Source organism: Pseudorhodoferax soli, assembly GCF_003337555.1.
Taxonomy (GTDB): Bacteria; Pseudomonadota; Gammaproteobacteria; order Burkholderiales; family Burkholderiaceae_C; genus Pseudorhodoferax; species Pseudorhodoferax soli.
In genome coordinates this window covers 1-109,974 of record NZ_QPJK01000012.1, presented here as the reverse complement: position 1 = coordinate 109,974, position 109,974 = coordinate 1, and the positions used below count along the sequence as shown (strand labels likewise).

Annotated in this window: 106 protein-coding genes, 3 tRNA genes and 2 pseudogenes (1 of these 111 only partly in view); 52 read left to right on the top strand and 59 right to left on the bottom strand. The window is 69.8% G+C overall.

From position 1 onward, the window contains the following. On the bottom strand, positions 1–808 hold the 5' portion of the coding sequence (locus DES41_RS32395; protein ID WP_114471753.1) for a LysR family transcriptional regulator. Its footprint begins 92 nt before the window's first position; only the first 808 of its 900 coding nucleotides appear in the window; the start codon lies at positions 806–808; the stop codon falls past the left edge of the window. Between the two features lie 105 nt (positions 809–913). Between DES41_RS32395 and DES41_RS32390 the strand changes: the two genes are divergently transcribed. The 4 genes from DES41_RS32390 to DES41_RS32375 all read left to right on the top strand — a co-directional run bounded on the left by DES41_RS32390 (position 914) and on the right by DES41_RS32375 (position 5,663). Continuing rightward, positions 914–2,119 carry a M20 aminoacylase family protein gene (locus tag DES41_RS32390; RefSeq protein ID WP_114471752.1) on the top strand — a complete coding sequence of 402 codons (1,206 nt, stop codon included), beginning with the start codon at positions 914–916 and terminating at the stop codon, positions 2,117–2,119. Between the two features lie 55 nt (positions 2,120–2,174). Beyond that, complete coding sequence (locus DES41_RS32385) at positions 2,175–3,149, top strand: Bug family tripartite tricarboxylate transporter substrate binding protein (protein WP_114471751.1); 975 nt, start codon at positions 2,175–2,177, stop codon at positions 3,147–3,149. Between the two features lie 37 nt (positions 3,150–3,186). Then, positions 3,187–4,413 (top strand): formate-dependent phosphoribosylglycinamide formyltransferase, encoded by a 1,227-nt coding sequence (gene purT / locus DES41_RS32380; protein WP_114471750.1) that lies wholly within the window; start codon positions 3,187–3,189, stop codon positions 4,411–4,413. Between the two features lie 80 nt (positions 4,414–4,493). Next, positions 4,494–5,663 carry a mechanosensitive ion channel family protein gene (locus tag DES41_RS32375; RefSeq protein WP_114471749.1) on the top strand — a complete coding sequence of 390 codons (1,170 nt, stop codon included), beginning with the start codon at positions 4,494–4,496 and terminating at the stop codon, positions 5,661–5,663. A 40-nt stretch (positions 5,664–5,703) separates the two neighbouring features. Here DES41_RS32375 and DES41_RS32370 read toward each other — a convergent pair. Then, positions 5,704–6,576: pseudogene (locus DES41_RS32370) on the bottom strand (LysR family transcriptional regulator); the annotation flags it as partial. Positions 6,577–6,671: 95 nt separating this feature from the next. Between DES41_RS32370 and DES41_RS32365 the strand changes: the two are divergent. Further along, positions 6,672–7,835 carry a mandelate racemase/muconate lactonizing enzyme family protein gene (locus tag DES41_RS32365; RefSeq protein WP_114471748.1) on the top strand — a complete coding sequence of 388 codons (1,164 nt, stop codon included), beginning with the start codon at positions 6,672–6,674 and terminating at the stop codon, positions 7,833–7,835. Between the two features lie 23 nt (positions 7,836–7,858). Next, positions 7,859–8,932, top strand: coding sequence for an alpha/beta fold hydrolase (locus DES41_RS32360; RefSeq protein ID WP_114471747.1), 1,074 nt, complete (start codon positions 7,859–7,861; stop codon positions 8,930–8,932). A 12-nt stretch (positions 8,933–8,944) separates the two neighbouring features. On the opposite strand, the gene DES41_RS32355 is transcribed toward DES41_RS32360, so the two are convergent. From DES41_RS32355 to DES41_RS32330, 6 genes are all read right to left on the bottom strand, one after another. Then, positions 8,945–9,346: a phage holin family protein gene (locus tag DES41_RS32355; RefSeq protein WP_114471746.1), complete on the bottom strand. Its 402-nt coding sequence runs from the start codon at positions 9,344–9,346 to the stop codon at positions 8,945–8,947. Between the two features lie 36 nt (positions 9,347–9,382). After that, positions 9,383–10,549: a GGDEF domain-containing protein gene (locus DES41_RS32350; protein ID WP_114471745.1), complete on the bottom strand. Its 1,167-nt coding sequence runs from the start codon at positions 10,547–10,549 to the stop codon at positions 9,383–9,385. Between the two features lie 6 nt (positions 10,550–10,555). Next, positions 10,556–12,052 carry an AMP nucleosidase gene (locus DES41_RS32345; RefSeq protein ID WP_114471744.1) on the bottom strand — a complete coding sequence of 499 codons (1,497 nt, stop codon included), beginning with the start codon at positions 12,050–12,052 and terminating at the stop codon, positions 10,556–10,558. A gap of 30 nt (positions 12,053–12,082) precedes the next feature. Next, positions 12,083–13,450 (bottom strand): glutathione-disulfide reductase, encoded by a 1,368-nt coding sequence (gorA, locus tag DES41_RS32340; RefSeq protein WP_114471743.1) that lies wholly within the window; start codon positions 13,448–13,450, stop codon positions 12,083–12,085. Between the two features lie 69 nt (positions 13,451–13,519). Next, positions 13,520–14,062 carry a hypothetical protein gene (locus DES41_RS32335; protein WP_114471742.1) on the bottom strand — a complete coding sequence of 181 codons (543 nt, stop codon included), beginning with the start codon at positions 14,060–14,062 and terminating at the stop codon, positions 13,520–13,522. A 4-nt stretch (positions 14,063–14,066) separates the two neighbouring features. Next, a complete protein-coding gene (locus DES41_RS32330; RefSeq protein WP_114471741.1) occupies positions 14,067–15,605 on the bottom strand; it encodes a class I adenylate-forming enzyme family protein in 1,539 nt (512 codons plus the stop codon). Positions 15,606–15,678: 73 nt separating this feature from the next. On the opposite strand from DES41_RS32330, the gene DES41_RS32325 reads away from it, so the two are divergent. The 5 genes from DES41_RS32325 (at position 15,679) to DES41_RS32305 (ending at position 18,786) form a co-directional block, all read left to right on the top strand. Beyond that, entirely contained in the window at positions 15,679–16,227 is a 549-nt protein-coding gene (locus tag DES41_RS32325; protein ID WP_114471740.1) for a phosphatidylglycerophosphatase A family protein, read from the top strand. Further along, positions 16,221–16,706, top strand: coding sequence for a CinA family protein (locus DES41_RS32320; protein ID WP_114471739.1), 486 nt, complete (start codon positions 16,221–16,223; stop codon positions 16,704–16,706). Before DES41_RS32325 ends, DES41_RS32320 begins: the two co-directional genes overlap by 7 nt. Positions 16,707–16,785: 79 nt before the next feature. Next, positions 16,786–17,232, top strand: a complete 447-nt coding sequence (locus DES41_RS32315; protein ID WP_114471738.1) for a MarR family winged helix-turn-helix transcriptional regulator — start codon at positions 16,786–16,788, stop codon at positions 17,230–17,232. A 53-nt stretch (positions 17,233–17,285) separates the two neighbouring features. Beyond that, positions 17,286–17,708, top strand: coding sequence for an organic hydroperoxide resistance protein (locus DES41_RS32310; RefSeq protein ID WP_114471737.1), 423 nt, complete (start codon positions 17,286–17,288; stop codon positions 17,706–17,708). Positions 17,709–17,739: 31 nt separating this feature from the next. After that, positions 17,740–18,786, top strand: coding sequence for a serine/threonine protein kinase (locus DES41_RS32305; protein ID WP_245965967.1), 1,047 nt, complete (start codon positions 17,740–17,742; stop codon positions 18,784–18,786). A gap of 36 nt (positions 18,787–18,822) precedes the next feature. Here DES41_RS32305 and DES41_RS32300 read toward each other — a convergent pair whose 3' ends face one another. Together DES41_RS32300 and htpG are read right to left on the bottom strand one after the other, a co-directional pair. Then, the gene (locus tag DES41_RS32300; RefSeq protein WP_114471735.1) at positions 18,823–19,185 is read right to left on the bottom strand and encodes a hypothetical protein; all 363 of its coding nucleotides are present in this window, start codon (positions 19,183–19,185) and stop codon (positions 18,823–18,825) included. 14 nt (positions 19,186–19,199) lie between these two features. Then, complete coding sequence (gene htpG, locus DES41_RS32295) at positions 19,200–21,236, bottom strand: molecular chaperone HtpG (RefSeq protein WP_114471734.1); 2,037 nt, start codon at positions 21,234–21,236, stop codon at positions 19,200–19,202. A gap of 212 nt (positions 21,237–21,448) precedes the next feature. Here htpG and aqpZ point away from each other — a divergent pair, with 212 nt between their 5' ends. After that, complete coding sequence (gene aqpZ, locus DES41_RS32290) at positions 21,449–22,144, top strand: aquaporin Z (protein WP_114471873.1); 696 nt, start codon at positions 21,449–21,451, stop codon at positions 22,142–22,144. Between the two features lie 3 nt (positions 22,145–22,147). Here aqpZ and DES41_RS32285 read toward each other — a convergent pair whose 3' ends face one another. After that, positions 22,148–22,981 (bottom strand): pseudouridine synthase, encoded by an 834-nt coding sequence (locus tag DES41_RS32285; protein WP_114471733.1) that lies wholly within the window; start codon positions 22,979–22,981, stop codon positions 22,148–22,150. Between the two features lie 389 nt (positions 22,982–23,370). On the opposite strand from DES41_RS32285, the gene infA reads away from it, so the two are divergent. The 4 genes from infA to DES41_RS32265 all read left to right on the top strand — a co-directional run bounded on the left by infA (position 23,371) and on the right by DES41_RS32265 (position 27,819). Continuing rightward, positions 23,371–23,631, top strand: coding sequence for a translation initiation factor IF-1 (gene infA, locus DES41_RS32280; RefSeq protein WP_114471732.1), 261 nt, complete (start codon positions 23,371–23,373; stop codon positions 23,629–23,631). Between the two features lie 205 nt (positions 23,632–23,836). Next, the gene (locus tag DES41_RS32275; protein ID WP_425466413.1) at positions 23,837–24,337 is read left to right on the top strand and encodes a pilin; all 501 of its coding nucleotides are present in this window, start codon (positions 23,837–23,839) and stop codon (positions 24,335–24,337) included. Positions 24,338–24,400: 63 nt separating this feature from the next. After that, positions 24,401–26,131 (top strand): PglL family O-oligosaccharyltransferase, encoded by a 1,731-nt coding sequence (locus tag DES41_RS32270; protein WP_114471730.1) that lies wholly within the window; start codon positions 24,401–24,403, stop codon positions 26,129–26,131. Positions 26,132–26,553: 422 nt separating this feature from the next. Continuing rightward, positions 26,554–27,819, top strand: a complete 1,266-nt coding sequence (locus DES41_RS32265) for a PglL family O-oligosaccharyltransferase (protein WP_245965966.1) — start codon at positions 26,554–26,556, stop codon at positions 27,817–27,819. Here DES41_RS32265 and moaC read toward each other — a convergent pair. Continuing rightward, positions 27,792–28,289: a cyclic pyranopterin monophosphate synthase MoaC gene (gene moaC, locus DES41_RS32260; protein ID WP_114471729.1), complete on the bottom strand. Its 498-nt coding sequence runs from the start codon at positions 28,287–28,289 to the stop codon at positions 27,792–27,794. The genes DES41_RS32265 and moaC overlap by 28 nt on opposite strands. A 68-nt stretch (positions 28,290–28,357) precedes the next feature. Between moaC and DES41_RS32255 the strand changes: the two genes are divergently transcribed. Continuing rightward, positions 28,358–29,887 carry a M48 family metalloprotease gene (locus DES41_RS32255; protein WP_425466411.1) on the top strand — a complete coding sequence of 510 codons (1,530 nt, stop codon included), beginning with the start codon at positions 28,358–28,360 and terminating at the stop codon, positions 29,885–29,887. A gap of 22 nt (positions 29,888–29,909) precedes the next feature. On the opposite strand, the gene DES41_RS32250 is transcribed toward DES41_RS32255, so the two are convergent. Further along, a complete protein-coding gene (locus DES41_RS32250) occupies positions 29,910–30,389 on the bottom strand; it encodes a hypothetical protein (protein ID WP_114471728.1) in 480 nt (159 codons plus the stop codon). A gap of 76 nt (positions 30,390–30,465) precedes the next feature. Beyond that, positions 30,466–31,155, bottom strand: coding sequence for a TerC family protein (locus tag DES41_RS32245; protein WP_114471870.1), 690 nt, complete (start codon positions 31,153–31,155; stop codon positions 30,466–30,468). 406 nt (positions 31,156–31,561) lie between these two features. On the opposite strand from DES41_RS32245, the gene DES41_RS32240 reads away from it, so the two are divergent. Then, positions 31,562–32,008: a DUF3717 domain-containing protein gene (locus tag DES41_RS32240; protein ID WP_114471727.1), complete on the top strand. Its 447-nt coding sequence runs from the start codon at positions 31,562–31,564 to the stop codon at positions 32,006–32,008. Here DES41_RS32240 and DES41_RS32235 read toward each other — a convergent pair whose 3' ends face one another. Continuing rightward, on the bottom strand, positions 32,009–32,572 hold the full coding sequence (locus DES41_RS32235) for a YaeQ family protein (RefSeq protein WP_114471726.1): 564 nt from the start codon (positions 32,570–32,572) through the stop codon (positions 32,009–32,011). Between the two features lie 4 nt (positions 32,573–32,576). Beyond that, complete coding sequence (gene purB / locus DES41_RS32230; RefSeq protein WP_114471725.1) at positions 32,577–33,956, bottom strand: adenylosuccinate lyase; 1,380 nt, start codon at positions 33,954–33,956, stop codon at positions 32,577–32,579. Between the two features lie 101 nt (positions 33,957–34,057). Here purB and DES41_RS32225 point away from each other — a divergent pair, with 101 nt between their 5' ends. Then, entirely contained in the window at positions 34,058–34,672 is a 615-nt protein-coding gene (locus tag DES41_RS32225) for a glutathione S-transferase N-terminal domain-containing protein (RefSeq protein WP_114471869.1), read from the top strand. Between the two features lie 371 nt (positions 34,673–35,043). Then, complete coding sequence (locus DES41_RS32220) at positions 35,044–35,898, top strand: ferritin family protein (RefSeq protein WP_114471724.1); 855 nt, start codon at positions 35,044–35,046, stop codon at positions 35,896–35,898. Here DES41_RS32220 and DES41_RS32215 read toward each other — a convergent pair whose 3' ends face one another. Continuing rightward, complete coding sequence (locus DES41_RS32215) at positions 35,899–37,107, bottom strand: HD-GYP domain-containing protein (protein WP_114471723.1); 1,209 nt, start codon at positions 37,105–37,107, stop codon at positions 35,899–35,901. A 90-nt stretch (positions 37,108–37,197) separates the two neighbouring features. Here DES41_RS32215 and rfaE2 point away from each other — a divergent pair, with 90 nt between their 5' ends. Beyond that, positions 37,198–37,701 (top strand): D-glycero-beta-D-manno-heptose 1-phosphate adenylyltransferase, encoded by a 504-nt coding sequence (gene rfaE2, locus DES41_RS32210; protein WP_114471868.1) that lies wholly within the window; start codon positions 37,198–37,200, stop codon positions 37,699–37,701. Here the strand turns inward: rfaE2 and DES41_RS32205 are convergent. The 7 genes and pseudogenes from DES41_RS32205 to DES41_RS39940 form a co-directional block, all read right to left on the bottom strand. Next, positions 37,647–38,249 (bottom strand): rhomboid family protein, encoded by a 603-nt coding sequence (locus DES41_RS32205; RefSeq protein WP_114471722.1) that lies wholly within the window; start codon positions 38,247–38,249, stop codon positions 37,647–37,649. The genes rfaE2 and DES41_RS32205 overlap by 55 nt on opposite strands. 4 nt (positions 38,250–38,253) lie before the next feature. After that, on the bottom strand, positions 38,254–41,340 hold the full coding sequence (locus tag DES41_RS32200; RefSeq protein WP_114471721.1) for an efflux RND transporter permease subunit: 3,087 nt from the start codon (positions 41,338–41,340) through the stop codon (positions 38,254–38,256). A 13-nt stretch (positions 41,341–41,353) separates the two neighbouring features. Beyond that, positions 41,354–42,514: an efflux RND transporter periplasmic adaptor subunit gene (locus tag DES41_RS32195; protein ID WP_114471720.1), complete on the bottom strand. Its 1,161-nt coding sequence runs from the start codon at positions 42,512–42,514 to the stop codon at positions 41,354–41,356. Then, positions 42,511–44,022 carry an efflux transporter outer membrane subunit gene (locus DES41_RS32190; protein ID WP_114471719.1) on the bottom strand — a complete coding sequence of 504 codons (1,512 nt, stop codon included), beginning with the start codon at positions 44,020–44,022 and terminating at the stop codon, positions 42,511–42,513. The genes DES41_RS32195 and DES41_RS32190 overlap by 4 nt, the downstream gene beginning before the upstream one ends. Beyond that, positions 44,019–44,702, bottom strand: a complete 684-nt coding sequence (locus DES41_RS32185) for a CerR family C-terminal domain-containing protein (protein WP_114471718.1) — start codon at positions 44,700–44,702, stop codon at positions 44,019–44,021. Before DES41_RS32185 ends, DES41_RS32190 begins: the two co-directional genes overlap by 4 nt. 131 nt (positions 44,703–44,833) lie before the next feature. Next, positions 44,834–45,274: pseudogene (locus DES41_RS32180) on the bottom strand (MFS transporter); the annotation flags it as partial. 22 nt (positions 45,275–45,296) lie between these two features. Continuing rightward, positions 45,297–45,464, bottom strand: a complete 168-nt coding sequence (locus DES41_RS39940; protein WP_425466410.1) for a hypothetical protein — start codon at positions 45,462–45,464, stop codon at positions 45,297–45,299. Between the two features lie 67 nt (positions 45,465–45,531). Between DES41_RS39940 and DES41_RS32175 the strand changes: the two genes are divergently transcribed. Further along, the gene (locus DES41_RS32175; RefSeq protein ID WP_114471867.1) at positions 45,532–46,386 is read left to right on the top strand and encodes a ParB N-terminal domain-containing protein; all 855 of its coding nucleotides are present in this window, start codon (positions 45,532–45,534) and stop codon (positions 46,384–46,386) included. Between the two features lie 18 nt (positions 46,387–46,404). On the opposite strand, the gene gltS is transcribed toward DES41_RS32175, so the two are convergent. After that, positions 46,405–47,607, bottom strand: a complete 1,203-nt coding sequence (gltS, locus tag DES41_RS32170) for a sodium/glutamate symporter (protein ID WP_114471717.1) — start codon at positions 47,605–47,607, stop codon at positions 46,405–46,407. Positions 47,608–47,824: 217 nt separating this feature from the next. Here gltS and DES41_RS32165 point away from each other — a divergent pair, with 217 nt between their 5' ends. From DES41_RS32165 to DES41_RS32155, 3 genes are read left to right on the top strand one after another with little or no spacing between them, the layout of a single operon-like run. After that, the gene (locus DES41_RS32165) at positions 47,825–48,304 is read left to right on the top strand and encodes a DM13 domain-containing protein (RefSeq protein ID WP_114471866.1); all 480 of its coding nucleotides are present in this window, start codon (positions 47,825–47,827) and stop codon (positions 48,302–48,304) included. A 46-nt stretch (positions 48,305–48,350) separates the two neighbouring features. Further along, on the top strand, positions 48,351–48,539 hold the full coding sequence (locus tag DES41_RS32160) for a hypothetical protein (RefSeq protein ID WP_114471716.1): 189 nt from the start codon (positions 48,351–48,353) through the stop codon (positions 48,537–48,539). Then, on the top strand, positions 48,536–48,967 hold the full coding sequence (locus DES41_RS32155; RefSeq protein WP_114471715.1) for a gamma-glutamylcyclotransferase family protein: 432 nt from the start codon (positions 48,536–48,538) through the stop codon (positions 48,965–48,967). Before DES41_RS32160 ends, DES41_RS32155 begins: the two co-directional genes overlap by 4 nt. Positions 48,968–48,972: 5 nt before the next feature. On the opposite strand, the gene DES41_RS32150 is transcribed toward DES41_RS32155, so the two are convergent. Together DES41_RS32150 and DES41_RS32145 are read right to left on the bottom strand one after the other, a co-directional pair. Continuing rightward, a complete protein-coding gene (locus DES41_RS32150) occupies positions 48,973–49,503 on the bottom strand; it encodes a sigma 54-interacting transcriptional regulator (RefSeq protein WP_114471714.1) in 531 nt (176 codons plus the stop codon). A gap of 211 nt (positions 49,504–49,714) precedes the next feature. Continuing rightward, entirely contained in the window at positions 49,715–51,343 is a 1,629-nt protein-coding gene (locus tag DES41_RS32145; RefSeq protein WP_114471713.1) for a hypothetical protein, read from the bottom strand. Positions 51,344–51,468: 125 nt separating this feature from the next. Between DES41_RS32145 and bla the strand changes: the two genes are divergently transcribed. Then, positions 51,469–52,374, top strand: coding sequence for a class A beta-lactamase (bla, locus tag DES41_RS32140; protein ID WP_114471712.1), 906 nt, complete (start codon positions 51,469–51,471; stop codon positions 52,372–52,374). Here bla and DES41_RS32135 read toward each other — a convergent pair. The 3 genes from DES41_RS32135 to DES41_RS32125 are packed head-to-tail and all read right to left on the bottom strand — an operon-like array spanning position 52,371 to position 54,847. Next, on the bottom strand, positions 52,371–52,883 hold the full coding sequence (locus tag DES41_RS32135) for a GNAT family N-acetyltransferase (protein ID WP_114471711.1): 513 nt from the start codon (positions 52,881–52,883) through the stop codon (positions 52,371–52,373). The two genes, bla and DES41_RS32135, sit on opposite strands and share 4 nt — an antisense overlap. A 28-nt stretch (positions 52,884–52,911) precedes the next feature. Continuing rightward, positions 52,912–53,823, bottom strand: coding sequence for a lysylphosphatidylglycerol synthase transmembrane domain-containing protein (locus DES41_RS32130; protein WP_114471710.1), 912 nt, complete (start codon positions 53,821–53,823; stop codon positions 52,912–52,914). Between the two features lie 4 nt (positions 53,824–53,827). Further along, positions 53,828–54,847 carry a glycosyltransferase family 2 protein gene (locus DES41_RS32125; protein WP_114471709.1) on the bottom strand — a complete coding sequence of 340 codons (1,020 nt, stop codon included), beginning with the start codon at positions 54,845–54,847 and terminating at the stop codon, positions 53,828–53,830. Positions 54,848–54,968: 121 nt separating this feature from the next. Between DES41_RS32125 and DES41_RS32120 the strand changes: the two genes are divergently transcribed. Further along, on the top strand, positions 54,969–56,444 hold the full coding sequence (locus DES41_RS32120) for a glycosyltransferase family 39 protein (protein WP_211333130.1): 1,476 nt from the start codon (positions 54,969–54,971) through the stop codon (positions 56,442–56,444). 226 nt (positions 56,445–56,670) lie between these two features. Here DES41_RS32120 and DES41_RS32115 read toward each other — a convergent pair whose 3' ends face one another. The 4 genes from DES41_RS32115 to DES41_RS38575 all read right to left on the bottom strand — a co-directional run bounded on the left by DES41_RS32115 (position 56,671) and on the right by DES41_RS38575 (position 60,327). Next, entirely contained in the window at positions 56,671–58,008 is a 1,338-nt protein-coding gene (locus DES41_RS32115) for an ATP-binding protein (protein WP_245965965.1), read from the bottom strand. After that, complete coding sequence (locus tag DES41_RS32110) at positions 58,005–58,673, bottom strand: response regulator transcription factor (protein ID WP_114471707.1); 669 nt, start codon at positions 58,671–58,673, stop codon at positions 58,005–58,007. Before DES41_RS32110 ends, DES41_RS32115 begins: the two co-directional genes overlap by 4 nt. A gap of 48 nt (positions 58,674–58,721) precedes the next feature. Next, positions 58,722–59,906, bottom strand: coding sequence for a glycerophosphodiester phosphodiesterase (locus DES41_RS32105; RefSeq protein WP_114471706.1), 1,185 nt, complete (start codon positions 59,904–59,906; stop codon positions 58,722–58,724). Positions 59,907–60,015: 109 nt separating this feature from the next. After that, positions 60,016–60,327, bottom strand: coding sequence for a hypothetical protein (locus DES41_RS38575; protein WP_170168354.1), 312 nt, complete (start codon positions 60,325–60,327; stop codon positions 60,016–60,018). A gap of 189 nt (positions 60,328–60,516) precedes the next feature. Here DES41_RS38575 and DES41_RS32100 point away from each other — a divergent pair, with 189 nt between their 5' ends. Next, positions 60,517–61,728 (top strand): MFS transporter, encoded by a 1,212-nt coding sequence (locus DES41_RS32100; RefSeq protein WP_170168353.1) that lies wholly within the window; start codon positions 60,517–60,519, stop codon positions 61,726–61,728. Here the strand turns inward: DES41_RS32100 and DES41_RS32095 are convergent. From DES41_RS32095 to DES41_RS32085, 3 genes are read right to left on the bottom strand one after another with little or no spacing between them, the layout of a single operon-like run. Further along, complete coding sequence (locus DES41_RS32095; protein WP_114471704.1) at positions 61,704–62,576, bottom strand: isocitrate lyase/PEP mutase family protein; 873 nt, start codon at positions 62,574–62,576, stop codon at positions 61,704–61,706. The genes DES41_RS32100 and DES41_RS32095 overlap by 25 nt on opposite strands. Beyond that, complete coding sequence (locus DES41_RS32090; RefSeq protein WP_114471703.1) at positions 62,573–63,529, bottom strand: tripartite tricarboxylate transporter substrate binding protein; 957 nt, start codon at positions 63,527–63,529, stop codon at positions 62,573–62,575. Before DES41_RS32090 ends, DES41_RS32095 begins: the two co-directional genes overlap by 4 nt. 34 nt (positions 63,530–63,563) lie before the next feature. Then, entirely contained in the window at positions 63,564–64,682 is a 1,119-nt protein-coding gene (locus DES41_RS32085; protein WP_114471702.1) for a TauD/TfdA family dioxygenase, read from the bottom strand. An 87-nt stretch (positions 64,683–64,769) separates the two neighbouring features. On the opposite strand from DES41_RS32085, the gene DES41_RS32080 reads away from it, so the two are divergent. Further along, positions 64,770–65,651 (top strand): LysR family transcriptional regulator, encoded by an 882-nt coding sequence (locus DES41_RS32080; protein WP_114471701.1) that lies wholly within the window; start codon positions 64,770–64,772, stop codon positions 65,649–65,651. A 16-nt stretch (positions 65,652–65,667) separates the two neighbouring features. Here the strand turns inward: DES41_RS32080 and DES41_RS32075 are convergent, their stop codons facing one another. Then, entirely contained in the window at positions 65,668–66,834 is a 1,167-nt protein-coding gene (locus DES41_RS32075) for an acyl-CoA dehydrogenase family protein (RefSeq protein ID WP_114471700.1), read from the bottom strand. A 197-nt stretch (positions 66,835–67,031) separates the two neighbouring features. Here DES41_RS32075 and DES41_RS32070 point away from each other — a divergent pair, with 197 nt between their 5' ends. Next, positions 67,032–67,538 (top strand): DUF6321 domain-containing protein, encoded by a 507-nt coding sequence (locus tag DES41_RS32070; RefSeq protein ID WP_114471699.1) that lies wholly within the window; start codon positions 67,032–67,034, stop codon positions 67,536–67,538. Positions 67,539–67,593: 55 nt separating this feature from the next. Then, positions 67,594–68,094, top strand: a complete 501-nt coding sequence (locus DES41_RS32065) for a TspO/MBR family protein (RefSeq protein ID WP_114471864.1) — start codon at positions 67,594–67,596, stop codon at positions 68,092–68,094. Between the two features lie 7 nt (positions 68,095–68,101). Here the strand turns inward: DES41_RS32065 and DES41_RS32060 are convergent, their stop codons facing one another. The 5 genes from DES41_RS32060 to DES41_RS32040 form a co-directional block, all read right to left on the bottom strand. Then, a complete protein-coding gene (locus DES41_RS32060) occupies positions 68,102–69,085 on the bottom strand; it encodes a Bug family tripartite tricarboxylate transporter substrate binding protein (RefSeq protein WP_114471698.1) in 984 nt (327 codons plus the stop codon). Positions 69,086–69,180: 95 nt separating this feature from the next. Next, on the bottom strand, positions 69,181–69,609 hold the full coding sequence (locus DES41_RS32055) for a VOC family protein (protein ID WP_114471697.1): 429 nt from the start codon (positions 69,607–69,609) through the stop codon (positions 69,181–69,183). An 85-nt stretch (positions 69,610–69,694) separates the two neighbouring features. After that, positions 69,695–71,197 carry a tripartite tricarboxylate transporter permease gene (locus DES41_RS32050; protein WP_114471696.1) on the bottom strand — a complete coding sequence of 501 codons (1,503 nt, stop codon included), beginning with the start codon at positions 71,195–71,197 and terminating at the stop codon, positions 69,695–69,697. Between the two features lies 1 nt (position 71,198). Further along, complete coding sequence (locus DES41_RS32045; protein WP_114471695.1) at positions 71,199–71,711, bottom strand: tripartite tricarboxylate transporter TctB family protein; 513 nt, start codon at positions 71,709–71,711, stop codon at positions 71,199–71,201. Positions 71,712–71,714: 3 nt separating this feature from the next. Continuing rightward, positions 71,715–72,674, bottom strand: coding sequence for a tripartite tricarboxylate transporter substrate binding protein (locus DES41_RS32040; protein ID WP_114471694.1), 960 nt, complete (start codon positions 72,672–72,674; stop codon positions 71,715–71,717). 130 nt (positions 72,675–72,804) lie between these two features. Here DES41_RS32040 and DES41_RS32035 point away from each other — a divergent pair, with 130 nt between their 5' ends. After that, positions 72,805–73,470, top strand: a complete 666-nt coding sequence (locus DES41_RS32035; protein WP_114471693.1) for a response regulator transcription factor — start codon at positions 72,805–72,807, stop codon at positions 73,468–73,470. Next, a complete protein-coding gene (locus DES41_RS32030; protein ID WP_114471692.1) occupies positions 73,470–74,873 on the top strand; it encodes a sensor histidine kinase in 1,404 nt (467 codons plus the stop codon). The genes DES41_RS32035 and DES41_RS32030 overlap by 1 nt, the downstream gene beginning before the upstream one ends. A 40-nt stretch (positions 74,874–74,913) precedes the next feature. Here the strand turns inward: DES41_RS32030 and DES41_RS32025 are convergent, their stop codons facing one another. Next, positions 74,914–75,285, bottom strand: a complete 372-nt coding sequence (locus tag DES41_RS32025) for a PilZ domain-containing protein (RefSeq protein WP_114471691.1) — start codon at positions 75,283–75,285, stop codon at positions 74,914–74,916. A 150-nt stretch (positions 75,286–75,435) separates the two neighbouring features. Between DES41_RS32025 and otnI the strand changes: the two genes are divergently transcribed. Continuing rightward, a complete protein-coding gene (gene otnI / locus DES41_RS32020; RefSeq protein WP_114471690.1) occupies positions 75,436–76,227 on the top strand; it encodes a 2-oxo-tetronate isomerase in 792 nt (263 codons plus the stop codon). Positions 76,228–76,387: 160 nt separating this feature from the next. Then, a complete protein-coding gene (locus DES41_RS32015) occupies positions 76,388–77,593 on the top strand; it encodes a glycosyltransferase (RefSeq protein WP_114471689.1) in 1,206 nt (401 codons plus the stop codon). Here the strand turns inward: DES41_RS32015 and priA are convergent. The 8 genes from priA to apaG all read right to left on the bottom strand — a co-directional run bounded on the left by priA (position 77,590) and on the right by apaG (position 87,664). Then, on the bottom strand, positions 77,590–79,695 hold the full coding sequence (gene priA, locus DES41_RS32010; protein WP_114471688.1) for a replication restart helicase PriA: 2,106 nt from the start codon (positions 79,693–79,695) through the stop codon (positions 77,590–77,592). The two genes, DES41_RS32015 and priA, sit on opposite strands and share 4 nt — an antisense overlap. 352 nt (positions 79,696–80,047) lie before the next feature. Beyond that, on the bottom strand, positions 80,048–81,133 hold the full coding sequence (gene hemE, locus DES41_RS32005) for a uroporphyrinogen decarboxylase (RefSeq protein ID WP_114471687.1): 1,086 nt from the start codon (positions 81,131–81,133) through the stop codon (positions 80,048–80,050). A gap of 33 nt (positions 81,134–81,166) precedes the next feature. Beyond that, positions 81,167–81,886, bottom strand: coding sequence for a hypothetical protein (locus DES41_RS32000; protein WP_114471686.1), 720 nt, complete (start codon positions 81,884–81,886; stop codon positions 81,167–81,169). A gap of 4 nt (positions 81,887–81,890) precedes the next feature. Then, positions 81,891–82,847 carry a thiamine-phosphate kinase gene (gene thiL / locus DES41_RS31995; RefSeq protein WP_114471685.1) on the bottom strand — a complete coding sequence of 319 codons (957 nt, stop codon included), beginning with the start codon at positions 82,845–82,847 and terminating at the stop codon, positions 81,891–81,893. Between the two features lies 1 nt (position 82,848). Beyond that, positions 82,849–83,967 (bottom strand): YbdK family carboxylate-amine ligase, encoded by a 1,119-nt coding sequence (locus DES41_RS31990; RefSeq protein ID WP_245965974.1) that lies wholly within the window; start codon positions 83,965–83,967, stop codon positions 82,849–82,851. A gap of 29 nt (positions 83,968–83,996) precedes the next feature. Then, a complete protein-coding gene (locus DES41_RS31985; protein WP_114471863.1) occupies positions 83,997–85,250 on the bottom strand; it encodes a cation:proton antiporter domain-containing protein in 1,254 nt (417 codons plus the stop codon). Continuing rightward, positions 85,219–87,258, bottom strand: coding sequence for a site-specific recombinase (locus DES41_RS31980; protein ID WP_114471683.1), 2,040 nt, complete (start codon positions 87,256–87,258; stop codon positions 85,219–85,221). Before DES41_RS31980 ends, DES41_RS31985 begins: the two co-directional genes overlap by 32 nt. Before the next feature lie 10 nt (positions 87,259–87,268). Next, on the bottom strand, positions 87,269–87,664 hold the full coding sequence (apaG, locus tag DES41_RS31975) for a Co2+/Mg2+ efflux protein ApaG (RefSeq protein WP_114471682.1): 396 nt from the start codon (positions 87,662–87,664) through the stop codon (positions 87,269–87,271). A 66-nt stretch (positions 87,665–87,730) separates the two neighbouring features. On the opposite strand from apaG, the gene rpe reads away from it, so the two are divergent. Further along, positions 87,731–88,417 carry a ribulose-phosphate 3-epimerase gene (gene rpe, locus DES41_RS31970; protein WP_114471681.1) on the top strand — a complete coding sequence of 229 codons (687 nt, stop codon included), beginning with the start codon at positions 87,731–87,733 and terminating at the stop codon, positions 88,415–88,417. Between the two features lie 13 nt (positions 88,418–88,430). Here rpe and trpB read toward each other — a convergent pair whose 3' ends face one another. The 5 genes from trpB to DES41_RS31945 all read right to left on the bottom strand — a co-directional run bounded on the left by trpB (position 88,431) and on the right by DES41_RS31945 (position 94,565). Beyond that, the gene (gene trpB, locus DES41_RS31965) at positions 88,431–89,636 is read right to left on the bottom strand and encodes a tryptophan synthase subunit beta (protein ID WP_114471680.1); all 1,206 of its coding nucleotides are present in this window, start codon (positions 89,634–89,636) and stop codon (positions 88,431–88,433) included. An 88-nt stretch (positions 89,637–89,724) separates the two neighbouring features. After that, complete coding sequence (locus tag DES41_RS31960) at positions 89,725–90,297, bottom strand: DUF2894 domain-containing protein (protein WP_170168352.1); 573 nt, start codon at positions 90,295–90,297, stop codon at positions 89,725–89,727. After that, complete coding sequence (locus DES41_RS31955) at positions 90,290–90,946, bottom strand: OmpA family protein (protein ID WP_114471678.1); 657 nt, start codon at positions 90,944–90,946, stop codon at positions 90,290–90,292. Before DES41_RS31955 ends, DES41_RS31960 begins: the two co-directional genes overlap by 8 nt. 73 nt (positions 90,947–91,019) lie before the next feature. Next, positions 91,020–93,824 carry a DUF802 domain-containing protein gene (locus DES41_RS31950; protein WP_114471677.1) on the bottom strand — a complete coding sequence of 935 codons (2,805 nt, stop codon included), beginning with the start codon at positions 93,822–93,824 and terminating at the stop codon, positions 91,020–91,022. 21 nt (positions 93,825–93,845) lie between these two features. Beyond that, positions 93,846–94,565, bottom strand: a complete 720-nt coding sequence (locus DES41_RS31945) for a DUF3348 family protein (RefSeq protein WP_114471676.1) — start codon at positions 94,563–94,565, stop codon at positions 93,846–93,848. Between the two features lie 205 nt (positions 94,566–94,770). On the opposite strand from DES41_RS31945, the gene DES41_RS31940 reads away from it, so the two are divergent. The 5 genes from DES41_RS31940 (at position 94,771) to DES41_RS31920 (ending at position 99,673) form a co-directional block, all read left to right on the top strand. Further along, a complete protein-coding gene (locus DES41_RS31940) occupies positions 94,771–95,145 on the top strand; it encodes a COG4315 family predicted lipoprotein (RefSeq protein WP_114471675.1) in 375 nt (124 codons plus the stop codon). 28 nt (positions 95,146–95,173) lie between these two features. Next, positions 95,174–95,704, top strand: a complete 531-nt coding sequence (locus DES41_RS31935; RefSeq protein ID WP_114471674.1) for a sigma-70 family RNA polymerase sigma factor — start codon at positions 95,174–95,176, stop codon at positions 95,702–95,704. A gap of 2 nt (positions 95,705–95,706) precedes the next feature. Then, positions 95,707–96,519, top strand: a complete 813-nt coding sequence (locus DES41_RS31930) for an anti-sigma factor family protein (protein WP_114471673.1) — start codon at positions 95,707–95,709, stop codon at positions 96,517–96,519. A 56-nt stretch (positions 96,520–96,575) separates the two neighbouring features. Beyond that, positions 96,576–97,268, top strand: a complete 693-nt coding sequence (locus DES41_RS31925; protein WP_114471672.1) for a phosphoglycolate phosphatase — start codon at positions 96,576–96,578, stop codon at positions 97,266–97,268. 221 nt (positions 97,269–97,489) lie between these two features. Further along, positions 97,490–99,673 (top strand): catalase, encoded by a 2,184-nt coding sequence (locus tag DES41_RS31920; protein WP_114471671.1) that lies wholly within the window; start codon positions 97,490–97,492, stop codon positions 99,671–99,673. On the opposite strand, the gene DES41_RS31915 is transcribed toward DES41_RS31920, so the two are convergent. Beyond that, the gene (locus DES41_RS31915; RefSeq protein ID WP_114471670.1) at positions 99,674–101,611 is read right to left on the bottom strand and encodes a metallophosphoesterase; all 1,938 of its coding nucleotides are present in this window, start codon (positions 101,609–101,611) and stop codon (positions 99,674–99,676) included. A 107-nt stretch (positions 101,612–101,718) separates the two neighbouring features. Continuing rightward, on the bottom strand, positions 101,719–102,693 hold the full coding sequence (locus DES41_RS31910) for a chemotaxis protein (RefSeq protein WP_114471669.1): 975 nt from the start codon (positions 102,691–102,693) through the stop codon (positions 101,719–101,721). Positions 102,694–103,056: 363 nt separating this feature from the next. Between DES41_RS31910 and trpE the strand changes: the two genes are divergently transcribed. The 11 genes from trpE to DES41_RS31855 all read left to right on the top strand — a co-directional run. Further along, the gene (gene trpE / locus DES41_RS31905) at positions 103,057–104,559 is read left to right on the top strand and encodes an anthranilate synthase component I (protein WP_114471668.1); all 1,503 of its coding nucleotides are present in this window, start codon (positions 103,057–103,059) and stop codon (positions 104,557–104,559) included. A 6-nt stretch (positions 104,560–104,565) separates the two neighbouring features. Then, positions 104,566–105,138 carry an anthranilate synthase component II gene (locus DES41_RS31900; protein ID WP_114471667.1) on the top strand — a complete coding sequence of 191 codons (573 nt, stop codon included), beginning with the start codon at positions 104,566–104,568 and terminating at the stop codon, positions 105,136–105,138. Beyond that, entirely contained in the window at positions 105,138–106,172 is a 1,035-nt protein-coding gene (gene ltaE / locus DES41_RS31895) for a low-specificity L-threonine aldolase (protein WP_114471666.1), read from the top strand. Before DES41_RS31900 ends, ltaE begins: the two co-directional genes overlap by 1 nt. A 10-nt stretch (positions 106,173–106,182) precedes the next feature. After that, positions 106,183–106,842 (top strand): LysE family translocator, encoded by a 660-nt coding sequence (locus DES41_RS31890; protein ID WP_114471665.1) that lies wholly within the window; start codon positions 106,183–106,185, stop codon positions 106,840–106,842. A gap of 24 nt (positions 106,843–106,866) precedes the next feature. After that, positions 106,867–107,898 (top strand): anthranilate phosphoribosyltransferase, encoded by a 1,032-nt coding sequence (gene trpD / locus DES41_RS31885; RefSeq protein WP_114471664.1) that lies wholly within the window; start codon positions 106,867–106,869, stop codon positions 107,896–107,898. A gap of 8 nt (positions 107,899–107,906) precedes the next feature. Beyond that, positions 107,907–108,701 (top strand): indole-3-glycerol phosphate synthase TrpC, encoded by a 795-nt coding sequence (gene trpC, locus DES41_RS31880; protein ID WP_114471663.1) that lies wholly within the window; start codon positions 107,907–107,909, stop codon positions 108,699–108,701. Beyond that, the gene (locus DES41_RS31875) at positions 108,698–109,432 is read left to right on the top strand and encodes a uracil-DNA glycosylase (RefSeq protein ID WP_114471662.1); all 735 of its coding nucleotides are present in this window, start codon (positions 108,698–108,700) and stop codon (positions 109,430–109,432) included. The genes trpC and DES41_RS31875 overlap by 4 nt, the downstream gene beginning before the upstream one ends. 13 nt (positions 109,433–109,445) lie before the next feature. Further along, positions 109,446–109,531: transfer RNA gene (locus tag DES41_RS31870), tRNA-Tyr, on the top strand. A gap of 97 nt (positions 109,532–109,628) precedes the next feature. Continuing rightward, positions 109,629–109,702, top strand: a tRNA-Gly gene (locus tag DES41_RS31865). Between the two features lie 31 nt (positions 109,703–109,733). Continuing rightward, positions 109,734–109,808: transfer RNA gene (locus DES41_RS31860), tRNA-Thr, on the top strand. A gap of 71 nt (positions 109,809–109,879) precedes the next feature. Continuing rightward, the coding region (locus DES41_RS31855) for a GTP-binding protein (RefSeq protein WP_043579567.1) at positions 109,880–109,974 on the top strand (95 nt) is incomplete at its 3' end.

Genomic DNA, 109,974 nt, shown 5'->3' with positions numbered 1-109,974 from the left:
GCAGCGTCTGTGGCCGCGGCAGCGCGTCGCGCAGCGGCACGAAGGACAGCGCGCCGCTGCGGCAGTCGTCCGCCACGTCCAGCCGGTTCAGCAGCGCGATGCCCACGCCGCGCTGCACCAGTTCACGCATCAAGGCGGTGGACGTGCTCTCCACCACGGGGGCCACACGCACCGCGCCCAGCGCGAAGGCGCCGTCCAGCAGCGCGCGCAGCGACAGCGCCGGTGCGGGCAGGATCAGGGGATGGCCCACGCAGTCCGACAGCGCCACCGTGGGCTGGCGCGCCAACGCATGGCCGGGCGGCAGCACCGCGCCGATCGGCCAGTCGCTGGTGGACAACACGCGCAGGCCCGCGCCGTCGGGCACGTCGTAGGCCAGGCCCAGGTCGGCGTCGCCGGCCTGCACGCAGCGCAGCACCTCGCTGACCGGGGCGTCGAGCAGCTGCAGCCGCAGGCCGGGATGTTCTGCGCGCACCCGCTGCACCAGTGCAGGCAGGAAGGCGCTGGCCAGGCCCGCGGTCGTGGCCAGCGTGACTTCGCCCTGCTGCAGCCCCCGCACGGCGGCGATGCGTTCGCGCACCTGATCGAAGGCGCGCAGCGTGGCGCGCGCGTGCTCGAGCACGATCTCGCCCACCGGCGTGAGCTTGAGCGTGCCGCGCACGCGCTCGAACAGCGGCGCGCCCAGCTCCTCTTCCAGGATCAGGATCTGCCGGTTCACGGCCGAGGGCACCACATGCAGCTGCTCCGCGGCCTTGCGGATGGAGCCGGCGCGCACGACGGCGGCGAAATAGCGGAGCACCTTGGCGTGCATAGGGGGCGGAGCATAGCGGGCAAGGGCTGTGGCAGACTGCACGCGCAAGCCCGGCGCCTTGGTGCGCGGCCACCCATCTCCAGGCCCCCACGAGGCCTTCCACCCATGCAATTGATCGACACCATCGTCGCCGAACACGAGGCCCTGCAAGCCGTGCGCCGCGACATCCATGCCCACCCCGAACTGGCTTTCGAAGAGACGCGCACGGCCGACCTCGTGGCCGAACTGCTGACGGGCTGGAACATTCCCGTCCACCGCGGCCTGGCCAAGACCGGCGTCGTCGGCACCGTGCGCTGCGGCAGCTCCAGCCGCACCATCGGCCTGCGCGCCGACATGGACGCGCTGCCCATGGCCGAGCACAACCGCTTTCCCCACGCCAGCCGCCACGCCGGCAGGATGCACGCCTGCGGCCACGACGGCCACACCACCATGCTGCTGGGCGCGGCCCAGCAGCTCGCACGGCTGCGCGACGCGGGCGGATTCGACGGCAGCGTGCACCTGATCTTCCAGCCGGCCGAAGAGCACGGCGGTGGCGCACGCGAGATGCTGCGCGAAGGGCTGTTCGACCAGTTTCCGTGCGAGGCCGTGTTCGGCATGCACAACATGCCGGGCATCCCGGTCGGGCAGTTCGCCATCTCGGCGGGGCCGGTGCTGGCGTCGAACAACGAGTTCAAGGTGACCATCCGCGGCAAAGGCGGCCATGCCGCCATGCCGCACCTGGCGATCGACCCGATCCCTGTGGCCGGCGCGATGATGCAGGCCTTCCAGACCATCATCAGCCGCAACAAGAAGCCGCTGGAGACGGCGGTGATCTCGGTCACCATGGTCCACGCCGGCGAGGTCGCCAACGTGATCCCCGACCAGTGCGTGATGCAGGGCTCGGTGCGCGCCTACACGGCCGAGACGCTGGACCTCATCGAGCGCCGCATGCGCGAGGTGGCCGAGCACCAGGCCGCTGTGTTCGGCGCCAGCGCGGTGTTTGAGTTCAAGCGCAACTACCCCTCCACCGTGAACCACGCGGCCGAGAGCGCCTTCGCGCGCAGCGTGGCCGAGGGCGTGTTCGGTGCGCAGAACGTGGTCACCCAGGCGCCCATCATGGCGGCGGAGGACTTCTCGTTCATGCTCGAGCAGGTGCCGGGCTGCTACGCCTTCATCGGCAATGGCGACGGCGAGCACCGCCTGCCCGGCCATGGCGAAGGCCCCTGCCTGGTGCACAACCCGAGCTACGACTTCAACGACGCGCTGCTGCCCATGGGCGCGAGCTTCTTCGTGCGGCTGGTGGAGCGCTGGTTCGCCACGCCGCGCGGCTGAAGCACGAAAAGGCGGTCCTATGATGGCCGCTCCGCACAACGACAGAGGAGACGACATGCACAAGAACCTGCGGCGCCTGGCGGCCTGCGCGATGGCAACGCTTCTGGCGCTGGCCCCGCTGGCCCAGGCCGCATTCCCCGAGAAACCCATCCGCCTGGTCATCGGCTTCCCGGCCGGCGGCCCGCTCGACCAGCATGCGCGCCTGCTGGCAGACAAGCTGCAGGCCGTGCTGGGCCAGCCCATCGTGGTCGACTACAAGTCCGGGGCCGGGGGCACCGTGGGCGCGCAGGACGTCATGAAGGCCCAGCCCGACGGCTACACGCTGATGCTGGCCAACACCGGCGTGATGGTGATCAACCCGGCGCTGTACAGCCGCCTGCCCTACGCCACCCTCAAGGACTTCACGCCGATCGCGCGCACGGCCATGCAACCGCTGGCGCTGCTGGTCACACCGCAGCTGCCCGTGAAGACGCTCAAGGAGTTCGCCGACTACGCGAAGGCCAAGCCCGGCCAGATCAACTATGGATCGGCCGGCAACGGCGGCATCAGCCACCTGGTGCCCGAGATGTTCAAGAACGCCGCCGGGCTGTTCATGGTCCACATCCCCTACCGCGGCAGCGCGCCGGCCTTCACCGACTTGATGGCCGGCCAGGTGCAGTTCATGGCCGAATCCATTCCCCAGGCTGCGGCCTATGCCAAGCAGGGCAAGGTGCGCGCGCTGGCCGTGACCAGCCGCGAGCGCAACCCGGCGCTGCCCGACGTGCCCACCGTCATCGAGTCCGGCTTCAAGGGCTTCGAGGTGGTGGGCTTCTACGGCTTCCTGGCGCCGGCCGGGCTGCCGGCCGATGTCACCGCCAAGCTCAGCGACGCCTTCGGCCAGGTGCTGAGCAACCCCGAGGTGCGCAGCCGCATGGTGGCGCAGGGCGCCGACCCGGCCTTCCTGGGCAGCGCGGATTTCGCCAAGTTCCTGGCGGCCGAGATGCCGCGCTGGGCGGCTGCGGTCAAGGCCTCGGGCGCCAAGCTGGATTGATAATCGCGGGCTTCTTTCAGCCCTGCCCGCGACCACCATGACCACCTTCGGCACCCCCCTGTCTCCCCACGCCACGCGCGTCATGCTGCTGGGTTCCGGCGAACTCGGCAAGGAGGTGCTGATCGCACTGCAGCGCCTGGGCGTGGAGACCATCGCGGTGGACCGCTACGACAACGCGCCCGGCCACCAGGTCGCGCACCGCGCCCACACCATCGCCATGAGCGACCCGGCCGCGCTCAAGGCGCTGATCGAACGGGAAAAGCCCGACTGGGTGGTGCCCGAGATCGAGGCCATCGCCACGCCGGCGCTGGCCGAGCTCGAAGCCGCCGGCGCCGTGCGCGTGGTGCCCACGGCCCGCGCCGCGCGGCTGACCATGGACCGCGAAAGCATCCGCCGCCTGGCGGCCGAGACGCTGGGCCTGGCCACCAGCCCCTACAAGTTCTGCGACTCCTTTGAGGAACTGCAAGCCGCCATCGATGGTGGTATCGGTTATCCCTGCGTCGTCAAGCCCGTCATGAGCAGCTCGGGCAAGGGCCAGAGCAAGATCGACGGCCCGGCCGATGTGCGCAAGGCCTGGGATGTCGCCATGGCCGGCGGCCGCGTGAGCCACGGCCGCGTGATCGTCGAGGGCTTCATCGACTTCGACTACGAGATCACGCTGCTGACGGTGCGCGCCCGCGCCGCCGATGGCAGCGTGCAGACGCATTTCTGCGACGCCATCGGTCACGTGCAGGTGAGCGGCGACTACGTGGAGAGCTGGCAGCCGCACCCCATGCACCCGGCCGCGCTGGAGAAGGCCCGCGCCATCGCCAAGGCCGTCACCGACGACCTGGGCCGCGGCCTGGACGGCCAGCCCGCGGGCCTGGGTTTGTTCGGCGTGGAGCTGTTCGTCAAGGGCGAGCAGGTCTGGTTCAGCGAAGTGAGCCCGCGCCCGCACGACACCGGCATGGTGACCATGGCCACGCAGTGGCAGAACGAGTTCGAGCTGCACGCCCGCGCCATCCTGGGCCTGCCGGTGGACACCAGCCTCAAGACGCCGGGCGCCAGCGCCGTCGTCTATGGCGGCGTGGACGCCCAGGGCATCGTGTTCGACGGCGTGGACGAGGCCCTGCGCGTGCCCGGCACCGAGATCCGGCTGTTCGGCAAGCCCGAGAGCTTCGTGAAGCGCCGCATGGGCGTGCTGCTCGCGCGCGACGCCGATGTGGAGCAGGCCCGTGTGAACGCCAAGCGCGCTGCCGCGCTGGTGCGTCCGCGCACGGCCTGACGGCGTCGCGGGGCGCCGCGGCGCCCTGCATTTCTCGGCTTTCGAAAGCCCTTTGCCGCCGCAGCTAGCATGCCGCGGCTATGCAGACGCAATGGAACGCTTTGGTGGCCTGGGCCGATTCTTCGGCACTGGGCCTGTTGGTGGCGGCCGCGCTCGCCGTGGTGCTGGCCTGGATCGTCCACCGCGCCGGCGTGCTGGTGCTCACGCGCGTCACGCGCGGCATGCCGGTGGCCTCCACCGTCGTGCGCTTCGTGCGGCCGGCGGCGCGCTGGTGGTTGATGTTCCTGGCTTTGCAGGTGGTGTGGCAGGGGGCGCCCGACGACATCCCCATGATCGGCACCATCCGCCAGGTCAACAGCCTGCTGCTGCTGGCCTGCCTGACCTGGGTCGGCCTGCGCGCCGTGGCTGGCGTGGGCCAGGGCGTGGTCGACCAGCATCCGCTGAACGTGGTGGACAACCTGCATGCGCGGCGCATCCACACCCAGGCCAAGGTGCTGTCGCGCACCGTCATGGTGGTGGTCGGCCTGGCCGGCGTGGCGCTGATGCTGATGACCATTCCCGGCGCGCGCCAGTTCGGCACCAGCCTGCTGGCCTCGGCCGGCGTGGTGGGCCTGGTGGTCGGCATGGCGGCGCAGCCGGTGTTCGGCAACCTGATCGCCGGCCTGCAGCTGGCGCTGGCCCAGCCGATCCGGCTGGACGACGTGCTGATCGTCGAGGGCGAATGGGGCCGCGTGGAGGCCATCACCGGCACCTACGTGGTGCTGGCCATCTGGGACCAGCGCCGGCTCATCATCCCGCTGCGCTGGTTCATCGAGAACCCGTTCCAGAACTGGACGCGCACCAGCTCGGACATCATCGGCACGGTCTTCCTGTGGGTGGACTACCGGCTGCCTTTGGAGCCGCTGCGGGCCGAGGCGCAGCGCCTGTGCGAGGCCTCGCCGCATTGGGACAAACGGCTGTGCCTGCTGCAGGTCACCGACACCACCGAGCGCACCATGCAGCTGCGGCTGCTGTGCACGGCGTCCGATTCGGGCAAGGCCTGGGACCTGCGCTGCTTCCTGCGTGAAGGCCTGATCACCTTCATCGCCCGCGAGTATCCAGAGCACCTGCCCCTCACGCGCGCCGAGGTGCGCGGCGGCGAGCCGCCGCTGGGGGCGGCTCGGTCGCTGTCGGAACACCCCGCGGCCCCCGGGCCTTCGCAGCCGATGCCTGCGGTGCAGCCGCAGCCGCCTTCGCCGAACCCGCTGTGAGCGGCGGCGGCGGCGTCGCCGCGGCGGCACCTGCACGCAGGCTGTCCAGCAGCAGCCGCGCCGCCGGTGCCAGCGCCGCGGCATCCCGTACCGCCAGCACGAAGCGCCGCTCTGCCCAGTCGTCGGCCAGCGGCACCACGGACAGGCCCAGCGGTTGCTCGAACAGGCGCGCCTCCTCCCGCGGCACGATGGCCAGCGCCAGCTGCGCCGCCACGATGCGGCAGGCGGCGTCCACCGTGGCGACCTGCAGCCGCGTGCGCAGCGGCTTGCCGGCGATGGCCGCCTGGCGCTGCTGCGTGGTCTTCATGATGCTGCGGCCCAGGATGTCCACGTGCTCGTGGTCCAGCGTGTCGGCGAAGCGCAGGCTCTTGCGGCCGGCCAGCGGGTGGCCGGCGGGCAGCACCACGGCCAGGCGGTCGCGGCGGTAGTCGAAGCACTGCAGCCGGCCCAGGTCCACCGCGTCCCAGCACACGCCGATGTCGGCCCGGCCTTCTTCCACGCCGCGCACCACGTCCCAGATCTCGCGCTCCTCCATGCTCACGCGCACCTGGGCGTAGTCGCGTGCGAAGCGGCCCACGTCCGCCGGAAGGAACTGCGCCAGGGCCGACATGCTCGCGAACACCCGCACCTGGCCCTGCACGCCCTCGGCATAGGCGGTGAGTTCGGCCTGCATGCGTTCAAGCAGCTGCAGCGCCTCGCGCGCGTAGCGCCACAGCGTCTCGCCGGCCGGCGTGATGGCCACGCCGCGGCGCCCGCGGGTCAGCAGCGGCGTGCCGGCCTGCGCCTCCATCTGCGCGATGCGCTTGCTCACGGCGGAGGGCACGATGGCCTCGCGCTGCGCGGCCAGCGCGATGTTGCGTTCCTCGCAGACGGCGACGAACAGGCGCAGGGATGTCGGATCGAAAGGATGCATGCCATCTCCGAATGGAATCCTTGGCGCGAAACAATACCACTTCAGAGATTCCAGGAGCTTCCCTAGCATCGGCGTACCTCAACAGGAGAACCACCATGCGCATCGTCAACATCCTCGAACGCACCGCCCCGATCGCCTCGCCGATCGCCAACGCCTTCATCGACTTTTCCAAGATGACGCTGAGCCTCGTGGCCGTCGTCACCGACGTGGTCCGCGACGGCAAACCCGTGGTCGGCTACGGCTTCAACTCCAACGGCCGCTACGGGCAGGGCGGGCTGATCCGCGAGCGCTTTGCGCCGCGCATCCTGGAAGCCGCGCCCGACAGCCTGCGCGACGACACGCGCGACAACATCGACGCGCACAAGGTCTGGGCCACGATGTTCAAGAACGAGAAGCCGGGCGGCCACGGCGAGCGCTCGGTCGCCATGGGCACCATCGACATGGCGGTCTGGGACGCCGTGGCCAAGATCGAGAACAAGCCGCTGTTCCGGCTGCTGGCCGAGCGCAACGGCACCGAGGCCGATCCGCGCGTGTTCGTCTACGCGGCCGGCGGCTACTACTACCCGGGCAAGGGCCTGGAGGGCCTGAAGGCCGAGATGCAGGGCTACCTCGACCGCGGCTACACGGTGGTCAAGATGAAGATCGGCGGCGCACCCCTGGCCGACGACTGCGCGCGCATCGAGGCCGTGCTCAAGATGCTGCCGCCCGGTTGCCAGCTGGCCGTGGACGCTAACGGCCGCTTCGACCTGGAGACCGCCATCGCCTACGCGAAGGCGCTGCGCCAGTACCCGCTGTTCTGGTACGAGGAAGCCGGCGACCCGCTCGACTACGAACTGCAGGCGCGCCTGGCCGAGCACTACGACGGCCCCATGGCCACGGGCGAGAACCTGTTCTCGATGCAGGATGCGCGCAACCTGATCCGCTACGGCGGCATGCGCTCCGACCGCGACTGGCTGCAGTTCGACTGCGCGCTGAGCTACGGCCTGGTGGAGTACCTGCGCACGCTGGAGATGCTCAAGGCCTACGGCTGGTCGTGGAGCCGCTGCATCCCGCACGGCGGGCACCAGATGTCGCTGAACATCGCGGCCGGCCTGGGCCTGGGCGGCAACGAGTCCTACCCCGACCTGTTCCAGCCCTATGGCGGCTTTCCGGACGGCGTGCGCGTGGAGGCGGGCCACATTACGATGCCGGAGCTGCCGGGCATCGGCTTCGAGGGCAAGTCCGACCTGTACGCGGAGATGAAGTCCCTGGCAGCCTGAGCCCACAACACCGGAGACACCCCATGCGCATTCCTCTTCTCGCCGCAGCGTTCGCGTTGCCCATCGGTTTGACGGGCCTGGCGGGCGCGGCATCCGCCGCGGATTTCCCGGCGCCGCAGAAGAAGGAATGGGTGGTGAGCGACTTCCGCTTCCACACCGGCGAGGTGCTTCCGCAGCTGCGCCTGGCCTACACCACGGTGGGCGATCCCAAGGGCGAGCCCGTGGTGGTGCTGCACGGCACGGCCGGTTCGGGCGAGCGCATGCTGACGCCGGGCTTCGCCGGCGAGCTGTTCGGCCCCGGCCAGCCGCTGGATGCGCGCAAGTACTACATCATCCTGCCCGACGCGATCGGGGCCGGCGCCTCCAGCAAGCCCTCCGACGGCCTGCGCATGGCCTTCCCCAAGTACAACTACGACGACATGGTGCGCGCCCAGTACCGGCTGGTGCGCGAGCACCTGGGGCTGGCGCATGTGCGCATGGTGCTGGGCAACTCCATGGGCGGCATGCAGGTGTGGATGTGGGCGCAGAAGTACCCCGGCTACATGGACATCGCGGTGCCCATGGCCTCCGTGCCCGCTGCCATGTCGGGGCGCAACTGGATGATGCGGCGGCTGTTGGTCGAATCGATCAAGCGCGATCCGGCCTGGGCCAACGGCAACTACACCGCGCAGCCGCCGGGCCTGGGTTTCGCGCTGGCCTACTTCGGCCTGGCAACGAGCGGCGGCACGCAGAAGCTGCAGAACGATGCGCCCACGCGCCTGCAGGCCGATGCGCTGGTGGACCGGCAGCTGGCCGCGCCCGCCGTCGGCGACGCCAACGACCACCTGTACCAGTGGGACGCATCGCGCGACTACGACGCCTCAGGGCAGCTCGAGCGCATCGAGGCGACGGTGCTGGCCATCAACTCGGCCGACGACGAGCGCAACCTGCCGGAGCTGGGCCTGCTGGAGCAGGGCATGCGCCGCGTGAAGAACGGCCGCATCCTGCTGATCCCGGCCAGCACGCAGACCAGCGGACACGGCACGACCGGGCAGGCCCGGTGGTGGAAGGACGGCCTGGCCGAGGTGCTGCGCAGCGTGCCGCCGGCAGCGCCCTGAAGGCCTGGCGCGCTACAGCCAGTTGCCGTTCTGCGGCATCTGGATCTGCTGGGCCGGATCGCTGCCGCCGACGAAGGAGCCGATCACCAGGCTCAGCACCGAGACGAAGAGGCTGGCGAACACGGCCGTCCAGAAGCCCGAGATGCGGAAGCCCTTGACCAGCGCGGCCACCAGCAGGATCACCAGCGCGTTGATGACCAAGAGGAACAGCCCGAAGGTCAGCAGCGTGAGCGGCAGCGTCAGCACGATCAGCAGCGGCTTGACGATGGCGTTGGCAAAGCCCAGCAGCAGCGCCGACACGACGAGCGCCCCGGTGCTGTCGAACTTCACGCCGCGGAAGATGTGGCTGGCGACCCACAGGGACAGGGCCGTGATGGCCCAGTGGATCAGGAAGGGAGAGAGCTGTTCGAACATCGGCGGATGCTACCAGCGGCCCCGGCGGCCGCTGGTTCAGACCACCGTGTGGCCGGAACCGCTGTCGCCCATCAGCAAGCGGCCGCGGCCGCCGTGCTTGGCCTCGTACAGCGCAGCATCGGAGCGCGCCAGCAGGCCGGCCAGCGTGGCGTCGCCATCGGTCATGGCGGCCACCCCGGCGCTGTAGGACAGCCCGAAGCCCAGCTCTTCTTCGCTGCGCTGCTGCAGCCGCGCGCGCAGGCGCTGGTCGAAACCGCTGGCCGTGTCGCGCTGGCTGGAGGGCAGCACCACGCAGAACTCCTCGCCGCCGAGCCGGCCCGCGAGGTCGCCGGTGCGCCGCGTCTCGCGCAGCATCTGCGCGAACAGGCGCAGGGCGTCGTCGCCGCGGTCGTGGCCGTAGCTGTCGTTGATCTGCTTGAAGTGGTCCAGGTCCAGCATCAGCACGGCCAGCGGCTGGCGGTAGCGCTGGGCGTTGGCGAACAGCGCCTCGGCGCGTTCCATGAAGCCGCGGCGGTTGGGCAGGCCGGTCAGGCTGTCGGTGTTGGCCATGGCGCGCAGCCGGTCGTCCGCCTCGTCACGCCAGGCCACCAGCAGAGCCACCGTGCCCAGCACCACGGCCATGTTGACCGCCACCGCGGCGGCGATGTTGACCGGGTTGGGCGACAGGAAGGTCGGGTAGGCCGCTGTGAAGAACGCGCCCAGCACGCCGCGCGCTGCGGTCAGCACCGCCATGATGGCGAAGCAGCCCAGCAGCAGCAGCCGCCAGTGGCGGCCGGCATGGCGGCGCGCCACCAGCGTCGCCCGTGCCAGCAGCACCAGCATGGCCGCCAGCAGGAAGTTGGACCAGCCCACGCGCAGCGGGTAGTGGGCGAACGAGAACGCATAGCCCAGCGGCATGGCGATGGCCAGCACCCGCAGCGCCAATGCGCCGGGGCGCGGCCCCAGCCAGCCGCTCAGTGCGCGGTGCAGCATCACCAGGCTGGCGGACAGGCCGGCCATGGACAGCACCGACAGCACGTAGGAGGACACCAGGTACTCGGAGGCCACGAGTGCCGCCCAGCCGCCCGTGAGCAGCAACAGCGCGCGCTGCGCCGCGCGAGCGGCCGGCGTCAGGCTGCGGCCCATGATGGGCGGCAAGGTCAGCGAGATGGTGACGAGGTTGACCATCGCCACCGTCATCAGGGACAGCGCGTCGAGCTGCACAGCCGCTTACTGGAACGCCACTTCCGCGAAGCTGCGCAGCTTGCGGCTGTGCAGCTGGTCGATGCCCTGGGCGCGCAGCAGCTCGGCCGCGCGGATGCCGATGCGCAGGTGCTGGTCCACGCGCTCGCGGTAGAAGTGGTTGGCCATGCCGGGCAGCTTGATCTCGCCGTGCAGCGGCTTGTCGGACACGCACAGCAAGGTGCCGTAAGGCACGCGGAAACGGAAGCCGTTGGCCGCGATGGTGGCGCTCTCCATGTCCAGCGCCACGGCGCGGCTCTGGCTGAAGCGCAGCTGGGCCTTGTTGTCGGGCAGCAGCTCCCAGTTGCGGTTGTCGGTGCTGGCCACGGTGCCGGTGCGCAGCACGCCCTTGAGCTCGGGGCCCTCCAGCTTGGTCACGTCGCGCACGGCCTTCTCCAGCGCGAGCTGGATTTCGGCCAGCGCGGGGATCGGCACCCACAGCGGCAGCTCTTCGTCCAGCACATGGTCTTCGCGCACGTAGCCGTGGGCCAGCACGTAGTCGCCCAGCTGCTGCGTGTTGCGCAGGCCGGCGCAGTGGCCCAGCATGATCCAGGCGTGCGGGCGCAGCACGGCGATGTGGTCGGTGATGTTCTTGGCGTTGGCCGGGCCGACGCCGATGTTCACCATGGTGATGCCGGTGTGGTCGGGCCGGATCAGGTGGTAGGCCGGCATCTGCGGCAACCGCGGCGGCGGGGCGCCGAAGGCGTCGATGTCCTGCGGCGGCAGGTCCTTGCGGCGCGTGACCACGTTGCCGGGCTCGATGAAGGCGATGTATTCGCTGTTCTCGTCGGCCATGGCCTCGTGGCCCATGCGCACGAACTCGTCGATGTAGAACTGGTAGTTGGTGAACAGCACGAAGTTCTGGAACCACTCCGGCGCCGTGCCGGTGTAGTGGCGCAGCCGGTGCAGCGAGTAGTCCACGCGCGGCGCCGTGAACAGCGACAGCGGCTGCGGCTCGCCCGGGCGCGGCTGATAGGTGCCGTTGGCGATGCCGTCGTCCATGGCGGCCAGATCGGGCAGGTCGAACACGTCGCGCATGAGGCCGCGGCGCTCGGCGCTCATGCTGCCTTCCACGTGGTCGTTCTCGGCGAACGAGAAGTGCACGGGGATGGGCTGGTTGCTGATGCCCACCTCCAGCGGCACCTGGTGGTTCTGCAGCAGCAGGCGGAACTGCTCCAGGTAGTAGTTGCCGTACAGGTCGGGCCGCGTCAGCGTGGTCTCGAAACGGCCGGCGCCGGCCACGAAGCCGTAGGCCAGGCGGTCGAGCTCGTCCTCGACCTTGGCGCGCGACAGCGTCTCGGTGTGCACGCGCACGAAGGGGTAGCAGGCCCGCACGTGGCCCGGCAGCGTATCGCCCGCCACGAAGCGGGCCATGGCCTCGCGCAAGTGCTCGATCTGCTGCGCGTAGATGTTCTGCACCTGCGCCAGCGCGGCGGCAGGGTCGGTGTAGAGCGTCGGGGCGATGAAGGGCGGCAGATAGGGCATGCATCCATTGTGCAGTGCCCCGGCGACACCTTATTCGGGGGCGGGCTCCCGCAGGGTGACGAACTCCTCGGCGACTGTCGGATGGATGCCGATGGTGCCGTCGAACACCGCCTTGGTGGCGCCCGCCCGCAGCGCCACGGCGAAGCCCTGCACGATCTCGCCGGCGTCCGCGCCCACCATGTGCAGGCCGACCACGCGGTCGCTGGCCGCATCGACCACGAGCTTCATGAGCGTGCGCTCGCTGCGGCCCGACAGCGTGTGCCTGAGCGGCTTGAACTCGGTGCGGAACACGGTGACGCGGCCGAACCTGGCGCGCGCGGCTTCCTCGGTGTAGCCCACGGTGCCGACGGGCGGATGCGTGAACACGGCCGTCGGGATGTTCTCGTAGGACACCGTGCGCGCCGCCCTGCCGGGGGCGGGGCCGAACAGATGGTCGACCAGCGCCATGGCCTCCGCCGTGGCCACGGGGGTCAGCTGCATCTCGGTGGAGACATCGCCCAGCGCGAAGATGGAGGGCACGCTGCTGCGGTAGTGCGCGTCCACCACCACGGCGCCCTGCGCGTCCAGGCGCACGCCGGCCGCTTCCAGGCCGATGTTGGCGGTGTTGGGGCGCCGGCCGGTGGCCAGCAGCACGGTGTCGGCGTCCAGCAGGTCGCCGCCGGCCAGCGTGAGGTGCAGGCCCCTGGGCGTGCGGGCAATGCGCTCGACCTGGGCGTTCAGGCGCAGGTCGATGCCGGTCTTGCCCATCTCGGACGCCAGGAAGCGGCTGATGTCCTGGTCGAACGAGGACAGGATGCGGCCGCCGCGTTGCAGCTGCGTGACCTCGGCGCCGAGCCCGCGGAAGATGGATGCGAACTCGCACGCGATGTAGCCGCCGCCCACCACCACCAGCCGCCGGGGGAACGGATCGAGGTCGAACATCTGGTCGGAGCTGACGGCCAGTTCGCTCCCGGCGATGTCGGGCAGAAAGGGCGTGCCGCCGGTGGCCACCAGGATGTGGCGCCCGCTCAGGCGGCGCGGGCCGACCTGCAGCGTGTGCGCGTCCGCGAGCAGGCCCCAGCCCTGCACGACATCGACGCCCGCGCCCTTGAGCAGGTCGCGGTAGATGCCGTTGAGCCGGCCGATCTCCTTGGCGCGGTTGGCCTTGAGCGTGGACCAGTCGAAGCGCGGCTCGGGCACGCTCCAGCCGAAGCCGGCCGCCTCCTCGAAGGCCTCGGCGTAGCCGGCGGCGTAGCTGTAGAGCTTCTTGGGGATGCAACCCACGTTCACGCAGGTGCCGCCCAGTGCTGCGGCCTCCACCAGCGCCACGCGGGCGCCGCGCTGCGCCGCCATGCGCGCCGCGCGCACGCCGCCGCTGCCGCCGCCCAGCACCAGCAGGTCGTAGTCGAAGCTGTCCATCGTCTTGTTCCTTGTTGTGGCGGCGCGATGATCGCCGGATCGGCAAGCCCGCAGGCCGCGATGGGCTACTCAGCCAAAGCGCTGCAGGCGGCCGGTGTGCGACCAGACCCAGGCCGATTGCGCGGGGTCGCCCGGGAAGTCGGGCCGGCGCCAGAGCCAGACGGCGGCGAAATGCGCGGCGCTGGCGTAGTGCGTCAGCCAGAGTTCGGCGCTGGCCAGCACCTGCGGCCAGGGCGTGGCCAGGTGGTCGGACCAGGCCAGCAGTTCCAGGCGGCTGGCCTCGACGCCGTCGTACAGGCCGGCCTCGGCCTTCTTGAACTTGCGCGAGAAGGCGTCGACCGCGCTGGCCATGGGCGGCAGCCGGGCCGGCGGTGCATCGGCTGGCGGCAGCCTGGGGGCCTGGCGCGCCAGCATCTGGCTGTCCTGCTCGGTCAGGCGCACGAGCTCGATGGCGAGCGGCTGGTCGCTCTCGCTCGACTTGGCCAGGATGTCGGGCTCCCGCGCGTTCGGGTTGCCGCTGGCGACCGAGGCCAGGTCGATGTCGGCCCGCCAGCGCTGCGCGAACTCCAGGAAGATCGCGCGTTCCAGCGCGGCCTTGTGCAGGTCGCGCACGCTCTCAGGCGACCTTGCCGGTCCAGCTGTCGCGCAGTTCGCGCTTCAAGATCTTGCCGATCGCACTGCGCGGCAGCTCCTCGGTCAGAACGAGTTCGGACAGGCGCTGCGTCTTGCCCACGCGCGCGTTGACCCAATCCTTGAGTTCGGCCGCGGCCACCGATGCGCCCGGCCGCAGCACCACGAAGGCCACCGGCGTCTCGCCCCAGGCCTCGGACGGCACGCCGACCACGGCGCTTTCCAGCACGGCCGGGTGCTGGCGCAGCTCGCCTTCCATGTCGCTGGGGTAGATGTTGAAGCCGCCCGAGATGATCATGTCCTTCTTGCGGTCGAACAGCACGAGGAAGCCGTCGGCGTCGAAGCGGCCGATGTCGCCGGTGCGGATGAAGCGCTTGCCGGCCGGGTCGAACCACTCGGCCTCGCGCGTCTTCTCGGGTTGGCGGTGGTAGCCGTTCATCATGCCGCCCGAGTGGCCGACCACCTCGCCGGCCTCGCCTTCGGGCACCTCCTTGCCGGCCTCGTCGATGAGCCGGATGTCGCTGGTCGGCGTCGGCTTGCCCACGGTGTGCAGCTTGTCCGGATGCTCGTGGGCGTCCAGGATGCAGCTGCCGCCGCCTTCGGTCATGCCGTAGAACTCCACCAGGCCGCCGGGCCAGCGCTTGAGCACGTCGGCCTTGAGCACGGGAGAGAAGGGCGCACTGGTGCAGAACTTGAAGCGGAAGCTGGACAGGTCGTGCGCGTCGAAGTCGGGCAGGGCCAACAGGCGCTGGTACTGCACCGGCACCAGCATGGTGTGGCTCACGCGGTGGCGCACCGCCAGCTTCAGGTACTCGGCCGCGTTGAACTTGGCCATCAGCACCAGCGTGCCACCGAAGGCCAGCGTCGGGAAGAACAGCACCAGCGTGGTGTTGGAGTACAGCGGGGTGGAGAGCAGGGTGACCGTCTGCGGGCTGTAGTCGTACTGCAGGCCACGCTGGATGTGGGCCCAGCGCATGCCATGCGATTGCACGATGCCTTTGGGCGCGCCCGTGGTGCCCGAGGAGTAGATGATGTTGAACGCCGCGGCCGGCTCCACCGGTGCGGGCTCCGGGGCGCTGCCCTCGGGCGCGAGCCAGTCCGCCAGCGGCTGGCCGACGGCGGCATTGCCGTCCAGCGCGATGCGCGGTGGGTTCAGCGCGCCCGCGGCGATCTCGCTGGTGGCGTCGAGGAACACCAGCCGGGCCTCGGCGTTGTCCACCATCTGGGCCAGGCCCTGCGGCGTGGTGCTCGGTGCCAGCGGGGCCACCACGACGCCGGCGCGCAAGGCACCCAGGAACACCGTGGCGTAGGCGATGGACGAGGGCGCGCAGATGGCGATGGCCTCGCCCGGCCGGATGCCGGCGCGCTGCAGTGCCACGGCCACCTGGTCCATGCGCCGGTGCAGCGTGGCGTAGTCCACGCGCTCCTCGCCATGCACGACGGCGGGGTGCTGGGGTTGGCGCTGGGCGTGCAGGGCGATCAGGTCGGCGATGCGGGCGAAAGGCTGGTCGATGGTGTCTTGCATGGTGTGAGGGCGAAGATCAGACGCGGCGCGCAGCTCGGCCAGTGGCACGCGCGGCTACCATCGCCGGCATTCCATGACGACCGACTCTGCTGTCTCCGCGCCCGACCCGGCGCTGCGCGCGCCGATTCTGCGGCCAACGGCGCGTTTCATGCTGTCGCATCCGGCGCACTGGATCGCGCTGGGCTTCGGTTCCGGCCTCTCGCCCAAGGCGCCCGGCACGGCCGGCACGCTGTGGGCCTGGCTGGCGTACTGGGTGATGCAGAGCCGGCTCGATGCGGTGCAGATCGGCTGGGTCATCGCGCTGTCGCTGCCGCTGGGCTGGTGGGCCTGCACCACCTGCGCACGCAACCTGCGCGTGGCCGACCCCGGCGCCATCGTGTGGGACGAGGTGGTCGCCTTCTGGCTGGTGCTGTGGCTGGTGATGCCCACGGGCTTCTGGGGCCAGCTGGCTGCGTTCGCGCTGTTCCGCTTCTTCGATGCCGCCAAGCCCGGCCCGGTGGCCTGGGCCGACCGCCAGTTCAAGGGCTTCGGTGCGCGCGGCGGCTTCGGCATCCTGTTCGACGACCTGGTGGCGGCGTTCTGCACGCTGCTGGTGCTGGCTTTGTGGAGGTGGCTATGGTGAACGAATCCGTGGATGCGCTGGTGTTGCGCCTGGCCGATGTGCTGCGCGCGCGCGGCCTCATGCTGGCCACGGCCGAGAGCTGCACGGGCGGCCTGATCGCCGGCGCCTGCACCGACCTGGCGGGCTCCAGTGACTGGTTCGAGCGCGGCTTCGTGAGCTATTCCAACGCGGCCAAGACCGAGCTGCTGGGCGTGGATGCCGCGCTGATCACCGCCCAAGGTGCCGTCAGCGAGCCCGTGGTGCGCGCCATGGCCGAAGGCGCGGTGCGCCATGCGCACGCCCAGTTGGCCGTGGCGGTCACGGGCGTGGCGGGGCCGGGTGGTGGCAGTGCCGACAAGCCGGTGGGCACGGTCTGGTTCGGCTGGGCCTTGCCGGGCGGCACGCGTGCCGAGGTGCAGCACTTCGCAGGCGACCGCGCCGCAGTGCGTGCGGCCACCGTGCGCCATGCCCTGGCGCGCCTGCTGGATCTGTTGGGCTGAGCCCGTCCACGCGCAGGCTTGCATTCTGTTACTTGCAATTAAGTTGCACGCAATTGAATTGCGAAATAGAATTCGGGCCATGGCATCGAACACCGCTCTCGGCGAACAGGCACTGCAGCTGGACCACCAGCTGTGCTTCGCGCTGTACTCCGCCTCGCTGGCGATGACCAAGCTCTACAAGCCGCTGCTGGAGCCGCTGGGCCTGACCTATCCGCAGTACCTGGCCATGCTGGTGCTCTGGGAGCAGGACGGCCCCATGGTCTCCGCCCTGGGCGAGCGCCTGCGGCTGGACTCCGGCACGCTGACGCCGCTGCTCAAGCGGCTGGAGGCGGCCGGCCTGGTGCAGCGCGAGCGCGCCGCCGAGGACGAGCGCCGCGTGCATGTGCGCCTCACGCAGGCCGGCCGCAAGCTCAAGGCCCGCGCGCTGGCCATTCCCGCCTGCGTGCTGCAGGCCAGCCAGTGCACGCTGGCCGAAATCTCCGAACTGACACAGCAGGTGCGTACGCTGCGCGACCGCATCGCCTGAGCCCCGTTTTCACCCCAACCGCTTCGAACGAAGCACTTACCCCAGGAGTCACCATGACCACCACGCTCGACAAGGTTCTGTACACCGCCCAGTCCCACACCACGGGCGGCCGCGACGGCGGCGCCGGCAAGTCTTCCGACGGCAAGCTCGATGTCGAGCTGAGCTCGCCCGGCACCTCGGGCACGGGCACCAACCCCGAGCAGCTGTTCGCGATCGGTTACTCGGCCTGCTTCATCGGCGCCATGAAGGCCGTGGGCGGCATGAAGAAGATCACCGTGCCGGCCGATGTGGCGGTGGACGCCGAAGTCGACCTGGGCCCGACGGCCAAGGGCTACGGCATCGCCGTGCGCCTGAAGGTCTCGCTGCCGGGCATGGAGCGCGAAGCCGCCCAGGCCCTGGTGGACGCCGCCCATGGCGTGTGCCCGTACTCCAACGCCACGCGCGGCAACATCCCGGTCGAGATCACGCTGGTCTGACCGCGGCGGGGCATCGCGCGACAATCGCGCGATGCCTTCCGACGCGATGTTTGCCGACGCCCAGCGTCACCCCTACGACAGCCTCACGCCCGACCGGGTGCTCGATGCGCTGGACACCATCGGCCTGGTCGGCGACGGCCGGATGATGGCCTTGAGCTCCTACGAGAACCGCGTCTACCAGGTGCAGCTGCAAAGCGCACCCGACGGCGTTTCCGAGACGGTGGTCGCCAAGTTCTACCGCCCCGGCCGCTGGAGCGAGGCGCAGATCCTCGAAGAGCATGCCTTCGCCGCCGAACTGGAGCAGGCCGAGGTGCCCGCCGTCGGCCCGCTGGCCATCGCCGGGGCCACGCTGCACCGCTTTGAGGATTTCTGGTTCGCCGTAAGCCCACGCCGCGGCGGCCGCACGCCCGAGCTCGACGACTTCGAGGTGCTGGAATGGATCGGCCGCTTCCTGGCCCGCATCCACAGCGTGGGCGCAGCGCGCCCCTTCACCGAGCGGCCCACGCTGGACCTGCAGAGCTTCGGCACGGCGTCCAAGGATTGGCTGCTGGCCCACCAGATGGTGCCGCTGGACGTGCAGGCCGACTGGGAGCGCGTGTGCACCGAGGCGCTGCAGCGCGTCCAGGCCAGCGGCTTGCCGCAGGTCGGCCAGGCTGGCGGCATCGCCAGCCTGCGCCTGCACGGCGACTGCCACCCCGGCAACATCCTCTGGACACCGACCGACCGCCCCGGCGGCGGCCCGCATTTCGTCGACCTGGACGACGCCCGCATGGGCCCGGCGGTGCAAGACCTGTGGATGCTGCTGTCGGGCGACCGCAAGCAGCGCACGCTGCAGCTGTCGGGCCTCCTGGACGGCTACGAGCAGTTCCGCGATTTCGACAGGCGTGAACTCGCATTGATCGAGCCGCTGCGCACGCTGCGCCTGATCCACTACAGCGCCTGGCTGGCGCGGCGTTGGAGCGACCCGAGCTTTCCGGCGAACTTCCCGTGGTTCGGCAGCAGCGACTACTGGCAGGGCCAGGTGGTGCTGTTGCAGGACCAGATCGAGGCGATGGACGAGGCGCCGCTGATCGTCTGAGGAGCTGAGAGCCTGAGCGCCTGAGCGAGGCGCTACCTATGGGCCGCCGACGTTGTCGGCATTGGTGTTGGCCGGCGGCGAGCGCCTGGGGTCCTTGGGGTCGTAGATGACGGTGCCGGTGCCAACCCCGGCACCCACGCGCGCGCCGCTGTTGCCCACGCCGGTGCTGACACCGACGCCGGCACCTGCCGACACCTGGCCGCGCTGGTTGACGCCCACGCCCACGCCGACCGGCCCGACGCCGGTACCGACGCCGACGTTGACATTGCCGCCCGAACCCACGCCGACGCGCAGCGAGACGCCCGGGAACACCGGCACGCTGATGCCCACGCCTGCCGCGCAACCCCCCAGCACGACGGTGCCCGCGAGGGCGGCGAGGAGGCGGGTGGCGTGGGTCATGGAGGCTTGGACCCTCAGGCCAGCAAGGCGTTCACACGGCGCACGTAGGCCGCGGGATCGTCCGGCAGTCCGCCTTCGGCCAGCAGCGCCTGGTCGAACAGGATGTGGGCCAGGTCGTGGAAGTGCACGGAGCCGTCCAGCTTCTTGACCAGCGGGTGCTCGGCGTTGACCTCCAGCACGGGCTTGACCTCCGGTGCGCTCTGGCCGGCCTGCTTGAGCATGCGCGCGAGCTGCGTGCTCATGCCATGGTCCTGCACCACCAGGCAGGCGGGCGAGTCGACCAGGCGGGTCGTCACGCGCACGTCCTCGGCCTTGTCCTTGAGCGCTTCCTTGAGCTTGGCGAGCAGCGGCTTGAAGGTTTCGGCGGCCTCTTCGGCGGCCTTCTTTTCCTCCTCGTCCTGCAGCTTGCCCAGGTCGACGGCGCCCTTGGCGACGGACTGCAGCGGCGTGCCGTCGAACTCGTTGAGGTAGTTCAGCGCCCACTCGTCCACGCGGTCGGTCATCAGCAGCACCTCGATGCCCTTCTTCTTGAAGACCTCGAGTTGCGGGCTGTTCTTGGCCGCGGCCAGGCTGTCGGCGGTGATGTAGTAGATCGCCTCCTGGCCTTCCTTCATGCGGCTCTTGTAGTCGGCGAAGGAGACCGTGACGGCATCGGACTGCGTGCTCGCGAAGCGCAGCAGCTTGGCCAGGCGTTCGCGGTTGGCGAAGTCCTCGCCCAGGCCTTCCTTGAGCACCGAGCCGAACTCGGCGTAGAAGCGCGCGTACTTGTCGGACTCGTCGGCGAACTGTGCGGCAGCGTCGGCAGCCGTGGCGGTCTTGTCCACCACGTCGGTGACCTCGGCGCTCAGCGCCTCGGTCGGCTCGGGCGCCGGCACGGCATCGCCCGAGCCCACGTCGATCTTGCCTTCCTGGCTCTCGGGCGCGGTCTTCTGCTTCTTGGCCAGGTCTTCCAACATGGAAAGCACGCGGCGCGTGTTGCCATCGCGGATGGCGCGCACGTCGCGGCTTTCCTGCAGCAGCTCGCGGCTCACGTTCAGCGGCAGGTCGGCCGAATCGACCACGCCCTTGACGAAGCGCAGGTAGCTGGGCAGCAGTGCCTCGGCATCGTCCATGATGAACACGCGCTTGACGTAGAGCTTCAGGCCGCCCTTCTTGTCGCGGTTCCACAGGTCCATCGGCGCCTTGCCGGGGATGTAGAGCAGCTGCGTGTACTCGGTGCCGCCTTCCACGCGGTTGTGCGAATGCGCCAGCGGGGCCTCGTGGTCGTAGCTGATCTGCTTGTAGAACTCGGCGTATTCCTCGGCCGTGATGTCCTTCTTGGGGCGCGACCACAGGGCCGTGGCCTTGTTCACGGTCTCCCACTCGTCGGTGAGGACCATGTCGCCGCCCTTGTTGTCCTCGCCTTCCTTCCACTCTTCCTTGCGCATCAGGATGGGCAGCGAGATGTGGTCGGAGTACTTGCCGATGATGGACTTGAGCTTCCAGGTGTTGAGGTATTCCTCGCCTTCGGGGCGCAGGTGCAGCGTGACGCTGGTGCCGCGCAGGGGGCGGTTGATGGTCTCGACCTCGAAGTCGCCCGTGCCGCCGGACACCCAGCGGACGCCCTGGTCGGCCGGCAGCCCGGCGCGGCGCGATTCCACGGTGATCTTGTCGGCGACGATGAAGCCCGAGTAGAAGCCCACGCCGAACTGGCCGATCAGCTGCGCGTCGACCTTCTGGTCGCCCGACAGCTTGCCCATGAACTCCTTGGTGCCGCTCTTGGCGATGGTGCCCAGGTTGGCGATCGCCTCGGCCTCCGACAGGCCGATGCCGTTGTCGGTGATGGTCAGGGTTTTGGCCGCCTTGTCGAAGCTCACACGCACCTGCAGATCGGGCGCGTCTTCGTAGAGCTTGCCGTCGTTCAGGGCTTCGAAGCGCAGCTTGTCGCAGGCGTCCGAGGCATTGGAGATCAGCTCGCGCAGGAAGATCTCGGGGTTGGAGTACAGCGCATGCGTGACGAGGTGCAGCAGCTGGGCCACTTCGGCCTGGAAGGACAGGGTTTGCTTGGTCATGTCGTTGTGTTGTCGGTCGGTTCCGGCGGCGTGCCGGACAGGGGCGCAATTATGGGCGGCGCAAAAGTCTTCAAGTCCGTGAACTAATCTGTCGCGATGTGCCAACTGGTTACAAACTGCGCATTTGTTGTTACGTGTTGCATGCAATTGCGTGTTGAGAATTTTGCCTGCTGGTGCGCGTGCACCGCTTCCTCTTCAAGAAAGACCAACAAATGGACAGCAACATCAAGAAGTGGACGGCCGAATTCCTCGGCACGTTCTGGCTCACGTTCGGCGGCTGCGGCAGCGCGGTGCTGGCGGCCGCGTTCCCGGGCGTGGGCATCGGCCTGCTGGGCGTGTCGCTCGCCTTCGGCCTGACGGTGCTGACGGGCGCCTATGCCTTCGGCCCGATCTCGGGCGGGCACTTCAATCCGGCCGTGTCGGTGGGCCTCGCGGTCGGCGGCCGCTTTCGCTGGGCTGAACTGCCGGGCTACGTGATCGCCCAGGTGCTGGGTGCCGTCGCGGCGGCGGGCGTGCTGTACCTGATCGCCACCGGCAAGCCGGGCTTCGAGGTCGGCGGCTTCGCCAGCAACGGTTTTGGCGAACTCTCGCCCGGCAAGTACAGCATGACCGCCGTGCTGATCGCCGAGGTGGTGCTGACGGCGGTGTTCCTGCTGGTCATCCTGGGCAGCACGGCCAAGCGCGCGCAGGGCGGTTTCGCCGGCCTGTCCATCGGCCTGTGCCTGACGCTGATCCACCTGGTGTCGATCCCGGTGTCCAACACCTCGGTCAACCCGGCGCGCAGCACGGGCCCGGCGCTGTTCGCCAGCACCGGCGCTGTGGACCAGCTGTGGTTGTTCTGGGTGGCGCCTATCGTCGGCGCCGTGCTCGGTGCGCTGATCTACCAGGCCGTGCTCAGCGACGACTGAGGTTCAGAAGCTTTCGCCGGGGGCCAGGTAGCGCCACTGGCCCGGCGGCAACCGGCCCAGCAGCACCCGCCCCATGCGGATGCGCTTGAGGCCCACGACCTTGAGGCCGACCTGCTCGCACATCCGGCGGATCTGCCGCTTCTTGCCCTCCGTCAGCACGAAGCGCAGCTGCTCGGCGTTCTCCCACTCCACCACGGCCGGCTTGAGCGGCTTGCCGTCCAGCGAGAGACCGTGGCGCAGCCGGGCCAGCTGGGCTGCAGGGAACGCGGCGCGCACGTCCAGCGCCTGCTCCCCCCATTGCACGCGCACCAGGTATTCCTTTTCCATGTGCGCGTCCTCGCCGATCAGCTGGCGCGCGATGCGGCCGTCCTGCGTCAGCACCAGGAGGCCCACGGAATCGATGTCCAGCCGGCCGGCCGGGGCCAGCCCGCGCAACTGCGAAGGCGAGAAACGCGTGGGTGTGCGGTCCTCGGCCCAGCGGTTTTGCGCGGTGAAGAGCGTCACGGCCGGGGCGTGCCCGTCTTCGGCCTGGCCGCTGACATAGCCCATGGGCTTGTGCAGCAGGACCGTGACCTGGCGCGCCTGCTGGCCCTGGGCCGCGCGTTCCACCGTGATGCGGTCCGCGCCCGTGACCTTCTGGCCCATGGTGGCGGGCTGGCCGTTCACCAGCACCCATCCGCGCTCGATCCAGTCGTCGGCCTCGCGGCGCGAGCACAGGCCCTGGTCGGCCATGCGCTTGTTCAGGCGCACGGCCTCGGCCGGGCCGGCGGTGGTGGCCGCGACGGCTTTTGGAATGCGGCGGATCGCCGGCGGAGAGGGGGGCTTGGGAGCGTTCATGCAAAAGTCCGGCGCGGGCGCTGCGGGCGGCGGCGAGTCTACGCCACGCCCATCGGCCGCATGGTTTCCCGGGCCCCGGCGGCCGACGTGCTGCGCGCATGCACGCTAAAATTTCTGCCCTCGCCGCGCGGCACTTGGCCGCTGCGGCGAACGGGTCCGGCGCGTACGCGCCTCTTGACCTGCCTCTGACCGGCTGGCTGCGCCGATCGCCAGTTTGCCGATCCCCGCGAGAGGCAAACGCCCCGGGTCGGCGCTTTCCCTCTTTCCGTCCCAACTGTTGCCAGTCGGCCAGCCGTCTGGCGTGTGCGCCCGGCCAAGGCGGCCGGGTGGTGTCGTGAACCGAAGGCCGTGGCTGCCGCAGCAGCGCTGCCATGGCGAGGAGCTTTTACATGAGCAAGGAAGAACTGATTGAGATGCGTGGCAAGGTCGACGAGGTCCTGCCCGACTCGCGCTTTCGCGTGACGCTGGAGAACGGCCACCAGCTCGTCGCCTACACCGGCGGCAAGATGCGCAAGCACCGCATCCGCATCCTGGCCGGCGACAACGTCTCGCTCGAGCTGTCGCCCTACGACCTGACCAAGGGCCGCATCACCTTCCGGCATCTTGAATCGCGCGGTCCTGCGCCGGCGTTCCGGCCGGGATCGCGCTGATCGGGTGACAAAAACGTCAGGGTGGTGTTCCATAAATGGCGGGAACAGGGGCACGGGCGCCAGCGATGCATGGAAAAGCGAGAAAAATGTCGCAATTCAGGCTACAAAAGGCCCCGATTCGACCCTGGCACGCAACCTGCACAGAAGTGCCGGTTGTCTATCCACCAGTTTTGAGGAGTTCCGAATGAAGCGTTCCATGCGCACCATGCAGAAGGGTTTCACCCTGATCGAACTGATGATCGTGGTCGCGATCATCGGCATCCTGGCGGCGGTGGCGCTGCCGGCGTATCAGGATTACACGAAGAAGGCCAAGATGTCGGAGATCATCCTGGCAGCTTCGGGATGTAGAACAACGATCACTGAGGCATATCAGTCGGCATCAGGAGCTAGTGCTGCACCAGCTGCGGGCGGCTGGGGTTGTGAAAGCGCGTCGCAGACGAGTAAGTATGTCTCTGCGATTCAGACAAACGGAAACGGCATGGTTCGTGTAACCATCAACACCGGTATCGATGCTGCTCTAAATGGAAAGTTTGTTTACCTCGTTCCGCAAGATAATAATGGTAATGTTTTGACGACGACTAATATTCCCGCGCAAATCGGTCAATGGGTCTGTGGCGTGCCCAGTGCAGACACTGCGGCTGTAGGAAAATTTCTTCCCGGTTCTTGCAAGACTGTTGTGACACCTTCTGGCACTTTTGCTCCTTGAGAGCTTAATGCACCGGAAAGCGCGCCTCGGCGCGCTTTTTTTTGACCTCTGGATTCTTTGAGAATGTCCGTCGCCTTGGCTTTGGCTGGAATCGGCTTCCTTTTGAGTTGGTTGCTGCCAAATCACTACGCCCCCTGGGCGTCATTCTGGCAAGACGTTTCTGCCGCATTGGGTCTTATGGCCTTGTGGGCTTTAAGCATTCTTTGTTCGGCGCGTAACATCCGTGTCTCTTGGCTTTCTCTCGGTGCAGCGCTTGTTGCAGTCGTTCCATTAATCCAGTGGGCCTGCGGCCAAGTCTATTTTTTCGGCGATGCGGTCATCGTCTGTCTCTACTTGATAGGTTTTTCGCTTGCAGTTGCAACCCCTACTTTCTCACCCGCTGAGGCGGAGCTAATAATTGAGCCGCTAGTGATTGCTTGCATTGCCGCATGTGTTTTGTCAGTTGGCCTCGCAATTTCTCAGTGGCTGAATATCGGCCGCACGTCCATTTTTTTTGTCGACATGCCCCCCAACGCTCGGCCATACGCTAATCTGGCTCAGCCAAATCAACTGGCAACTCTGCTGTTGCTTGGAGTTGTCGGGGCCCTGTGGTCCCTGCAAAAAGAGTGGATAGGCCGCTTCGGTGCAGGGTTGGCGATTGCTTGGTTTTGCTTTGGCATTGCAGTTACCCAGTCGCGGTCGGCATGGGCCGGAATGGCAGTTTTGGTGATCTGGTTGCTTGTCGTGCAGAGGCGGGCAAATATCAAAATTGGTCGCGTCGCAATTGCCGTTGTGGGGGGACACTTTTTTCTGTTTGTACTTGCTTGGCCCACGCTATGTGATTGGTTATTTCTCTCAGCAAATAGAAGCTTGGCAGATCAGGCCAAGGCGGGTGTGCGGGTGCCGCTATGGGCGGCAATGTTGGACGCCATCGGACGGGAGCCTTGGATAGGCTATGGATGGAATCAGGTGTCTGTTGCCCAATTCAAAGTTGCCGACGCTCACGCACCGATCAATCAATGGTTTGAAGACGCACATAATCTGATTATTGAGCTGTTCGTAACGAATGGAGTTCTTGTGGGAGGTCTAATAGCGGTGAGTTTGACGCTGTGGCTCTGGCGTCATCTGTACGCCTGCAAAGATGCTGCTTCCGCATTGGCGCTTGGTGGAATCCTTGTAGTCGGTGTGCATGCCATGTTTGAGTTTCCCTTGGACTATGCGTACTTTCTGCTGCCAACCGGATTGCTCGCAGGCTTGGTAGAGGGGAGGTCGACACCTCGCAAGTCTATTGTGTTGCCGCGTGTCCTGGTGATCGTGGTTGGAGTCGTCGCAGCAACGCTACTGGCACGAGTGGTGTATGAGTATCTTGAGGTGGAGAAAAGGCATCGCGACATGCGTTTTGAGATGGCTGGGTTTGGGCCATCATTTGACCAGTCTAATGCTATCCAATTGCGGTTGTTGACCCAGTTTGACGAGATCTCGAATTTTGCGAAATCGCGCGCCGTCCGAAATATGTCCCAAGAGCAATTGGATGAAATGAAAAAAATGGCGGAGCGCTTTGGGTTTCCGCCTGTATTGTTTAGATATGCCTTAGCAGCGGGTTTAAATGGAGATCCTGCCACGGCGGAGAGAACACTGAATGTTTTATGTCGCGTCCACGCTGTTGAACTCTGCGTTGAAGGAGTAACCGCCTGGCATGCCATGGCGCAGGGCGACTATCCCGAGCTCCGAGCCGTCAAAGTGCCAGACTTAAAAGGTGAGATCCAAATGACACCACTGCAAATATTCCGACCTTCGATACCGGCGCCGCCGTGACCTCGCGACGCGGAACGTCGAGTAGGCCCATGTGGGCTGCGTGTGTTTTTGTCGGTTGCGCGCTCCCTTGGCTTAGCGCCATCTCTTTTGGTCCTGTCCCGGCAGTCCCACCTTGGCTATTCACAGCCTTCGCGGTTGCCCTTTGCACTTTGGCTGCAATCCAGCATGGGCAACCGCGCGCTTATATGTTCGTCGTGTGCATGTATGGCTCAATTGCGCTTCTACTCGTTCTATGGCCACGGAGCGTTGCGCTGGTCCCTTACGAAGCACTTGCTGTGACCGGGGCGTTCGCCCTTATCGCTTTAGGGGCTGCGCTGCCGCGCTGGCGCCGACCACGCGTAGCCATCGGCGTCAAATCGTGGTCCTGGTTCTGGTGGTGCGCATTTCTTCCCTGGATCCTCGCAGCTCTAATCAGCAGTGCAATGGCCCTACTGCAATACTTTGGCTATGCCGCGCTGCTCGCGCCATGGGTAAATTCGGCGCCGGCCGGTGAGGCCTTTGCCAATTTACGCCAGCGTAACCAGTTCGCCTCGCTGACCAATATCGCCTTGGCGACCGTGTTGGCAACCTGTGTCATTTCACCGCGGCACTGCGAGTGGGGCCGGCGCACCTCAGTCGTTGCCGCCGTCGCCCTGTTAGTGGTTGCCAATGCCGCCACAGCCTCGCGCACCGGGCTACTACAGCTGGGGATGCTGGCCGTGGCAGCCTTATTTTGGCGTCGAGACGCCCGCACCGCGACACGGCTCGGCAGCATGCTCGCCTGCTACGCCATCGCCACACTCGCACTCCCCTGGCTCGCCAACCTCGACCCCGCCACCCACGGCATGCTTTCCCGACTGCGCGAAGGCGACGCCCTGTGCTCCAGCCGCATCACCCTGTGGCGCAACGTGCTCCACCTGATCGCCGCCAAGCCCTGGCTCGGCTGGGGTTGGGGCGAGCTCGACTACGCGCACTACATCACCCTGTACGACGGCCCGCGCTTCTGCGACATCCTCGACAACGCCCACAACCTGCCCCTCCACCTGGCCGTGGAACTGGGCATTCCGGCCGCGCTGCTGGTGTGCGGCGGCGTCGTGGTGTGGGTCCTGCGGGCCAAGCCCTGGCGCGAGACGGATCCCGTGCGCCGCGCCGCCTGGATGGTGTTGGCCGTCATTGGCGTGCACAGCCTGCTGGAATATCCGCTCTGGTATGGCCCCTTCCAACTGGCCCTGGGCTTGTGCCTGGGCCTGTTGTGGCGCGATGACCCCGCCGCCCGGCCGGCCCCGGCGGCCATGCGCCACGCGCCCACGCTGTTGGCGGTGCTGGCGCTCGCCCTGGTCGCCTACGCCGCCTGGGACTACCGCCGCATCAGCCAGATCTACCTGCAGCCCGCACAGCGCGCGCCCGCCTACCGCGACGACACGCTGGCCAAGGTGCAGCAGAGCTGGCTGTACCAGCGCCAGGTGCGCTTCGCCGTGCTCGGTGTGTCGGAGGTGACGCCGGACAGCGCTGCGTTCGTGCACGCCCTGGCGACCGAACTGCTGCATTTCTCGCCAGAGCCGCGCGTCATCGAGAAGCTGCTGGACAGTGCGCAGCTGCTGGGGTTGCAGAGCGAAGTGGAGTTCCACAAGCCGCGCTTTGCAGCGGCATTTCCCAAGGACTACGCGCGCTGGCTGGCCGCTCAGGCAGCCGACCCGGCCGCCAGGTAGTCGCCCGACTTGCCGCCGCGCTTCTCCAGCAGCCGCACGTCCGTCATGACCATGCCGCGGTCGGCCGCCTTGCACATGTCGTAGATGGTCAGGAGGCCGACCTGCACGGCCGTCAGGGCCTCCATCTCCACGCCCGTGGGGCCGATGGTCTCGGCCGTCACCGTGCAATCGACCCAGGCTGCGGCATCGCCCTCGCCAGGCAGCGCGAACTCGACAGCCACGCGCGTCAGCGCGAGGGGGTGGCACAGCGGAATCAACTCGCTGGTCTTCTTGGCCGCCTGGATCGCGGCGATGCGCGCGATGCCCAGCACGTCGCCTTTCTTGGCGTTGCCCTGGCGGATCAAGGCCAGCGTGGCCGGCTGCATGGCGATGCGGCCGGTGGCCACGGCCACGCGGCGCGTGGCGGGCTTGTCGGCCACGTCCACCATGTGGGCCTGGCCGTGGGTGTCGAAATGTGTCAGCGTGCTCATGGGCGGAGGAGTCGAAGGCGCTGCGGCCAAGGACTGAACCCGGCGCCGGATCGCGCATCATAGAGGGCATGGTTTCCACATTCCTGCGTGGTGCGCAGCGCCTCCTTTGCGTGGTGCTGGCCGGCACGATGACCCTGGCCGCGGCCCAGGGCCTGCCCAGCCTGGGCGATGGCAGCTCGATGACGACAGCGGCCGAGCGCAAGCTTGGCGCGCGCATTGCGCGCGAGCTCTACCGCGATCCGGACTACATCGACGATGCCGTGCTCGAGGACTACGTGCAGAGCATCTGGCAGCCGTTGCTGGCCGCGGCCAGGCAGCGCGGCGAGCTGACTTCCGAGCAGGACGAGCGCTACGCCTGGGAGATCCTCATGGGCCGCGACCGCACCATCAACGCGTTCGCGTTGCCGGGCGGCTATCTGGGGCTGCACCTGGGCCTGATCGGCGCCGTCAGCTCGCGCGATGAACTGGCCTCGGTGCTGGCACACGAACTGACCCATGTGACGCAGCGGCACATCTCGCGCCTGATGGAGCAGTCCTCGCGTGTCACACCCTGGGCCATCGGCGCCATGATCCTGGGGGCGCTGGCCGTCAGCAGAAGTCCCGATGCCGCCAGCGCCGTCATCATGGGTGCCCAGGGCGCGGCCGTGCAGAGCCAGCTGAACTTCTCGCGCGACATGGAGCGCGAGGCCGACCGCATCGGCTACGGCGTGGCGACGCAGGCCGGCTTCGATCCGGCCGGTTTCGTGAGCATGTTCGACAAGCTGCAGCAGGCCAGCAAGCTCAACGACAACGGCTCCTTCCCCTACCTGCGCAGCCACCCGCTGACCACCGAACGCATGGCCGACATGCAGGCCCGCCAGGCCCTGCTGGAACGCCGGCCCGCACCCACGCAGCCCGACCTCGTGCACGGCATGATGGCGGCGCGGGCGCGCGTGCTTTCCAACCCGGGGCCCGATCGGCTGCGTTCCTGGGTCGGCGAAGCCGGCACGCTCGGCCCTGTGCCCGCGGCACAGGCCGCACCGGTGCTGTACGCCGGGGCGCTGTCGGCCAGCCGGCTGCGCGATGACGAGGCGGCACGCGGCCTGGTGCAGCGTTTGCGCGTTGCGGTGCAGGCCGATCCCAAGGCCTTGCGCCAGGCGGCGCTGCTGGACGCTGAGCTGCGGTCGGCAGCCGGTGATGCGGCCGGCGCGCTGGCGGCGCTGGCCGTCATCCCCGCAGACCAGGCCGGCCGGCCCGAACTGCTGCTGGCCGCACCGTTGCAGATCCGCAGTGGCCAGGCGGCCGAGGTGGCGCAGCGCCTGCAGGCCCGCGTCGCCCTGGACGCGCGCGATGCCGCTGCCTGGCAGCAACTGGCCAGCGCCTACGCACAGCAGGGGCAGACGTTGCGTGCCATCCGCGCCGAGGCCGAGCAGCAGGTCGCGCGGCTGGACTATGCCGGCGCGCTCGACCGCTTCAAGGCGGCGCAGAACTACGCGCGCGGGCCGCGCCAGGGCAATGCGCCGGGCGACCACATCGAGGCCTCGATCATCGACGTGCGCGCACGTGCGATCGAAGCCATCGTGAAAGAGCAGGAGAAGGAGCGGCAGGCCGAACGCTGACGGCCCGCCGCGGGCGCGTGGATTACTCCGCGAGCACCAGCGCCAGGCCGAAGATGCCGGCGATGGCGCCCGGCAAGGACCACGGCGGCTGCTTCTTGCCGGCGGCCGGGGCTTCGGCGGCGGGTGCCACCACCGGCTGCATGTCGTGGCCGAGCTTGGGGCGGCGCGCGTCCAGCAGGTGCTGCGAGCGGTGCTCGGCAGCCAACTGCGCCTGCAGTTCCGTGAGCGGGCCCTTGGCCAGCACCTCGGTGATGCGGTCACCGCGCTGGCGCAGCCACGGCGAGACCTCGTTGAACAGCTTGTCCGACCATTTGGCGCGCCAGTTCTCGCGCGCGCTGTGGCTGACCCATTTGCTGATGCGGTGCGTCATGCGCGGCGCGCAGGCCACCAGCACCCAGTGGACCGGGGGCAGTTGCGTGTCCGTCGCGCCGGCATCGAGCACAGAGGCCAGTTGCTGCCTGGCGTAGGCCGCGTCGTCGATGTAAACAATGACCGTTTCCATGGAGGCCTCCTGGTTCGGCGGACTGTCGTCAAGGCAGGGGGCTGCCGCCGCAGCCCCGTGCCTGGCCTTCACCCGTTCAGGCCGCTTGTTGCTTGCCGGCGCTGCGGCGCTCCTTGAGCCAGCCTGCACCCAGCACGCCGACGATCACGGTGGCCGTCAGGCCCCAGCGCAGCGCAGGATTGTCGGTGAACGTGGAGCCGAGCACGGGCTCGTTCACGATCATCTTGGCGGCCGTGAAGGCCAGCACCGCGGCACCGATCTTGATGATCATCGGGAAGCGCTCGACCAGCTTCAGAACCATGGTGCTGCCGAACACCACGATGGGCACGCTGATGAGCAGGCCGATAACCACCAGGTCCATGGCGCCGTGGGCCGCACCGGCCACGCCCAGCACGTTGTCCACGCCCATCAGCGCGTCGGCAATCATGATGGTCTTCATCGCGCCCCAGAAGGTGGTGGCCATGGGGCCGTGGCCTTCCTCGTCGCCGTGGTTGTCGGCCAGCAGCTTGTAGGCGATCCAGACCAGGCCGATGCCGCCGACCAGCATGAGGCCGGGCACCTTGAGCAGCCAGACCACACCCAGCGTCATCACGGCACGCACGGCGATGGCGCCGACCGTGCCCCAGATCACCGCCTTCTTCTGCAAATGCTGCGGCAGGTTGCGGGCGGCCAGGGCGATGACGATGGCGTTGTCGCCCGCGAGCACCAGGTCGATGAGGATGATGGCCAGCAACGCCGACCACCATGCGGTGGACATGAACTCCATGAACAAAACTCTCCGTGTTGTAGATCAAGTACAACCAGAAACAGGCGAGCCCGGCGGAGTTGGTGGATGCAATGCCACCGCAAGCGCACTTCGACCCGCCCGTTTCAGGCTTGGATCGAAGGTCTTGCTCGGCATGTGTTTGTCCGATGTCTGCCCGACCTGCCGGAAGTCATGCTTCGTAATGACGGCTCGGTCGAAACGGCTGCGGCGGCTCTCCTCAACGGATGGCCTCCCTGCGTCGCAGCCAGTGGGAGCTACTCCCCTTCGCGGCGCGGATTAGAGCATCGGCCGCAGCATCTGCTGGCAAGTCCCCGCGCCGCGCAAGGGGCTTGACTGCGTGGCCGAAAGGCCACTACGCGCGCGCCTGCCTGGAACCGCGGCGACCGGCGCTATGATCCGCGCCCCTATGGCTGGCATCCACATCACCGACATCGAAGCCGCCATCAACTTCTGGCGCGAGCGCACACCCTCGCCCGATGGCGTCACCCTCGGGCCGCAGGTGCGGGCTCTGGCCGAGGTCTATGCGCTGATGGTGTACTACCACGAGGACGAAGCCGACGAGGCCACCATGCCGGCCCAGGCGCGGCAGGCCTGGCTCGACTGGTATGCCACCCAGCCCGACACGCCCTGCATCGCGATCTGCTCCACCAGCCAGGGCGACGACGACTGCAAAGGCTGCGGGCGGACCTTCGAGGAGGTGCAGCTGTGGCCGGAGATGTCGCCGGCCGAGAAGCGGGCCACCTGGCGCCGCATCACGCTGCACGGCCAGGCCTGGCGCTTCAACCGCTATGCCGAACGGGCGACCGAGAACAAGGCCGCCGACACAGCCGCCGACGAACCCGACCCCGCCTGATCAGGGCTGCCAGCGTTCGCAGGCGAGTTCGAGGCTGGTGCTGGCATTGGACAGCAGCAGCTGGCCGTCCTGCACCGTGGCCTGCAGCTGCATGCTGCGTTCGGCCATCGTGGCCAGGGCCTGGCTGGTGGCCGTGGGAATGCGCCAGACCGTGAGCTTGTCCTGCCGCGCGAGCTTGCCGCGGATGCCTTGCCACCAGATCTCGGCCGAGCTTTGGTAGGCGTAGACCGCCACCGCGTCGGACTTGCCGCAGGCCTTGGCCAGCGCACGTTCCTCGGGCAGGCCGACCTCGATCCAGAGCCGCGCCTGGCCGGTGTAGTCGCGCAGGATCACGTCCGGGTCGTCCGGATCTGAGAGGCCCGCGCCGAAACCCAGCGTGCCGTCACCGTTGCAGACCGTCTGCAGCGCGTGCGCGTGGAGCGCCAGCGCAGCCAGCCGGACCATCATGCGTTCGTCGGTCTCGCTCGGATGGCGGGCCAGCGTGAAGGCGTGGTCGGCGTAGTAGCCGTGGTCGATGTCGGCGATCGACAGCGCGGCCTTGAAGACCGTGGACTTGAGCGCCACGGCTTCAGGTGCGCCTGGCCAGGTCGACGGCCTTGCCGATGTAGCTGCCCGGCGTCATGGCCAGCAGCCGGTTCTTCTCGGCCTCTGGAATTTCCAGCGAGCGGATCAGCGCATGCAGGTCGGCCGCCTGCACCGTCTTGCCGCGCGTGACTTCCTTGAGCTTCTCGTAGGCGCCCTGCACGCCGAAACGGCGCATCACCGTCTGGATCGGCTCGGCCAGCACTTCCCAGGAGCTGTCCAGGTCGGCGTCCAGCGCCTCGCGGTTGAGTTCCAGCTTGTTCAGGCCGGTCAGGAGCGACTGGTAGGCCAGCGCGGCGTAGCCCAGCGCCACGCCCATGTTGCGCAGCACGGTGGAATCGGTCAGGTCGCGCTGCCAGCGGCTCACGGGGAGCTTCTCCGACAGGTGGCGCAGCAGTGCGTTGGCCAGGCCCAGGTTGCCCTCGGCATTCTCGAAGTCGATCGGGTTGACCTTGTGCGGCATGGTCGACGAGCCGATCTCGCCGGCCTTCAGGCGCTGCTTGAAGTAGCCCAGGCTGATGTAGCCCCACACATCGCGCGACCAGTCCACCAGGATGGTGTTGGCGCGTGCCACGGCGTCGAACAGCTCAGCCATGTAGTCGTGCGGCTCGATCTGGATGCTGTAGGGCTGGAAGGTCACCCCCAGGCCCAGCGGCTCGGGCGTCTCGATCACGCGGCGGCTGAAGGCCTCCCAGTCGAACGTGGGCCAGGCCGACAGGTGGGCGTTGTAGTTGCCCACGGCGCCGTTCATCTTGGCCAGCAGTTCCACGCCGGCGATCTGCGCGCGCGCCTTCTCCAGGCGGCGGAACACGTTGGCCACTTCCTTGCCCACGGTGGTGGGGCTGGCGGTCTGGCCGTGCGTGCGCGCCAGCATGGGCACGTCGGCGAAGGTCTGGGCCATCTCGCGCAGCTTGGCCAGGATGGCGTCCAGCGCAGGCAGCAGCACGGTCGCGCGTGCGGCCTTCAGCTGCAGTGCATGGCTGGTGTTGTTGATGTCTTCGCTGGTGCAGGCGAAGTGCACGAACTCGGCGGCGGCGAGCAACTCGGGCCGCGCTTCGAACTTCGACTTGATCCAGTACTCCACGGCCTTCACGTCGTGGTTGGTGGTCTTCTCGATCTCCTTGATGGCCAGCGCATCGGCCTCGCTGAAGTTCTTCACCAGGCCCAGCAGGTAGGTGCGCGCGCCGGGCGTCAGCGGCTTGAATTCGTCGAAGCCGGCATCGCTCAGCGCGATGAACCAGGCGATCTCGACCTGCACGCGCCGGTGCATGAAACCGTGCTCGCTCATCAGGGGGCGCAGCGGTGCGAGTTTGGCGGCATAGCGGCCGTCCAGCGGGGAAAGGGCGGAGATCGTCGAGAGGCTCATAGGGCCGAATTGTAGGTTGCGCACCACGCTGGCCCCAGGGCGGCCGCCTAGAATCTGCCCGCCTGGGGCGGTGCCCAGGCCGCTCCCGAGACCCCATGCCCATGAAACTGATCGGTTCCCTCGCCAGCCCCTACGTCCGCAAGGTACGCATCGTCATGGCGGAGAAAAAGCTGGACTACCAGTTCGCGGACGAGGATGTGTGGGCGGACGCAACCACCATCGCGCGCTCCAACCCGTTGGGCAAGGTGCCCTGCCTGGTGATGGAAGGCGGCGAGGCCGTGTTCGATTCGCGCGTGATCGTCGAATACCTGGACACCTTGTCGCCGGTCGGCCGGCTCATCCCCACGCAGGGCCGCGAGCGCGCCGAGGTCAAGACCTGGGAGGCCCTGGCCGACGGTGTCATGGACGCCGGCGTGCTGGCCCGCCTGGAAGCCGGATGGGCACACCGTGCAGAGGGCGAACGCAGCCAGGCCTGGATCGAGCGCCAGCTCGGCAAGGTCAACGTCGGGCTCAAGGCCATCAGCCAGGGGCTGGGCGACAAGCCCTACTGCAGCGGCATCCACCTGAGCCTGTCGGACATCGCTGTCGGCTGTGCGCTGGGCTGGCTGGAGTTCCGCTTCCCGGACATCGCCTGGCGCAACAACCACCCCAACCTGGCGCGGCTGCAGGACAAGCTCATGCAGCGCCCGAGCTTCGCCGACACCAAGCCGCGCTGACGCGCCGCGCAGTGCAGACGCAGAACAGGGCCCCGCGGGGCCCTGTCGTCTTGGCGCTGTATGAAAGGCTGCGAAGCGCCCCGGAGCGAACGAGGGGGAGGGAGGAGGAGGAGAACCACTCCGGGATTGCTTCCATCGAGAGGAAGGCTTCGCAGCGAAAACTTGGCGGAAGCGGCTGGCGGAACGTTGCCTGCTGCGCATCACCCTTGCATGGAGCCGCGTCGCCGTGGCGAAGTTCCCGGTGATATGCGCGCACGCCGTAAAAAAATGTTCGCGCACCCATGGCCGCGCGCTTCACCTGCACCGGAACCGGAATTCAGCTCACCTTGGGGGCGGCTTGCTTAAAATAAGCTCAAGTAATGAAGACTGCCATGCTCTACCCGGAACTGTTCAAACAACTCGAAGCTGTGCGCTGGAACATGGAGAAGGACATCCCCTGGGACCAGTTCGACGCCTCCAAGCTCACGGACGAGCAGGCGCAGACCATCAAGATGAACGCCATCACCGAGTGGTCGGCGCTGCCGGCCACCGAGATGTTCTTGCGCGACAACCAGGGCGACAGCGATTTCTCCGCCTTCATGTCGGTCTGGTTCTTCGAGGAGCAGAAGCACTCGCTGGTGCTCATGGAGTACCTGCGCCGCTTCAAGCCCGAACTCGCGCCCACCGAGGAAGAACTGCACGAGGTGCGCTTCCAGTTCGACCCGGCACCTGCGCTGGAAACGCTGATGCTGCACTTCTGCGGCGAGATCCGGCTGAACCACTGGTACCGCCGCGCCAGCGAATGGCACACCGAGCCGGTCATCAAGAAGATCTACGACACGTTGAGCAAGGACGAAGCCCGCCATGGCGGCGCCTACCTGCGCTACATGAAGCGTGCCATCCAGAACGCGGGCAACGAGGCGCGTGCCGCCTTCACCAAGGTCGGCGTGCTGATGGCCAGCGCGCGCCGCACGGCCCAGGCCCTGCACCCGACCAACCTGCATGTGAACCAGAGCCTGTTTCCGCGCGACACCGTGCAGTCGCGCCTGCCCAACCCCGAGTGGCTGGAGCACTGGCTGGACCAGCAGATCAAGTTCGACGCCGTCTGGGAAGGCAAGGTCGTCGACCGCATCCTGCACAACCTGAGCCTGCTGATGGACCGCAGCTTCAAGACCGTGCAGGAGCTGAACCGCTACCGCAAAGAGATCACGCGCGAACTCGCCGCCGCGGCGCCCAACGCCGCCTGATCAGACCAGCGCCAGCAGCCGGTCCAGCGGCACCTGGACCTTTACCTCGCGCTGCGGCACGCTGGCCGCGATCTTGTACTGCGGCAAGGCCGTGTCGCGCAGCATCATCGTGCCGGCGGGCAGCCCGTCGCGGTTGACCAGCACCGCCACGCGCGGCGTGCTGGTGTTTTTGCCGCGCTGGATCACCACCGCCAACTCGTTGTTGACGAGGCGCACATACAGCCCCGGCGAATACACGCCCACGGCCTTGATCAAGGCCGCGCCGGCTTCGTCCACCTGCTGCTCCTCGTCGAAGTAGCAGCCCTGCATCGCCGCCGAGGTGGACATGGGCGTGCGCGACACGCGCGGCGCCAGCCGGCTCGTAAACATGTCGGCGCGCTGGATCAGCCGCGCCAGCCGCAGCGGCAGCGTCTTGCCCGCCAGCGGCCCCGGCGCGCGGTCGTGGTGGTGGCGCACGGCCAGCAGCCAGTTCTCATCGGTCACGCCGAGTGACAGCAGCGCCGAGAAGCTGCGCTGCGCGTGCTGCTCGATGGCCTCGATCTGCGCCACCGTCAGCGCCTGCGACTGCTGGGCCAGCTGGTCCTGCAGCGCCGTCATGCTGATGTTCATGGTCAGCGCGGCCTTGCCCAGGGCCTCGTCGAGTTCGGTCGGCCACTGCAGCACCTCGCGCGCGGCCAGGCTGCACACCACGTAGACCACCATGGCGTGGGTGGCGCTGTACATGCGCGTCTCGGTGGCCGCCAGGTGGTTCAGCGCGAGCAGCGTCGCGTCCGGGTGGTGGTGCAGCGCCTCGCGCAGCTCCTGGTAGAGCTTGTCCAGCCGGCCCAGGAAGTCCTCGCCCTGCGCGTCGCGCAGCAGGCCGTTGGCACGCGACTGCAGGACCACCCAGTCGGGCCGGTCCGGCTTCTCGGGCCGCACGTTGCTGGCGAACAGGTCGTCGGGGGCGATCTTGACGTTCTGGATCTCGCCCAGCGTGCGCTCGGAGCGCACCATGTCGTGCAGCTTGCCCATGTAGGCGCGCTGGCGGTCGTCGCTGGCGTCCATGTCGATGCAGATCGTGATGCCGCGCGACGTCCATTGCAGGAACTCGCCGCGCGTCTGGATCACGTAGCCCTTGTGCGCCAGCAGCACCCCACGCTCGGTGCGCAGCTCGAACGGCAGCGGATGGCCGAGCTTGATCGAGTGGATGTTGACTTCGACAAGGTTCATGGACGCACGATTATGGAAGCCCCGGCATGGCCGCACGGCTTGAAATGCAGGCCGATGGGGTGGCATTTCGCGCTGCTAGCATCGTCGCCCATGACCGTCTTCGCCCCGCCCGCCTTCCTGGACAAGATCTGCGCCCGCAGCGAGGCACCCGCGCGCCTGGCCGCGCTGCCGCGCCCGTGGGTGTTCACCAACGGCGTGTTCGACATCCTGCACCGCGGCCATGTGAACTACCTCGCCCAGGCGCGCGCGCAGGGTGGCAGCCTGGTCGTGGCGCTCAACAGCGACGCCTCGGCGCGCCGCCTGGGCAAGGGACCGGACCGGCCGCTCAATGCCGAGGCCGAACGCGCCGTGATGATGGCCGCGCTGGGCGCCGTCGACCTTGTGACCTGGTTCGACGAGGACACGCCGCAGGCCCTGATCGGGGAACTGCGGCCCGACCTCATCGTCAAGGGCGGCGACTACGACATGGACAAGCTGCCCGAGACCGCGCTGGTGCGCAGCTGGGGCGGCGATGCGCTGGCCATCCCCTTCGTCGACGGCTACTCGACCACGGCCCTGGTCGCGCGCATCCGCCACATCCGCGATAGGCCGTAGGCCGCCAGCGCGCAGAGCAGCCCGGCGAGCGCGCCCGTCAGGTGCGCGCCCGTGGCCACGGCGAAGCCCCATTCGGGCTCGAACACCAGCGGCCGGCTCCAGGCGCCTTCGGCCAGCAGCTTGGCCGCCAGGCCCGCGCCCAGCAGGCCGGCCCAGGCCTGGTGCCCACGCGTGAAGGCGCAGTGCACCACCAGCACGGCCACGGCCGCGTGCAGCGCGCCCGACAGGCCGGCGTAGCGCTCGATTTGCGGGAACAGCAGCAGCCCCAACGTGGACAAGGGCCAGGCCGCGAACAAGGCCCAGGCCTGGGCGCGCGGCACCTGCAACGCCAGCCCCAGCACCGCGACGGCGGCCAGCGCCAGCAGGTTGGCCAGCCAGTGCGCGGTCGAGCGGTGCACGAGCGCTGCCGCCCACCAGGTCATGGCATCGCCCGCGAAGTCGGGCCACCATTCCCATTCCAGCGGGTTGCCCAGCCACCGGGCCAGCAGGCTGCCGGCGGCCAGGAGCAGGCACAGCGTGGGCCAGGACCAATCGTCGTTGCGGTTCACGCCCTCAGTGTGGCACGGGCGCGGCCTCGGGCGGCTGCCGGCGCAGGCGGCGCACGCTGCGGCGGACCCACCGCTCGAAGTCGTCCACGTAGGTGAAGACCGCCGGCACCACCAGCAGGCTCAGCACCGTGGAGGTGATCAGCCCGCCGATCACCGCCGTGGCCATGGGCGAGCGGAAGCTCGCATCCGCTGCGCCCCAGCCGATGGCGATCGGCAGCATGCCGGCGCCCATGGCCAGCGTGGTCATGATGATGGGCCGCGCCCGCTTGTGGCAGGCGTCCAGCAGCGCCTCCCAGCGGTCCATGCCGTGGTCGCGCCGCGCCACGATGGCGTACTCCACGAGCAGGATGGAGTTCTTGGTCGCGATGCCCATCAGCATGATGAGCCCGATCAGCGAGGGCATGGAGAAACTCTTGTCGGCGATCAAGAGGCCCACGAAGGCCCCACCCAGCGACAGCGGCAGCGCGGCCAGGATGGTCGCGGGCTGCAGGAAGTCCTTGAACAGCAGCACCAGCACGATGTAGATGCAGACCACGCCGGTCAGCATCGCCAGGCCGAAGCCCGTGAACAGCTCGCCCATGGCCTCGGCGTCGCCCACGTCGATGATGCGCACGCTGGCGGGCAGGTTCTTCACGGCCGGCAGCTGGCGCACCGCCTCGGTCACGTCGTTCAGGCCGCGCGTGGACAGCTCGATCTCGTAGTTCATGTTGCGCGCACGGTCGTAGCGGCTGATGACGGCCGGCCCGCCGGCCAGCTCCAGCGCGGCCACCTCGCCCAGGCGCACCGGCCCGTGCGCGCCGGGCACCGAAAGGCTTTCCAGCAGCGCCAGGTCTTGTCGCGCGTCGTCGCGCAGCTTGACCATGATGGGCACCTGGCGCTCGGGCAGGTTCAGCTTGGCGAGCTGGTTGTCGTAGTCGCCCATGGTCGCCACGCGCAGCGTGTCGGCGATGGCGGCGCTGGTCACGCCCAGGTCGGCCGCGCGCGCAAAGTCGGGCCGCACCACGATCTCTGGCCGCACCAGGCTGGCCAGCGACGTCACGTTGCCGATGCCCGGGATCGTGCGCAGCTCACGCTCCACGTCGGTGGCGGCCTGGCGCAGCGCGTGCGGGTCCTGGCTCGACAGTGCCAGCACGTACTTGTCGTTGGAGCCGCCCAGCCCCACACCCGTGCGCACGCCCGGCAGGTCGGCCAGCGCGTTGCGGATCTGCTGCTCGATCACCTGCTTCCTGGGCCGCGTGCCGCGCGGCGCCAGCTGCAGCGTGAGCGTGGCCTTGCGCGCCTCCACGAAGTTGCCCGAGAACGGATCGGCACCGGCGCTGCCTGCACCGATGGCGGTGTAGATGTCGCCGATGTGGTCGATCTTGAGCAGGCGCTGGCGCACCTGCTCGGCCATGGCCAGCGTGTGCTCCAGCTTGGCGCCGGGCGGCAGCTCCACGCGCACCTGGGTCTGGGTGTTGTCGTCGGGCGGGATGAAGCCCGAGGGCAGCAGCGGGATCAGCGCCAGCGAGCCGAAGAAGAACAGCGTGGCGCCTACCATGGTCAGCACGCGGTGGCGCAGGCAGGCCCGCGCTGCGCGCATGTACCAGGACAGCCAGCCCGGCTCCTTCTCCTGGCCCACCAGGGGCTTGAGCATGTAGGCCGCCATCATGGGCGTGAGCAGCCGCGCCACCACGAGCGAGGCGAACACCGCGAGCGAGGCGGTCCAGCCGAACTGCTTGAAGAACTTGCCGACCACGCCGCTCATGAAGGCCGTGGGCAGGAACACCGCGATCAGCGTGAAGGTGGTCGCCACCACGGCCAGGCCGATCTCCTCGGCCGCCTCCATGGCCGCCTGGTAGGGCGACTTGCCCATGCGCAGGTGGCGCACGATGTTCTCGACCTCCACGATGGCGTCGTCCACCAGGATGCCCACCACCAGCGAGAGCGCCAGCAACGTGATGATGTTGATCGAGAAGCCAAGCAAATACATGCCGATGAAGGCCGGGATCACCGACAGCGGCAGCGCCACGGCCGAGACGATGGTGGCGCGCCAGTCGCGCAGGAACAACCACACCACCAGCACCGCGAGGATGGCGCCCTCGTAGAGCAGCTTCATCGAGGCGTCGTATTCGTCCGAGGCGATCTGCACGAAGTCCAGCGTGCGCGTGAGCTGGATGTCGGGGTGGTCGGCCTGCAGCTTGCGCAGCGCCTCTTCGACCCCGGCACCGACCTCGACCTCGCTGGCGCCGCGCGAACGCGCCACCTCGAAGCCCACCACCTGCTTGCCGTTCAGCACGGCCGTGGCGCGCTGCTCGGCCACCGTGTCCTCCACCGTGGCCACGTCCGACAGCAGGATGCGCCGCCCGTCGGACAGCGGGATCTGCATGCGCCGCAGCTCGTCGGCCGACTGCACGGTGCCGATGGTGCGCACGGGCTGCTCGCTGCCGCCCAGGTCCGCCCGGCCGCCCGCGCTTTCCTGCTGCACCTGGCGCAGCTGGCGCGAGACATCGGCCGCCGTGGCGCGCAGCGCCTGCAGCCTGGCCGGGTCCAGCGCCACGCGCACCTCGCGGCTCACGCCGCCCACGCGGTTCACCGCGCCCACGCCGCGCACGGCCAGCAGCCGGCGCGCCACGGTGTCGTCGACGAACCAGGACAGTGCCTCGTCGTCGAGCCGGCTCGAAGAAATTGCGAAGGCCAGGATGGGCTGCGCCGCGAGATCCAGCTTGGTCACGATGGGGTCGCGCAGGTCGGTCGGCATGTCCGAGCGCACGCGGCTGACGGCGGAGCGCACGTCGTCCACGGCCTCCTGGATCGGCTTTTCCAGCACGAACTCGGCCGCGATGGTGGCCGAGCCGTCGGTCAGCGTGCTCGTGATGTGCTTCAAGCCCTGCAGCGTGGCGATCGAGTTCTCGATCTTGCGCGCCACATCGTTCTCCAGCTGCGCGGGCGAGGCGCCCGGCAGTGCCGCGGTCACGATGACCACGGGCAGGTCCATGTCCGGGAAGTTCTGCACCTTCATGGCATGGAAGGCGAACAGCCCGCCCAGCGTCAGCAGCACGAACAGCATTGCCGCCGGAATGGGATTCTTGATCGACCAGGAAGACAGGTTCATGGGAGGCCCCGTTTCACTTGGCTGCGGCCGGCGCTTCGGCCGGTGCCGCATCGACCACGCGCACGAGGTCGCCGTCGTTGAGGAAGCCCGCACCCTCGGTCACCACACGCGCACCGGCCGGCAGCGCGCCCGTGATCTCGATGCGCTCGCCGATGCGCCGCCCGGCCTGCACCTTGCGCATCTGCACGCGGCTGTCCTCCTGCAACACCATCACGGTGTTGAAGCCGTCGCGCGGCACCACCGCGGCCTGCGGCACCGTCTGCGCCGCGCTCCTGCCCAGCGCGAACTCCCCGCGCGCGAACATGCCGGCCTTGAAGCCCTTGTCGGCCTGCACGGACGGAATGTCCACGTAGACCAGGCCGTTGCGCGTCTGTGCATCCACGGTCGGGGCGATGCTGCGCACCTTGCCCTGCACCTCGGCACCGCCGGGCGCCGTCACCCGCACGGGCATGCCCACGGCCACGCGGCCGAGTTCGGCCGCGCCGACCTCGGCGCGCCACTCCAGCCGGCCCTGGCGGATCAGCCGGAACAGCTCTGTGCCCGAGCCGACCACGCTGCCCACGGTGGCGCTGCGTGCCGAGATCACGCCGTCATCCGGCGCGAGCACCTGCGTGTTGCGCCCGCGCACCTGCTGGGCCGCCAGCATGGCCTCGGCCGCCTCCACGCGGGCTTTGGCGGTCTGCTCGGCGGTCTGGTACTGGGTGATCTGCTGCTGGCTCAGCGCGCCGGTCTTCTCCAGCGTGCGTGCGCGGGCCGCATTGCCGGCCGCGTCCGCCGCCGTGGCGCGGGCCTCGGCCAGTGCGGCCTTGGCCTGGGCCACGTCGGCATCGATGGTCTCGGGCGCGAAGCGCGCAAGCACCTGGCCGCGGCGCACCCGGTCGCCGACGTTCACGCGCACTTCGGCCAGGCGCAGGCCGGCGGATTCGGAGCCCACGCTGGCCTCCTGCCAGGCGGCGATGTTGCCGTTCGCCGGCAAGGTGATGGCCAGCTCGGCCGGCTCTGGCACGGCCACGCGCACCGTCAGCGCGGGACGGGGCTGGGCTTCCTCTGTCTTGGCAGCCTTGGTGCCGGACTCGGCTGCAGAGTCCGCGGGTTGGCGCGTGAACCACCAGCCGGCGGCCACCAGGGCCAGCACGACGGCGGTGATGGAGACGTTGCGTTGGGTACGGGTCATGGTCGGGAGGTCTGCGCTGCGGGAGCGGGGGAAGATGTCGCGGCGACGGCCTGGCCGTCCTCGGGCCGGGTCCAGCCGCCGCCGAGGGCACGGTACAGGGCCACCCAGGCTTCGGTGCGTTCGCGCTGCAGGGCCACGCGGGCGGTCTGCGCCGCGAACAGCGTGCGGCGTGCGTCCTCGAGTTCGAACAGGCTGGCCAGGCCGCCGTCGTAGCGCGCCTGGGTGGCATCGAACGAGGCCTGGTAGCCGGCCACGGCGGTGTCGGCGTCGCCGGCACGCTGGGCCGTGTCCTGCAGCCTGAGCAGGGCTTCCTCGACCTCGCGCACGCCCTGGCGGACCTTGGCGCGGTACAGCACCACGGCCTCGTCGTAACGTGCGCGGGCGGCCTCGGCATTGGCGGCACGCGTGCCGCCGTCGAAGATCGGCAGGCTCAGTTGCAGCGGGCCGATGCTCCAGCTGTTGACCGTCTGGCTGGCGCCGGCGCCGCGCACGTGCAGCGCCGAAATGCTGCCCGCCAGCGACAGCCGCGGGTAGCGCTGGGCCTGCGCGGCGCCGGCGTCGGCACTGGCAGCCGCCACGGCCAGCTCGGCCGCGTAGACATCGGGCCGCTGCGCCAGCGCGCGCGCGGGCACGCTGTCCACCGGCTGCAGCGCAGGCAGCGCCAGGTCGCCAGGCCGGGCGTCGAGCCGCTGCGCCAGGGCCGGCAACTCCCAGCCGGTCAGGGCCACGAGCGCCTGGCGCTGCAAGGCGCATTGCGTGCGCTGCTGCGTGAGCCGCGCCGCGGCGTCGGCGGCGCTGGCGCGCGTCAAGGCCGCATCGGCCGGCGCGGCGAAGCCGGCCTTCTCGGAGAGTGCGGTCAGGCGCGCACTCTCGCGGCGCGAGGCGGTGTCCTGCTCGCTCACCGCAAGTTGCCGCGCGCAGGCGCGCTCGGCGAAGTAGGCGTTCGCCGTCTCGGCGGCCACGGCCACGCGGGCCTGGTGCCATTGCGCCTGGCTGGCCGAGAGGCGTGCGCCCGCGGCATCGCGCGTGGCGGCCAGGCCGCCGAACAGGTCGATCTCCCAGCCGGCCTGCAGGCCGGCCTGCGCATTCGTGAAGCTGGGCAGCGATGCCGTGCCGCCCGAGATGCCACCGCTGCCAGTGGACAAGGTGTTGCCGCGGCTCAGCGAGAGGCTGCCATCCAGGGTGGGCCCCATGGCCGCGCCGGCCTGCACGCGCGTGGCGCGGGCCTCCGCGATGCGCGCGGCCGCGCTGGCCAGGTCGGGGCTGGCGGCCTCTGCGGCCTCGATGAGGTCGACGAGCAGCGCATCGCCGGACTGGCGCCACCAGTCGGCCAGGGCTGTCAGCGCGCCGGCATGCGGCAATGCGCTCTGCGGGGTCTGCCATTGCGCGGGCAGGGGGGCCGGCACTGCAGCCGGCGGCCGCGTGACGCTGCAAGCGACCAGCAGCAGCGGCAGTGCGGCCACGGCCAGGCGCCACGGCACCGGGGAGGGGGGCAGGGACAGGTTCATGCTTTCTTGCGGGTCTGGGTCGCTGTGGTGGTGGTGCGGCGGCGCTGCTGCTCGGCGTCCACCAGCGCCAGCGCGTAGTCCACCAGCCGTTCGGCCCAGCGGTCGATGGCCGCGGCACTGCGCATCAGCGGGGGATGGATGAGGTCGACCATGTCGTGCATGACGAACAGCTGCATGGCCAGGCCGGTGATCGCAAAGGCCAGCCGGTGCAGGTCGTCGTCGGCGCGCACATCCAGGTGGCGGGCGAGGATGCCGACCAGCACCAGGTGCGGGCCCTTGATGTCGCGCTCGACCTCCTGCGCCCACTGGCTGGTCGGCTCCAGCATCTCCCGCAGGTGCAGGCGCATGCACTGGCGCACGATCTCGCCCTGCTTGAGCGGCTCCACATAGCCGGTGAGGAACAGCCGCAGCGCCTCGGCCACCGGCAACTCCGGCGCGCCGCACAGGCGCGTCAGGTCGCCCGCGTTGCCGCCCAGCGGCTCGGAGAAGCAGGCAGCGTACAGCCCGGCCTTGTCGCCGAAGTAGTAGCGGATGGCGGCCAGGTTCACGCCGGCGGCCTGGGCGATGGCGCGCGTCGAGGTCTTGGCGAAGCCCTGTTCGGCGAACAGCGCGAGCGCGGCGGAGAGCAGCTGGGTGCGGGCCTCCTGGCGGGCGGCTGGGGCGGGCGCGGTGGTCTTCATGCGGCGCGCATTACAGCACGATTCAATCGATTGATTGAAATGTGCCGGCGCCGCCGACAGGGGTATCGGGCTGTGACGGCGCGACGGCGCTTGCCGCCCAGAAGAACCCAGCGTTCGAGAAACCGGTCAGTTCAGCGGCGCTGGATGTCCGTCTGCTGTTTGCCCAGCGGCGATGCGATGTCCTCCAGCGAGCGGCGTTCGGCGTCGATGCCGTAGCGCCACGCGATCGCTGCGGCCGCCATCACCCGCACTGCGCCGACCACGTAGCCTACGAAGACGTTGGCGCGGCTGCCGGTCTCGATCAGCGCGCCGAACAGCGCGGGTGCGGCGAAGCCACCCATGCCGGCGCCGACCGCGAAGAAGATCGAGATCGCGAGCGGCCGCATCTCCAGCGGGAACAGCTCGCTGGCCGTCAGGTAGGCCGAGCTGGCCGCGGCCGAGGCCAGGAAGAACACCGCCGACCAGGCCAGCGTCTGCGTCAGCGCGTCGAACCAGCCCTGCAGGAAGCCCCAGCCCGTGAGCAGCAGGGTCAGGCCCGACAGGCCGTTGACGGCCAGGCTCACACGGCCGCGCACACGCGACGGGATCAGTTCGTCATGGCCGAGTTGATGGCCGCGTACCCGCCGCCGATGCCCGCACGGTCGCGAAGCGGCACAGCACGAAGGCGCCGAAGCCGGTGGTGAAGGCCGTCGCCGTGGTTGCCGCCATGTGGACCACGAGCGTGAGCAGGAACAGGCGCTTGCGCCCCAGTCGGTCGGCCATGCGACCGAACCTTTGGCTGCGCTTCTACAATCCGCGCCCTTTTGCAGCACCGCTCTCGCGCTTTCCCATGGACATCGTCGTCAACGAAGAACTCAAGGCCTACATCGATCCGCTGACGCCGGATGAATACGAGGCGCTCGAACGCAGCCTGCTGGCCGAGGGCTGCCGCGATGCGCTGGTGCTGTGGGGCGACGTGCTGGTCGACGGCCACAACCGCTACGGCATCTGCCAGAAGCACGGCCTGCCGTTCCAGACGGTGCAGAACACGCGTTTCCAATCCCTGGAAGACGTGCACCTGTGGATGATCGACCAGCACCTGGGCCGGCGCAGCGTGTCCGACTTCCAGCGCGGCGTGCTGGCGCTGCGCAAGCGCGAGATCGTGGCGGGCCGGCGCGAGCGGGCCAAGGCCGCGCCGGCCGAGTCCGCCGCATCGGAGCAGGCCGCGGCACCCCAGCCCGCCGGTGAATCGCTGGACAGCCGAGAGGCGCTGGCGCGTGCCGCGCGGCTCAAGAGCAACCAGGTCGTGATGATCGAGAAGATCCAGCAGAGCGCTGCGCCCGAGGTGGTGGCTGCCGTCAAGTCGGGCGACATCACCCTGAGCGCGGCCGCGGCTGTGGCCAGCCTGCCGGTGGAGGAGCAGGCCGCTGCTGCTGCCGCCGGCAAGGACGAGCTGAAGCAGGCCGCCAAGCGGGTGCGCGAGGCCAAGCGCAAGCCGGCGCGCGAGAAGGAGGAGCCGGGCGCGGAAGATGCCACGGCGCAAGCGGCGGGCGGCGAGGACGAAGTGGCCGCGCTGCGCAAGCGCGTCAAGGAGCTGGAATCGGAGAACGCCGCGCTGCGCAAGCAGGTCCTGGCGCTGCTCGGCAAGCCGGGCCAGGGTGCTGGCGCCGCGCCGCCGGCCGAGGATGCCGACGCGCCGTTCTGACGCACCCCAGCGCCGGGCTCACTTGAAGAAGCTCATGAACGACGTGATGATGACCGCGTTGAAGAAGTCGATGAACAGCGAGCCCACCAGCGGGATCACGAAGAAGGCCTTGAACGACGGGCCGTTGGCCCGCGCGAATGCCTGCATGTTGGCCATGGCATTGGGTGTGGCCCCCAGACCGAAGCCGCAGTGTCCGGCGGCGATCACGGCGGCATCGTAGTCGCGGCCCATGATGCGGAAGGTCACGAAGTAAGCGAACGCGAACATGATGACCGTCTGCACCAGCAGGATCGCCAGCAGCGGCCCGGCAACGGCCGCCAGTTCCCAGAGCTTCATGGACATCAGCGCCATGGTCAGGAAGAAGGCCAGCGACACGTTGCCCACCACCTCGAACTGGCGGGTCGGCAGCAGCCAGTTGCGCCAGTCGATGATGTTGCGGATCACCGCTGCCATGAGCATCGGGCCCAGGTAGGCAGGCAGCGTCAGCCCCAGGTCCTTCAGCCAGTTGACCAGCACCGTGCCCAGGCCGATGGCCACCATCAGCAGGATGGTCGCGCGCAGGATGGTGTCGTCGTTGGTCTCGGCCGTCTCCGGGGCGGTCTGCGAGCCTGCGGCCTGTGCGGCACCGCTGTCGGCCAGCTTGGGGCCACGCAAGCCATGGCGGCGCATCAGCAGCGTGCCGACCGGACCGCCGATCACGCAGCCGGCGACCAGGCCGTAGGTGGACGCAGCGATCGCTGCCGGCAGCGCGCCGACTGCGCCGGCCTGCTCCAGCAGCGGACCGAAGGCGGCCGATGTGCCGTGGCCGCCCGTCAGCGAGATCGAGCCTGCGGCCAGGCCGATGAGCGGGTGCGCGCCCAGCGCCTGGGCCAGCGCCACGCCCACGCCGTTCTGGATGCACACCAGCATGATGGCGCACAGCAGGAACAGCGCCACACCGATGCCACCCTTCTTGAGCAACTCGAAGCTGGCGGAGAACCCGATGGTCGTGAAGAACACCAGCAGCAGGAAGCTGCGCATGTTGTCGTAGAACTGGAAGCCGAAGCTGCCGGTCTGGTGGCCTATCAGCGCGACGATGGAGAAGATCAGCCCGCCGATGATCGGTGCCGGGATGAAATAGCGCGAAAGCAGCGGAACGCGGTTCTTGATGAATTCGCCGAGGGCGAGCAGCGCTGCTGCCACGGCCACGGTCTGGGCGATGTCGAGTTTGAAAACGGTCATGCAGGTTCCTTGGTGATTCGTGTGGCCGTGCGCCTGGCCCCTGGGCGCCTGCGGAAACAGAGCCGCCACCGGGCCGCCGCGATTATCCAAAGTCGCTCGCGCTGTATGCATGGTGCTTGTGCGGATGTGTCATGCGATTTCGGCATACGGTTTGCATGGGGCATGGATGTCCGGCTTGGCAGCGGGCCGCGCGGTGCGCAGAATGGCCCACCCGTCCATGTTCCGTACGCCCCGTATTGTTCTGCTGCTCGCATCTCACCTGCTGGTGCTCGGCCTGGGTTTCGGCCTGGGCATCTACCTGCTGCCCATCCTGACCGCGCCTGCGGCGCCCAGCGCCACCGAGGTCGCAGCCCAGGCCCGGTCCGCGCAGTGGACGGCGCAGTTCCGCCGCGACCTGAAGGACAGCGACGCGCTCCACTGGGGCCAGGGCACAGTCACGGTGGCGGCACGCAGCATCGCGTTGGCCGGCGCGCTGGCCCCGGGGCCGGACTACAAGCTCTACCTTTCGCCCGAGTTCGTCGAGACCGAGGCCGACTTCCTGCGCCTGAAGGCCGGCATGGCACGCGTGGGCGATGTGCGGACCTTCGACAACTTTCTGGTGCCGGTGCCCGATCACATCGACGTGGCGCGCTACACCACCGTCGTCGTCTGGTGCGAGAGCTTCGGCCAGTTCATCACGGCGGCGCGGTACCGCTGACCGGTACGCCGCGCTGTCCAGGTTCAGGCTGCCGCACACTGCGGACATGACCTCGCCCGCGATCCGCCCCGCCCGACCAGACGATGCCATCGCCGCCCCGGCGCAATTCCTGGCGGCGCACCGCTTCGACAAGAAGAACGGCTTGGCCCCCATGGACCGGGCGACGCCGCCGCCGGCTTTTCCCGCCATGGCAGTGGACAGCCGCTTCTACCGTTTGCGGCTGGGTGAGCGATGAACACCCTGGTCTTCGTCTACGGCACCCTCAAGCAAGGCTTCCCCAACTTCGCGCGCAACCCCGGCCGCCGCGTCGGCGCCTATCGCACACAGCAGCCGTATCCGCTCTACGTGGTGCAACTGCCCAACGAGGACCGGGCCCCCTGGCTCGTGGACCAGCCCGGCACGGGCCACCAGGTCGTGGGCGAAGTCTTCGAAGTGGACGCTGCGTCGCTGGCCGCCATGGATGCGTTCGAGGAGGTCGGGCTGCCCGGCGGCTACCTGCGCGCGGAGATCGCCGTCGAGGCCATCGATGCGCCGCACAGCATGCTGCGCGTGCATGCCTACCTCAAGCTCCCAGCGCAGCTGGCGCCCGGTGTTCCGCGCGAAGGACCGTTCGCCGCGTACACGCACGCACTGGCGCTCGGCTACCGCATCGACCTGGGTTGAGGGCTTCAGGCCCTGCCGTACAGGCGCACCTGGGCGGCGTATGGCTCTGCCCGCGGCGGCAGCTGGATGCGGCTGCTGGCGAGCCGGTGCAGCAGCGCGGGGTGGAACGCGCCCGCGGCGGCCTGTGCATGCAGGTCCACGGCCGTTGCGGCAATCCAGCGCACCGCGGGGTCGCTGCCCGCCTGCACCAGGCGCCATAGCACCTCCTGCTCGCATGCAGAAAGAGTCTCCACGGAATCCAGGAACAGCGTGCCGCCCTCGGCCAGGCGCACGAGGGCCGGCAGCGCGGTAGCGTGGGGCCCGTCCTGCAACCCGGCGCAATGCAAGGGGACAAAGGGGCGATGGCGACGCGGGCCGAGGTAATGCACGGCGCGCGCCACAAACTCCCTGCCGGTGCCTGGCGCCCCGTCGACCAACAACGGCAGGTCACCGGCCGCATGGGGTTGGGCCAACTCGATGGCAGCGCCGGCGACGGCGTCGGCCCCCATCCGCATCGGCGGCTGAGGTCGCGAAGAAGCCATGGTGGTTGCGTGCATGCCTGTGCGTCCCCCGCGCTGGTGGGCGTGTCCGCACCATTTGTTCGCTTTGTCGGCGGCAACTGTAGGCGCGCCGCGCAGCACCTGTGTTGCTATCGTGTTTTGTCACAGATGGCGCGTTTGGATACATGTGGGCTGTGCGATGGCGCGAGTCAATGCGCTGCCGCTCCGGAGCGTTTGTTCGCAAGCTGCGCGGCTGCGGCGCAGATGCTCAGCCCCCCCGTGGCCGGCGCGGTGGCGGCTCCAGCGCCAGCAGTTCGGCCGGCAGACCGTCGTTCCACACCTCGCGGAAGTACGCGCGGTCGCTGGCCACCAGCTGGGGCAGGGCTTCGCGCAGCGCGGCCAGTGCTTGTGCCGCCACTGCCAGCGCACCGGCATGCGCGGCGAACCAGGCCTGCTCCAGCAGCAGGCCGCAGTACTGCAGGCCCGGGTAGCGGCGCGCGCCGCTGCGGTGCTCGGCCAGGCGCTGGGTGGCCACCTGGACCCAGTCGTCGGGCCAGTCGGCACCGCGAAACACCTCCGCCAGCGGGCCGGCTTCCCGCGCCAGCGTGGCAGGGGTCAGCGGCGCCAGTGCGCGGAACTGCGCCAGCGTGGGGCGCGGGGGCGGCTGGCAGGCGCCACGCGCGATGCGCAGCAGGTAGATCGCGTTCCAGGCCGAGCGCCCTTGCAGTTCGGCCTGGCCGCTGAGCCATTCGCTGAACGCGATCCACTGGATGGCGCGCGGCCGGGCGCCATCCACGCCGGCCTGCAGCCCCACGCGCTCGAACAGCCAGACCGCCATGCCCATGTTGGCGGCCACGTGCTGGGCCGCATCGAAGGAGTGCGATTCGAAGGCCGCCGCCAGCGCACGGCCGAAGTGCTGCAGGGATTCCTCGGCCTGGGCCGCGGCTTGCACCGGCGCCTCGGCTGCGCTGCCCAGCGCCTGCGAACGGCAGGCCAGCGCCCACAGGTTGCTCCACTCGAAGCGCACTTGCGGATGGTGGGCCAGCAGCGCACCCTGGGCTGGATCGCGCGCAATGGACTGCAGCTGCGCGCGTGCGGCCGGCAGGTCGCGCGCCGTGTAGTCGCACCAGGCCGAGACGATGGCGGCCATGGCGCCCAGGTAGTCGTGGCCCGCCACATGGCGGGCCAGGCGCTGGCGCCCGAGGGCCTGCACGCGGCGGCGCGCCTGGGCGTCGTCGCCGATGCGGCGCCACAGCAGGGCCTCGTTGAGCGTGACCAGCGCACGCTGGAAATCGCTGCCGGCCAGTTGGGCCGCGCGGCGCATGGCCTGCAGCGCGCTGGCCGACGCGGGCGCGCCACCGGCCGTCAGCTGCGTGGCCCAGCGGCCCTGGCGCATGGCCTGCTGCGCGGCCACCAGCTGTTGCCAGAAGCCGGCGTCCTGCAGGTGCACGGCGTCGGGCGCCGTGCCCGGTGCCGCGCCGGGGCCTGCGCCGGCCCTGGCCAACGGTGCCGGCAGGCCCAGGAAGGCCGCGCGCTCCGCCAGGGTGGCGGCCTGGCCCTCCACCAGCAGCAGCAAGCGTTGCGCCTGCGCCTCGGGCAGCCAGAACGGGCCCTGGCTGCGGCGCTCGGCGTTCAGGAAGCGCGGGTCGCGCTGGCGGTCTTCGCCCCAGCCGGCCACCAGGCCCCAGGCCTTGAAGTCGCGGAAGGCCCGGCTGACGAGCATGCGCTGCGTGCGCGCGGCCGAGACCTGGCCGCGCAGGTCGTCGATGCGCACGGGCTGGCCGGCGGCGTGTGCATGCAACATGCGCACCAGCAGCCACAGCGACTGGTAGGTCGCCGGGCGGCCGTCCACGGTCTGCGGGGAACTCAGCTCGATGGTGATCGCGGCAGCAGGCATGTGACACAGGTTACACCCGTGCACTGCGGTCCGGGCCGCGGCTTGGCGCGGTGGCCGCGGCTGCCTAGCATGCGCAGCGTCGCGACACCTTCCTTCCGCCAACCCCGCATTCCGGAGACCCTTCCATGCACCCATCCTCATTGCACAGCCGCCGTGCGCTGCTGCTTGCCGCTGCCGCCATGCCGCTGGTCAGCGCCTGTGCCGCACCGCCGCGCCGCGCCGGCCACGCGCAGGCCGAACGCGCGCTCGCCGCCCTGGAGCAGGGCTTTGCCGGCCGCATCGGCGTCTGTGCGCTCGACACCGCCGACGGCGCGCTGCTGGGCCAGCGCGCCGACGAGCGCTTCCCCATGTGCAGCAGCTTCAAGGCCGTGCTGGCCGCCGCCATCCTGGCGCGCAGCAGCACCGAGCCCGGCCTGCTGGCGGAGCAGGTGCGCTACACGCGCGGCGACCTGCTGGCGCATTCGCCCGTCACCACGCAGCACCTGGCGCAGGGCATGCGCGTGGATGCACTGTGCGAGGCCACCGTGCAGACCAGCGACAACGCCGCCGCCAACCTGCTGCTGCAGCGCATGGGCGGGCCGGCCGGGCTCACCGCCTTCATGCGCAGCATCGGCGATGCGCAGTTCCGCCTCGACCGCTGGGAACTGGAGCTCAACAGCTCGCTGCCGGGCGATCCGCGCGACACCACCACACCGCGCGCCATGGCCGACAGCCTGCGCAAGCTGGTCGTCGGCGACGCGCTGGCGCCGGCGCAACGCGACCAGCTGGCCACGTGGCTGCGCGGCACGGTGACAGGCGCAGCGCGCATCCGCGCCGGCATGCCAGCCGGCTGGGTGGTGGGCAACAAGACCGGCACCAGCGGCCAGGGGGCCTATGGCTCGGCCATCGATGTGGCCGTGGTGTGGCCACCGGCACGCGCGCCGCTGGTGTTGACGGTGTTCACGACGCGGCATGCGGCCGATGCGCAGGCGCTGGACGCACCGATCGCCCAGGCGGCGCGCATTGCCGCGCAGTGGGCGGTGTCCGCCTAAAGACCGGGGCGCAGCAGCGCCATCGCCAGGCTGTCGTGGTAGGTGCCGTCGATGCAGTACGCGTGGCGCTGGCGGCCCTCCGGCACGAAGCCGAAGCGCCGGTACAGGGCCTCGGCATTCAGGTTGTCGGCGCGCACGGCCAGCTCGATGCGCGCCATGCCGCGCGCCCAGGCGCCGGCAATGGCCTGCTCCAGCAGGCGGGCGCCGATGCCGCGCTGGCGCGCCTTGGGCACCAGGCCGATGCCCAGCGTGCCGACATGCGCGCGTGCCTCGCCGCGCACCGGCAGCACGTCGCACCAGCCGACGACTTCGCCGCCCAGCACGGCGATGCATTGGCACAGATTGCCCGAGACGATGTCGCGGTAGAAGGCCCGGGCCTCGTCGAAGGGCGGGGCCTGCGTGAAGGCCAGGAAGCGCTTCTCGCGCGCCACCTGGTCGAGTGCCTGGTGCAGGCCGGCGAAATGCCGCTCGGCAAGAGGCTCGATGCGCAACAGGGTGGTGTCGGACATGGGCCGCATTGTGCGGCGGGTACCGGCTTCAGCGCTCGGTGCGCCGCTGCACCAGCGTCAGCCCCAGGCCGGCCAAGGCCTGCACCAGTCCGAGCACACCGTACAGCAGCGAGACCGCCACCGCGGGCGCAGCCGCCACGCCGAAGGGCGCCAGGCTCAGCGCGGCCGCGGCCTCGCGCGTGCCCCATCCGCCGAAGCTCACCGGCAGCGCCGCCATCAGGAAGGTCGGGGCGGCCGCGATGGCATAGGCCCAGTACGGCAGCTGCAGGCCCAGTGCCTGGCCGCAGCAGGCCAGAGCGCCGACCGACAGCAGCTGCACCAGGGCCGACTGCAGCAGTTGGCGGCCGAATTCGCCTGCGGTGTCCGGGCGCTGCGCCAGCACCGCGCTGCGGCCACGCCCGGGAACGCGCTGCAGGCCCCACAGCAGCGCCGCCGGCAGGGCCAGCAGCAGCACCGCGGCAACGGCCGGCAGCGCCGCGCCGAAGGCCGGCAGGCCCCAGCCGACCAGTGCCGCCTGCGCGCCGCCGTGCCAGGCCCAGGCGGCTGTCGCGGCCGCCAGAACCCACAGCATCCACAGGCCGCTGAGCCGGTCCAGCAGCACCGACACGCCGGCGGCCCAGGTCTCCATGCCGCCGCGGCGCAGCGCCACGGCGCGGAACACGTCGCCGCCGACCACGGCACCGGGCAGCAGCGCGCTCAGTGCCATGGCCTGGAAGTACAGGCGCAGCGCGCGCCCGAGCGCCAGGCCATGGCCCAGCCAGCGCACCAGCGAACGCCAGCGCCAGGCCGAGACCAGGTTGGACGCCACCGCGCTGGCCAGTGCCGCCACCAGCCAGCCGGGCTGCGCCTGGCGCAGCTGGCGTGCCACGTCGCTGAGGTCGACGAACCACAGCACGCCCAGCAGCAGGACGGGCGCGAGCGCGATGCGCAGCCAGACCATCGCTTCAGCGGGCCGGGCCGGGGGTCTCGGGCTCTTCGCGCAGGTGGTACTGCTTGCCGCCACCGCCCTCGTAGTAGATGCGCATCATGACCTCGCCGATCAGCCCGGTGACGACCAGCTGCAGGCCCACCAGCACCAGCATCACGCCGGCCAGCAGCAGCGGGCGGCCGCCGATGGCTTCGCCGGCGAGCTTCTGCGCGAACAGCCAGGCCAGGATCAACGCGCCCGGCGTGGCCAGCCACAGGCCCAGGCCACCGAAGGCGTGCAGCGGACGCTGGCGGTAGCGCAGGAAGAACAGCACCAGCACCAGGTCGAGCACGACACGGAAGGTGCGGTCGATGCCGTACTTGGACTGGCCCTTGGCCCGCGCATGGTGTCGCACTGGGACCTCGGCGATGCGCGCACCCGCGTCGTGCGCCAGCAGCGGCAGGAAGCGGTGCAGTTCGCCGTACAGCCGGATGCGGTCGACGATGGGGCGGCGGTAGGCCTTCAGTGCGCAGCCATAGTCGTGCAACTGCAGGCCCGTGGTGCGCGAGATCAGCCGGTTGGCCAGCATCGAAGGCAGGCGGCGCGACAAGGCCTTGTCCTGGCGGTTCTGGCGCCAGCCCGACAGGGAGTCGAGTTCGGGCTCGGCGTCCAGCCGGTCCAGCAGCGCGGGAATGTCCAGCGGGTCGTTCTGCAGGTCGGCGTCCAGTGTCACCACGTAGCTGCCGCGCACGCGGTCGAACCCGGCCTGCAATGCGCAGGACTGGCCGTAGTTGCGCGCCAGGCAGACCGGGCGCAGCCACGGCCGATCGTGGGCCAGCTGGCGCAGCAGCGCGGGCGTGCCGTCACGCGAGCCATCGTCCACGGCGAGCAGTTCGAAGCTGCGGCCGCTGGCCTGCATGGCCTCGCCAACGCGTGCGACCAGATCGGACACGCTCTCGGCCTCGTTGAACATCGGCACGACGATGGACACCTCCGGAGGCTGCGGCGCAGCGGCGGGGTGCAGGAGCGTGGGGTCGGGCAAAGGGACGGTGGACATCGGTTGGGGGCTGCATTCAGGGGGAGGGGTGCGACCGCCGGCGCCATGGCCGGCGCCCCGGTGGGCTTTCGCGCAGGCGAGGGCCGCTTATCATCGCGCGCGAATCCGAGCTTCCCCCACGATGGCCTGCACCCCCCCTGCGCTTGCGCGCGCACGCATTCTCCCCGCAACGGCCATGCCGCCCTGGGGCTGGCTGCTGCTTTATTTCGCGGCCCATGTGCTGGGCCGCGTGCTGGTCTCGCCGGCGCTGGAGCTCGACGAGGCCGAACAGGCCGTGTGGACCCAGCACCTGCAGTGGGGCTACGGCGCCCAGCCGCCGCTGTACACCTGGCTGCAATGGGCGGTGTTCCAGGTGCTGGGGGCCTCGGTGTTCACGCTGTCCCTGCTCAAGAACGCGCTGCTGGCGCTGGCCTATGTCTGCGTCTACCTCGCGGGCCGCACGCTGATGCCGGCCAGCCTGGCGGCCCTGGGCGCCGCCACCATGCTGCTGCTGCCGCAGATCGGCTGGGAGGCCTCACGCGACCTCACGCATTCGGTGCTGCTGACCACCGTGTCGGCCGCGACACTGGCTGTGGTGCTGGCGCTGCTGCGCCGGCCGCGGCCGGCCCTGTACCTGCTGACGGGGTTCGTCGCCGGGCTGGGCCTGCTGTCCAAGTACAGCTACGCGGGCTTCCTGGCCGTGCTGCTGCTGGCCCTGCTGGCCGGGCGCGATACGCGCGCCGTGCTGCTGAGCCGCTGGACGTTGGCTGCCATCGCCCTGGCTGCGCTCATGGTGCTGCCGCACGGCCTGTGGGTGCTGCAGCACTGGAGCCTGGCGGTGGAGTCCACAGCCGGCAAGCTGACGGGCAAGATCCCGGTCAGCTTTGCCCACGGGCTGTGGCTGGGCCTGTCGAGCATGGTGCTGGCGGTGCTGGCCTTCTCCGGCCTCTGGGCCCTGACCATGGGGCTGTTGTTCGGCCGCACAGCCGTGCAGGCCTGGTCGCGCTGGTGGCGGCCGGCGGCTGCGCCGCCCGGGGGCGGCCTGCACCTGCAGGCCCTGTGGCGGCGCTATTTCGTGGCGTTGGGCCTGCTGTTCCTGGCGATGATGGTCTTCGGCGAGGTCACGCGCTTCAAGGACCGCTGGATGATGCCGTTCCTCTTCCTGCTGCCGGTCGCCTTCTTCAGCTGCGCCCCGGAACTCGCGCAGCATGCGCGGCTGCCCCGCCTGCGCCGCGTGCTGCTGTCGGTGGCGGTGCTGGTGCTGGTGCTGCTGACGGCCCGCGTGCCCTACAACGCCATGCGCGACAAGCCCGACGAGCTGAACCAGCCCGTGCGTGAGTTGGCCCAGGCGCTGCGTGCGCGCGGCTATGCGGGCAAGGGCATCATCCTGTCGAACGACCGCACGCTGGCAGGTGCCCTGCGGCTGCAGTTCCCGCGCGCGCACATCGAGGTCGATGGCGGCGAAGGCGACAGCAGCCTGCCCACGGAACGCCCGCTGCTGTGGGTGGAACCGCTGACAGCGGAGCTGCCCACGCTGCCGCAAGACCTCGTGCTGCCCTACCACTTCTCCTCCTCCGGCGACGCGCCTGCGCGCTACCGCTACACGCTGCTGCCCTGAGAAGCTGTGAACGAATCGTTCACGACCACGCGAGGCCCGATGACTGCCGGCGCCCAGCGCCTTCGTCGCGTCCTGGGCCTCGCCCTTTGGGCCGGGGCACGCCAGGCCGCATGCGGGCGTTGCAGTCCTTGCCCGGGCACGAGCCCGGGCGGCGGCCTGCGCCTACGCCTGCGGCCCGGCGCACCCCGTCGCGGCCGCAACCGATTCATCCACAGCTTCTGAACGCTCATCCGGGCGGGAAGTCCAGCAGCACTGCCAGCCCCCGGCCATCCAGCCCATCGCCGAAGTGCAGCCTGGCGCCGTGCAGGGCCGCGGTGCGCGCGACGATGGACAGGCCCAGCCCGTTGCCGGTCTGCCCTGTGCCCAGCACGCGGAAGAAGCGCTCGCCCAGGCGTGCGCGGTCGGCTGGCGCCACGCCGGGGCCGTCGTCGCGCACGGCCAGGCGCACGCCGCCATCCGGCTGCGGCGCGGCGCTCAGGTGCACACGGCCACCGGGGTGGCCGTAGCGCACGGCGTTGTCGAGCAGGCTGCGCAGCGCGCTGGCCAGCAGGGCCGGCTCGGCCTGCAGCGTGGTGGCGTCCAGCGTCTGCGTGACCGTGATGCCACGCGCCTGTGCTGCGCTGCGGTCCATGCTGTCGAACAGCGCTGCCAGGTCCACGTCCTGGCGCGCCAGCGCGGCGTGGTCGGGGTCGAGGCGGGCCAGCGCGAGCAGGCTTTCGACGAGCGCGGTGCAGCGGTCCACGTCCTCACGCAAGGCGCGCAAGGGCTCGGCCGGCCCGGCCTGCTGGCGTTCGAGCAGCTGCACGCGCATGCGCAACGCGGCCAGCGGGGTGCGCAACTCGTGCGCGGCGTCGGCCGTGAAGCGGCGTTCCGATGCCAGGGCCGTGCCCAGCCGCCCGAGCAGCGCGTTCAGCGCGTCGAGGATGGGGCGCAGCTCGCGCGGCTGGCCGGCATCGGCCACGGGCGAGAGATCCTGCGGCGACTTGGCGGCGATGCCCGCGGCCGTGCGTTCCAGCGGCGCCAGCTGGCGCCGGATCGCCAGCCAGCAGACGGCACCGAGCAGCACCAGCAGACCCAGCATTGGCCAGGCCAGCTTCTCGGCCATCTCTTCGAGCAGGTCCAGCCGCTCCTTCCAGGGCTGGCCGACCTGGGCCGTGAGCCCGCTGCGCGCGTCGCGCTCGACGTAGACGCGCCAGTAGCTGCCATCGATCCAGACGTTGTCGTGGAAGTCGCGGCGCTTGTCGCCTTGTACGAAGGGGCGGGCGGGCGCGTCCTCGGCGCGGCTGCGCACGCGGCCGTCGGCATCGACCAGCTGGTAGTACAGCTTGAGCCGGCTTTCGCCCGCAAGGGCGCTGCCGGCGCGCGGCGTGGCGCCGCGTTGCTGCGGATCTGCGCCCAGCGCCAGCGCGAGACGGGCCGTCTCTTCGAGCGCTTCGTCGAACACGGCGCTGGACTCGTGCCACGCCACACTCACCACGATGGCCAGGCTGACCAGCCAGGCCGTGACGCTGGCACCCAGCACCCAGGCCAGCAGCCGGCGCCGCAAGGAGTAGGGCGCCTTCACGTGGCGGCCAGCCCGTAGCCCTGGTTGCGCACGGTGGCGATGAAGCTGCTGCCCAGCTTCTTGCGCAGGTTGTAGATGTGCACCTCGATGGTGTTGCTCTCCACCTCCTCGCCCCAGCCGTACAGCGCTTCCTCGAGCTGCGCGCGCGAGAGGATCTGGCCCGGCCGGCGCATCAGCGCGCGCAGCACCGCGAACTCGCGTGCGGTCAGTGCCAGTGGCGCGCCGTCCAGCAGCACGCGCTTGGCCGCGGTGTCCAGCACCACGGCGCCGTGGCGCAGTTCGGTGCTGCCCTGGCGCGCCTCGCGCCGCAGCAGCGCGCGGATGCGGGCCGAGAGTTCCTCCAGGTCGAAGGGCTTGACCAGGTAGTCGTCGGCGCCGAGGTCCAGGCCTTGCACGCGGTCGTGCAAGGTGTCGCGCGCGGTGATCACGATCACCGGCACGAGGGCGGCCGGTGCGCCGCGGCCGCGCAGCGCGGCCAGCACCGCGTCGCCGTCCAGGCCGGGCAGGCCGCGGTCCAGCAGCACGCATTGGTAGTCGTGCGTGGCCAGGGCCGCGGCGGCCTGGTCGCCGCGCCGCAGCCAGTCCACGGCATAGCCGTCCAGCTGCAGCCAGGACTGCAGCGAGCTGCCGAGCGAGGGGTCGTCTTCGAGGAGCAGGATGCGCACAGCCGCGAGGCTACACCCGGCGGCTGAGGCGAATCTGATGTCCCCCGTTCAGCGGGCCTTGAGCGCGGTGTCCGGGAAGTCGCTGAAGACGCCGTCCACGCCGGCGGCGTAGAAGCGTTTGTACTCGTTGACGGGGTCGCCCTTGTCGTCCGACGGCAGGCCGGTCACCTCGCTGCGGAAGGTGTAGGGCACCACCATCAGGCCGGCCGCATGCGCGTCCTTGATCACGTTGGTGGCCGGCATCACCACGCGGTCGCGCTCGTCGATCTTGCCGTCGCCGTTCAGGTCGTCTGGCTGGCCATCGTTGTTGGCGTCGACCTGCCGGGTGGGGATCAGGTAGGGCTTCCATGGGCCGATGATGTCGGCATAGGTCTTGATCTCGCGCAGGCCCTCGGGGGTCAGCAGGCTGGCGAAGGTACGCGGGTCCTTGGCGACGGCGAAGTCATAGGGCTTGTCGTAGGGTGCGACCAGCTGCATCACGCCGTTCTTGTCCACGGAGTCGCCGTCGACCAGCTGCACCAGGCGGATCTGGCTCTTGCTGCGCAGGTACTTGAGGTTGGATACCTCGAAGGACTGCACGATCACGGGCGAGCTTTTCTGCGTGTAGCCGTAGGTGGCCAACAGATCGAGCAGCCGGTCCTCCAGCTTGAGGCCCAGGGTCACGTGGAAGGTCGGGTGCTTGGTCTCGGGGATCACGCCGACGGTGCGGCCCAGCCGCGCGCTCTCGGACTTGGCCAGGTCCAGCACCTCCTGCAGCGTCGGGATGCGGAACTGCTGGTTGTAGCTCTGGTCGCGCGCCGCATTGGTTTGCTTGGCGAACAGGGTCTTGAGCTCGGCCAGCGTGAAGTCCGAGGCGAACCAGCCGGTCTCGTCGACGCCGTCGACGGTCTTCGTGGTCTTGCGGTCGGCGAACTCGGGGCGCGTGGCCACGTCGGTGGTGTTGGTGATGTTGGGTTCGTGCCGTGCCACGAGCACGCCGTCCTTGGTGGCCACGAGGTCGGGCTCGATGAAATCGGCGCCCATGTCGATGGCCAGCTGGTAGGAGGCCAGGGTGTGCTCGGGCCGGTAGCCGCTGGCACCGCGGTGGCCCACCACCAGGGGCTTCTCGCCGTTCAGCGTGGGGTAGCCGTCGTCGTCGTCACCGCCGCAGGCGGAGAGCAGTGCGCAGGCGGCCAGTGTGGCGGCCAGGGGGCGCAGGGTGGCGCGCAGGAAAGGGCGCTGGTTCAGCGGCATGGACGGTCCTCCTTGTTGTTGGGCGGCGAGTCTCCGCGGCCACTATGACAAGGCCATGAACCGAACGGCAGCTGATTTGCAAGGAGTTGTGACGGCGGCGCCGCGTGCTTCAGATGTCCACCGGCACCTTGAGCTTGGACACCGGCACCAACCCCTGGTCGCCGTCTTCATAGACCAGGTAGACCGCGGTGGACACCAGGCTCCAGCAGGCGGTGTAGCGCTGGCCCCGCAGCGTGGCCGATGCGCTGCGGAACAGGGGGCGGTCGCCCGGGTCGATGCGCTGGAGCACGGCCTCGTTGCTGCAGGCCGCCTCGGTGAAGCGGATCGAATCGGCGCCTTCGTTGACCACCAGGTCATTGGCCTGGGCGCCGGCGCTCAGCAGGGCCGCGCAGAGCACTGGGAGCAAAGCGGTGGTTCGCATGGTGTTCTCCGGTGGGTGCGCGGCGGGCTGTCGCGCCATGGATTCATTCTGGTTGGCGCCTGCGCAGGCTTTGTAGGACGCGGCGCGCTGTGCGCCGCGCCGCTGGCGGACCCGGCTGTCCGACGCCGCGCACGGGGCGGCACCTCGGCCGACTTGGGGCAACATCGGCGGCTTCGCCCGCTGTCCACGATGCCTGTCCTCTCCGCTGCTCCCGTCCGTCCCGTCTGGCTGACCGCCAACCTCGTCGCACAACTGGCCCTGGGCATGCTGGCCATGACGATCTGCCTGCCCTCCATGCAGCAATGGCCGGCCGAGTTCGGCGCCACGCAGGCCGAGGTGCAACTGGGCTTCGGCGGCTACGTTGCGGCCTACGGGGTCTTCCAGCTGGTCTATGGCGCGGTGTCCGACCGCATCGGCCGCAAGCCGGTCTTGCTGGCCGGGCTGGTGCTGGCGCTGGCCGGTTCTCTGGCGGCGGCGCTGGCGCCCAGCCTGGCCGTGCTGAACCTCGCGCGCGCGGTGCAGGGCGCGGGCTGTGCGGCCGGCATGGTGATCGGCCGGGCCATGGTGCAAGACCTCTTCACGGGCGCCGAACGCACGCGTGTGATGGCCTTCATCGGCATGATGATGGGCCTGTGCCCACCCACGGCCATGCTGTTGGGCGGGCAGGTGCATGCGCGCTGGGGCTGGCAGGCCAACTTCCTGCTGATCGCCGTGTTGGCCGCGCTGCTGCTGGTGGCGGCATGGCGTTGGCTGCCGGCCACGCAGCCGCCTGCACAGGCCCAGGGCGCCCGGGTGGCAGCGCTGCTGGGCGGCTACGCGCGGCTGGCGCGCGAGCGCTCCTTCGTGCTGCACGTGGCCATCCTGGCGATGACCTCCGCCACCTTCTACACCTTCCTGGGCGGCGCCCCGCTGGTGCTGGCCAGCTATGGCGTGGGGCCGCAGCAGATGGGCCTGTACATCATGACGCCGCCGGTGGCCTATGTGCTCGGCAACCTGCTCACGCAGCGGCTGCTGCGCACCGGCTGCAGCGACCGCTTCCTCATGGGCATGGGCCAGGCCGTCACGCTGACCGGGCCGGTCACGGTGCTGGCGCTGGGCCTGGCGGGCCTGCACCATCCGCTGGCACTGTCGCTGCCCATGCTGGCCATGGGCATCGGCCACGGCCTGCTGTTGCCGCCCACGCTGATCGGCACCGTCGGCCTGGTGCCCGCGCTGGCCGGCTCGGCCGCGGCCGTGGCTGGCCTCATGCAGCAGCTCACCGGTGCAGTGGGCGGCTTCGCGGTGAGCCTGGTGCCCATGGACGGGCCGGTCTGGCTGGGCGTGCTGATGCTGGGCTGGGCGGGCGCGGGGCTGCTGGCCCAGGCGCTGCTGCTGCGTCAGCGTGCGCCGGGGTCGGCGTAGGCCTGGCCTTGGGCCAGCAGTTCGGGCGTGCCGATCACACCGTTGAGCTGGTCGAAATCCAGCATGCGCTCGCGCAGCGTGGCCGTGGTGCCTTCGGCCTTGAGCGTGGCGAAGTACTGCTGCAGGCCGGCCGCCACGAAGCGTGCCGTGCCGCCCGGGAAGATGACGATGCGAAAGCCGATCTCGCCCAGCTCGCTGGCCCGCCCGATCGGCGTTTGGCCGCCCTCGACCATGTTGGCCAGCAGCGGCGTGCGGCCGGCGAAACGCGCGCAGGCCTGCTGCATCTGCTCGGGCGAGCGCAGCGCCTCGATGAACAGCGCGTCCACGCCGCATTCCAGATAGGCCTCGGCGCGCGCAAAGGCGGCGTCCAGGCCCTCGACGGCCACGGCGTCGGTGCGCGCGAGGATCAGCGTCTCGCGCGAGCGGCGCGCGTCCAGCGCGGCGCGCAGCTTGCCCTGCATCTCGGCGCAGGACACCAATGTCTTGCCGGCCAGGTGTCCGCAGCGCTTGGGAAAGTCCTGGTCTTCCAGCTGCACCATGGCAGCACCGGCACGCTCGAAGTCGCGCACCGTGCGCTGCACGTTGAGCGCATTGCCGTAGCCGGTGTCGCCGTCGACGATGACGGGCAGGCGCACGCGGTCGGTGATGCGCGCCAGCACGTTGGCGGTCTCGCTGGCAGTCGTCAGGCCAATGTCGGAGCGGCCGAGCTGGCTGTAGGCCACGGCACCGCCCGACAGGTACAGCGCCTCGAAGCCGGCCTGCTCGGCCAGCAGTGCGGTCAGGGCGTCGTAGACACCCGGGACCAGCAAGGGCCGGGGTTCGGCCAGGCGTTCGCGCAGGGTGCTCATTCCGCTTTCGCTCCCGTGGTGCTGACGATCTTGGCCCAGCGCGCCATCTCGCTCTGCACGAAACTGCCGAACTCGGCCTGGCCGCTCGCCATCGGAATCAGGCCCTCGTGGCGGAAGCGCTCGCGCAGCGCCGGCGACTGCAGCGCGGCCTGCACCGCCTGCGCCAGGCGCTGGGTCTCGGCCGCGTCCATGCCGGCCGGGCCGAACAGGCCGTACCAGGAGCTGAAGTCGAAGCCGGGCAAGGTCTCGGCGATGGTGGGCACCTGCGGGAACTCGGCCACGCGCTGCAGGCTGGTCACGGCCAGGGCCTTGACCTTGCCGGCCTTGAGCAACTGCTGCACGCTGGCCACGCCCGAGATCACCAGCTCGATCTGCCCAGCCACCACCTCCTGCAGCGCCGGCCCCGTGCCCTTGTAGGGCACGCTGGTGATCTGCAGGCCGGCCTCGCGCTTGAGCACCTCGCCAGCCAGGTGGTTCGAGCTGCCCAGGCCGGCGATCGCGATGTTGAGCTTGCCGGGACTCGCCTTGGCCAGCGCGATCAGTTCGGGCAAGGTGTTGGCCGGCAATGCAGGATGGGCGACCAGGATGCCCGGCAGCGATGCCACGCCGGCGATGGGTGTGAAGTCGCGCACCGTATCGAAGGGCAGCTTGTCGTACAGCGAGGGATTGATGACATGGCTGGTGTAGCTCAGCAGCAGCGTGGCGCCGTCCGGCTGGGCTTTGGCCACGGCCTGGGCCGCGATGTTGCCGGCCGCACCGGGCCGGTTGTCCACGATGAACTGGCGGCCCATGCGTGTGCTGAGCTCCTGCGCCAGCGCGCGCGCCACGATGTCGGTGCCGCCACCGGGCGTGGCGCCGACCAGCAGCCGGGTCACGCTGGGCTGGGCCTGCAGGCCCTTGGTGGACAGGGCCAGCGCGCCGCCCAGGGCGGCCAGTAGTTCGCGTCGTTGCATGTCTCGTGCTCCGTAGGGTCGTTGTCGTTGCGCTTCAGGCACTGGCCGTGTTGCGCGTCACCAAGGCTTGCCATGGCCGCCAAGCCATGCCCAGGTCCTTGGCCTGGCGTTCCTCGTAGGCCAGGAACTCCGCCGTGATCGCGCTACCGCGCACGCCGCCGCGCACACTGCCGGCGCGGCGGTCGCCGTAGTACTCCTCCCACTGCGGCGGCAGCGGCTGCGAAGACGGCACGGCCAGCCACAGGCGCAGCAGGTGGCGCTTGCGGTCGGGCGCGTCGAAGTCCTCGAACGGCGTGCGCGAGTGCAGCGTCACGTAGTTGTTGAGCAGCTGCAGGTCGCCCTGTTCCAGTTCCATCGAATAGCACAGCTTCTCGCTGGGCATCAGTTCGTCCAGCAGGTCCAGCACCTCGCGCTGCGCGGGCGACAGGCGCGGCACCTCGTCGAAGTCGCGCTGCGCGGCGTCGGTGTTCTTGCGGTTGGTGCGGGCGCAGAACCAGTCGGGGTCGTCGCCGACGATGGGGCAGCGGTAGTAGGGCGGCTGCGCCGGATCCTGCGTGCCCTGGTAGCTGTGGTACCAGTCCTGCTGCAGTACGGATACGAGGTCAGGCCGCAGCCGCGCCACCTCGTCGCGCAGCGCGATCGAGCTGACCACCTTGCTGGTGCCGCCGCTTTTGGCGGTGCGCCGGCACAGCAGCGCCACGACATCGCAGGAATCCTGGTGGAAGTCCAGACCGGCGTTGGTGTTGTAGCCGCGGCCACCCTTGACCTTGTAGTCAGCGCCGGTGTCGCGCACATCGTTGATGATCTCGCTGGCGCGGTTCTGCGTGCGCGCCGTGCCCATGTGCAGGCCCATGCCCCAGTAGGCCAGGCGGGTCTGGGCCTCGGTCCAGCGGTCCACGCCGAAGCCCTTGAGCAGGCACATGCCCCAGCGGCCCTGCGTGGTGGCGATGGCGCGGTCCAGCACGGCGCGCGAGGGGGCGGGCAGCGGGAAATCCGCCCGCGTCATCGACAGGAGCGGCTTGGCGGCTGCTTCGGCATGCGCCAGCGCGGTGTCGAAGCCGGCGGCTTCCTCCGGCGTCAGGCGGATGATCCAGGACAGGTCCTGTGCGGCGTCGTGCGCCAGCCAGGCGCGGGGTTTGGGTTCCATGCTCATCGGGTCTCCTTGCGGTGCGGGCCAGTCTAGGCTTGAGCAACATCAAGAAAAAGCGATGATTCTTGAATTGGAACGTCAAGGAATTTGATGAAGATCGAAGCATTCGCCACGCTCGACGCTGTGCTGCGCACGGGCAGCTTCGCAGGGGCCGCGGCCGCCATGAACCTCACGCCCAGCGCCGTCAGCATGCAGATGAAGCAGCTCGAGCAGTACCTTGGCCAGCCGCTGTTCGACCGCTCCGGCCCGCAGGTGCGCCCGCGCGTGGCGGCCTTCGACGTGGCCGCTGCCATGCGCGGCGGGCTGCAGCGGCTGGACGGCCTGCGCCGGCGGCCAGGCATCGCGATCGAGGGTGTGCTGCGCCTGGGCGTGATCGAATCGCTGCTGCCTTCGCTGCTGCCGGGCACGCTGTCGGCGCTGCGCGCGCAGCACCCGCAACTGGCGGTGCGGCCGGTGCGCGGGCGCAGCGCGACGCTGATCGCAGGTGTCAAGGCCGGACAGATCGACGCGGCCGTGGTGGCCATGCCGGCCAAGGGCGGCAGCGAGCAACTGCGCTGGTGGCCTCTGGCGCGGCGCGAGCTGGTGCTGATCGCGCCGCCGGATGCCACCGAGGCCAGCGCCACGGCCTTGCTGCGCCGACACGACTGGATCCGTTACGACCGCAGCACGGTGACCGGCGCGATGGCCGCGCGCCATGTGCTCGCGCTGGTGCCCGACAAGCGCGGCGCGCTGGAGCTCGATTCGGCGCCCGCCATCGTCGCCATGGTCAGCGGCGGGCTGGGCGTGGCCATCATCCACCTGCTGGACAGCTCGCTGCTCACGGCCTATCCGGTGCGCGTGCTACGCCTGGGGCGCAATGCGCCGGTGCTGGAGTTGACGCTGGTCGCGCGCAAGGCGGCCGACGACGACCGCGGTATGGCGGTGCTGCGCGAGCGGCTGGTCGAGCAGCTGAAGGCGACGGCACGGCCGTAGCCGTGCGCCCGGCTTCTCAGCGCAGGCCGCGCCGCGCGATGGTCTTGGCCATGCTCCAGCGGTGCACTTCGCTCGGGCCGTCGTAGACGCGGAAGGCGCGCATGTCGCGGAAGATGCGCGCGACGATGGTTTCGTCCGAGACGCCGCTGGCGCCCAGGATCTGCACCGAGCGGTCGACCACGCGCCACTCGGCCTCGGAGCACAGCACCTTGGCCACGCTGGATTCGTGGCGGCCCTTCTCGCCCTGGTCCAGCACCCAGGCGCAGTGCCAGATGGCCAGCCGCGCACTGTGCAGGTCCATCTCGTTGTCGGCGAGCATGAAGCCCACGCCCTCGTGCTCCACGAGCGGCTGGCCGAAGGCCTGGCGCGTCTTGGCGTATTCCGTGGCCACCTCGTGCGCGCGGCGCGCCTGGCCCAGCCAGCGCATGCAGTGCGTGAGCCGCGCCGGCGCCAGGCGGATCTGCGCGTAGCGGAAGCCCTGGCCCAGCTCGCCCAGCACGTCGGTGGCGGGCACGCGCAGGCCGTCGAAGCGCACCACGCCGTGGCCGCCGGTGAAGCAGCTGTCCAGCGCGTCGATCTGCCGCTCGATGACGATGGCCTTCTGGTCCATGTCGGCCAGGAACATGGTGGCGCTGCCGTCTTCCATGCGCGCCATGATGATCGCGAAGCCCGCGCCGGTGGCGCCGGTGATGAACCACTTGGTGCCCGTGATCACGTAGTCGTCGCCGTCGCGCACGGCCAGGGTCTTCATCATCGAGGGATCGGACCCTGCGCCCGGGGGCGGCTCGGTCATGCAGAAGCACGAACGCACGCGGCCATCGATCAGCGGCTGCAGCCAGCGCTCTTTCTGCCCCGGGGTGGCCACCACCTCCATGAGGTGCACGTTGCCTTCGTCGGGCGCGTGGATGTTGAGCGCCACGGGGCCCAGCGGCGAGTAGCCGGCTTCCTCGAACACGATGGCCTTGTCCACATGCGACAGGCCCAGGCCGCCGTGCTCCTTGGAGGCATGCGGCGTCAGCAGGCCGGCGCGCTTGGCGCGCGCGACGAGTTCGTCGCGCAGGGCCTCGTGCGGGCCGTGGTGGTCCTGGCGCGGGTCTTTCTCCAGGGGGATCACCTCTTCGGCGATGAAGCGGCGCGTGCGCTCCTGCAGGTCCTGCTGGAGCGGGGAGAGGCTGAAATCCATGGTGGCGTTCGGAGGTTGGGAACAGTGAGGCGCGAGCCTAGCGCAGCGTTTCACAGCGCCCGTGTCACATTGGCTACCCGGGCCGCCGCAGCTGTCGCGTCGGCGGCATCCCACGGCTGTCGGGGCTCGCGGCGCACGCGGGCGGCTCCATTGGCGGTGCAGCATGGGCCGATCCGCACTGCACGAGGCACCGCACCATGGCACACGCACGCCGCAACGAGGAACCCTGGGACCATCCTGCCCCCCGCGGCACGCACAGCCAGCCGCTGAGCGCGGCGGCCAAGGCATCGGCCCGCCAGCATGCCCGCGCCGCAGGGCGTCCCTATCCCAACCTGGTGGACAACATACAGGCGGCGAAACGCCAGAAGGCGCGCGCCGAGACACGTGATCCGGCGGGTGGGCTGACGCCGGCAGGCCGCGCCGCCTTCAAGCGCCGCGACGGCGCGCAGCTGCAGCCGGGCGTGACCAAGCTGGTGCGCGACATGACGCCCGAGGAGATGCGCCGCAAGGGCAGCTGGGCCACGCGCTTCTTCGGCCGCGCCGAATTGCCGCCGCTGCGCGACCCGCATGGCAAGCCGACGCGCTTCGCGCTGTCGGCCCATGCCTGGGGCGAGCCGGTTCCGCGCACCGAGGCGGCGGCGCGCCGCATCGCCGAGAAGGGCCGGCGGCTGCTCGCCCGGTACAAGCGGCTGCGCGAGCGTTGAACACTTGGGCCCGTGGCCTACAGACGCGGCGGCTGGACATGGCAGCATGCCGGCGATGAACGCATCCTCTCCATCCGCCGCGCCTGCGGCACGCCATTGGCTGGGTCTGCTGGGCTGGCTGCTGCTGTGCTTCGCGGTGGCTGCACTGGGCGCCTGGGCCTCGCGCGCGGCGCCGCAGTTCTATGCGCAGCTGGACCAGCCGGGCTGGGCGCCGCCGGCCAGTGTGTTCGGCCCGGTGTGGACGCTGCTCTACCTGATGATGGCCGTGGCGGCCTGGCAGGTCTGGCGCCTGCGCGGCTGGTGCGTGCCGCTGGTCCTGTTCCTCGTGCAACTGGCCGCCAACGGCCTGTGGAGCTGGCTCTTCTTCGGCTGGCGACTGGGCGGGCCGGCCTTTGCCGACATCGTGCTGCTGTGGGTGCTGCTGGCCGCCACGCTGGCCGGCTTCTGGCGCATCCGCCGCAGCGCCGGCCTGCTGCTGCTGCCCTACCTGGCCTGGGTCACGTTCGCGGCCGCGCTGAACTGGGCGGTCTGGCAGCGCAACCCGGGCCTGCTCTGAGTGCGCGCTACTTCTTCACATCGATCTTGGCCAGGATGCCTTTGAACATCTCGCGGTCCGCGAGGATCTGCTGGAGGAACACGTCGCCCTCGGCGTACGAGTAGCCCAGGTTGCTGCGCTCCAGCGTCTCGCGGAAGGCCGGCTCGGCGGCAGCCTGGCGCGCCATGGTGCGCAGCTTGGCCACCACCTCGTCGGGCGTGCCCTTGGGCACGGCCAGGCCGCGCCAGGCGCCCACCGTCAGGTCGATACCGCGCTCCTTGAGCGTGGGCGTGCCCGCGAACAGGCCTGGCATGCGCGCATCGGCCATCACGGCGAGCACGCGCAGCTTGCCCGCGGCCACGTGCTGCGCCACTTCGCCGGGGCTGACGGTGACGGCATCGAGGTGGCCGCCGAGCAGGCTCAGCACGGCCGGGTTGCCGCCCTGGTAGGGGATGTGCGTGAAGCGCGTGCCGGTCTTCTCCTCCAGCGCGAGCGCGGCCACGTGCCAGGCGTCGCCGGTACCGGCGTTGCCCACGCGGATCTTCTCGGGCGCCTGCTTCGCGGCGGCGAGGAACTCCTCGATGCTCTTCCACGGCGCGTCGGCCGCCACGGTGATGGCCGAAGGGTCGTTGTTGAGCCGCGCGATGAAGGTGTAGTCCTCCACCACCACCTTGGTCAGGTTCAGCGCAGGCAGGATCGCCAGGTTCACGCTGATCACGCCCATCTTGTAGCCGTCCTTCCTGGACAGCGCCACGTCGGTGAAGCCGATGGAGCTGGCCGCGCCGGGCTTGTTGACGACCACGATGGGCTGGGCGAAATGGGTGCGCGCGGCCTCGCCGAAGGTGCGCGCCACGGCGTCCGTGCCGCCGCCGGCCGCGGCCGAGACCACGAGTTCGACGGGCTTGGTCGGGTAGTCCTGCGCGAGGGCCGGAATGGCGCCAACGAGACCGGCGCTGCACGCCAGCGCGAGCAGCAGGTGGCGCCGCGCGGGCGCTCCAGGGAAATGCGTCATGAAACCTTCAGCGATGCACTGGCACGGTGCCAGCGGGCTGCGAGTGTCGGCGCTGAGGTACGGTATGCAAGCCCGGGTGAACCCGCGGTTCCTGTCTAGAAGGTGACGACCACGGAGGGCACGTTGCGCTGCGCCTCGCCGTGGAACACCGCCTCGATGTTGTTGCCGTCCGGATCGAGCACGAAGGCGCCGTAGTAGCCAGGGTGGTAAGGCCGTTCGCCGGGCCCGCCGTTGTCGCGGCCGCCATGGGCGAGTGCGGTCTGGTGGAAGGCCTCCACGGTGGCGCGGTCCTTGGCCTGGAAGGCCAGGTGGTGGCGGCCCGTCAGCTGGCCTTGCGCGGCCGTGCTGCTGGCGGTCGAGATGAACAGCTCGTCGGCCCAGAAGTAGTCGTCGCCGGTGCCGCCCAGCGGGATCTCCAACGTGGCGAACACGGCCGTGTAGAAGCGCCGGCTGGCCTCCAGGTCGCGCACCACCAGCTGGATGTGGTCGATCAGCCGGCCCCGGTGCAGTTGATTGGTCTCCATCGCAAGCTCCTCGGAAAAAGAAAAGCCGGCAGCGTACGCCCGCAAGGGGGCACGGTGCCGGCTTTCCCGCAGCGGTGGCAGGGGTTCAGGCCGCCTTGCGCCGCCCCATCCACTGCACCAGGCGCGGCAGCACCAGCACGGCCACCACCACGATGAGCAGCGCCAGCGACATGGGCCGCTGCAGGAACACCATGGCGCTGCCTTCGCCGATGGAGACGGCGTTGCGCAACTGCGCTTCGGCCAGCGGCCCCAGGATCATGCCGACCACCACCGGCGCGGTCGGGAAGGCATAGCGCCGCATCACCACGCCGAGCAGGCCGATGCCGAACAGCAGGAACAGGTCGAACGCGCTCTGGCGCATGCCGTAGGCACCCACGGTCGAGAAGATCAGGATGCCCGCGTACAGCTGCGGCTTGGGGATCTTGAGCAGCTTGACCCACAGCCCCACGAGCGGCAGGTTCAGCACCAGCAGCATGATGTTGCCGATGTAGAGCGAGGCGATCAGCGCCCAGACCAGCGAGGCCGAGGTCGTGAACAGCTGCGGGCCGGGCTGGATGCCGTAGTTCTGGAACGCGCCGAGCAGGATGGCCGTGGTGTTGCTGGTCGGAATGCCCAGCGTCAAGAGCGGGATCAGCGCGGCCGTCACCGTGGCGTTGTTGGCGGCCTCGGGGCCGGCCACGCCTTCGATGGCGCCCTTGGTGCCGAACTCGGCCTTGTCCTCGGGGTTCTTGGCCAGCTTCTTCTCGGCGGCGTAGGACAGGAAGGTCGGGATCTCGGTGCCGCCGGCCGGGATGCAGCCGAACGGCGTGCCGATGGCGGTGCCGCGCAGCCAGGCCGGGATCGAGCGCTTCCAGTCGCGCGCCGTCATGTGCACGCGGCTGAGCTTGTTCTGGCTCTCGGCCACCTTGCCTTCGTACAGCACGGCGTAGAGCACCTCGGCCACCGCGAACAGGCCCACCGCCACGAGCACGATCTCGATGCCGTCCAGCAGCTCGGGGATGTTGCCCACGTAGCGGCCCTGGCCCGAGATCTGGTCCAGGCCCACGCAGCCGATCGCCAGGCCGATGAACAGGGCCGCCATGCCACGCAGCGTGCTCTGGCCCAGCACCGCGCTGACGGTGGTGAAGGCCAGCAGCATCAGCATGAAGTACTCGGGCGGGCCGAGCTTGACGGCGAACTCGGCCACGCTGGGCGCGAACAGCGTCACGATGATGGTGGCGATGGTGCCGGCCACGAAGGAGCCGATCGCCGCCGTCGCCAGCGCCGCGCCGGCCCGCCCGCTCTTGGCCATCTTGTTGCCCTCCAGCGCGGTGACCATGGAGGCCGTTTCGCCCGGCGTGTTGAGCAGGATGGAGGTGGTGGAGCCGCCGTACATCGCACCGTAGTAGATGCCGGCGAAGAAGATCATCGAGGCCGTGACCTCGACCTTGCCCGTGATGGGCAGCAGCATGGCCACGGCCACGGCGGGGCCGATGCCGGGCAGCACGCCGACGGCGGTGCCGAGCGCGCAGCCGACCAGGCACCACAGCAGGTTGCTGACGGTGATAGCCTGGCTGAAGCCTTGCAGGAGAGCGTTGAAGATGTCCATGTCAGAGCCACCCGGTTTGCGTCAGGCCCGGCAGGTTGATGGCCAGGAACTTGGTGAACATCCAGTACACGGGCGCGGAGATCAGCAGCCCGGTGACGAGGTCCGTCGTCCAGGTGCGGGCGCTGCCCGCGACGGGCTGGCCGGCCGCGCGGCGCAGGCCTTGCACGGCCAGCACATAGCACAGCGTGCAGCCCAGGATGAAGCCCAGGTGCTCGATCAGCGCGGCGTTGAGCAGGAGGCCGGCCGAGACCCAGACCAGGCCGCTCCAGTTGGGCGGCGGCAGATCGGCTTCGTCCCCCATGTCGCGGAAGCCGCCGCTGCGCGCCTCCCAGAGCAGGAATGCGCCGCACAGCGTCAGCGCGCCCGCGCACAGCATGGGCAGGAAGTTGGGGCCCACGCCGCCGTAGCCGGCGTCGGACGAGATGCCCAGCGCGCCCCAGCCCATGGCCAGGCCGGTGAGCAGCACGCCCAGGGCGACCAGCGTTTGCGGGCCGCGTTGATCGCTTGGAGACATGGCTCAGACCATGCCCGACTTGGCCATGATGGCGCGCAGCGAGGCGAACTCGTCGTCCACGAACTTGTCGAACTCCGGGCCGGTGAGCACCGCCGGCGTCCAGTCGTTCTTCTTGACCGACTCCTGCCACGAGGCGCTCTTGACCGCGGCCAGCACCATGTCGGTCAGCGCCTTGCGCTGCGGCGCCGTGAGCCCAGGCGCGCCGTAGACGCCGCGCCAGTTGCCGATCACCACATCGATGCCCTGCTCCTTCAGCGTGGGCACGTTGACGCCCGGCAGGCGCTGCTCGGAGGTGACGCCGATCGCGCGCATCTTGCCGTCGGCGATGTAGGGCGCGAACTCGCTCATGCCGCTGCCGCCGATGGTCACGTTGCCGCCGAGGATGGCTGCCGTGGCCTCGCCGCCGCCACGGAAGGCCACGTAGTTGATCTTGGACGGGTCGACGCCGACGCGGCTGGCGATCATGGCTGCGGCGATGTGCTCGGTGGCACCGCGCGAACCGCCGCCCCACTTGACGCTGCCGGGGTCCTTCTTGAGCTGCGCGACCACGTCGGCCATGGTCTTGAACGGCGAGTTGGCCGGCAGCACGAACACGTTGTATTCGCTGATCAGGCGCGCGATCGGCGTGGCCTGCGACAGGTTCACCGGCGGCTTGCCGGTGATGATGCCGCCCAGCATCACGGCGCCCATGACCATCAGCGCGTTGGCGTCGTTCTTGGAGCCGTTGACGAACTGGGCCAGGCCCAGCGCGCCGGCCGCGCCGCCCTTGTTGTCGAAGCTCACCGTGTCTGCGGCCTTGGAATCCATCAGCGCCTTGCCGAGCGCGCGGCCGGTGATGTCCCAGCCGCCGCCCGGGTTCGCGGGGATCAGCATCTTGACGTTGGGCGCGGCCAGCGCGTGCAGGGGCAGGGCGCCCGTGGCGGCGAGGGCTGCGAGGGACTTGAGGAAGGTGTCGCGGCGCATGCTTGCGTCTCCTGGTGTGTGTGAAATAAGCGGCTTCGCCATGGGCTGACGGGAGCCTGACGGCGTGGCTATGATGCGCCGCCCTCCTGTCAGTTGGCTGTCCGCCAGCCTGGGGTAAACACCGAGAACCATGAAGCTGCTGCTCGTCGAAGACGATCCCGCGATGCAGGCCACGCTGCAGCGTGCGCTGGGCCGCAGGCAGATCGACGTGCGCGTCTGCGGCGACGGTGCCGCGGCCCTGGCGCAATGGCAGGCATTGGCCCCCGACGTGGTGGCGCTGGACCTGAGCCTGCCCGGCCGGGACGGCCTGCAGGTGCTGGCCGACGCGCGCGCCGCCGGCCTGCGCACGCCCGTGCTGCTGCTGACCGCGCGCGGCACCGTGGGCGACCGGGTGCTGGGCCTGAATGCCGGAGCCGACGACTACCTGCCCAAGCCCTTCGACCTGGACGAACTGGAAGCGCGGCTGCGCGCGCTGCGCCGCCGTCTGGGCGGTGTGGACGATCCCGTGCCCGAGGTCGGCGCGTTGCGGCTGGACCCGGCCAGCGGCGCGGTCTACCTGCGCGGCGAGGTGCTGGAACTCACCCCCCGCGAGGCCGCGTTGCTGCGCGCGCTGATGGCCCGGCCCGGCCATGCCGTGGCCAAGGAGCGGCTGTTAGCACTGGTGTTCCCGGGCGAAGCCGAGGTGCAGGCCGAGGCCATCGAGGTGGTGGCCTACCGGCTGCGCAAGAAGCTGGCCGGCAGCGGTGCGAACCTGGTCACGCTGCGCGGCCTGGGCTATCTGCTCAAGCCCGATTGATGTCCCGCACCTCCCTGCGCTTTCGGCTGCTGCTGGGCTTGCTGGTGCCGCTGACGCTGTTCATCGTGCTCAACAGCATCAGCGTCTACCGCCAGGCGCTGGCCGCTGCCACCACCGCCTATGACCGCACCTTGCTGGCATCGGCCAAGACCATCGGCGAGCAGCTCGACGTGCAGGGCTACGACGATCTGGCCGAACTGCGCGCCACCGTGCCGTTCTCGGCGCTGGAAGCCTTCGAGGCCGACAACCAGAGCCGCATGTACTACCGCGTCTCGCGCCGCGACGGCGAGATGATTTCCGGCTTTGCCGAGCTGCCGTTCTGGCGCGGCCAACTGCCGGCGCGCCCGCCCTATGCGGCGCTGGTGGACTTCTACGACGACCGCTTCCGCAACCTGCCCGTGCGCGTGGCCGTGCTGCTGCAGCCCGTGGCCAGCGAGCGCGGGCGCGGCATGGCCGTGGTGCAGGTGGCCGAGACGCTGGAGCTGCGTGAATCGCTCGCGCGCCGGCTGCTGCAGGACATGCTCTGGCGCCAGTTGCTGCTGCTGGCCGTAGTGGCGGCCGCCACCGTGTTCGTGGTGCAGCGCGCTACGCGGCCCGTGCGGGCGCTGGGCCAGGCCATCCAGGCGCGCGCGGCCGACGACCTCTCGCCGATCCAGGCGCCCGATGCCCCGCGCGAGCTGGCGCCGCTCCTCGACGCCATGACCGACGTCATGGGCCGGCTGCAGCGCCTGCTGGACCACCAGAAGCGCTTCGTGCGCGATGCGGCCCATCAGCTGCGCACGCCGTTGGCGGTGCTCAAGACCCAGGTGCAGTCGGCCCGGCGCGGCGACGCGCCAGCGCCGCAGGCCCTCGCCGAGATCGGCGCCACCGTGGAGCGCGCCACCGTGCTGGCGAACCAGATGCTGTCGCTGGCCAAGGTCGAACAGCTGCGCCAGCGGCCCGAGTTCGAGCGCATCGACCTGGCCGAGGCCGTGCGCGATGTGGCGCTGGACGTCTCGCCGCTGCTGGCCGACAAGGATCTGGATTTCGCGCTCGAGGTGGAGCCCACGCTCGTGCGGGCACACCGCTGGATGCTGCAGGAACTCACGCGCAACCTGCTGCACAACGCCATCCGGCTGAGCCCGCCCGGGGCTGCACTGCTGGTGCAGGTGCGGCCGCAGGCCGGCTCGGCGCTGCTGCGTGTGGTCGACGGCGGCCCCGGCATCTCGGCCGAATTGCGCCAGCGATTGTTCACGCCCTTCGCTGCGGGCGACGTGGCGCGCGGTTCGGGACTCGGCCTGGCGATCTGCCGCGAGATCGTGCAGACGCTGGATGGCGAGATCGCCCTGGACAACCGCCTCGCCGCGGACGGTCAGGTGCTGGGCCTCGACGCCGTGGTGCGCCTGCCGCAGGCAGCTGCGTAGACATGCAGCCTGGGTGCCGGGCCCGGGGCCGCAGGCGGGTTCAGGCGCGGGCCGTGGCGATGGCGCGCAGCCGGTCGCGGCCCTCTGCGTCCTGCGGCAGGAACGCCATGCCGATGCGGAAGTCACCCGGCGCCGTATAGGACGAGTACACCGCCTTCACCTCGAGCTTGAACCCGTCTTCGTCGGGCCTGGGGCGCAGCAGCAAGGTGCAGCGCGAGCCCGGCGTGATCGGCCGGTCGGTGGACAGGGAGAGGCCCTCGGCGCTGAGATCCACGGTCGTGCCGCGGCGTTCGTTGCCGCCGGAGACCAGGATGGTGACCGGCCAGCGCAGCGCATTGCGGGGCTGGAGCCGGCGGCTGGGCTGGCCCGCGAAGGGGCCGGACAGGATGGACGATGGGCGGTGTTCTTGCATTGCGGCGGCAGGGCGGCCCCGTCGACACGCCAGCGCGTGGCCGTGGGCGGTCCGTCCTGGGGCGGCATTATGCGGCGCGGCGGCGCGGCTGTTAAGCCAGGGCCGGCCGGTGGTACAAGACGCGCGCAACGAATTCCATTGGAGACCCCTATGCCCCGCTTCGCCGCCAACCTCAGCATGATGTACAACGAGCACGACTTCCTGGACCGCTTCTCGGCGGCGGCGCGGGACGGCTTTCGCGGCGTCGAGTTCCTGTTCCCTTACGCGTTCGCGGCCGACGAGATCGCCGCCCGGCTGCAGGAGGCCGGCCTGTCGCAGGTGCTGTTCAACGCGCCGCCCGGCGACTTCGAGGCGGGCGAACGCGGCATCGCCGCATTGCCGGGCCGCGAGCAGGAGTTCCGCAGCGGCTTCGCGCGCGCGCTGGCCTATGCCGAGGCGCTGCAATGCCCGCGCCTGCATGTGATGGCGGGACTGGTGGCACCGGACGCAGACCGCGCACGCATGCACGACACCTACTGCGCCAACCTGTCCTGGGCCGCCGGCGAGGCGCACGCGGCCGGCCGCACGGTGCTGATCGAGCCCATCAACGGCCGCGACATGCCGGGCTACTTCCTGCAGCGCCAGGACCAGGCGCATGCCGTTGTGGAGGCGGTGGGGGGCGCGGGCCTGGCCGTGCAGATGGACCTGTACCACTGCCAGATCGTCGAAGGCGACCTGGAGGCCAAGCTGCGCCGCTACCTGCCGACCGGACACGTCGGCCACATCCAGATCGCCGGCGTGCCGGCGCGCCACGAACCCGACACTGGCGAGCTGAACTACCCACACCTCTTCGGCGTGCTGGATGCACTGGACTACACGGGTTGGGTCGGATGCGAGTACCGCCCGGCTGCCGGCACCAGCGCGGGCCTGGGCTGGCTGCGCGACTTGGGCCAAGCCGGGTAGCAGTTCACACATCCCCCACTTCAAGCCGGCGCACGGCTTGTGCATGGTGCATGCGGTGCATACATTCCGTTTGATGTAACAACATGAAACTGGAGTGGATGCCATGGCTTTGTCAGCAGCGCTTTGTGGGGACGATACCGCGCAGAAACGTCCCTCCTGGGTGGCAGAGAGGCGCCGCCCGCGTGTCCTGCTGGCCTGGGAGCACGGCCGCAATTTCGGGCGCCTGTCGCGGCTGTTGGCGGTCGCGCGCATGGTGGAACAGCAAGGCGGCGAGCCGGTCTGGGTGGTGCCGAGCAGCCAGCGCAATGCGCCGGCGCTGGCGGCACTGTCGCAGCGCCGGGAGGAGGCACCGGTGCTGGAGCAGCAAACCTTCGGCCCGGACTTCCGCGCCGACTCCTTCGCCGATGTGCTGCTCGCCAGTGGCTTCGGCGATGCCGACCGGTTGTTGGCCGCCGTCGACGGCTGGGCACGCATCATCGATGTGCTGGCACCCGAATGCGTGGTGCTGGACTATGCGCCGGCCGCGCAACTCACCAGCCAACTGCTGGGCCTGCCCGCCTTCCAGCTGACCAATGGTTTCGACGCTCCGCCGCCCGATTGCCCGCCCTATGCGGGCGTGCGCGCCACATCGCCGCTGGGTCAGCGCACGGCGGAGCGCGTGGAGCGTCTGTCAGCGACCATCGCCCAGGTCGGGCAGCGCTTCGGTGGCCCGCACGCCAGTTCGCTGCCGCTGATCCTGGGCCACCCGCGCCGGGTGTTCGAGTGCATCCCCGAAACCGACCCCTACGGCCCGCGCCACGAGGGCCTGTGGGTGGGCCCCTTGGCCAGCCACCACGAGACCGTCGATGCGCCGTGGCCGGAAAGCTGGCAGCGCCGCCGCGTGTTCGCGCACCTGCGCAATGGGGCTGGCGCGACGGCGCTGCTGGACGAGTTGCAACTGTCCGACGCGGTCACGCTGTGCGTCTGGCGCGACGCGCCGGACGAGGTGCTGGCGCGTTACCGCCACACGTCGGTGCGCGTGCTGCGCCAGCCTTTGCACCTGGGCCGCGTGCTGGCCGCGGCCGACGCCGTCATCAACCAGGGCTCGACCGCACTGGTCAGCCATTGCCTGCTGGCCGGCAAGCCACAGTTGATCCTGCCGGCCGATTTCGAGAAGCTCAAGGTGGCGCAGCGCGTGGCCGCATGCGGCGCCGCGGCGCTGTGGAATCCGGCCGAATGCAATGCGCGCGAGGCACTGCGGCGCTTGCTGCACGCGCCTGCGCTGGGCGAGGCCGCGCGGACCATTGCCGCGCGTTACGCGCCCGACTGGTTCGAGGCGAACCGCAACCGCTTCGCACGCGACCTGATCGGCCGCGTGACGGTCTAGACCATCAGCGGATCGACATCGATGGCCCAGCGCAGCACGCCTTCGATGCCGCCATCGCGCCGCGTGCTGTGCAGCACCGCTTGCCAGGCCGCGAGGAACTGCTGCAGCGCGCCGCGCGAGGCGCTTTCCACCAGCATCTGCGCACGCTCCACATTGGCCACGCGCTGGATCGCGGTGGGCACGGCCGGGTACACCACGATCTGGTCGGCGCCCGGCAGCTCCGATGCCGTGCTGGCGGCCTGCGTCAAAAACGCCTGGGCGGCCTGCTGCGTGCGCGCATCGGCACGCACCAGGGCCTGGAAGCTGAAGGGCGGCATGCAGGCCTGCATGCGCTCTGCCAGCTGGTCGTTCGCGAACGCCGGATAGTCGTGCCGGCGCAGCGCCGCGAACAGCGCGTGCTGCGGGTGGGCGGTCTGGATCCACATCTCGCTCACCGCACCCTGGCTGGCGTCGCGGCCGGCCCGTCCGGCCGCTTGCATGAGCAGCGCGAACAGGCGCTCGGGCGCGCGGAAGTCGCTGGAGAACAGCGCGCCGTCCGGATTCACGGCCGCCACCAGGGTGATGCGGCGAAAGTCGTGGCCCTTGGCGATCATCTGCGTCCCGACCAGCACGTCGACAGCGCCGGCATGCACCTGGGCCAGCTGCTCCTCTAGCGCGCCCTTGTGGCGGGTGCTGTCGGCGTCGATGCGCAGCACGCGCACGCGCCGATCCTCGCCTTCGGCGCCAGGGCGTTCGATGCCTTCGAACAGCTGCGCGAGGTGCTCCTCCAGCCGCTCGGTGCCACGGCCTACCGGCGCCAGGTCCACGTCGCCGCATTCGGGGCAGGCGCGCGGCACACGCTCGGCGAAGCCACAGTGGTGGCAGCGCAACGACCGGTCGATCTTGTGGAACACGCGGTAAGCGCTGCAGTGCGGGCATGCGCTCTTCCACTCGCAGCTGCCGCAGGCCAGCACAGGCGCATAGCCGCGCCGGTTCAGCAGCAGCATGGCCTGCTCGCCACGCGCGATGCGCGCGCCGATGGCGGCCATCAGCTGCGGGGCCAGCTGGGTGTTGCGCGGCTGCTGGCCCATGTCCACCAGGCGCACCGCCGGCAGCCGGCCGGCGCCCACGCGGCTGGGCATGGCGAGGCGCTGGTACTTGCCGCCTTCGGCCGCCGGGCGGCTGTGGTGCCAGCTTTCCAGGGAAGGGGTGGCTGAACCCAGGAGCACACGGCAGGGCTGGCCGCTGTGCCGGCTCTCGAGCCGGCCGCGGTAGATGGCCAGGTCGCGTGCCGAGTAGCGTGCACCTTCCTGCTGCTTGTAACTGGGGTCGTGTTCCTCGTCGACGACGATCAGGCGCAATCCCGGCATCGAGGCGAACACCGCCATGCGCGTGCCGAGCACGATGCGGGCGCTGCCCTGGTGGGCCGCCAGCCAGCTGGCCAGGCGCTGCGCGGGCGTCATGCCGCTGTGCATGGACACCAGGGCGTGCCGCCCGAACGCGGGCGCGAACCGTGCGACGAAGCGCTCTTCCAGCTGCGGCGTGAGGTTGATCTCGGGCACCATGACCAGGGCCTGCCCGTGCGGATCGGCCGCCAGGGCTTCCTGCACGGCGCGCAGGTACACCTCGGTCTTGCCGCTGCCGGTGCTCCCGTACAGCAGGAAGGGGCCTTCTTCAGACCGGATGCGCGACAAGGCCTGCTTCTGTTCTTCGGTGGGCTGCGGCGGCGGCGCTTCGGCTTCGGTGGCGGCCTCGGCCTTGCGGCTCTTGCGCTGGAGACGGCGCTGCCATTGCGCAGCGTCCAGTTCACGCAGCTGCGGTGGCAGGGCGGCGAGCGCCACCTCGCCCAGCGCACGCTGGTAGTAGCCGGCGGCAAAGCCCACCAAGTGGCGCCATGCCGCGTCCAGCGGCGCGATGCCTTCGAGCACGCTGGCCACGGGTTTCAACTGGGCACCGTCCGGCTGCGGCGCAGCGTCCCAGACCACACCGAGGGTTTCGCGCCGCCCCAGCGGCACGCGCACCAGCGTGCCGGGTGCCAGCGCCTGCTCGCTGCTGTAGCTCAGCGGGCCGGCCAGCGCGCTGTGCGCCGGCAGTTGCACGACCACGGAAACGGTGAAAAGCATGCTAGACGCGCACTACCCGGGGTTGTTGATGTGAACTCAAGGTTATGCCCTTAAGTTGTTGATTCAGAAGTCGTTTGAAAGTCATCCCCGGAATCTGTGGATAACTTTGTTGATAGCCTGCTCGCGGCTTTCGCAATCCCTTGCCCATCAAGGCGTCCCGGTCCATTGCCCGCAAACCAAGCAAAACACGAAGCCGTTTAAAATCAACGACTTAGAAGCGTGCGGCGCCGGCACCGACCCGGTACCTGCCGCGGCAAGCTGTGCAGCCCCGCTTCACCGTTTTTGTGCATAAGTGGAGCAGGTGCAAACTCTTTCACAGCCGGCGCCGTGTATGCAAACCCTGGGAAATGTGTCAGCGGCGCAGCTCGCGCGAGTGGCTGTGGACTGCTTCCACCAGCGCCGTCACGTGCTCGGGCGGCGTGTGCTGGTTGATGCCGTGGCCCAGGTTGAAGATCTGCGTCGGCCCTTGGCCCGGCCCCTGGTGCGGCGTGCCGAAGCTGTCCAGCACGCGGCGGGCCTCGGCGGCCACGGCCTGCGGCGGCGCGAACAGCACGTTGGGGTCGAGGTTTCCCTGCAGCGCCTTGCGGTCGCCAGCGCGCGCGCGCGCCTGGCCCATGTTCACGGTCCAGTCCAGGCCCAGCACCTCGCAATCGAGCTCCGCCATCTGGTCCAGCCAGATGCCGCCGCCCTTGGTGAACACGATGCGCGGGATGGTCTGGCCGTCGTGCGTGGTCTTGAGCTGGCCCAGCACCTGCTGCGTGTAGGCCAGGCTGAACTCCTGGAACGCGCCGTCTGCCAGCACGCCGCCCCAGCTGTCGAACAGCATCACGGCCTGGGCACCGGCCTCGATCTGGGCGTTCAGGTAGGCGGCCACGGCTGTGGCGTTGATCTGCAGCATGCGGTGCATGAGGTCGGGCCGTCCGTACAGCATGCTTTTGACCAGGCGGTAGTCGTCCGAGCCCTGGCCTTCCACCATGTAGCAGGCCAGCGTCCAGGGGCTGCCCGAGAAGCCGATCAGCGGCACGCGGCCGTTCAACGCGCGGCGGATGGACGTGACCGCATCGAACACGTAGCGCAGCTTGTCCATGTCCGGCACGGCCAGTTTCGCCACGGCGGCCTCGTCGTGCACCGGTGTGGCGAAGCGCGGGCCTTCGCCCAGCGCGAATGACAGGCCCAGGCCCATGGCGTCGGGCACGGTCAGGATGTCGCTGAACAGGATGGCCGCGTCCAGCGGATAACGCTCCAGCGGCTGCAGCGTGACCTCGGTCGCGTAGTCCGGGTTGGTGGCCAGCCCCATGAAGCTGCCGGCCCTGGCGCGGGTTGCGCGGTATTCGGGCAGGTAGCGGCCCGCCTGGCGCATCAGCCAGATCGGCGTGTGGTCGGTGGCCTGGCGCAGGCAGGCGCGCAGGAACGTATCGTTCTGGAGCGGGGCAAACATGGGGCGGGATTGTCGCCCACCGCTCTCGGGGCCTCAGCGCACGGGAAGAAACTGGAAGAATTGGCCGCCCAACAGGCTTTGCACGTAGCCGATGGCGGCCCGCCGCAGCTTCTCGGTCAGGTAGGCGGCCAGCAGGTCGAGCCGGCCGATGATCTTGCCGAACTCGCGCTCGAAGCTCAGGTTGCGCTCGTTGGCATTGATCTCGTCGGCCAGCAGCAAGGGCTGGCCCAGCGTATTGCGGCGGGTGGCCAGCAACCAGGCGGCGGCCTCGATGTTGCGCGCGGCGTTGTGCAGCAGCTGCGGCTCCAGGCCGTCCAGCAGGTTGAAGCTGGTCTTGCCGCCGTGGGCCGTGATCAGCATGTCGGCCGTGGCGTAGACGAAGGCGTTCACGCGGTCGCCCACGAAGTCGGGCTGCAGCGCCAGCGCCATGGCGGCGATGTCGCGCTTGCCCTGCAGCGAGGCGGGGGGCTGGGCCAGGCGGATCGCCGCAGCCAGGTTGTCGAGTGCGGCTTCGCGGCCGGCCTGGCCACTGCGCCGCCATTCGGCGGGGTTGCGCCGGTACAGCTTGTCGGCCAGCAGCATCAGGCTGGCCAGGTTGTCGCGCATGGCCAGCGTGGCCATGCGGTTGGTGTCCGACTGCACGGCCTCGCCGGCCGAGGCCGGCTCGCCGCGCGCGGTGCCGCGCGTCTGCGGGGGACTGGTGCACGCTGCAGCGCCCAGCGGCAGGGCCAGCAGCAGCAGGCGGCGTTGCATGGTTTCAGCCGAAGTGATCGAAGGAGCCGAAGCGCTGCTCCAACGGCTGTCCTTGGGCATCGACGACCCGCACGCCGGGCTCGGCGGTGGTGCTGCCGATGCGCGTGACCTGCACCTGCGCGTGGGCGACCGCGCCCTTCACCTGGCCGCGCGCCGACGGCGGCGCCGTGAACGCCAGCTCGTAATCGTCGCCACCGGCCAGCGCGAAGTCCAGGCGCTGGGCCGGCGAGAGCGGGGCGTCGGCGCAGCCCATCAGGCGCTGCGCCGCGGCTGCCTCGATGCGCGCCCCCAGGCCCGAGGCCTTGAGCACATGGCCGAGGTCGCCGAGCAGCCCGTCGCTGACGTCCACGGCTGCCGTGGCCACACCGCGCAACGCCAGGCCCAGCGCCACGCGGGGCGTGGGCTGCTCCATGCGCGCCCGCGCCTGCGTGAACACCTCCTGCGGCATCGCCAGTTGTCCGCGGAACACCTCGAGCGCGAGCCGCGCATCGCCGACCGTGCCGCTCACGTAGATGTCGTCGCCGGCCTGCGCGCCCGAGCGCAGCAGGGCCTGGCCGCGCGGCACCTCGCCGAACACGGTGATGCAGATGTTCAGCGGGCCGCGCGTGGTGTCGCCGCCCACGAGTTCGCAGCCGTGCGCATCGGCCAGCGCGAGCAGGCCTTCGGAGAACGGGCCCAGCCAGGCCGCATCGGCCGAAGGCAGCGCCAGTGCCAGCGTGAAGGCCAGCGGCTTGGCACCGCAGGCCGCCAGATCCGACAGGTTCACGGCCAGCGCCTTGTGGCCCAGCGCGCGCGGGTCGACGGTGGACAGAAAGTGCCGGCCCTCGACCAGCATGTCGCTGGAGACGGCCAGATGCATGCCGGGTGCGGGCTGCAGCAGCGCGCAGTCGTCCCCCACACCCAGCGCGGCGCGGCGCACGGGGCGCTTGAAGAAGCGCTCGATGAGGTCGAACTCGCCCATCTCAAGCTTCCCGGAAGCGGCCGGCGGCCTGGCGCACGACTTCGGCCAGCAGCCGCTCCTCGCCTTGCCGCTCGCGCAGCCAGCGTGCGTCGTTGCGGCTGGCCTGCACGTCGGCGCGCAGCAGCGCCAGGCCGTTCTCTGCCCCGAGTTCGCGCGCATGCGGCGCGATGCGGTCCATGGTGGCCAGGATGTGCTCGCGCAGTGCCATGTGCTCGCCCGTGGCCGGGTCGACATAGACCGCGTCCAGCCCGAAGCGGCACGCCTGGAAGCGGTTGTAGGTGTAGACCAGGTAGTCGTCGTCCGTCGGCATGAACGGCTTGTCGTGCATGCACCAGGCGGCCAGGCTCTGCACGTAGGCGGCCAGCGCGGCGGCGCGCTGCACCGTCAGCGGCGTGTCGAACACGCGGATCTCGATCGTGCCGTACTCGGGCTTGGGGCGGATGTCCCAGTAGAAATCCTTCATGCTCCTGACCACGCCGGTGCGGGTCATCTTGGTGAAGTAGTCCGCGAAGGCGTCCCAGGTCAGCGCGAACGGCGCGCGGCCCGACAGCGGGAACGCGAACACCGAGTTCAGCCGCGCCGAGTCGAAGGCCGTGTCCTGCCCCTGCACATAGGGTGAGGAGGCCGACAGCGCGATGCAATGCGGGATGTAGCGCGACATCTGGTGCAGCGTGACGAGCGCAGTGTCGGCATCGGGGCAGCCGATGTGCACGTGCTGGCCGAAGATCGTGAACTGCTTGGACAGATAGCCGTACAACGCCGAGAGCTCGCGAAAGCGCGGCTTGTCGTAGATGCGCTGCTGGTGCCACTGCTGGAAGGCGTGCGTGCCGCCGCCCAGGATGGCGATGTTGAGCTTGTCGGCGCAGGCGACGAGCGCGTCGCGCAGCTGCGTGAGCTCGTCCAGCGCCTGGCCCGCACTCGTGCACACGCCGGTGGAGATCTCGATCATGCTGGAGGTCATCTCCGGCACCACTGAGCCGGGCAACTTGCGCCCGGCCATCAGGCGCAGCATGTCCTCGGCGTAGGGGGCGAGGTCGTAGTTGTGCGTGTTGACGAGTTGCAGCTCGAGTTCCACGCCCAGCGACAGGGCGGCCGACTGGCCGAAGGGTTCCAGGCCGATGGGCTGCTGCGGTTCGTTGGCGGCTGCGCTCATTCCAATGCTCCCCGGCCGCTGTCGCCGGCCTCGCGTGCGTGGTCGCGGCCGCTCTCGCCGGCGCGCCGCAGTGCCACCGTGGCGATCACGGCGCCGACCACCTCCATCAACAGAATGCAGGGCAGGGCCACACCGGTGATGACCGCACCGTGCGCTGTGGACGCCAGCGCGAACTGCGAGGCCAGCAGCAGCGCGACGGATGACATGGGCGACATGGCGCAGCCCGTCCACAGCGCCTGCGACAGCCGCAGACCGCTGCCCGGGCTGGCCAGCACCGTGCCGAGCACCTTGGCCAGCAGGCGCACGGCCACCACACCCAGCACCAATGCCGCGCCGGCCGCAGTCCAGACCGTGCCGGCCGCCACGGTGGAGACCAGCACGAACATCAGCATGGTCAGCATCGAGGCCGCCGTGCCAAGTTGGCGTGGCCAGATCCAGGGCCGCGGGTTGAGCTGCTTGAGCAACAGGCCGGCCAGCAAGGCCGACAGCGCGGCCGAACCGCCCACGAGCGTGGCCAGCGCCGTGCTGGCCGCGATCAGCGCGAGCAGCAGCATGGAGGTGTTCTCGCTGGTCGGGCTCATCACGCGCAGTGCCGTGCGGATGGCCAGCCCCAGCAGCGCCGCCACGGCCAGCGACAGGGCCAGCAGCTTGAACAGCGGCGCGATGGTCTCCAGCACACCCGTGTTCTCGCCGGCCTCGATGAGGCCGGCCAGCGCGCTGCCGATGGTCAGCGCGTACAGCGTGGACAGCGTGGACAGTGCAATCGCGCGCTCCGTCACAGGGCCGGCCGCATGCGTGTCCATGACCACGCGCGTGAGCACGGCGGGCGAGGCCACCACCGCCACCACGGCCAGCGCCTGGGCGGCGATGGGGGCCAGGTCGAACTGGCGCAGCAGCCAGTAGACGGCGACGAAGGTCAGCACCGACTCGAGCAGCGACTGCACCAGCACCATGGGGTTGTGCTGGAACCAGCGCAGCGAGATGCGTGCGCCAGCCTCGAAGAGCACCACGGCAATCGCAATCTGGAGCAGGAACAGCGCATTGCCGGCCAGCGGCCAGGCCGCGTCGGCGAAGCCGAAGAAACCGGCGATGGCGCCGACCACCGAGTAGCCCGCCACCTTGGGCAGGCCGCTGTGGCGTTGCACCAGATAGCCGGCTGCGGCCGCGAAGGCCAGCACCAGGGACCAGGCCAGCGTGGGCAGGCTGGCGCTGGCTCCGTCAGCGTTCCAGAAGGTCAGCAGGTCCTGCATCGGATGGGGGTCTCCTTGGGGTGTCGTTGTCGGGCGTGCCCGAGGCGGCGGGCCGCACGGCGGGCAAAAAGAATTGCAGTGGCCGGTGCCGCAGCCGCGCGCGGATGGCGGCGTAGATGCGCGCGCGGTCCACGTTGCTCACGTTGTGGGCGCGTGCCGCGACGCGGAAGGCGAGGTAGAAGCTGACAGCCAGGTTCAGCGCGCCGATCAGCGGGATCGCGGCCACGCACCACCAGAAGGCTTCCTCGCGCAGCACCGCCGGGCCCAGCGCCGAGGCCGCCGCCGCCAGCTGGCCGGCCGACAGCGTCACGTGGCGCACGTCCAGGCCGACGGCGAAGAACGCCAGGAAGGCCGGCACCAGCCCGAGCATGAAACCCAGGGTGATGTTGGAGGCGAAGCCCGAGATGTTCTCGCGCATGTAGCCGGCCCAGCGGGCCGCGCGGCCGGCGCCCAGCACGCGCGTGATGCGCGGGTTGTAGCGCAGCGCCGAATCCAGCCGGTGCAGCACGAACCAGTTCTCGGCCCAGCCGCCGATGATGCTGGCCGCGAACAGCAGCACGCCCGTGAAGGCTGCGAACAGCAGCGTGGGGCCGCGCAGGTCCAGCGAGTGCAGCACGTACTGCGCGCCCTTGGCGTCCAGCATGGGGTGGCCCAGCGTGTGCAGCATCAACAGGCTGATGCCCAGCACCGTGGGCACCACCACCAGCAGGTTGCCCAGCACGGCCGCCACCTGCGAGCGCGTGAGATGGGTGATCTCGTCGACGAAGCGTGTCACCGCGTCGCCCGTCAGGTCGCGCAGCCTGGCGGCCATGGCCGGCGCCGTCATGGCCGGTTGCTTGGTGGCCAGCGTGCAATGCAGCAGCTGGATCAGTACGAAGCTCGCGGCGTAGGACACGCCGGCCCAGAAACCGCCCCAGAACGCCGACAGACCGATGGCCATGATGCCGAACTTGAGCAGCACCGTGAAGCCGGTCAGAAAGCCGCCGCCTGCGGCTTTGCGCAGCATGCGCAGGTAGGCGGGCACGTCGCGCGTGATGTAGTGCTCGCCGGTCTCGGCGCTGCGCTCGGCCACCTTGGCCGCCAGCAGCGAGGAGTTGGCCGTGACGAGGGCGCGCAGGCTCTTCTTGTCCTGCTCGGCCTGGGCCAGCCGCGCGATCAGGCGCGCGCCGCTGGCCAGCGGCTTGCCGCCCAGCAGCATGTCTAGCAGCTCGCGCACGCGCACGATGCGCTCGCGCAGCTGGCGCAGCCGGAACACCACGCCGACCGAGATGCCGTTCTCCTCCAGGTGCGCATAGACGTCGCCCACGGCCTGGCGGCAGGACTCCAGCCGCTCGCGCAGCTGCTGGGCCGCGGCGTCCACGGCCTCCTGCGAGGCGGTCTGGCGCACGGCGCGCGCGAGCTGGTCCACATCGCCCACGAGGGCGTGGAAAGCGCGGTCGCTGCGCGCCTTGGGGCCCATGCGCAGGCGCAGCTCGGGCGCGAAACCGTTGGCCTGGATCTGGCCTGCGCAGTAGGTGATGGCGTCCAGCACCACGCTTTGCCAGGGCGGCGTGCGGGGGTCCTCGGGGTCGGACAGCTGGTGCGCCAGGCGTTGCAGCAGCGGCTCGTCGAGCGCGGCCAGCCAGGCGCCGTCGATGCGGCGCGGGAACGCCAGCGAGAACAGCGCCGAGGCGTCCACGGTTTCGGGCGTGCCGGGCAGCAGCTTGCGCCGTAGCCGCTCGTTGAACTCACTGGCAAAAGCCGTGCGCGGCGCGAAGCCGTGATCGCCCAGCAGCACGGAGAAGTCCACCGTGAGCACCATGGTGCGCCACCAGGCGCGCAGGCGCGGCAGCAGTTCAGGCCGGGCTTCGAGCGCTTCGACGAGGAACTGCACGCGGCTCACGGCGGCCGCAACGGACTTGCCGTCGCCGCGCACCCAGTCGAGCACGCCGATCAGCCAGATGTGGCGGTGCGCGAGTGGCGCCGACGGGTCCAGCGCATCAAGGATGCGGTTGATGTCTTGCTGCATGGAAGGGGGGTCAATGCAGCACCCGTGCGCCGCCGTTGCCGCCCGTGTCGGCGTCGAGGATGAAGGCCGGGATCTCGACCTCGAAGCGCGTGCCGTCCTCGGCCACGCAGAAGTAGCTGCCGCGCATCGAACCCGTGGGCGTGTGCAGGCGGCAGCCGCTGGTGTATTGGAAGGATTCGCCGGGGCGCAGCAGCGGCTGCTGGCCGACCACGCCCAGGCCCTTGACCTCCTCGGTGTGGCCATGGCCGTCGGTGATGATCCAGTGGCGCGAGATGAGCTGTGCGGGCACGTCGCCGCGGTTGTGGACGGTCACCTGGTAGGCGAAGCTGTAGACCGCCTGCTCGGGGGAGGACTGGTCTGGCAGGTAGTGCGGCTGCGCCTCTGCGGTGAACTGGTACTTGGACATGGGCGGCATCCTACCTGCCCCGCTCCGCTCCGCGGCCAATACCCGGCTGGGCGAAAATACGGCCCCATGAGCCTTCCTGCCTACCGCATCGCCCCCTCCCTGCTGTCCGCCGATTTCACGCGGCTCGGCGAGGAGGTCACCAACGTCATCGCCGCTGGCGCCGACTGGATCCACTTCGACGTGATGGACAACCATTACGTGCCCAACCTGACCTTCGGCCCCATGATCTGCAAGGCGCTCAAGCCCCTGTGCAAGAAGGCCGACGGCACGCCGGTTCCGATCGACGTGCACCTCATGGTGCAGCCCGTGGACGCGCTGGCCGCCGCCTTCGCCGAGGCTGGCGCCGATCTGATCAGCTTCCACCCCGATGCGAGCACCCACGTGCACCGCAGCGTGCAGGCGATCCGCGCGGCCGGCTGCAAGGCCGGCGTGGTGTTCAACCCGGCCGCCTCGCTGGATGTGCTGGACTGGGTGCTGGAAGACCTGGACCTGGTGCTGATCATGAGCGTGAACCCGGGTTTCGGCGGCCAGGCCTTCATCGACAGCGCGCTGCGCAAGACCGAGCTTGTGCGCAAGCGCATCGACGCCATCGGCAAGGACATCCGGCTGGAGGTGGACGGCGGCATCAAGGCCGACAACATCGCGCGCGTGGCCGCGGCCGGTGCCGACACCTTCGTGGCCGGCAGCGCCATCTTCGGCCAGAAGGATTACAAGGGCGTGATCGACAGCATGCGCGCCGCGCTGGCCGGCTGACGCCGGCCGGGGCTCACAGGCCCAGGCGCTGCGACACGTAGTCGGCGTCCTTGTCGCCGCGGCCGGACAGGTTGACCAGGATGTGGTGGTCGGCCGGCAGGCCGGGTGCCGTGCGCATGGCCCAGGCCACGGCATGGGCACTCTCCAGCGCCGGGATGATGCCCTCCACGCGCGACAGCGTCATGAAGGCCTCCAGGCATTGCGCATCGCTGGCGGCCTGGTAGTCCACGCGGCCGATGTCCTTGAGGTAGCTGTGCTGCGGCCCCACGCCCGGGTAGTCCAGGCCGGAGGCGACGGAATGCACGGCGGCCGGCTCGCCGTCGGCGTTCTCCAGCACGTAGCAGGCCATGCCGTGGATGGCGCCGGGCTTGCCCATGGTCAGGGTGGCGGCATGGCGGCCGGGCTTGTCCGTGCCTTCGCCCGCGGGCTCCACGCCGACCAGGTGCACCTGGGCGTCGTCCAGGAAGGCCGTGAAGATGCCCATGGCGTTGGAGCCGCCGCCCACGCAGGCCGCCACATGGTCGGGCAGCCGGCCGTGCTTCTCCAGGAACTGCGCGCGTGCCTCGCGGCCGACGATGGACTGGAAGTCGCGCACCATCATCGGAAAGGGGTGCGGGCCCACCACCGAGCCGATCGCGTAGAGGTAGTCGGTCGGGTTGTTCAGGTACTCCTCGAAGGCGCTGTCCACGGCCTCCTTGAGCGTGGCCGCACCGCGCGTGACGGCGACCAGCTTGCAGCCCAGGATGCGCATCTTGGTGACGTTGGGGTGTTCCTTCTCGATGTCCACCTGGCCCATGTGGATCTCGCACGGGATGCCGACCAGCGCGCAGGCCGTGGCCAGCGCCACGCCGTGCTGGCCCGCGCCCGTCTCGGCGATGACCTTCTTCTTGCCCATGAAGCGCGCCAGCAGCGCCTCGCCCAGGCAGTGGTTGATCTTGTGCGCACCGGTGTGGTTCAAGTCCTCGCGCTTCAGGTGGATCTGCGCGCCACCCAGCTGCGCGGACAGCCGCCGGGCGTGGAAAATCGGGCTGGGCCGGCCGACGTAGTCGGCGAACAGGCTTGCCAGTTCCTGCTGGAAGTCCTCGCGCTGCGTGATCTGGGCATAGGCAGCGGCGATGTCGTCCATGGCCTGCTTGAGGTGCGGGGGCACGAGCTGGCCGCCGTACGGGCCGAAGTAGCCCTCGGCGTTGGGCATGGGGGCGAAGGTGGTGCTGGTCATGGTGTGTTCTGTGTCGGACAGGGTGCTTTGGGGGAGGCCCGACGTCGATTCTGGCCACCACCTGTGGCCGGCACCATGTGCAATGACCCTAGGTGCGCTTGCTGGGCGCCGTCTTCTTCGCGGTCTTTCTGGCGGGGGGCTTGCCGGCTTTGGACGCCGGCTTGCCAGCGGCCGCGGCTTCGGCCTGCGCATCCTCCAGCCAGGCCAGCGCATCGACCTGGGCCATGAAATGCCGCAGGTAGTCCGGCGCGCAGCCGCGCATGAGCTGCAGCGCCTGGTGCACCAGGTGCTCGGAGTTGAGCGGGCCGGGGTTCTCGGGTGCGTCGGCCAGCGCGTGCTTGAGGCGCTGCTCGGCATGCAGCCGGGCCCAGGTGCTGCGGAAGAACTGCAGCATGTCCGGTTCGGCCGTCTGGCCTGCGCGTGGGCCCTTGGGCGTGGCGGGCGGGCGCAGGGCCTGCACCAGGCCGGCCAGGGGGCCGGGCCCAGCGGGGCGGGGCGTGGGCGGCGGTGCAGCGGGCCGGGCCTCGGCGTGCAACACGGCCAGGCGGGCCTCCAGCAGCGCCCGCTCGGCGCCCGTGCGCGTGGCCGCGCGCCGCGCCAGCGCCGCAACGAAATGGGCGCGCAGCGGATCGGTGGCGGCGCTGGCGGGCTGTTCAGTCACGCGGCTTGGCGTCGGTGCGGGCCGGCCTGGGCGTCGGCGCGATCTCCACACGGCGGTTGCGGGCGCGGCCCTCGGCGTCGGCATTGGAAGCCACGGCCTGCTCGGAGCCGAAGGCCGCCGCGAACACGGCCGATGCGGGAATGCCTTCCTCGATCAGCGTGCGCGTGACGGTCAGCGCGCGCTGGGCCGACAGTTCCCAGTTGTCGGCGAACTGGCGGTTGCTTGCGCGCACCTGGCGGTCGTCGGTGAAGCCGCTGACCATCAGGATCTCTTCGCGCTGCTGCAGGTAGGCGGCCAGGGGGCCGGCCAGGCTTTGCAGCAGCTGGCGGCCCTCGGGCTGCAGTTCATTGGAGTTGAAGGCGAACAGCACGTTGCCGCTGATGCCGATGCGGCCGTTGTCCAGCGTCACCCGGCCGGCCGCGAGCGGGCCGGACAGCGCCTGCTCCAGCGTCTGCAGGCGCTGCGTCTGCGCCTTGCGCTGGGCGATCTCGGCCTGCAGCCGCGTGTCCAGTTCCAGCTGCATGCCGATCACGCCGACCAGGATCAGCACGAACGCGCCGAGCAAGCCGGCCATGAGGTCGGCGAAGGCGGTCCAGACCGGCGCGGCCGCGTCGTGGCCCAGGCCCTCGTCGAAGTCCTCCGCCGTCATTGGCGCCCCCTTCTGCCTGCGGCCTGTCCCCCCGAGGGGGAGCGAGCTTGCTTGGGGCGGCCCGGCGCGGCGCTCATGCTTCAGCCGCCTGCGCGCTGCGCTCGCTGGCCAGGCGCTGCAGGTCTTCCACGATCTGCTTCTGCGACAGCAGCGAGAGGTCGATCACCTCGCGCGCCTGGGCCACGTAGTAGGCTAGCTGCTCGTCGCTGCGCGCGATCGATTTGCCCAGCGTCTCGTCGACCTGCGCCAGGTGCGCGCCCAGCTGGGTGTTGGACTCGCTGAACAGCTGCACGGCGGCGCCGAAGGCCTCGCCCAGGCTGGCGACCTCTGCCGCACCCGCGCCGAGCTGGGCGGCGGACTCGGCCAGGCGGCTGCCCTGGTCCGCGACCTGGGCCGCGAAGCGCTCGCCCGCCCGTTCCAGCAGTTCGGCGGAGCCCGAGACCAGCGCGTCGATGGCGGCGCGCTGTTCGCTGGAGGCGTGGTTCACCGCGTCCAGCAGCGTGCGCAGCGTGTCCAGCACGCGGGCGCGTTCGTCCAGCATGGCGTTGTCGCGGGCCATGCTGTCGGTCAGCTTGTCGCGCAGTTCGGCGATGACCTCGGCGGCAGCGCGCGGCGCTTCGGCCGCGGCGTCGACCAGGCGGCCGATCTCGGCCACGGTGGCGCTGGCCTGGGCCTCGGCACGCTCGCCCATGGCCTGGGCGGTTTCGGCCAGCGCGGTGCAGATGCGCTGCTGCTGTGCCAGTGCATGGTCGCTGGCCTCGCGCCACTGGGCCGACAGCTGGTCGGCCATGGTGGTCAGCGTGGTGTTCCAGCTGGCCAGGCGCTCGGCATCGCGCGCGCCGGCCTGCGTCTGCAGATCGGCATGGGCCTGGGCCACGGTGGCCTGCAGCACGGCGGCATGGTGCGAGAAGCCGTCGGCCGCGCTGGCCAGGGCCTGGCGCGTCTCCTGGCCATGGGCCTGGGTGCTGTGCTCGTGCCGGGCCAGTGCGGCGGTCCAGGCCGCCAGGCGGTCGCTGTCGCGCTCTGCCACCTGCTGCTGCAGGGTGGCCACCTGCTCGACGAACCCGCTGGTGGCGCCTTCCAGCGCCGCGCGGGTGTGGCTGGCCAGGGCCTGCTGCGCGGCCTCGTGCCGGGCCAGCGCGGCGCTCCAGGCCGCGGCCTGTTCGGCGTTGCGGGCTGCTGCCTGCGCCTGCAGGTCGGCATGGGCCTGGGCCACGCCTTGCTGCAGCGCCGCGGCATGGGCGCCGAAGCCGTTGGCCGTGCTGGCCAGAGCCTGCTGCGTGTCGCTGGCCAGCGTCTGGGTGGCGCGCTCGTGCGCGGCCAGTGTTTCGGTCCAGGCCGCCAGGCGCTGCGCGTCGCGCGCATCCACCTGCTGCTGCAGCTGGGCATGGGCCTGTTCGACGGTCTGCAGCAGCGTGGCCGTGTGCTGCGCGAACTGCGCTGCCGTGCCGGCCAGGGCCTGCTGCGTGTCGCCGGCCAGGGCCTGCGTGGCCTGCTCGTGCCGGGCCAGGGCCTCGGACCAGGCCGCCAGGCGCGCTGCATCGCGCTGGTCCACCTGCTGTTGCAGCTGGGCGTGGGCCTGCTCGACGGTCTTCAGCAGCGCGGCCGTGTGCTCGGCGAACTGGGCCGTGGTGCCGGCCAGGGCGGCGTGCGTGCCGCTGGCCAGGGTGTCGTTGGCCTGCGCATGCTGCGCCAGGCTGTCGTGCCAGCGTTGCTCCAGCGTGCCCGTGCTGCGGGCGAGTTGGTCCGACACCTGTTCCACGAGCGCGGCCGAGCGCTGCGCGAAGCTCTGCGTGAAGCCCTCCAGGCCGGTCTGCAGGCTGTTGCCCAACTGGGCCTGGGTCGCGCGCTGCTCGGCCAGCGCCTCGGTCCAGGCGCGGGACACGCCTTCGGCACTGGTGGCGAAGCGCTGTGCCAGCTGCTCGAGCTGCTGCTGCACGCCCTGGGCCGCGCCCGCGTGCAGGGCCGCGGCCTCGCGTGCCACGCCGGCCATGGTGGCCTCCACCGCGGGCTGGATCGCGGCGCCGGCCAGGCGTGCGCTTTCCGCCAGGCTGTCCTTGAGCGAGCGGTCCACGGCACCCGCGAGGCCCGTGTAGGCCGCCTCGGTGCGGCTGTGGAAGCCCTGCTGGTCGGCCAGCAGGCGCTCGTGCAGCTGCTGGCTCTGGCGCTCCATGCCCTGCACCAGCGTGCCCAGCTTGTCCACGAGGGCGGGCATGGCCTCGGCTTGCTGGCGCAGCAGCTGGAAGGAGTCGTCGCGGCGCTGCGCCTCGGAGAAGCTGCGCAGTGTGGTGCCCGTCAGGTGGTCGAGCTGCTGGCCGGCCACCAGGCGTTCACGCCTTGCCAGCGCCGCCGCCAGGCCCAGCGTGGCCGAAGCCGCCACACCGGCCAGCGAGGTGCCGAAGGCCACGCCCAGGCCGGTCACCGGTGCGGCCAGCGCGGCGCGCACGCTGGCCAGGTCGGTCGCACCCTGCAGGGCCAGGCCCGTGCCGCGCAACGTGACCACCATGCCGAGGAAGGTGCCCAGCATGCCGAGCAGCACCAGGAATCCTGCCAGGTAAGGGGTCAGCACCGGGCCGGGCAGCGCCACGCGCTGGCCTTCGATGCGCAGGCGCACGGGGTGGCGCAACGTGGCGGGCAGGCGCTCCAGCCAAGGCCCCAGCGCCGCGGGCGGCGTGCTGCTTGCGGCCAGCACGCCGCTCAGTTGGTCGGTGGCCTGGCGGAAGCGCCACAGTTCCAGCGCGCCGAACACGAAGAACGCGCCGATCAGCGCAGTGACGGCCAGCGCCAGCAGATGGCTGCTGTCCGCGTAGCCGGCACCGACCCAGGCGATGCAGGCCAGTCCCGCGAGCAGGACGGCGTGGTGGAGAACTCGGTTCATGCAGCTTGCTTGCCTCTCAACTCAAAGATTTGCACGAAGGGTCTTCATGAGCCCTTCGATCGGTTGCCAACGAAGATCCAGTTCGGCCATCAGCACGCTCTGCACCTCCTGCTGGAACACCAGGGGCCAGTCCTCCACCGCATCCTCGCCGCTGGCATCGCGCAGCTGGCGGAAGCGCTTTTCCAGCAGCTTGGGGATGCCGGCCAGCAGCCGGTGCTCCTGGTTGCCGATGACCTGCTCCAGCACCGTGTCCACCGTCGCCAGGCGTGCCAGCGCCGGCGAGCGCGCCGACAAGGCCATGCGCAGGCGCCCGCGCAGGGGCGCGATGCCCGCGGCCATGGCCGACTGGCGCGCCAGCACGCAGCGCCGGAAAGGCGGAAAGCCGGGTGTGGCCTCCTTGACCTCGCCGGGCAGCGGCACCGGCGGGGCACGGAACTCCACCGTGGCGGCCGCCGTTTCCTCGGCGATGGCGCGGGCCAGGGCAGTGCGCAGCCGCGCAGCGGCGCCGGCCGTGGCCTGCAGCGATGCCGCCGCCTTGGCCGCGTCGCCGGTGGCCGGCGTTGGCTGTGGCGCGTCCTTCAAGGCCGTGAACAACGGCATGGCGTCGGTCCACCGGAGCCAAAGCCCCAGGCGGTCCGCAAAGCCCTGCGAGGAGGGGCGCACGTCCGACCCGGCCAGGCGGGCCAGCAGACGGACCAGTGCCGAGTCGGGCGTGCCTGTGTGCCGTGACGCTTGCACCATGCCGACGAATTCGAAAAAACCGCGCAGTCTACATGGCCGGCGTGGCCGGAACTGTCACAGCTTGTGCGCCAGCCGACGCGGAGCCGGCGTGTACTGGAGCGATCTGCAGGCTTTGGCAGGAAGATTTTTTTGCTGGGCGGTGGAATAAGCGCACGCTGCCATCCGTCCATGCCGGTGTTCCTCAACCCCTGCGGAGACCGCAACCATGAACACCCGCCTCGCTTGCACACTCGCCCTGGCGCTCACCGCCGCCTTCACGCTGCCGGCCCAGGCCGAGCCCGCGCCCAAGATGGCCGGCGGCATGCTCGTCAATGCCAGCGGCATGACGCTGTACACCTTCGACAAGGACACGGCCGGCAGCGGCAAGAGCGTGTGCAACGGCCCCTGCGCCACGCTGTGGCCGCCGGCGATGGCCGATGCCGACGCCAAGCCCGCCGGAGACCTCAGCGTGGTCACGCGCGACGACGGTGCCAAGCAGTGGGCCTACAAGGGCAAGCCGGTCTACACCTATGCGCCCGACAAGAAGGCCGGCGATGCGACGGGCGACAACTTCAAGGACATCTGGCACACCGTGAAGTGAGCGGCCGGACCGCCGACACTTGGCGCCCATGCGCTCCCAGGACGAAGCCGAGATCGTGGCCTGCATCCCCAGCCTGCGCCGCTACGCGCGCGGGCTGGTGGGCGAGCGCGACCGTGCGGACGACCTGGTGCAGGACACGCTGGAGCGCGCCTGCGCGCGCTTTGCGCTGTGGCGCCGGCATGGCGAGGTCCGGGCGTGGCTGTTCGGCATCATGCACAACCAGTTCGTCGACCGGCTGCGCGCCCAGCGCAGCCGGCCCGAGGACAGTGCCGGCGACGCGCTGCCAGAGCAGCCGCAGCGCCCGCAGCAGACCGATGCACTGGAACTGCGCGACCTCGATCGCGTGCTGCAGCGCCTGCCGCCCGAACACCGCGAGGTGCTGCTGCTGGTGGCGGTCGAGGAGCTGAGCTACCAGGAGGTGGCCAGCGCCATCGGCGTGCCCGTGGGCACCGTGATGTCGCGCCTGTCGCGCGCCCGCGCCCGCCTGCAGCAAGAACTCCAGGGGCCGGACGCCGGGCGCCCGGACACGACGGCCGACCGCCTCCGACGCGTGAAATGACCATGGACGACCCCCGACTCCACCCCAGCGCCGCGGGCGCGCCGCCGCCGATCACCGAGGCCGACCTGCACGCCTGCGCGGACCGCCAGCTGCCGCCCGAGCGGCAGGCGCAGGTCGCGCAGTTCCTGGCCGCGCACCCCGAGGCGCAGGCGCGCGTGCAGGCCTGGCAGCAGCAGAACGCGCTGCTGCGCGGCCTGCTCGATCCGGTGCGCGAGGAACCCGTGCCGCTGGACCTGGCCCTGCCGCCGGCGCGCGCGGCCTTCCCCTGGCGCAGCCTGGCGGCCGGCCTGCTCGTCGCCACGGTGAGTGCGGGCGCAGCCTGGTCGCTGCGCGGCATGGTAGAGGCCGGCGCGGTGTCCCGGATGGCGGCCAGCGGGCCCGCGTTGACCGGCTTCGCGCAGCGCGCGGCCGTCGCGCATGCGGTCTACAGCCCCGACAAGCGCCGCCCCGTGGAAGTGGGCGCAGACCAGGAGCAGGCTCTGGTCACCTGGCTCACGCGCCGCATGGGCGCCGCGGTGCGCGCACCCGCGCTGGCGCCGCTGGGCTACGCGCTGATCGGCGGCCGCCTGCTGCCGGGAGAGAGCGGCCCGGTGGCGCAGTTCATGTACGGCGCCGAGGACGGCCGGCGCCTGACGCTGTACGTCACGCGCGAAGTGGGCCAGGCCGACGCCGCATTCCGCTTCGGCCAGGACGGCGCGGTGAACGTCTTCTACTGGGTCGAAAACCACTTCGGCTACGCCATCTCGGCCGACGCCGGCCGCGACGTGCTCATGCAGGTCTCGCAAGAGGTCTACCGGCAGCTCAAGCCGGGCTGAGGCCTCGCGCGAGAATCGGGGAGCCTCCGACCGGAGCCCACCGCCCGAGAACCCGCATGCTGCCCGACCCTTCCCCGACTTCCACGCTTGCCCTGCAAGCGCCCTTGCAAGCCGCCATCGTCGACCTCGACGGCACCATGGTCGACACGCTCGGCGACTTCAGCGCCGCGCTGGACCGCATGCTGGCCGACCTTGCCCTGCCCGCCGTGCCCGCCGCCGCCGTGGCCGACATGGTGGGCAAGGGCTCGGAGCACCTGATCCGCAGCGTGCTGGCCCGCGTGCAGGCCGACCCTGGCCTGTACGACGCGGCCTGGGCCAGCTACCAGCGCCACTACCCGGATGTGAACGGCCGCCATTCACGGGTGTACCCCGGCGTCGTCGAGGGCCTGCGCGCGCTCCAGGCGCGTGGCCTGGCGCTGGCCTGCCTGACCAACAAGCCCACAGGTTTCGCACGCGCACTGCTGCGCGACAAGGGGCTCGATGGTTTCTTCTCGCAGGTGTTCGGCGGCGACGCCTTCCCGCGCAAGAAACCCGACCCCCTGCCGCTGCTGCGCACCTGCGAGGCGCTGGACAGTGCGCCGGCGCGCACGCTGATGCTGGGCGACTCCAGCAACGACGCCCGGGCCGCGCGCGCGGCCGGCTGCCCGGTGGTGCTGGTGAGCTATGGCTACAACCACGGCCAGCCGGTGCGGGCGGTCGATGCCGATGGCTGGGTCGATTCGCTGGCCGAGGCTGCTGCGCTGCTGTAGTTGGTCTCCTACCGGCACTTGCAGGCTGGTCCCACAGCGCGCTGAAGCGGGCAACTACTGGGCCCGCCCCGGCGCACGCTTAGCCTTGTGCGCATCGTCACTGCGTACAAGAGGGGATCAGGTCATGGACTTCGTCGTTTGGGCCGTCGCGGGCATCGTGGGCGTGCTGGCATTGGTGGCCGTGGGCCGCGCCATCGCCTGCTGCGTGGACGCCTGAGGCGATGGCGCGCAAGGACGCAGCCGGCGCCAAGGCACCACGGGCCGGCATCAGCCCCAAACAGCAGCAGATGCAGGCCTTCGTGGCGACCGAGCCCACGGCGGCCACCGGCCTCACCACCAACCAGGGCCTGCGGCTCTCGGACAACCACAACTCGCTGAAGGCAGGCGCGCGCGGCCCCACGCTGCTCGAAGACTTCATCCTGCGCGAGAAGATCACGCATTTCGACCACGAGCGCATCCCCGAGCGCGTGGTGCATGCGCGCGGCGCCGGAGCGCACGGCTACTTCCAGCTGTACCGCTCGATGGCGACCTACACGCGCGCCGCCTTCCTGCAGGACCCGGAGCAGCGCACGCCGGTGTTCGTGCGCTTTTCCACCGTGGCCGGCTCGCGCGGCTCGGCCGACACCGTGCGCGACGTGCGCGGTTTCGCCGTCAAGTTCTACACGCCCGAGGGCAACTACGACCTCGTGGGCAACAACATGCCGGTGTTCTTCGTGCAGGACGCGATGAAGTTCCCGGACCTGATCCACGCCGTCAAGCCCGAGCCGCACCATGAGATGCCGCAGGCCGCCAGTGCGCACGACACCTTCTGGGACTTTGCCTCGCTGATGCCCGAGACCACCCACATGCTCATGTGGGCCATGAGCGACCGTGGCATCCCGCGCAGCTACCGGATGATGGAGGGCTTCGGCGTGCACACCTTCCGGCTCGTCAATGCAGGCGGCGATGCGGTGTTCGTCAAGTTCCACTGGAAGCCCCGGCTGGGCGTGCATGGCCTGGCATGGGACGAGGCGCAGAAGATCGCCGGCACCGACCCCGATTTCCACCGGCGCGACCTGTGGGAGGCCATCGAGCGCGGCGAATTCCCCGAGTGGGAGCTGGGCCTGCAGATCATCGACGAGGGCAAGGCCGACCAGCTCGGCTTCGACATCCTGGACCCGACCAAGCTCGTGCCCGAGGAAATGGTGCCGGTGCAGCGCATCGGCAAGCTGGTGCTGGACCGCAACCCCGACAACTTCTTCGCCGAGACCGAACAGGTGGCCTTCCACCCGGGCCACATCGTGCCGGGCATCGATTTCTCCAACGATCCGCTGCTGCAGGGCCGGCTGTTCTCCTACACGGACACGCAGCTCTCGCGCCTGGGCGGGCCCAACTTCCACGAGATCCCGATCAACCGCAGCGTCTGCCCCTTCCACAACTTCCAGCGCGACGGCATGCACCGCATGGCTGTGCACCGTGGCCGTGCGGCCTACGAGCCCAACACGCTGGGCCAGGCCGGCGGAGAGTTCCGGGTGGACGGCGGGCCGCAGGGCTTCCAGGAATTCCAGGCCGCCACGGGCACCCCGCGCATCCGCCAGCGCAGCCCCTCGTTCGACGACCACTTCTCACAGGCCGCGCTGTTCTGGCACAGCCAGGGGCCGGCCGAGAAAGAGCACATCGTGGCCGCCTTCCGCTTCGAGCTGGGCAAGGTCGAGCATCCCGAGGTGCGCCAGCGCATGGTGGACAACCTGGCCCATGTCGACGCCATGCTGGCGCGCAAGGTGGCAAGCGGGCTGGGGCTGACGCCGGACCCGCGGGCGGCCGCCGGCCGCGCCGGCTTCCGCGAGGCGCGGGGCAAGCTGCCCATCGAGGAATCGGCCGCGCTGCGCATGGCCAGCCAGCCGCCTTCGGGTTCGCATCCGCTGGCCACGCGCAAGGTGGCCGTGCTGGTGGCCGATGGCGTGGAGGTGCAGGGCCTGCGCCCGGTGTTGCAGGCACTGCAGGATGCGGGCGCGCATTGCCTGGTGCTGGCGCCGCAACTGAGCCCGGTGGCCACCGAAGGCGGCCGGCAGTTCGCCGTGGACCATGCCCTGGCGACCATGCCGTCGGTGCTGTTCGACGCGGTGCTGGTGGCGGGCGGCGAGCGTGCGGCGCAGGCGCTGGACACGCTGGGCAGCGCCCACCACTTCGTGCTGCAGGCCTACAAGCACGGCAAGGCGGTCTGCGTGCTGGGGCAGGGCGCCGCCCTGTTGCGCTGGCTGGGCCTCGCTGCCCAATCCGACGCGCAGGCGCTGGCAAGGCATCCGGGCGTCGTGGTCGGGCCGGGGGGGGCCGAACGCGCGCCGGAGACGGCCAAGGCCTTCATCGAGGCCATCGGCCGCCACCGGCATTGGGACCGGCCGCTGGCCGAGTCGGTGCCGGGCTGATCAGGCCAGGCTGAACTCGTCGAACTTGAACGGCGCGCGCGCCGGGTAGCGCGTGTCGAAGGCGTAGCTGGCCAGCAGGCCGGTGCCCGAGTCGAACACGCTGTAGACCGTGATGTCGTTGCTGGTTACGAAGGGCACCGGTCCGGCGGCGCCGGCCAGCTCGACCTGCGGGTGGCGCAGCGTCGGCAGCGCCATGCTGCGGTCGTGCGGGTCGCCCTCGCGCGGGTAGTCGTCGGCAACCCAGGTCAGGGTTGTCGCTCCGGCCGTGTTGGCCGGTGTCGGCGCGGCGCTGCGACGTGGTGCCAGATCGGCCACGTAGGCGCCATAGCTGTTGCCCACGTTGGAGGTCTCGATGTAGTGCAGGCCGCCCACCTGGGCGCGGCACCACAGGTGCGAATGGCCCATGTGCACCAGCTGCACGCCAGCGGCCACCAGCAGCGGCTCGATGTCGTTCTTCCAGAGGTCGCCGGCCAGCGGGTAGTCGTACTTGATGTAGCGCATGCGGCCCGCGTCCACGATGGGCTTGATCTGCGTGTTCCACACCGCGGCCGAAATGGGAAAAGGCAGCGGCCCCAGGATCTGGCGCGCGCCGTTCTCGTCCTCGTAGTCGAAGCTGGCCTGGGTCTGGGCCATGACCGGCGTGGCGTTGTCGCCCAGGCCGAACACCGACTGGTGCACCAGCACGATGCGGTACTTGGCCGTCCGGAAGGCCTCGCTGGCCAGCTGTTCCTGCAGCCACGCGAACTGCTGCGAGCCCCGGGCGAAAGGCCAGAACTGGAAGTCGCCGAAGCCCCAGGCCTCGGGGTTGTTGATGTCGGCCGTGGCTTCGGTGAACTTGCCGCGCGTGCACGCGGCCCAGCCACGCCAGATGCGGTTGCCGTCCAGTGCGATCAGGAACACGTCGCCGATGCGCTGGCTGTAGTAGCGCTTGCCCTCGGGGCCTTCGGGCAGCGTGAAGATCTCCTCGTACGAGACGGTCTCGAAGGAGTTGTCGGCGATCCAGCGCGCGCGCACGGCAGCGTCGTTGCCGGGGTTGACAATGGCCGCCACCTGTTCGTAGCGGATCTCGGCATACCAGCGCGGTTGCGGGTCGTTGAACATGGTGTTCAGGTTGTTGGCCTGCGGCAGCCAGCGGCCCGAGTACTCGTGGTTGCCCAGGATCGGATAGATCCAGGCGTTTTGCAGCAGCGCCCCGCCCTCGTAGGTCGAGGTCGGCTGCCACTTGCGCATGGTGCCCTGCAGCGCCGCGAAGAACGGCGGGTTGTTGAGCAGGCTGTAGTCGAACCACTCCGAGGCGCGGTTCGGCACGTTGACGAGGTCGCCCGCGAAGAGAACGCCGTCGATGGGGGCCATGGTGGCCGCGACCTGCGCGTAGTTGGCCGAGGCCATTTTCTTGAGCTGCAGGTCGGAGGTCAGCAGCAGGCGGGTGGCCTGGCCCGCCGCCGGCAGCGGCTGCAGCTGGTTCTGCGCGCTGCGCAGGCCCTGGCCGTCGTTCTGGCTGACGGCCACGTAGGGCAGGCGCTCGCCGGCCTTCAGTCCCGTGACGGTTGCCTCGTGGCGCCAGATGTCGCGCTCGGTCACGCCGGCAAAGCTGCGACCGGTGACCTGCGAGGACGCATCCTCGTACATGCGGCTCATCTTGGTGGTGCTGGCGGCGACTTCGCGGTCCAGTTCCGCGCCGTAGCGCACGGCATGGCCCTGGCCTTCGAACTCGGTGAACCAGACCACGCGCACGCTGTCTGTGCCGGGTAACTGCAGCATGGGCTCGCTGAGCACCAGGCGGTCTTCGGCGAACAGGCGCGTGGGCAGCGGTGCCAGCGCGGGGGTCTCCGGGGCAGGAGCGGTATCGTCGCCACCGCCGCAGGCGGCCAGCACACTGGGACCGGACAGGGCCACCGACCACATGCCCACGCGCTTGCCGAACTCTCTGCGTTCCATCTTCGATTCCTCCGCTTCAAGGTGAAACGGTGGATTCTTGGAACGCGCCAAGGCGCCTCTATGACGCCATGTGCGGTGGGGTTATCGGCGCCGTGGCGCGGCCCCGGTCAGGTCGCGGTCTTGACCATCCGCAGCATCTTGCGGATGGTGTCGGCCAGCTCCTCGATGACGAACTTGCCGACATAGGCGTCGGCGCCGACCGTCTTCACGTGGCTTTCGTTGGTGGTGCCGGACAGCGAGGAATGGATCACCACGGGGATCGAGCGGAAGCGTGCGTCCTGCTTGATCTTGCGTGTGAGCGTGAAGCCGTCCATCTCGGGCATCTCCAGGTCGGTCAGCACCAGGGCCACCTTGGAGGAGACCGGCTTGCCTTCGGCCTCGGCCTTGGCCGCCAGGTCCTGCAGCTTGTCCCACGCTTCGCGGCCCGACTTGGTCATGATGAAAGGCGTGCCCAGCGTCGACAGGCCCTTCTCGATCAGCGAACGCGCAATCAGCGAGTCGTCGGCGGCCAGGATCACCGAGCCTTGCGGCAGGCTGACGCGCGGGCCGACGGATTCGTCGGTGATCTCCGGGCCCGGCGGCGGCATCACGGTGCGCAGGATCTGCTCCACGTCCAGCACCTGGGCCAGGCGCGTGTTGTGCACATCGCCGTCGAGCCGGGCGATGCTGGTGATCAACCCGCCGGCCGAGGTGCTGGCCTCGGCGGACAGCACCTGGTTCCAGTCCAGGCGCACGATCTCGTCCACCTCCTCGACCGCGAAGGCCTGCGTGGTGCGCGCGTACTCGGTCACCAGCAGGATGTTCAGCCCTGTCTGCGGCACGCAGCCCACGGCGGCCGGCAGGTTGATGACCGGAATCACCTGGCCGCGGATGTTGGTCACGCCCATCATGTGGGCGGTGGAGTTGGCCACGGAAGTCACGGTCGGCATGACCATGATCTCGCGCACCTTGAACACGTTGATGCCGAACAGCTCGCGGTGCTGGGAGTTGGGTGTCACGCCCAGCCGGAACAACAGCAGCTCGAATTTGTTGCTCGTCGTGAGATTGGTGCGCTCGTCGACCTCTTTTTGTACCGTACTCATGACAAGTTTTCCCCTGGACCCGTTACTAGGCTGAAACGATTGTGGGTGTCTGGAGGGGGGCTGGTCAACATCAGCCGCCAACTGGTCGCGATCAGCCGCCAAGCGGCAGCGCTGCGCGTCTCTTTGCTACACTCGCCGCCCATGTCCGCTCACAGCACCACGACATCAGGCACAGGCCGGGGAGCCTGGCCCTGGCGTAAGCCAACGACAAGCCGCACCTGATTGCACGGCGCATCGCCGTGCGCCCGTGCTCTTCGCCAGTGCAGCAGCACCCGCGCAAGGGCTTGAATGAACGAAGGCAGCACCCCGCTGCCGCCGGGACGCACCACCCCAAGCGCCCGGCGTGAACTTCGAAAGCACGCTGTGATCACTGAACTCGAATTCAAGAGCCTGTCCAAGGACGGCTACAACCGCATCCCCATGATCGTCGAGGCCTTCGCGGATCTCGAAACCCCGCTCTCGCTGTACCTGAAGCTCGCCCACTCCCAGGGCGGCGGCAAGCTGAGCTTCCTGCTCGAATCGGTCGTCGGCGGCGAGCGCTTCGGCCGCTACAGCTTCATCGGCCTGCCGGCGCGCACGCTGCTGCGCGCCAGCGGCTTCGGCGCCAACGCGCGCACCGAGGTCGTCACCGACGGCCAGGTGGTCGAGACGGCCGAGGGCAACCCGCTGGACTTCATCGAGGCCTACCAGAAGCGCTTCAAGGTCGCGCTGCGGCCGGGCCTGCCGCGCTTTTGCGGTGGCCTGGCCGGCTACTTCGGCTATGACGCGGTGCGCTACATCGAGAAGAAGCTCGAGGACAGCTGCCCGCCGGACCAGCTGGGCTGCCCGGACATCCTGCTGCTGCAATGCGAGGAACTGGCCGTCATCGACAACCTGTCGGGCAAGCTCTACCTGATCGTCTACGCCGACCCGAAGCAGCCCGAGGCCTATGCCAACGGCAAGCGCCGGCTGCGCGAGTTGAAGGACAAGCTGCGCTATTCGGTCAGCGCGCCGCAAGTGAAGCCCACGCTGGCGCACCCGGCCGAGCGGCCGTTCGGCAAGGCGGCCTACCTCAAGGCCGTGGAAGAGGCCAAGGAGCTCATCGCCGCTGGCGACTTCATGCAGGTGCAGGTGGGCCAGCGCATCAGCAAGCGCTACACCGAGTCGCCACTGTCGCTGTACCGCGCGCTGCGCTCGCTGAACCCCAGCCCCTACATGTACTACTACGACATGGGCGACCACCATGTCGTGGGCGCCTCGCCCGAAATCCTGGTGCGCCAGGAGATCACCGAGGCCGGCGAGCAGAAGGTCACGATCCGCCCGCTGGCCGGCACGCGGCCGCGCGGCGCCTCGCTCGAGCAGGACAAGGCGGCCGAGGTCGAACTCGTGAACGACCCCAAGGAGCGGGCCGAGCACGTGATGCTGATCGACCTGGCGCGCAACGACATCGGCCGCATCGCCAAGATCGGCACCGTCAAGGTGACCGAGGCCTTCGCCGTGGAACGCTACAGCCACGTGATGCACATCGTCAGCAACGTCGAGGGCATCCTGAAGGACGGCATGACCAACATGGACGTGCTGCGCGCGACCTTCCCGGCCGGCACGCTGACCGGTGCGCCCAAGGTGCATGCCATGGAACTCATCGACAAGCTCGAGCCGACCAAGCGCGGCCTGTACGGCGGCGCCTGCGGCTACATCAGCTATGCGGGCGACATGGACGTGGCGATTGCCATCCGCACCGGCGTGATCAAGGACCAGACGCTGCACGTGCAGGCCGCGGCCGGCGTGGTGGCCGACTCGGTGCCCGAGCTGGAGTGGAAAGAGACGGAAGCCAAGGCGCGCGCGCTGATGCGTGCGAGCGAACTCGTCGAAGAAGGTCTGGAGTAAACCGCCATGGCAAAGCTTTTGATGGTCGACAACTACGACAGCTTCACCTTCAACCTGGTGCAGTACTTCGGTGAACTGGGTGCCGAGGTGGAGGTGTTCCGCAACGACGAGATCGACATCGCGGGCGTGGCGGCACGCCAGCCCGACCTGCTGGTGATCTCGCCGGGCCCGTGCTCGCCGGCCGAGGCCGGCATCTCGGTCGAGGCGATCCGGCATTTCGCGGGCAAGCTGCCCATCCTGGGCGTGTGCCTGGGGCACCAGAGCATCGGCGCGGCCTTCGGCGGCCAGATCGTGCGCGCGCAGCAGCTCATGCATGGCAAGACCAGCGAGATCACCACCACGCGCGAAGGTGTGTTCGCTGATCTGCCGGAGCGCTTCACGGTCAACCGCTACCACTCGCTGGCCATCGCGCGCGACAACTGCCCGGCCGCGCTGGCCGTGACGGCCCGCACCGAGGACGGCGAGATCATGGGCGTGCGCCACAAGGAGTTGCCGATCCAGGGCGTGCAGTTCCATCCCGAGTCCATCCTGACCGAGCATGGGCACGCGATGCTGCGCAACTTCCTGGAGCAGAAGTGATGGCCGTGGTTGACCTGCGCAGCGACACGGTCACGCGACCGACGGAGGCCATGCGCGCGGCCATGCTGGCCGCGCCACTGGGCGACGACGTGTTCGGCGACGACCCGACGGTGCAGGCGCTGCAGGAACGCATCGCCGGCCTGTTGGGCTTCGAGGCCGCGCTGTTCGTGCCCAGCGGGACGCAGAGCAACCTGTGCGCCATCCTCGCGCACTGCGGCCGCGGCGACGAGTACATCGTGGGCCAGATGCAGCACGCCTACCGCTGGGAGGCCGGCGGCGCCGCCGTGCTGGGCAGCGTGCAGCCGCAGCCGATCGCGCATGCGGCTGACGGCACGCTGCCGCTGGCGGAGATCGAGGCCGCGATCAAGCCCGACGACGCGCACTTCGCGCGCACGCGGCTGCTCGCGCTCGAGAACACGCTGGGCGGGCAGCTGCTGCCGTTCGACTACGTGCAGGCTGCCACGAAGCTGGCGGCCGACAAGGGCCTGGCACGGCACCTGGACGGCGCGCGGCTGTTCAATGCCGCGACGGCGCAGGGGGCGGACGCCTATGCCGAAGCCCGGCGCATCGCGCAGTGCTTCGACAGCGTCTCGGTCTGCTTCAGCAAGGGCCTGGGCGCGCCTGTGGGCTCGGCCCTGTGCGGCTCGCGCGAGTTCATCGCGCGTGCGCACCGCGTCCGCAAGATGGCCGGCGGCGGCATGCGCCAGGCCGGCCTGCTGGCGGCGGCGGCGCTGCATGCGCTGGACCACCACGTCGCGCGCCTGGCCGACGACCATGCGCTGGCGCGCCGGCTGGCCGAAGGCCTGTCCGGCATCGCCGGTGTGCATGCGCAAGCGCCGCACAGCAACATCGTGTTCGCCACGCTGTCGGGCGCGGCGCGCGAACGCGGCGCCGGGCTGCTGCCCTGGCTGGCTGAGCGCGGCATCCTGGCCACGGGCTTGTACCAGCTGCGCTTCGTGACCCACCTGGACGTGGACGCCGCTGGCGTGGACCGGGCCGTGGCGGCTGTGCGCGACTACTTCGCGCAGGCATGAGGATCAGCACATGCCCGATCTCCACCATCTGCTGCTGTTCATCGCGGCTGGCTGGCTGCTGAATCTCACGCCGGGCCCAGACGTGCTGTGCATCGTGCGCCACGCGCTGCGCGGCGGCGTGCGCGCCGGCATCGTGGCCGGGCTGGGCATCACGGCCGGCTGCTTCGTGCACGTGGCGGCCGCGGCCATCGGCGTGGGCGCGCTGCTCGCCGCCTCGGCCACGGCCTTCAACGTGCTGAAGTGGGTCGGCGCGGCCTACCTGGTGTGGACCGGCCTGCGCCTGCTGTTCGGGCGTGCCGACGCCAGCCCGCTCGCGCAGGCTGAGGCCGCTCCCCCGGGCGCACCCGTGGCACCGCGCCGCGTGTTCCTCGACGGCTTCTGGACCAATGTGCTGAACCCCAAGGTGGCCTTGTTCTTCCTCGCCTTCGTGCCCCAGTTCATCGCACCGGGCACCGCCAACGCGGCCTGGGTGTTCGTGGGGCTGGGCGTGCTGTTCAACCTCAATGCCATCCCGGTCAACGTCGGCTGGGCGCTGGCCGCGGCCTGGATGGCGCGGCGTGCCAGCGTGCAGCGCGGCCTGGCTTGGCTGGACCGCGTCGCCGGCGTGCTGTTCATCGGCTTCGGCCTGCGGCTCGCATGGGCCGCAGGCCCGGTCGCACCCGCGCGCTGATCCCCCTCTTTCGGAGACGTTCCCATGATCACCCCCCAGGAAGCGCTGCAGCGCACCATCGAGCACCGCGAGATCTTCCACGACGAGATGCTGCACATCATGCGGCTCATCATGCGCGGCGAGTGCTCGCCCGTGATGATGGCCGCGCTGATCACCGGCCTGCGCGTCAAGAAGGAAACCATCGGCGAGATCACGGCCGCGGCCCAGGTCATGCGCGAGTTCGCGACCAAGGTGCAGGTGGCCGATACACGCCATCTGGTCGACATCGTCGGCACGGGCGGCGACGGCTCGCACACCTTCAACATCTCGACCTGCGCGATGTTCGTCGCAGCGGCGGCCGGCGCCAAGGTCAGCAAGCACGGCGGGCGCAGCGTGTCCAGCAAGTCCGGCAGCGCCGACGTGCTGGAGGCGCTGGGCGTGGACATCCACCGCACGCCCGAGCAGATCGCCCAGTGCATCGCCGAGGTCGGCATCGGCTTCATGTTCGCGCCCAACCACCACCCGGCCATGAAGAACGTGGCCCCCGTGCGCAAGGAGCTCGGCGTGCGCACCATCTTCAACATCCTCGGGCCGCTGACCAACCCGGCGTCCGCGCCCAACATCCTGATGGGCGTCTTCCACCCGGATCTGGTCGGCATCCAGGTGCGCGCGTTGCAGCGCCTGGGCGCCGAGCACGCGCTGGTGGTCTACGGCAAGGACGGCATGGACGAGGTCAGCCTGGGCGCGGCCACCCTGGTCGGCGAGCTCAAGGACGGCGAGGTGCGCGAGTACGAAATCCATCCCGAGGACTTCGGCCTGGCCATGGTCAGCAACCGTGCGCTGCGCGTGGAAACACCGCAGCAGTCCGAGGCCATGCTGCGCGGCGTGATCGACGGCGAGCATGGCCCGGCCTACGACATCGTGGTGCTGAACGCGGGTGCGGCGCTGTATGCGGCCAATGTCTGCGCCTCCATTCCCGAGGGCTTGGCCGCTGCACGCCAGGCCATCGCCTCGGGCGCCGCCAAATCCAAACTGGACCAGTTCGCTGCACTGACACGCACGCTGGCCGCTGCCTGAGAAACACCATGTCCGAAGACATCCTGAAGAAGATCGTTGCCGTCAAGCAAGAGGAACTGCTGCTCGCCAAGGGCCGCAAGCCGCTGGCCGAGGTGCGCGAGGACGCCGAGTCGCGTGTGCTCACGCGCGATTTCGTCGGCGCGCTGCGCGCCAAGATCGCCGCCGGCCGCCCCGCCGTGATCGCCGAGGTCAAGAAGGCCAGCCCCTCCAAGGGCGTGCTGCGCGAAGACTTCATCCCCGCCGACATCGCGCAGAGCTATGCCGAACACGGCGCGGCCTGCCTGTCGGTGCTGACCGACCGCCAGTTCTTCCAGGGCAGCGTGGACTACCTGAAGCAGGCGCGTGCCTCCTGCCAGCTGCCCGTGCTGCGCAAGGACTTCATGGTCGATCCCTACCAGATCTACGAATCGCGCGTCATGGGCGCGGACTGCGTGCTGCTGATCGCCGCCATCCTCGACGATGCGCAGATGGCCGAGTTCGAGGCCATCGCGCTGCATCTGGGCATGGCGGTGCTGGTGGAGGTGCACGACGCGGCCGAGATGGCCCGCGCGCTCAAGCTCAAGACCCCGTTGATCGGCGTCAACAACCGCAACCTGCGCACCTTCGAGGTCTCGCTGCAGACCACGCTGGACCTGCAGGCCGCCGTGCCGACAGACCGCCTGCTCGTGACCGAGAGCGGCATCCTGCAGCCAGCCGATGTGCAGCGCATGCGCACGGCCGGCGTGCATGCCTTCCTGGTCGGCGAAGCTTTCATGCGCGCCCCCGAGCCGGGTGAGGCGCTGGCGCAGCTGTTCGGCGCATGACGGCATTCGGCCCGGTCGCGCCCGGCTGGCAGCCGGTGGTCGACAAATTTGCCGCCAGCCCCGAAGGCTGCCAACTGCAGGAGTTCCTGGCCGCGCGCCGCGCCTGCGGTGCCGTGATGTACCCGCCCGAGCCACTGCGCGCGTTGCGGCTCACGCCGCCCGATCGCGTGCGCGCCGTGATCCTGGGGCAGGACCCCTACCACGGCCCCGGCCAAGCCGAGGGGCTGGCCTTCTCTGTCGCGCCGGGCGTGCGGCTGCCGCCCTCGCTGCGCAACATCTTCAAGGAGTTGCAGCGCGACCTGGGCCATCCCATGCCGACCGGCGGTTCGCTCGCCGCATGGGCCGCGCAGGGTGTGCTGCTGCTCAACACCAGCCTGACGGTGGAAGACGGCCAGGCCGCCAGCCACGCCAGGACGGGCTGGGAGACATTGACCGACGCCTTGATCGCCCAGGTGGCGGCGGTGGCCTCGCCCTGCGTCTACCTGCTCTGGGGCGCGCACGCCCAGGCCAAGGCGCCCTTGATCGAGCGCACGGCCCAGGCGGCGGGCCGCGAGGCCTTGGTGCTGATGGCCAACCATCCTTCGCCGCTCTCGGCGCTGCGCCCCCCCGTGCCGTTCATCGGCTGCGGCCACTTCGGCCAGGCCAGCCGCTGGCTCGCCGAACGCGGCCAGACCATAAATTGGTGCTTGTCCGCTACAGCGGATGTGCAGAGTCAAAAAGTTCTGCTATAGTCCTGAGTTCGCTGGAGAGGTGGCCGAGTGGTTAATGGCAGCAGACTGTAAATCTGCCCTCTTACGAGTACGCTGGTTCGAATCCAGCCCTCTCCACCAGTGATTTTGGAAGTCGGGTTGGCGATCGATCGATAGTTGGAGTGTTGCGAAAGCGCAGTGTTTGCCGTAGTGCCCCAGGGGCGGCGGCAGGCGCAAGGCGGGAGTAGTTCAATGGTAGAACCCTAGCCTTCCAAGCTAATGACGCGGGTTCGATTCCCGTCTCCCGCTCCAACGGGCACCGATCGTCAGCAAAAGTTTGAGCGCCCTTTTGGCTCAGTGGTAGAGCACTCCCTTGGTAAGGGAGAGGTCGCGGGTCCGATTCCCGCAAAGGGCACCATGATTCCCGGCACTCCATGTGGAGTGCCGGGCGCTTGGCTAGTTGGAACGTATTTTTTTCGGAGTCGAAACATGGCAAAAGAGAAATTCGCGCGGACCAAGCCGCACGTGAACGTCGGCACCATCGGCCACGTGGACCACGGCAAGACCACGCTGACGGCAGCGAT

Excerpts from the sequence above, each read along its gene's own strand:
- DES41_RS31890 (WP_114471665.1), top strand. The coding sequence starts at position 106,183 with ATGCCCGATCTCCACCATCTGCTGCTGTTCATCGCGGCTGGCTGGCTG.
- trpD (WP_114471664.1), top strand. The coding sequence starts at position 106,867 with ATGATCACCCCCCAGGAAGCGCTGCAGCGCACCATCGAGCACCGCGAG.
- DES41_RS32120 (WP_211333130.1), top strand. The coding sequence starts at position 54,969 with ATGGCCTGCACCCCCCCTGCGCTTGCGCGCGCACGCATTCTCCCCGCA.
- DES41_RS32245 (WP_114471870.1), bottom strand. The coding sequence starts at position 31,155 with ATGGAGTTCATGTCCACCGCATGGTGGTCGGCGTTGCTGGCCATCATC.
- DES41_RS31985 (WP_114471863.1), bottom strand. The coding sequence starts at position 85,250 with ATGCAGGACCTGCTGACCTTCTGGAACGCTGACGGAGCCAGCGCCAGC.
- DES41_RS32265 (WP_245965966.1), top strand. The coding sequence starts at position 26,554 with ATGGCCCTACTGCAATACTTTGGCTATGCCGCGCTGCTCGCGCCATGG.
- DES41_RS31915 (WP_114471670.1), bottom strand. The coding sequence starts at position 101,611 with ATGGAACGCAGAGAGTTCGGCAAGCGCGTGGGCATGTGGTCGGTGGCC.
- DES41_RS32250 (WP_114471728.1), bottom strand. The coding sequence starts at position 30,389 with ATGGAAACGGTCATTGTTTACATCGACGACGCGGCCTACGCCAGGCAG.
- DES41_RS31940 (WP_114471675.1), top strand. The coding sequence starts at position 94,771 with ATGAACACCCGCCTCGCTTGCACACTCGCCCTGGCGCTCACCGCCGCC.
- DES41_RS32135 (WP_114471711.1), bottom strand. The coding sequence starts at position 52,883 with ATGTCCGACACCACCCTGTTGCGCATCGAGCCTCTTGCCGAGCGGCAT.
- DES41_RS32150 (WP_114471714.1), bottom strand. The coding sequence starts at position 49,503 with ATGCACGCAACCACCATGGCTTCTTCGCGACCTCAGCCGCCGATGCGG.
- DES41_RS32095 (WP_114471704.1), bottom strand. The coding sequence starts at position 62,576 with ATGAGCACCCTGCGCGAACGCCTGGCCGAACCCCGGCCCTTGCTGGTC.
- DES41_RS32035 (WP_114471693.1), top strand. The coding sequence starts at position 72,805 with ATGAAGCTGCTGCTCGTCGAAGACGATCCCGCGATGCAGGCCACGCTG.
- DES41_RS31955 (WP_114471678.1), bottom strand. The coding sequence starts at position 90,946 with ATGACGGCGGAGGACTTCGACGAGGGCCTGGGCCACGACGCGGCCGCG.
- DES41_RS31980 (WP_114471683.1), bottom strand. The coding sequence starts at position 87,258 with ATGCAGCAAGACATCAACCGCATCCTTGATGCGCTGGACCCGTCGGCG.
- DES41_RS32090 (WP_114471703.1), bottom strand. The coding sequence starts at position 63,529 with ATGCAACGACGCGAACTACTGGCCGCCCTGGGCGGCGCGCTGGCCCTG.
- DES41_RS32155 (WP_114471715.1), top strand. The coding sequence starts at position 48,536 with ATGAACACCCTGGTCTTCGTCTACGGCACCCTCAAGCAAGGCTTCCCC.
- DES41_RS32275 (WP_425466413.1), top strand. The coding sequence starts at position 23,837 with ATGCAGAAGGGTTTCACCCTGATCGAACTGATGATCGTGGTCGCGATC.
- DES41_RS32220 (WP_114471724.1), top strand. The coding sequence starts at position 35,044 with ATGCTCTACCCGGAACTGTTCAAACAACTCGAAGCTGTGCGCTGGAAC.
- gorA (WP_114471743.1), bottom strand. The coding sequence starts at position 13,450 with ATGGACAGCTTCGACTACGACCTGCTGGTGCTGGGCGGCGGCAGCGGC.
- thiL (WP_114471685.1), bottom strand. The coding sequence starts at position 82,847 with ATGGGCGAGTTCGACCTCATCGAGCGCTTCTTCAAGCGCCCCGTGCGC.
- htpG (WP_114471734.1), bottom strand. The coding sequence starts at position 21,236 with ATGACCAAGCAAACCCTGTCCTTCCAGGCCGAAGTGGCCCAGCTGCTG.
- purB (WP_114471725.1), bottom strand. The coding sequence starts at position 33,956 with ATGAGCCTCTCGACGATCTCCGCCCTTTCCCCGCTGGACGGCCGCTAT.
- DES41_RS32040 (WP_114471694.1), bottom strand. The coding sequence starts at position 72,674 with ATGCGCCGCGACACCTTCCTCAAGTCCCTCGCAGCCCTCGCCGCCACG.
- priA (WP_114471688.1), bottom strand. The coding sequence starts at position 79,695 with ATGCTTTTCACCGTTTCCGTGGTCGTGCAACTGCCGGCGCACAGCGCG.
- DES41_RS31945 (WP_114471676.1), bottom strand. The coding sequence starts at position 94,565 with ATGGTGCAAGCGTCACGGCACACAGGCACGCCCGACTCGGCACTGGTC.
- DES41_RS32105 (WP_114471706.1), bottom strand. The coding sequence starts at position 59,906 with ATGCCGCTGAACCAGCGCCCTTTCCTGCGCGCCACCCTGCGCCCCCTG.
- aqpZ (WP_114471873.1), top strand. The coding sequence starts at position 21,449 with ATGGACAGCAACATCAAGAAGTGGACGGCCGAATTCCTCGGCACGTTC.
- gltS (WP_114471717.1), bottom strand. The coding sequence starts at position 47,607 with ATGACCGTTTTCAAACTCGACATCGCCCAGACCGTGGCCGTGGCAGCA.
- DES41_RS32030 (WP_114471692.1), top strand. The coding sequence starts at position 73,470 with ATGTCCCGCACCTCCCTGCGCTTTCGGCTGCTGCTGGGCTTGCTGGTG.
- DES41_RS31910 (WP_114471669.1), bottom strand. The coding sequence starts at position 102,693 with ATGAGTACGGTACAAAAAGAGGTCGACGAGCGCACCAATCTCACGACG.
- moaC (WP_114471729.1), bottom strand. The coding sequence starts at position 28,289 with ATGAGCACGCTGACACATTTCGACACCCACGGCCAGGCCCACATGGTG.
- DES41_RS32045 (WP_114471695.1), bottom strand. The coding sequence starts at position 71,711 with ATGTCTCCAAGCGATCAACGCGGCCCGCAAACGCTGGTCGCCCTGGGC.
- DES41_RS32160 (WP_114471716.1), top strand. The coding sequence starts at position 48,351 with ATGACCTCGCCCGCGATCCGCCCCGCCCGACCAGACGATGCCATCGCC.
- DES41_RS32285 (WP_114471733.1), bottom strand. The coding sequence starts at position 22,981 with ATGAACGCTCCCAAGCCCCCCTCTCCGCCGGCGATCCGCCGCATTCCA.
- DES41_RS32165 (WP_114471866.1), top strand. The coding sequence starts at position 47,825 with ATGTTCCGTACGCCCCGTATTGTTCTGCTGCTCGCATCTCACCTGCTG.
- rfaE2 (WP_114471868.1), top strand. The coding sequence starts at position 37,198 with ATGACCGTCTTCGCCCCGCCCGCCTTCCTGGACAAGATCTGCGCCCGC.
- trpB (WP_114471680.1), bottom strand. The coding sequence starts at position 89,636 with ATGACCAGCACCACCTTCGCCCCCATGCCCAACGCCGAGGGCTACTTC.
- apaG (WP_114471682.1), bottom strand. The coding sequence starts at position 87,664 with ATGTCCAAGTACCAGTTCACCGCAGAGGCGCAGCCGCACTACCTGCCA.
- DES41_RS31920 (WP_114471671.1), top strand. The coding sequence starts at position 97,490 with ATGGCGCGCAAGGACGCAGCCGGCGCCAAGGCACCACGGGCCGGCATC.
- DES41_RS38575 (WP_170168354.1), bottom strand. The coding sequence starts at position 60,327 with ATGCGAACCACCGCTTTGCTCCCAGTGCTCTGCGCGGCCCTGCTGAGC.
- DES41_RS32080 (WP_114471701.1), top strand. The coding sequence starts at position 64,770 with ATGAAGATCGAAGCATTCGCCACGCTCGACGCTGTGCTGCGCACGGGC.
- DES41_RS32060 (WP_114471698.1), bottom strand. The coding sequence starts at position 69,085 with ATGACGCATTTCCCTGGAGCGCCCGCGCGGCGCCACCTGCTGCTCGCG.
- DES41_RS31930 (WP_114471673.1), top strand. The coding sequence starts at position 95,707 with ATGGACGACCCCCGACTCCACCCCAGCGCCGCGGGCGCGCCGCCGCCG.
- DES41_RS32390 (WP_114471752.1), top strand. The coding sequence starts at position 914 with ATGCAATTGATCGACACCATCGTCGCCGAACACGAGGCCCTGCAAGCC.
- DES41_RS32215 (WP_114471723.1), bottom strand. The coding sequence starts at position 37,107 with ATGAACCTTGTCGAAGTCAACATCCACTCGATCAAGCTCGGCCATCCG.
- DES41_RS32125 (WP_114471709.1), bottom strand. The coding sequence starts at position 54,847 with ATGTCCACCGTCCCTTTGCCCGACCCCACGCTCCTGCACCCCGCCGCT.
- DES41_RS31935 (WP_114471674.1), top strand. The coding sequence starts at position 95,174 with ATGCGCTCCCAGGACGAAGCCGAGATCGTGGCCTGCATCCCCAGCCTG.
- DES41_RS32315 (WP_114471738.1), top strand. The coding sequence starts at position 16,786 with ATGGCATCGAACACCGCTCTCGGCGAACAGGCACTGCAGCTGGACCAC.
- DES41_RS32330 (WP_114471741.1), bottom strand. The coding sequence starts at position 15,605 with ATGCAAGACACCATCGACCAGCCTTTCGCCCGCATCGCCGACCTGATC.
- DES41_RS32200 (WP_114471721.1), bottom strand. The coding sequence starts at position 41,340 with ATGAACCTGTCTTCCTGGTCGATCAAGAATCCCATTCCGGCGGCAATG.
- hemE (WP_114471687.1), bottom strand. The coding sequence starts at position 81,133 with ATGTTTGCCCCGCTCCAGAACGATACGTTCCTGCGCGCCTGCCTGCGC.
- bla (WP_114471712.1), top strand. The coding sequence starts at position 51,469 with ATGCACCCATCCTCATTGCACAGCCGCCGTGCGCTGCTGCTTGCCGCT.
- DES41_RS32320 (WP_114471739.1), top strand. The coding sequence starts at position 16,221 with ATGGTGAACGAATCCGTGGATGCGCTGGTGTTGCGCCTGGCCGATGTG.
- DES41_RS32190 (WP_114471719.1), bottom strand. The coding sequence starts at position 44,022 with ATGAACCTGTCCCTGCCCCCCTCCCCGGTGCCGTGGCGCCTGGCCGTG.
- DES41_RS32100 (WP_170168353.1), top strand. The coding sequence starts at position 60,517 with ATGCCTGTCCTCTCCGCTGCTCCCGTCCGTCCCGTCTGGCTGACCGCC.
- infA (WP_114471732.1), top strand. The coding sequence starts at position 23,371 with ATGAGCAAGGAAGAACTGATTGAGATGCGTGGCAAGGTCGACGAGGTC.
- DES41_RS32255 (WP_425466411.1), top strand. The coding sequence starts at position 28,358 with ATGGTTTCCACATTCCTGCGTGGTGCGCAGCGCCTCCTTTGCGTGGTG.
- DES41_RS32055 (WP_114471697.1), bottom strand. The coding sequence starts at position 69,609 with ATGGAGACCAATCAACTGCACCGGGGCCGGCTGATCGACCACATCCAG.
- DES41_RS32270 (WP_114471730.1), top strand. The coding sequence starts at position 24,401 with ATGTCCGTCGCCTTGGCTTTGGCTGGAATCGGCTTCCTTTTGAGTTGG.
- DES41_RS32175 (WP_114471867.1), top strand. The coding sequence starts at position 45,532 with ATGGACATCGTCGTCAACGAAGAACTCAAGGCCTACATCGATCCGCTG.
- DES41_RS31950 (WP_114471677.1), bottom strand. The coding sequence starts at position 93,824 with ATGAACCGAGTTCTCCACCACGCCGTCCTGCTCGCGGGACTGGCCTGC.
- DES41_RS32355 (WP_114471746.1), bottom strand. The coding sequence starts at position 9,346 with ATGTTCGAACAGCTCTCTCCCTTCCTGATCCACTGGGCCATCACGGCC.
- DES41_RS32065 (WP_114471864.1), top strand. The coding sequence starts at position 67,594 with ATGAACGCATCCTCTCCATCCGCCGCGCCTGCGGCACGCCATTGGCTG.
- DES41_RS32345 (WP_114471744.1), bottom strand. The coding sequence starts at position 12,052 with ATGCCCTATCTGCCGCCCTTCATCGCCCCGACGCTCTACACCGACCCT.
- DES41_RS39940 (WP_425466410.1), bottom strand. The coding sequence starts at position 45,464 with ATGGCCGACCGACTGGGGCGCAAGCGCCTGTTCCTGCTCACGCTCGTG.
- otnI (WP_114471690.1), top strand. The coding sequence starts at position 75,436 with ATGCCCCGCTTCGCCGCCAACCTCAGCATGATGTACAACGAGCACGAC.
- DES41_RS32325 (WP_114471740.1), top strand. The coding sequence starts at position 15,679 with ATGACGACCGACTCTGCTGTCTCCGCGCCCGACCCGGCGCTGCGCGCG.
- DES41_RS31875 (WP_114471662.1), top strand. The coding sequence starts at position 108,698 with ATGACGGCATTCGGCCCGGTCGCGCCCGGCTGGCAGCCGGTGGTCGAC.
- DES41_RS32145 (WP_114471713.1), bottom strand. The coding sequence starts at position 51,343 with ATGCCTGCTGCCGCGATCACCATCGAGCTGAGTTCCCCGCAGACCGTG.
- trpC (WP_114471663.1), top strand. The coding sequence starts at position 107,907 with ATGTCCGAAGACATCCTGAAGAAGATCGTTGCCGTCAAGCAAGAGGAA.
- DES41_RS32305 (WP_245965967.1), top strand. The coding sequence starts at position 17,740 with ATGCCTTCCGACGCGATGTTTGCCGACGCCCAGCGTCACCCCTACGAC.
- DES41_RS32130 (WP_114471710.1), bottom strand. The coding sequence starts at position 53,823 with ATGGTCTGGCTGCGCATCGCGCTCGCGCCCGTCCTGCTGCTGGGCGTG.
- DES41_RS32310 (WP_114471737.1), top strand. The coding sequence starts at position 17,286 with ATGACCACCACGCTCGACAAGGTTCTGTACACCGCCCAGTCCCACACC.
- DES41_RS32365 (WP_114471748.1), top strand. The coding sequence starts at position 6,672 with ATGCGCATCGTCAACATCCTCGAACGCACCGCCCCGATCGCCTCGCCG.
- DES41_RS32240 (WP_114471727.1), top strand. The coding sequence starts at position 31,562 with ATGGCTGGCATCCACATCACCGACATCGAAGCCGCCATCAACTTCTGG.
- DES41_RS32195 (WP_114471720.1), bottom strand. The coding sequence starts at position 42,514 with ATGACCCGTACCCAACGCAACGTCTCCATCACCGCCGTCGTGCTGGCC.
- DES41_RS32360 (WP_114471747.1), top strand. The coding sequence starts at position 7,859 with ATGCGCATTCCTCTTCTCGCCGCAGCGTTCGCGTTGCCCATCGGTTTG.
- DES41_RS32185 (WP_114471718.1), bottom strand. The coding sequence starts at position 44,702 with ATGAAGACCACCGCGCCCGCCCCAGCCGCCCGCCAGGAGGCCCGCACC.
- ltaE (WP_114471666.1), top strand. The coding sequence starts at position 105,138 with ATGGCCGTGGTTGACCTGCGCAGCGACACGGTCACGCGACCGACGGAG.
- DES41_RS32385 (WP_114471751.1), top strand. The coding sequence starts at position 2,175 with ATGCACAAGAACCTGCGGCGCCTGGCGGCCTGCGCGATGGCAACGCTT.
- DES41_RS32025 (WP_114471691.1), bottom strand. The coding sequence starts at position 75,285 with ATGCAAGAACACCGCCCATCGTCCATCCTGTCCGGCCCCTTCGCGGGC.
- DES41_RS31900 (WP_114471667.1), top strand. The coding sequence starts at position 104,566 with ATGGCAAAGCTTTTGATGGTCGACAACTACGACAGCTTCACCTTCAAC.
- DES41_RS32225 (WP_114471869.1), top strand. The coding sequence starts at position 34,058 with ATGAAACTGATCGGTTCCCTCGCCAGCCCCTACGTCCGCAAGGTACGC.
- DES41_RS32000 (WP_114471686.1), bottom strand. The coding sequence starts at position 81,886 with ATGCAACGCCGCCTGCTGCTGCTGGCCCTGCCGCTGGGCGCTGCAGCG.
- DES41_RS32050 (WP_114471696.1), bottom strand. The coding sequence starts at position 71,197 with ATGGACATCTTCAACGCTCTCCTGCAAGGCTTCAGCCAGGCTATCACC.
- DES41_RS32300 (WP_114471735.1), bottom strand. The coding sequence starts at position 19,185 with ATGACCCACGCCACCCGCCTCCTCGCCGCCCTCGCGGGCACCGTCGTG.
- rpe (WP_114471681.1), top strand. The coding sequence starts at position 87,731 with ATGAGCCTTCCTGCCTACCGCATCGCCCCCTCCCTGCTGTCCGCCGAT.
- purT (WP_114471750.1), top strand. The coding sequence starts at position 3,187 with ATGACCACCTTCGGCACCCCCCTGTCTCCCCACGCCACGCGCGTCATG.
- DES41_RS32085 (WP_114471702.1), bottom strand. The coding sequence starts at position 64,682 with ATGAGCATGGAACCCAAACCCCGCGCCTGGCTGGCGCACGACGCCGCA.
- DES41_RS32375 (WP_114471749.1), top strand. The coding sequence starts at position 4,494 with ATGCAGACGCAATGGAACGCTTTGGTGGCCTGGGCCGATTCTTCGGCA.
- DES41_RS32075 (WP_114471700.1), bottom strand. The coding sequence starts at position 66,834 with ATGGATTTCAGCCTCTCCCCGCTCCAGCAGGACCTGCAGGAGCGCACG.
- DES41_RS31925 (WP_114471672.1), top strand. The coding sequence starts at position 96,576 with ATGCTGCCCGACCCTTCCCCGACTTCCACGCTTGCCCTGCAAGCGCCC.
- DES41_RS32070 (WP_114471699.1), top strand. The coding sequence starts at position 67,032 with ATGGCACACGCACGCCGCAACGAGGAACCCTGGGACCATCCTGCCCCC.